The organism is Achromobacter sp. ES-001, assembly GCF_019448355.1.
GTDB lineage: Bacteria > Pseudomonadota > Gammaproteobacteria > Burkholderiales > Burkholderiaceae_B > Achromobacter > Achromobacter spanius_B.
On the sequence record NZ_CP079940.1, the window covers coordinates 4574414 to 4686463 of the forward strand.

Here is a 112050-nt window from a genome sequence, read left to right on the forward strand (position 1 = left end):
AACGGCATCTGGGCCTCGTCGTGGACGGTGGCCCCGTTGACGTGGCAAATGCCGGATTCAATCCGACGCGCCACGGCGATGGCGCGCCCCACGTCGCGTCCGAACACCGCCGACGCCAGACCGTATTCGTTGTCGTTGGCGCAGGCCACGGCTTCTTCCACGCCGCTGACGCGCACGATGCCCGTCACCGGCCCGAAGGCCTCTTCGCGGTACAGCCGCATGCTGGGCGTCACGTGGTCGATCAGGGTGGCCGGCATCAAGGTGGTGTTGGACTTGCCGCCTGCCACCAAGCGGCCGCCTTGCGCCAGCGCGTCGTCGATCAGGGCATTGCAGAGCTTGACCGCGTTCATGTCGACCACGGCGCCCAGCGCCACGGCGGCTTCGCGCGGATCCCCCAGCGGCAGCCCGGCTGCGCGGTCGGCCAGCTTTTGCACGAAGGCGTCGGCCACCGTGCGGTCGACGATGATGCGTTCGGTGGCCATGCAGGTCTGCCCGGAATTGGCAAAGGCACCGAACACGGCGGCACGCGCGGCCGCGTCCAGGTCGGCGTCATCGAGCACCACGAAAGGCGCCTTGCCGCCAAGCTCAAGAACGACAGGTTTCAGATGATTTGCGCACGCCGAAGCGATACGCCTGCCTACCTGCGTGGACCCCATGAAGCTGACGCGCCGCACCGACGGGTGCGCCACCATGGCCTCGACGACGGTAGCCGCGTCGGCCGGCGCGTTTGTGATGAAGTTCAGCACGCCTCGCGGAAAGCCCACCGCTTGCAGCGTGTGCATGACCAGCCCATGCGTGGCCGGGCACAAGCCGCTGCCCTTGAGCACAACGGTATTGCCGCAAGCCAGCGGCGTGGCGATGGCGCGCACGGCAAGAATGACCGGCGCGTTCCAGGCCGCGATGCCCAGCACCACGCCCGCCGGCTGGCGCACGGCCAGCGCCAGGTTGCCCGGCACATCGGACGGGATGACCTCGCCGCTGACCTGGGTGGTCAGCGCGGCCGCCTCCAGCAGCACGCTGACGGCAAGTTGGACATTGAACCGTGCCCAGCCGGCCGAGGCGCCGGTTTCAAGTGCCATGATGTCGGCAAACGATTGCGCCCGGGCCTGGATGGCTTCTGCCGCGCGCATGAGCAGTTGGCGCCGTTCACCCGGGCCGGTGGCCGACCAGGACGGAAATGCGGCCGACGCGGCTTGCACGGCGGCCACGGCGTCCTGCACGCTGGCCGCGGGCGCCAGCGAGGCAATGCTGCCGTCCAGCGGACTGTGGCGCTTGAACGTCAGGCCGTCGCGCGCGCCGGTGGCGTCGCCGTTGATCAATAGGGACACCTGCGCGGGTTCACCCTGCACGGGGACCTGCACGGGGGAAAGCTGCACTGGGGAAACCTGCACTGGAAATACCTGCATGGCGCTGTGGCCTCCTTGGGGATACGACTTGCCGCGAGCCCGGGTGACGGGCATCCAGGGATAGGGTCAGGACACCCGCACTTCAACCAGCGTGGGACTGCCGCTGGCCATGGCGTCGGCCAGTACCGCGCCCAGGCGCGCGGCGTCCGACACGCGCACGCCGCCGCAGCCCAGCCCCCGCGCCAGCGCAACGAAGTCAATGCCGGGCAGTTCGGTGCCCATGACCTTGTCGTGCGGCCCGAAACCGAATGCCGGCGCAAAGTCTTGCAGCGCGGCATAGCGGCGGTTGTTGAGAATGACGAAGGTGATCGGCAGCTTGTGCTGCGCGGCGCTCCAGAGCGCTTGAATCGAATACAGGCTGGAACCGTCGCCGATCAGGGCGATGACACGCCGGTCGGGCTTGCCCAGCGCCACGCCCACCGCTGCGGGCATGCCATAACCCAGCCCGCCGCTGTCCATGGTGTAGAAGGTTTGCGAGCGCACGTGCGGCAGATAGTGCTGCATGACGGGTCGGGCACTGGGGGCTTCTTCCACGACGATGTCGGACGGGTCGCGCATGGCGGCCAGCGTCTGCAGCACGAAGGCGGTGGACATCGGCGAAGACGGGCCGGGCGCGGGGCTGGCGGCGCGCCGCGCGGGCAAGGGCCGCATGATGGGCGCGGGCCGCGCCAGCAGATCGCGCAGGCACAGGCGGATACTGCCCACGGCCGCCAGCCCCGCCGGCGCCCACGCCGCCGTGTCCGGGTCGTCGGTCAGCAGGCAAAGCTCGGCGCCGTCGGGCACGTGCGGCCCGGCGCCGTCGACGTGATAGGTAAAGGCGGGCGCCCCCACCACCAGGATCAGATCGTGCCCTTGCAGGCGGGCGACGATGCCCTCGCGCGCGGCCGGCAAAAACCCGGCGAAGAGGCGATGGCGTTCCGGGAAGCTGCAACGGCCCGACATGGGCGCGGCCCACACGCGCGCGCTGTGCAGTTCGGCCAGCGCCACGATTTCGTTCCAGGCGCCGTCGCGGTCCACGGCAGCGCCCACGACCATGGCGGGGCGTCGGCAGGCGTCCAGCAAGGCGCCGATGCGCCCGATGGCCTCGGGCTGCGGGCGCAGTTCAGTGCTGACGCCGCGATGCGCCAACGGCGGCGAAGGCGCGTCCCAGTCGTCTACGGGCACGGACACCAGCACGGGCCCACGCGGCGGCATCATGGCCAGGTAGTAGGCGCGCGCGATGGCCAGCGGCACGTCTTGCGCGCGCGCGGGCTCGGTGCTCCATTTGACGTAAGGCCGGGGCAACTCGGTGGCATTGCTGGAAGACAGGAAGGGGTCGAAGGGCAGGATGCCGCGCGCCTGCTGGCCGGCGACCACCACCATGGGCGTACGGTTCTTGTATGCCGTGAACAGGTTGCCCATGGCGTTGCCGACCCCGGCCGCCGAATGCAGGTTGACCATCGACGCATTGCGCGTGGCTTGCGCATAACCGTCGGCCATGCCTACCACCGTGGCTTCCTGCAAGCCCAGCACATAGCGGAAATCATCGGGAAACCCGCGAAACATGGGCAGCTCGGTTGAGCCCGGGTTGGCGAATACCGACGTCATGCCGACGCGGCGCATCAGGTCGTAGACGGCGTCGCGCACGGTGGGCGGCTGCGGGGGCGGGACCAGGTCGGACTCGCTACCAGAGGCGTTCAGCGCGCCTAAAAGGCCAAAAACGGGTCCGTTCATAGCTTGGGTCCTTGTGGTGAGGTGGCGGGGTTGACGAGGCGCCGGGCTGGGCCTGGGCACGGTCAACAGCGATGGCAGAGTGTCGCCCCCCCTAGCAGACTTGAGAATTGATATATCGAGACAAAGTCATTACGCTTTGGCATGCCATTCGACCTACACCAATTGGCGGCATTCAACGCGGTCGTAGCCGCCGGCAGCCTCGGACGTGCCGCCGACGCCATGCATGTCACGCAGTCCGCACTAAGCCGCATCGTGCGCCGCCTGGAAGGCCAGGTCGGCGCTCCACTATTCGAACGTCATTCCAAGGGCATGCAGCTGACCGATATCGGGCTGACGCTGTTGCCGCATTCCACCGCGCTGCTGCGCGATGCCGAAAGCGCCAAAGAGGAAATCCGTGCGCTGCTGGGGCTGGCCAAGGGCACCATCCGGGTCGGCACGGTGGGCAGCATTGCGTGCCTGATTCTTCCCACCGCGCTGACCCGAACCTGCAATCGCTGGCCCACGTTGCAGGTGCAGGTGGTGGAAGGCGTATGGGATCGCCTGGCCAGCGCGCTGCTGTCGCGCGAGATCGACCTGGCGCTGGGCGCGCATACCGACGACACGGACGAAATTGTCTCGGTGCCGGACTGCCGTTGGGAAGACACGAGCTACGTGGTGGCCAGCACCAGCCACCCGCTGCGCTCCCGCCCCGGTCTCAGCCTGGCCGATACGCTGGCGTACAAGTGGGCGATCCTGCCGCGCGGCACCGAGCCCTTCGAACACATGAACCAGCTATTCACGCGGCACCGCTTGTCCATGCCGGACGTCACGGTTGAAACGCGTTCCATCACGGTGCTGAAGAATCTGATTGCGCATTCGGAATTTTTGGGATGGATGCCAGAACCGATGTATCACGCCGAACTGCGCGCGGGCCTGCTTGACCGGCTGCCAATTCCCGGCGCGTCCGACACGCGCATGCTGACGGCGTTTCGGCGCACGCAAGGGCTGCTGCCCCTGCCCGCCGCGAAGCTGCTGAACGAACTGCGCCAATTGACCAACGGCGTGCCGCTGCGGTAAGCGGCCGGGCGATACCGTCGCGCCACGCTGTTGCGCTAGCGGCTCGCCCGCCCCGCTTCCTGCAATTGCCGCCACAGGATCTTGCCCGTGCTGGACTTGGGCAGCGCGTCCACGAATTCAACGATGCGCGGCGCCTTGTAGGCGGCCATGCGGGCGCGGGCCCACGCGATCACCTCGTCTTCGCGCGCGCTGCCCTGGGCCTCGGGCCGCAGCACCAGCAGCGCCTTGACGGTTTCGCCCCGGCACGGGTCGGGCACGCCGATGACGCAGGCCTCGTGCACGGCGGGATGCTCGTACAAGGCGTTCTCGACCTCGGCCGGCCACACCTTGTAGCCCGACGCATTGATCATGCGCTTGAGCCGATCGGTGATGAAGAAATAGCCGTCCTCGTCCACCCGCCCCAGGTCACCGGTGCGAAAGTAGCGTTCGCCTTCCAACATGAAAAACGCCTCGTCATCGGCGGCCGCGTTGTTCCAGTAACCCAGCATCAGCTGCGCACCGCGTGTGACCAGTTCGCCCACTTGCCCGGCCGGCAGTTCTTCGAGCGTAGCCGGGTCCACCACGCGCGTATCGACGCCGAAAGTCGGCACCCCGATGCACTGGCGCTTGTTGCGGTGCATGGGATTGCAGTGCAGGAACGATGCGGTCTCGGTCAGCCCATAGGCTTCGTTGAAGACGATGCCGTAGCGCTCGGCCAGCATGGCCGATACCGCCTCGGGCATGGGCGCGCCGCCGCCGCACAACAAGGCCAGGCGCGACAGGTCATACGATTCGATGTCGGGCTGCGCAAAGAAGTCCACCACCATCGCCGGGGGCGCGGCCCACACGCTGACGCGATGCCGCGCCATCAATTGCGCGGCCACCTGCCGGTCCCAGCGCGGCAGCAGCACGACGGTGGCGCCCAGCAGGATGGGCAGGTTCATGCAATTCTGCATGCCCAGCAGGTGAAACAGCGGCGCCACGCCCATGATGACGGCTTCGGACGTCAGCCCACGCCACAGCGCCGACCCCGTCACCGCCGCGCCCAGCGTGCCGTGCGTGTGGCGGCAGCCCTTGGGCCGCCCGGTGGTGCCGGACGTATAGGGCAGCAGGCACAGATCGCCCGCGTGCGCCCGGTGCGGTTTGGGCGGCGCGTTGACCGCCAAGGCGCCGTACCAGGGCACGCCGCCCGGCATGTCTACCTTGTCGCGCGGCGCGGCGACCCAGTCGGGCGGCGGCGTCTGGCCATCGCCGCCCTCGCCCAGGTAGTCGGAATAGGCATGGACGATGACGCGTTCCAGCCGGCCGTCTTCAACAAAGCCCGCCAGCCGTGGCGCCAGTTCCTGCGCGGCAAACGCCACGCGCGCACCGCTGTCCTTCAGATAGTGATCCAGCTCATCTTCCGTGCTCATCGCGTTCACCGGCACCACGACCGCATCGGCGCGCAGCACGGCGTAGTAGGCGATGATGAATTGCGGGCAGTTCTGGCTCAGCAGCAGCACGCGGTCGCCGGCTGCAACGCCCGCGCTGTGTTGCAGATAGCCGGCCATGGCGTCGACCTCGCGCTTCAGGCGCGCATAGTCCAGCACCGTGTCGTAGAACACGATGGCGGGCTTGTCGGGATAGCGGGTGGCCGACGCCTCCAGATTGAAGACGAGGCTGGAGCGGGGCTGGTTGATGTGGGCCGGCAAGCCCTTGGGCCATACCCGGGGCAATACCTTGGGCTCCAACCGAAAATGCGCTTGCTGCATGCGTGTCTCTCTCCGAGTCCCGCGCAAGGTGCCGGCCGCTTTACGCGGCCATGCCCCGCGCGATGATTTCTTTCATGATTTCATTCGAACCGCCGTAGATCTTGCCCACGCGCGCATCCGCGTACATCCGCGCAATGGGCGTTTCCAGCATGTAGCCGTAGCCGCCGTGCAATTGCAGGCATTCGTCGATGACCTGGCAGTTCATCTGGGTGGTCCACCACTTGGCCATCGCGGCGGTGGGCAGGTCCAGCGTGCCCTGCAACTGGCGCGCGATACAGTCGTCGACAAAGCGCGCGGCGATGGTCGCAACGGTTTCGCATTCGGCCAGTTTGAAGCGCGTGTTCTGCATGTCGATCAGCGCCTGGCCGAAGACCTGCCGCGTCTTGGTATAGGCCACGGTGTCGTCGATGGCGCGCCGCATGGTGGCCACCGCGCCCACCGCGATCAGCAGCCGTTCGCGCGGCAATTGCTGCATCAGCTGCGTAAAGCCCTGCCCTTCGACCTCGCCCAGCAGGTTGGCGACGGGCACGCGCACGTCGTCAAAAAACAGTTCGGCCGTATCGCCGCTTTTCTGGCCCAGTTTTTCCAGCAGCCGCCCGCGCCGAAAGCCGGGCAGCTCATCCGTTTGCACCATGATGAGCGACACGCCGCGCGATCCGGCGTGCGGGTCGGTCTTGGCCACCACGCAGATCAGGTCGGCGTGCAGGCCGTTCGTGATGAAGGTCTTGGAACCATTGAGGACGTAGCTGTCGCCGTCGCGCCGGGCCGTGGTGCGCACGCTTTTCAGGTCGGACCCGGCGCCCGGCTCGCTCATCGCGATGGCGCCTACGTGCTCGCCGGTGGCCATGCCCGGCAGCCAGCGCTGCCGCTGCGCTTCGGTGCCGTAGTTCAGGATGTAGTGCGCCAGGATGGCGCTGTGCACGTTGTTGCTAAAGCCATGGACCATGGCGCGCGCCTGCTCGGCCGCCACGATGGCTTCGTGCGCGAAGCTGCCCGCGCCGCCGCCATAGGCCTCGGGCATGCTGACGCACAGCAGGCCCAGGCGTCCGGCCCGTGTCCAGATGTCGCGATCGGCGTGCTGCTGCTTGCGCCACCGTTCTTCGTCCGGCGCGAATTCCTTTTCGAAGATGCGGCGCGTCGCATCCTGGAACAACGCCAGGTCGGCGTCCATCCACGCGGCGCGTGGCGGTTCCATCGGGTTAGGCAGGCGCGTCATGGGCGGCCGCCACCCACGACCAGCACCTGCCCGCTGACGTAGTTCGATTCAGGCAGGCAGAACAGATAGACCGCGCCCGCCGCCTCGGCGGGCGTGCCGGCGCGGCCCAGCGGGATCAGGCTTTCGGCGTTCTTGAGCACCTGCGGGTTGACGCCCACCTTGATCTGGCGCCCCTGGATGTCCAGCGTGGTGTCGCCATCGGCCACGGCGTCGGTCAGCCGCGTCTTGATCAGGCCGAACGCCACGCTGTTCACGTTGACTTTGTAGCGGCCCCATTCCTTGGCCAGCGCGCGCGTCAGGCCGTTGATGCCGGCCTTGGCGGCGGCGTAATTGGCCTGGCCGGCATTGCCCATCACGCCCGAGGTGGACGAGATATTGACCACCTTGCGGAACACTTCGCGCCCTTCGGCGGCCTCGGCCTTGGCGGCTTCGCGGATGAAGCCGGACGCGGCGCGCAGGATGCGGAAAGGGGCGGATAGATGCACGGCCAGGATTTCATCCCATTGCTCGTCCGTCATTTTCTGGATGACGTTGTCCCAGGTGTAGCCGGCGTTGTTCACGATGATGTCCAGGCCGCCGTAGGTATCGATTGCCGCGTTGACGAAACGGTCGGCAAAGCCCGGCGCGGTGACGCTGCCGGGGCATGCCTGGGCCTGGCCGCCCGCTTGGCGGATGCGCGTCACCGTGTCTTGCGCCGGTCCGTCGTCCAGGTCGTTGACGACAACCCTTGCGCCTTCGCGCGCCAGTTTCAGCGCGATCTCCTGGCCGATGCCACGGCCCGAGCCGGACACCAGCGCTACCTTGCCTTCAAGTGTTCCCATCGTTGTTGTCTCCTGACTGGGTGCGGGGCGGCGAGTATCGGGTATCGATCCGCCGCGAGATGTTGGATGCGTGTAGCGCTGGCCGCCGTCACGCGGCCTGGTACAGCGTGACGACGCAAGCGCCGCCCAGCCCCAGGTTGTGCTGCAACGCCAGCCGCGCGCCCTCGACTTGCCGCAAGTCGGCCTGCCCACGCAACTGCCAGACCAGTTCGGCGCACTGCGCCAGGCCCGTCGCCCCCAGCGGATGGCCCTTGGACAACAGCCCGCCGGACGGATTCGTCACCACGCGGCCGCCGTAGGTGTTGTCGCCATCGACAATGAATTTTTCGGCTGTGCCCTCGGGCGTCAGGCGCAGGCCCTCGTAGGTGATCAATTCGTTTGCCGTGAAGCAGTCATGCAATTCGACGACGTCAAGGTCGGCGGGGTCCACGCCCGCGGCCTCGTACACGCGGTCGGCGGCGGCGCGCGTCATGTCCAGACCGACCAGCCGGCGCATGTCGGCGGAGTCGAACGTGGACGGCGTGTCGGTCGTCATGGCCTGCGCGGCGATGCTGACGCCGGGCCGCAAGCCGTGGCGCCGCGCAAACGCGTCCGAACACAGAATGGCCGCCGCCGCGCCGCAGGTGGGCGGGCAGCATTGCAGGCGCGTCAGCGGGTCGAAGATCATGGGCGCGTCCATCACTTCGGGCAGCGTGACGGTCTTGCGGAATACGGCGTAGGGATTGCGGGCCGCGTGCTGGCGCGCCTTGACCGAGATGCGCGCGAACGTATCGGCGCGTATGTCGTGCTGCTTCATGTAGTCGCGCGCGGCGCCGCCGAAAAATTGCGCGGCGCGCGGCGTGGCGGCGTCATAGCCCTGCGCGTCGGTCATGGCCGACACGAAGCCGGCAAGTGGCGACGGCCGGTCTTCGTACACGCCTTTCAGCGCGCCGGGCACCATTTGTTCAAACCCCACGGCCAGCGCACATTCCACCGCGCCGCTTTCCACGGCCTGCCGCGCCAGGAACAGCGCCGATGAACCGCTGGCGCAATTGTTATTGACGTTGAAGACGGGAATGCCGGTCAGGCCCACGCCATACACCACGGCCTGGCCCGAGGTGGAATCGCCATAGACGTAGCCGGCATAGGCTTGCTGCACGGCGTCGTAGGGCACGCCCGCATCGGCCAGCGCTTCTTGCACGGCGCGCATCCCCATCACGGAATAAGGGTCGCTGGCGCCGGGTTTGCAGAACGGAATCATGCCGACGCCGGCCACCCATACTTTTCGATTCATGCGGGGTTCTCCTGAAGTGTGTCGCGGTGGCGGGCTGCGGGTCGGCGGATCGGCGTGTTTGCAGATTGCAGATTGCCATCGTCACCGACCTTGCCCAGCCCGTAGCTTGGCGGCTTGGCGCGGCGCGCGGCAATGGCCGCAGGCGTCAAACGGATTGGCGGAAAGTGTCAGGGGCCGACGGCGCGCGGCCAGGCATCGATGCCGGTGCGCAGGTCAGCTGGGTGCGGCGGTATTCGCCGGGAGACACGCCGGTCCATTTCTTGAACGCGCGATGAAAGGTGCTAGGTTCGGAAAAGCCCAGCCGCGCGGCGATGTCCACCAGCGACAGATCCAGACGTCCCAGATATTCAACGGCGGCATCGCGCCGCAGATCGTCCTTCAGTACCTGAAAGCCCTGCCCCTCGTCGCGCAGATGGCGCCTGAGCGTTTGCGGCGTCATCGACAGCTGCGCGCTGACCTGCGCCAGCGATGGAAGGTCCCCCGACAAGTCGTTGCGCAGCAGGCGGCGGATGCGATCGGTAAGCGTGGCGCGGTCTTGATACTTCACCAGCAGGTCGAACGGCGCGTTCGCCAGAAAGGCGTGCAGCGCCTGCGCGTCCTGCACCACGGGCAGGGCCAGCCACCGGGCATCAAGCCACAGGCCGGTGTCGGGCCGGCCGTACCGTACCGGCGCGTGAAAGACTTTTTGCGCGTCGGCGCTACGCGCGCCGGCTTTGTAATCCACGCCCAGGATGGGCAGGCGGCGCCCCGCCAGCCAGTTGGCCACGCCCAGCGTGAAGAACAGAAACGTGCGCTCGCCGTACCACTGCGTGCAGTCCGGCGCGCCGCGGGCGTCCAGCACGATGCGCGCGGTATCGCCACTGACGCACAGCCGCGCGGTGAAGTCGCGCAGCACGCCATGGTAGTAGCGAAACGCCACGCGCAGCGCCTGGCCCACGGTGCCTTCCTGCAAGGCCAGCCGGCAGGCGTGGGCAAAGGCGCCCAGCGGCACCGGATGGCGCCCCATGCCCAAAAAATCGTCACGCGTGGCGCGCCGCAACATCCGCAGGATCTGTGCGAACTGGGCCTGCGATACGCGCGCCAGCGGCGCCTGCAACAAGGTGGGCGGCACCTGGGCGCGCCGCAGCACGCGTTCCACGTCCACGCCGCGCGCGCGGGCGCCTTGCAGGATCTGGGCGATGTGCCCCACGGCGATGGTGTGATGCGTCATGGCGGATTCCTACGGCGGGGGCGCGAACCGAGTCGGGGTCGATGGTAGCGAAAGCCATGCGGCCAAGGAATGCCCGGCGTGAGCATTCCCGCCAAGCGGAATCATCCATTTCGCCATTGGATCGGCGCAAAGCCGCGCCTAGACTGGCTTTTGCCGCTGGCTGGCTGCCTCTTCGTATTTACCGGAGTCCCTCTTTGGATACGCCTAACACCGCCCCGCTTGCGGGCATCAAGGTGCTGGACCTGTCGCGATTGCTGCCCGGCCCGCTGGGCGCGCAGTACCTGGCCGACCTGGGCGCCGACGTCATCAAGATCGAGGACACGCAAGCGGGCGACTACGCGCCGCCCGCGTTGCGCGCCGTGTGCAACCGCAACAAGCGCGGGCTGCGGCTGGACCTGAAGCATCCCGAAGGGCAGGCGGCGCTGGCACGGTTGGCGCGCGACGCCGATGTGGTGGTCGAGAGTTTTCGGCCCGGCGTGACGGCGCGGCTGAAGGCCGACTACGCAACGCTGTCGCGACACAATCCCCGGCTGGTGTATTGCAGCATCACGGGCTACGGGCAGGATGGCCCGCTATGCGATGACGCGGGGCATGACCTGAACTATGCGGCGGTTGCGGGCGTGGCGGACCAGATGGGGTGTGGGCCGGATCAGCCGGCCTTGTCGAACCTGCCGGTGGCCGACATTCTGGGCGGCTCGCTGACGGCGGTGATGGGCATCCTGGCGGCGCTGGTCGATGCGCAGCGCACGGGGCGCGGACGCTATGTGGATATCGCCATCGCCGACGGCTTGCTGGCGGCTGTGGTGGTGCCGCTGGCCACGCTGAACGCGCACGGCGCGACGCGGCCCGCCGGCGGCGACACCTTGTCGGGTGCGCTGGCGTGCTATGGCCAATACCGAACGCAAGACGGCCGCTATCTGGCCGTCGCGGCATTGGAACCGAAGTTCTGGGACACGCTGTGCCGCAGGCTTGAGCGGCCGGATCTGCTGGCCTGGCATCGGGATGAAGACGCGAGACGGCAAGCGTGGGTGCGGTCGGAATTGCAGCAACGGTTTGGATCGCAACCGCTGGCGCATTGGCTGCATTTGCTGGACGGCGCCGACTGCTGCGTCGCGCCGGTGCTGAAGCTGGCCGAAAGCCTGGCGCATCCGCACTACGCCGCGCGCGGCATGGTGCACGCGGCGCGGCACCCGGAATACGGGGCCGGCGCGCAGGTGGCCAGCCCGGTAAAGATGTCCGGCTTTCAATTCGCCATCCGACGCCAGGCGCCGCTGCCGGGCGAACACACCCACCAGATCCTGCGCGACGCCGGCTATGACGACGCCGCCATCGCCAGCCTGTCCACGCGCGGCATTGCGCGTTGAGGCGGGCGGGAAGCCGTTGCCGTGCCCCTTGCTGTGACACTTGCCGCGCCTTGCGGTGCCTGTCGCTGTGCCCCTTGCTGTGCCCCATAACAAATCAGGATGGAGACAACCATGACGGATTCCTCTCGCAGCAGCATCGCCTTGCCCCGACGCCGCAGCCTGCTCAAGCTGGGGCTGATCTTGCCGGCCACGTTGGGCTTTTGGCGCGGCGCCCAAGCCGCCACGTTTCCGGCACGCCCGATCACGTTGATCGTGCCGTTTCCGGCGGGTGGCGCCACCGATACGCAGATGCGCGCGCTGGCCGTGGCGGCTTCCAAAGAACTGGGCCAGACCGTCGTCATCGCGAACCGCCCCGGCGCGGGCGGCACGCTGGGGCCAGCTGCGATGGCGCAGACGGCGTCGCCGGACGGCTACACGATCTCGGTGGTGGTGGGCACGCTGTTTCGCTACCCGTTCCTGCAACAGGTCAACTACGACCCGGTCAAGGACTTCACCTACATCGCCTGCATGACGGCCTATTCCTACGGCATCGTGGTGCGCCAGGACGCGCCCTGGAAAACGCTGGACGAACTGATCGCGCACGCGCGCGCCAACCCCGAGAAGATCAGCTACGGCGGCACGGGCGCGGGGGGCTCGGGCCGCATCGCCATCGAACGCCTGTCGCGCTTGACCGGGGCACGGTTCAACTTCATTCCGTACAAGGGCGCGGCCGAAGAAACGACGGCACTGCTGGGCGGCCACATCCAGATGGTGTCGGACGCGGGCTGGGGGCCGATGATCGACACGGGCCGCGCGCGGTTGTTGGCCATCGTCGGCGACGCGCGCGCCAAGCGCGTGCCCGACGTGCCGACGCTGACCGAACTGGGCTACCCCATCGTGGCGACCAACCCAGTCGGTATCGCCGGCCCCAAGGGCATGGACCCGAAGATCGTCGCCGTGCTGCAAAAGGCCTTCCACCGCGCCTCGCGCGACCCCGAGTACAACCGCGCGCTGGACAATGCCGACCAGCCGCACATGCTGATGGACAGCGCCGCGTACACGGAATTTGCAGTCAAGCAGGTGGCCGAGGAAAAACACTTCGTGGCCGAACTGGGCTTGAAGATGCAATAAGGCCGGGCGCAAAAAAGCCGCGCGGGATCTTCGCGCGGCGGATGCGGCAACGGCAGCTTAGCGGCCGGCGGCCTTGGCGCTGATGCCGTTGGCCACGCCCATGTCCACCTTGGGCACGTCGCGGATCAGCACCCGCACGTCTTCGCCCGAGATATCGATACTGCTGCACACGGCCTGGTTCAGCGCGGCGATCAGCGCGGCCTTCTTGGCTTCGTCGCGCCCTTCGATCAGCGCCACGTCGACGCGCACCATGCGCTTGCCGATTTCACCGGCCACGATCACGTTTTCAGCGGGCACTTCCTGCAAGACGATGCGCACGCTGGGCAGCGGCGCGGCAATGCTCTGGACGACCGCGTCGGACGCGGCGCGCAACAAGGCGGCCTTCTGGGCGGCCGAGTGGCCTTGCAGGATCTGGACATTCAAAATGGGCATGACGGCTTCCGGTGATTCGAACGGGGAACGCCGGACGCGTGGCCGGCCAGCCATCATAAAACGACTTTGCCCGGCTGCAAGCGGATTGCAACCGGGCAACGTCGATACGTCCCAAAACAGCGGGGCGCAGGGGTGCGAAAGGGTCAGGCGGCCTGGTCGCGGGGCTCGTGCACGGGTTCGCTTGCCAGATCCATCGCGGCGGGTTCCGCCGTGGCGTTTTCCGTGAGCGCCGGCGTCACCAGTTCAACGACCTTCTTGCGCGACAGCATGCCCAGGAATTCGTCGTCTTCGCCGGTAACGGCAACCGGTTGGTCGCTGTGCACCAGTTGGGCCAGCACTTCGCCCAGGCCGGCGGTGGCCGGCACGGACGCCAGGTCTTCCACGAAACGCGACACATCGCGCACGCCTTCCTGGATGGCCTGCTCGGCCGCCTTGGCGGTCAGCACGCCGGCCAGGCGCTTGCCGTCCAGCACCGGCGCGTATTCGTAGTCCATGGCGCGCATGCGGTCCAGCGCGTGCGCCGGACGCGAACGCATCGTCAAGGTCAGGCGCGCGGGGTTGACGGCGTGCGTGGCGTTCAGCACCTTGGTGCGGTTCACGTCTTGCAGGAAGGACTGCACGTAGTCGTTGGCCGGATTCAGCAGGATGTCTTCCGGCGTGCCTTCCTGCACCAGTTCGCCGTCCTTCAGGATGGCGATGCGGTTGCCCAGGCGCAGCGCTTCGTCCAGATCGTGCGTGATGAACACGATGGTCTTGTTCAGCTTGGCTTGCAGTTGCAGCAGCTGGTCCTGCATTTCGCGGCGAATAAGCGGGTCCAGCGCCGAGAACGCTTCATCCATCAGCAGGATTTCGGCGTCGGTGGCCAGCGCCCGCGCCAGGCCCACGCGCTGCTGCATGCCGCCGGACAGCTGGTGCGGATACTGGTTTTCGAAGCCGGCCAGGCCCACCTGCTCAAGCCAGTCGCGGGCGCGCTTCTCGCGTTCAGCCTTGCCCACGCCCTGCACCGTCAGGCCGTATGCGGCGTTGTCCAGCACGGTGCGGTGCGGGAACAGGCCAAAGCGCTGGAACACCATGCTCATCTTCTTTTGACGGAAGATTTCGAGGTCTCGCTTGTTCAGGCTGACGACGTCCACGCCATCGACCAGGATGTGGCCGGCGCTGGGTTCGATCAGGCGGTTGAAGTGGCGGATCAGCGTCGACTTGCCGGACCCGGACAGGCCCATGATGACGTAGATGCTGCCCTCTTCAATCGACAGGCTGATGTCGCGCAGGCCCAGCGTGTGGCCGCTTTCGGCCAACAGCTGTTCCTTGCTCATGCCGCCCTGGGCGGCCGCCAGCCATTTCTTCGGATGCGATCCGAAGACCTTGTAGATGTTCTTAACTTCGATCTTGCTCATCGCTGGCCTCCCATGCGCATGCGCTGTCCATACGATTGCGTGATCCGGTCGAACAGCACGGCCAGCACCACGATACCCAGGCCCGCCAGCAGGCCACGGCCCACTTCCAGGCGGTTGATGCCCAGCAACACTTCATAGCCCAGGCCGCGCGCGCCGATCATCGACGCAATCACCACCATGGACAGCGCCATCATCGTGGTCTGGTTGATACCGGCCATGATGTTGGGCAACGCCAGCGGCAATTGCACGCCAAACAGTTGCTGGCGCGGGTTGGCGCCAAAGGCGCGCGACGCTTCCAGCACTTCGCGGTCGACCAGGCGGATACCCAGGTCGGTCAGGCGGATCAGCGGCGGCACGGCGTAGATCACGGTGGCGATGATGGCGGGGATCTTGCCCAGGCCAAACAGCATCACAACCGGAATCAGGTAGACGAAGCTGGGCATCGTCTGCATCACGTCCAGCACGGGCAGCATGATGGAACGCAGCCAGTTGATGCGTGCCATCAGCACGCCCAGCGGGATGCCGATCAGCACCGACAGGCCCGCGGCCATGATCATCAGCGCCAGCGTCTGCATGCCAGCGTCCCACAGACCCAGCACGCCGATGACGCACAGCAGCGCGCCCATGGCCAGGCTCAGGCCGATGCGGCGGCTGACGCCCCACGCGATCGCGATGGTGACGGCGACGACGGCCCACCAGGGCGAGTTGCGCAGCAACTGCTCCAGCCACACCAGGGCGTGCAGGACCGGCTGAGACAGGGTCTCTAGCGTGTCCGCGTAGTTGGTGACCAGGTGATCGACGAACCCGTCGATCGCCGCCCTGACCTGACGGGCGGGAATAATTTCAGGAAACATAGTTTCGACTCCATTCTTTGGCGCTTTCCGGCGGCCGGTGGCCACCACGCATTCCGGATTCCGGAGGGGCATGCGGCCGGGGCGCTTTCTTGACGAAAGCGGGCCACAAAGCAGGCCACATACGGTGCAACGCCTTTTGCTGGCGGCGGGGTAACAAACGCCCGGCCAGCGGCCATCTCAGGGGAAAAAGCCCGATGCAAAGACCGCAACGGGCTTTTTCCCTTAAGGCGGCCGGCCCGCGCCATGACAGCGCGAGGCCGACTTCCGATACGGTTACAGCGCGCTTTGGACGCGCGCGGCGACGTCGGCGGGAACCCACTTGGTCCAGACGTCGGGCTTGTTCTTCAAGAACCACTTGGCCACGGCGTTCGATTCATCACCGGACTCTTCCATGTGGGCCAGGGTTTCGTTGATGACCGGCAGCGGCACCGACACCTTGGACAGGAACTCGGTCAGCGTGGGCGCTTCTTCCGAGAACTTGGTGTTCACCGCCGTGAAGACGGGGTTGTCCGGATAGGCGCTGGGCTCGGGCTTGGCGCACTTGGTCGACGTCAGGCACTTGTGCTTTTCGGCATCGTAAGGCGGCATGTCGAGCTTGACCAGATCCATCGCGCCCACCAGCGGCGTGGGGGACCAGTAATAGAACACCACGTTCTGCTTGCGCTTGTAGGCCGACATCAGCGCGGCTTTCTGCGCGGCGCCCGTGCCGGGCGAGTACAGGGTGTAGGTGTCGTCCAGCTTCAAGGCGTGGAACAGGTTGTTGCTGGTGACTTCGCAACCCCAGCCCGCCGGGCAGCCGTAGAAACGGCCCTTGCCGGGTTCTTCCGGATCCTTGAATTCGTCCTTGAACTTGGGCAGGTCGGCGGCGGACTTCAGTTCGGGCAGGCGTTCAGCGGTGTAACGCGGGATGTACCAGCCTTCGGCGCCCATGTACAAGTCGCCGATGCGCTTGACCTTGCCGGTCTTTTGCGCGCGGTCCCAGGGGTCTGCCACGCTGTTCAGCCAGATTTCGGTATTGATATCCAGATCGCCGCGCTCCAGCGCGGCCAGGGCAGGCAGCGTTTCCGTCGGCAGGGTTTCGGTCTTGCAACCGTAGCCCTTTTCCATGATGAAACGTTCGACATCGACCAGAACCAGGTTGGATTCCCAGTTCATGGCGCCGAAATTGACCGGGCGCTTGATTTCACACTGCGGAGCGTCGGCGGCTTGGGCCGCGCCGGCAAATGCAAACATAACGGCCGCGGCGGCCAGGGTCTTGACAGGGGTAAAACGCATTGGCTTTTTGCCTCCATAGGTTCAAGGACACACGCCGGGTCTGGCCCGGAAGTGCCGTGGAGCTAAGGGGGTTGTGCGGAAGACGGGCAGAACCGCCAATACAAACCGACACTAGCGACAAGAACAACCGCAAAGGCGCGGGTTCTTGCAAGACAGGAGTTTCAAAAACATGGTTTTTGAAAACCCACAGAAATTGAACAAAACTGAACGAAGAAGGCAGCATCTTAAACGAAATTGCTGCGCTGCCCAAGTCCAAGCCTGAATAAGTCAGATACATTCCCGGCCGAAAAGCTACGGGATTACCCTTGTCGATCAGGGGTGGTTTATGAATTTCCCCTGGGGAATATTGGTATCAAACAGCCGATACATTCAGTTAATATTTTAATCTTATCAGTACATACAACGCGTTCCAGCGGCCCGAAAAGCGCGTTCCGGTCCGCGGTCGAAGGCTTTTTATTGTCCTTTTTCAGCTTTTATTCAGCGGATATTCAACGACTGGTCAGCGGGCCGGGCTTTCGAAGTCGCCATACATGTAGTCGCGACGCCACGGATAGGCCAGGTCGGCCGGGTTGTCCAATTCGTCGGCGCGGCCCACGGCAGGCGTCTGGCCCAGGATCTGATGCAGCGCGATCCAGCCGTGCTCGAACGCCATGGCGCAGCCGGCCAGGTACAGGCGGTAGGCACGTAGCGACCGGGCGCCCTCTTCCCCGTGCAGCACCTGCGCCGCTTCGGGAAGCCGGGCTTCCAGCGCATCGCTCCATGCCCACAGCGTGCGGGCGTAATGCGGGCGCAGGTTTTCAACGTCCACCTCTTCCAGGCCGCCATTGGTCATCGCCTGCATGACCACGCTGATGTGCGTCAGCTCACCGCCGGGAAAGATGTACTTTTCGATGAACTCTCCCATGCCGTTGCCCAGTTCGGCGTTGTAGACGCCCGCCGCGGTGATGCCATGGTTCATGATCAGGCCGCCGGGACGCAACAGACGGCGCAGCTTGGCGAAATAGTCATCCAGCTGCGCGCGGCCCACGTGCTCGAACATGCCCACCGAGGCAATCTTGTCGAAGGGCGCGGTTTCATCCAGCTTGCGGTAGTCCAGCAGCGACATGCGGACCCGGCCCGACAGGCCCTTTTCCTCGATCAGCTTTGTCACATAGGCGTGCTGGTTGCGCGACAGCGTGATGCCGGTGGCGTCCACGCCATAGTGCTCGGCGGCCCACAACAGCAGCCCGCCCCAGCCCGCGCCCACATCCAGAAAGCGTTCGCCCGGGCGCAGCCGCAGTTTGCGGCAGATGTGATCCAGCTTTGCCTCCTGGGCCTGTGCCAGCGTCATGTCCGGCGTGCGGAAATAGGCGCAGGAATACACCCGGCGCGGGTCCAGCCACAGCGCATAGAAGTCATCCGACAGGTCGTAGTGGAATTCGATCTGCTTGGCGTCGCGCTCGATGGAATGGCGCCACACCGACATCACGCGGCGCACCAGTTCGGTCAACCAGCCGCCGCGCGCGGCCTCCACGGGCGAGCCCGGCAGCAACGCCGAGGCGGCCGCCATGACGTCGCGCATATTGCCTTCGATATCGATGCGCCCTTCCACGTAGTCCTGCCCCAGCACGCCGACGGCGCCTTCGGCCAGGTGCACCAGCGCGGCCTTGTCGTGCGTGACGAATCGCACGCGCGGATCGGGCGGCCCGACCACCGCGCCATCGGGCAGCACCAGTTGCACCGGCACCGGCAGGGCTTGAAGTTTGCGTTCCACGACAGACAGCAAAGGATTCACGGCATCTCCACTGAACACGACAGGTCGTCGGCGACTTTATCGGAAAAGCGGTGACATTTCCCTGTCAGGTGGCGCGTGATAAAGTCGCTGGCTTGGCGCTGAACGGACGGGTAACCGAGACGCGCGCCCTGTCCCTGCGTTTTACCGCGATCACCATGTCCCCATCATCTGTTTCCCGCAGCGGCCTGCCCGGCTGGCTCATTCTCATGGGCGCGCTGACCGCGATCGGTCCGTTCGCCATCGATATGTATTTGCCGGCGTTCCCGACCATCGCGGCAAACCTGGGCGTGCCGCGCGGCGATGTCGAACGCACGCTGGCCGCCTACCTGATCGGCCTGGCGCTGGCGCAGGTGTTCTACGGCCCGATGGCCGACCGCTTCGGCCGCAAGCCGCCGCTGATGGTGGGCCTGGCGCTGTTCATGATTGCCTCGCTGGGCTGCGCGCTGTCCGGCTCGGTCCAAGCGCTGACCGGCTGGCGCGTGGTGCAGGCCATGGGCGGCGCGGCCGGTATCGTGATCCCGCGCGCCGTCATTCGCGACCACTACGAAACCCACGAAGCCGCGCGCGCGATGTCGCTGCTGATGCTGATCATGGGGCTGGCCCCGATTCTTGCACCGCTGGCGGGCGGGCAGTTGCTGGCCATCGCGTCCTGGCGCAGCCTGTTCTGGATCATGCTGGCTGGCGGCGCAATGCTGATGGTGGCCGTGGCCCGCATCATGAAGGAATCGCTGGCGCCCGAACGCGTGGTGCCACTGCGCTGGAGCACCATCTTGCGCAACTATCGCGACCTGTTCCGGCATCGTGGCTTCATGGCGCACAGCCTGGCGGGCGGTTTCGGTCAGGCCGGCATGTTTGCCTACATCATTGGATCGCCGCGTGTCTTTATCGAGCTCTACGGCGTGCAGCCGCAGTACTACGGGCTGCTGTTCGGCACGAATGCGCTGTCGCTGATCGTCTGTTCGCAGATCAGCGCGCGACTGCTGCGCACCTATCAGCCCCGCCAGTTGCAGCGTTACGCGCTGACGTCGCTGGCCATTGCCAGCCTGGTCGCGGTGGGCTTGACGCTGGCCGGTTGGATGACGTTGCCTCTCTTGATGGTGTGCTTGATCTGCTACATGGGCAGCCAGGGCTTCGTAAATCCGAATTCGGCCGCGCTGGCGCTGTCGGACCAAGGCAAGCGCCTGGGCGCGGCGTCGGCGCTATTGGGGACGCTGCAATTGTCCTGCGGCGCGTTGGCCGGCTTTGCCGTCAGTGCCTGGCAGACCGACAGCGCCCTGCCCCTGACCACCACGCTGGCCACGTGCGCGTGCCTGTCCTGGATCTCGGGGCGTGTGGCGCGTTCGCACACCGCCTGACGCACTGTCGCTTGATCTGCCTGCGTTTTTCGTATTAGAATCTACGTCTTCACATGAAGTTTCCCGTGCGGGACTACTATGCTTTGTAGTTCAGCACTCTGACCCCAACCGCGCATTTCGGTACTTTGGCAACAACCCAGGTACACGGCGGATGGCAGGCAGCGGGTATAAGCACGGGGCAGGTTCCACTTGCCCCTCATCCACTAAGACTGGGTGGCCGGCAGCGCAACACAGTGCGCACCAAAAGCGCACTACAGCGCACTACAGCCCGGCGGCTAAAACCCTGTCTACCTCCCCCAAGCGATGCGCGACAAGAACGACATAAAGAGGTGCATCCATGGCACGCGTATGCCAAGTGACCGGCAAAGGCCCGATGGTGGGCAACAATGTTTCGCACGCGAACAACAAGACCAAGCGTCGCTTCCTGCCCAACCTGCAATCGCGCCGGTTCTGGGTTGAAAGCGAAAACCGCTGGGTTCGCCTGCGTGTTTCGGCCAAGGCCATCCGCACGATCGACAAGAACGGCATCGACGCCGTGCTGGCCGAAATGCGTGCCCGCGGCGAACTGGCCTAATCGGCCTCCCCGCCAATCTACATACTAGGAGCACGACATGGCCAAAGGTATCCGCGAAAAGATCAAGCTCGAGTCGACTGCCGGCACGGGTCATTTCTACACGACGACCAAGAACAAGCGCAACATGCCCGAGAAGATGCTGATCAAGAAATTTGATCCGGTCGCTCGCAAGCACGTTGACTACAAGGAAACCAAGCTGAAGTAATTCAGCCGGTTTTCCAGGTAGTGAAAAGCCCCGCCCCGCGGGGCTTTTTTTGTTGGCGCGGAGCGTTTTTTATTATTGCCGCGCGGCAAAGGGGCGTGCTTCAATTGGCCGCTACCCTGCCCCCGACCCCTTGCCTGCGATGACCGCCATGCTTCGTCCCTGCCTTACTTTGCTGCGCCGCGCGCTCGCGCCCGCACTCCTGGCCCTGGCACTGACGCCTGTTGGCGCCGCCACCGCCAAGGACAAGGAACCGCCCATACGCATCGGCGAGATCAACAGCTACAAGGCCATTCCCGCCTTTCTTGGTCCCTACAAAAAGGGCTGGCAATTGGCGGTGGAAGAGGTCAACGCCGGTGGTGGCGTGTTGGGCCGGAAGCTGGAAGTGATTTCGCGCGATGACAACGGCAACCCGGGCGATTCGGTACGCGCCGCCCAGGAGCTCATTGCCCGCGAAAAAGTAGAGCTGATCTTCGGCGGCTTTCTGTCCAACACCGGCCTGGCGCTGACCGACTTCGCCAAGCAGCAGCAGGTGTTTTTCCTGGCCGCCGAGCCGCTGACCGACAAGATCACCTGGCAAGAGGGCAACCGCTACACCTGGCGCCTGCGCCCGTCCACCTGGATGCACGTGGCGGCGCTTGCGCCCAAGGCCCTGGCCTTGCGCAAGAAGCGCTGGGCCATCGTCTACCCCAATTACGAATACGGGCAGTCCGCCGTGGCCACCTTCAAGGCCATGATGAAGTCGTTCCAGTCGGATGTGGAATTCGTGGCGGAACAGGCCGTGCCGCTTGGCAAGGTAGACGCGGGCGCCGTGGTGCAGGCCCTGGCCGACGCCAAGCCCGATGCCATCTTCAACGTGCTGTTCGCCGCCGACCTGACGCGGTTTGTGCGCGAGGGCAACACGCGCGGCTTGTTCGAGAACATGCCGGTGGTGTCCGTGCTGTCGGGCGAACCGGAATACCTGGAACCGCTGGGCGCCGACACGCCCAGCGGCTGGATCGTGACCGGCTACCCCTGGTACGCCATCGACACCCCCGCCAATACCACCTTCGTGGACGCCTACAAGAAGCGCTACAACGAAACGCCCAAGGTGGGCTCGGTGGTGGGCTATGCGTCCCTGATGTCGATCGCCCAGGGGCTGAAAGCCGCCGGCGCCGTGGATACGGAAAAGCTGGTGGACGCGTTTGGCGGCCTCAAGGTGGACACGCCCTACGGCCCGATCCAATACCGCAAGATCGACCACCAATCGACGATGGGCGTCTACGTGGGCGTCACGGCGGTGGAAGACGGCAAGGGCGTCATGAAAGACTTCGCCTACATCGACGGCGCGCGCTTGCAGCCGCCCGATGAGCAGGTGCGCAAGATGCGTCCCACCAACTGATGAGCCTGTCGGGGCTGCTGTCGCAGCTGCTTAACGGCCTGGCGGACGCCAGCGCCTTGTTCCTGGTGGCCGCGGGCTTATCGCTGATCTTCGGCGTGACCCGCGTGGTGAATTTCGCCCACGGCTCTTTCTACATGCTGGGCGTGTACCTGGCCTGGACCTTCACCAACTGGTTCGGCACCGGCCCCGCTTATTGGCTGGGCTTGCTGCTGGCCGCGCTGGTGACCGGGCTGGTCGGCCTGGCCGCCGAATGGTTGGTGCTGAAGCGGCTGTACCGCGCGCCCGAACTGTTTCAACTGCTGGCCACCTTTGCACTGGTGCTGATCATCGGTGATGCGGCACTGGCCATCTGGGGCCCCGAGGACCTGTTCGCCGCGCGCGCGCCGGGCCTGTCCGGCGCCGTGCAGATTCTCGGCCGGCGCTATCCGCAATATGACCTGCTGCTGATCGCCGCCGGCCCCGTCGTGCTGGGGCTGCTGTGGCTGCTGCTGATGCGCACGCGCTGGGGCCGTTTGCTGCGCGCCGCCTCCGAAAACCGCAACATGCTGGCCGCCCTGGGCGTGAACCAGGCGTGGCTGTTTACGTCGGCCTTCACGCTGGGGGCGTTTCTGGCCGGGCTGGGCGGCGCGCTGGCCGCACCGCGCGTGCCGGCCACGCTGGGCCTGGACCTGGAAATCATCGCCAGCGCTTTTGTCGTGGTGGTGGTGGGCGGGCTGGGCTCCATTCCCGGCGCGTTCCTGGCCGCGGTGCTGATCTGCTCGGTCAAGGCTGTCTTCGTATTCTTGGGCCAGGTCGCCATCGGCCCCTGGGTGTTCAACCTGTCCAAACTGACCTTGCTGGCGGAATTTGCCGTGATGGCGGTCGTGCTGGTGGTGCGCCCCTGGGGATTGCTGGGCCAGCCGCCTGCCCCCGCGTCGCACGCCGGCGCGCCCGAACGGCCCATTACCCCCGCCGGCCCGCGTACGCGCTACGCCTATGGCGCGCTGCTGGTGCTGCTGGCCCTGGTGCCCGTCGCCACGCTGCAATGGCCGTATCTGGGCATCCTGATGACCGAGATCCTGATCGCCGCCCTGTTCGCCGCCAGCCTGCATTTTCTGACCGGCCTGGCGGGCATGACGTCGTTCGGCCACGCCGCCTGGTTTGGCCTGGGCGCGTATGGGGCCGCCCTGCTGCTGAAGCTGGCCGCCATCCCCATGGAAGCCGCGCTGTTGCTGGGCCCCTTCGCCGCGGCGTTCGGGGCGCTGCTGTTCGGCTGGTTCTGCGTGCGCCTGTCCGGCGTGTATCTGGCCATGTTGACGCTGGCCGTGGCGCAGATTCTGTGGGCAATGGCCTATCAGTGGGACGACGTCACCGGTGGCAGCAACGGCCTGATCGGGCTATGGCCGTCGGCGTGGCTGTCGCAAGGCCCGTGGTTCTATTACGTGACGCTGGCGTTGTGCGCCGCGGGCATCGCGTGGCTGCGCCGGCTGGCGTTTGCGCCGCTGGGCTACGCGCTGCGCGGCGTGCGCGATTCGCCGCTGCGCGCCGAGGCGCTGGGCATGGACACCCGCCGCGTGCAGTGGGCGGGCTTTGTCGCGGCGTCTTTCGCGGCGGGGCTGGCCGGGTCGTTGTACGCCTTTTCCAAGGGCAGCATCGCACCGGACGTGCTGGCGGTCAGCCGATCGGTAGACGGGCTGGTGATGGTGTTGCTGGGCGGCCTGCAAACGCTGGCCGGGCCGCTGGTTGGCGCGGCCGCCTACACCTGGCTGCAAGACGTTGCCGCGCGCAGCACCGAGTACTGGCACGCGGTGCTGGGCCTGGCCATCCTGGTGCTGGTCATGGCATTTCCCGATGGCCTGGCGGGCGCCGCCGCGCGCCTGAACCGGAGGCGCGCATGACCTCGCCCACCTCCCCCTTGTTGCAGGTGCAGGGCCTGCGCAAGTCCTTTGGCGGAATCGACGCCTTGGCGGGCGTGACGTTCACGCTGGACGCCGGTCAGATGCTGGCGCTGATCGGGCCAAACGGCGCGGGCAAGTCCACCTGCTTTAACGCGCTGGGCGGCCAGTTGCGGCCCGATGCCGGTTCCGTGCGGCTGGGTGGCCGCGAGCTGGTCGGCTTGTCGGCGGGCAGGATCTGCCGGCTGGGCGTGGGCCGCACCTTCCAGACCGCCGCCACGTTTCGTTCGATGACGGTGTGCGAAAACGTGCAGACCGCGCTGCTGGCGCGCGACCGCCTGCTGTTTCGCGCCTGGCGCCGCGCCGGCCGCCACGCGGTGGACGAGGCCATGAGCCTGCTGGCGCAGGTCCACATGGCGGACAAGGCCCACGCGCATTGCGGCACGCTGGCCTATGGCGACGTCAAGCGGGTGGAGCTTGCCATGGCCTTGGCGCACCGACCACGGCTGCTGCTGATGGATGAACCCACCGCGGGCATGGCCACCAACGAGCGGCACGCCCTGATGCAGCTGACGCGCCAGTTGGCCGACAGCCGGCGCATCGCCGTGCTGTTCACGGAACACAGCCTGGACGTGGTGTTCAAACACGCGGACCGCATCGCGGTACTGGTGCGCGGGGCTCTGCTGGCCGAAGGCGCCCCCGCCGTCATCGCGGCGGATGAGCGCGTGCGCGCGGCCTACCTGGGTACGGAAACACCCTGATCCGGCGAGGCTTGCGCGGGGGTCTGGCATTCCCAAAATATCCGCGCCTGGCAGCCCGCACAGATACCCCGATCCAGCCTGGCGTAGATGTCGCGCAGCGCGGTCGCCTTGTCGGGGTAGATATGGTCCGCCCCCAACCGATCCAGGAATCCCGTACGGCGCCACATGTCCAGCACTTCGGGCCGGGGACGGTGGAAATACAGGTCGCCGCCCATCGCGCGCCGCGCAACAAGTTCGTCTTCCCATACCTCGGCGCCGGCCAGATCGATGAAGTTCATGCTCTTGGCCATCACCAGCAGATGGCGCGGCGCCTCGGGCGCTTCGCGCAGCTCGTGCAGCCGCTGCGCCACGTGCGCCGCCGCACCGAAGTAGATGGACCCTTCCATGCGCAGCAATTTCAGCTGCGGGCATTCCGGCAGCGCGTCTGCTTGGTGTGCCAGCACCACGAAGCGCCGATCCGGCCCGCGTGAATCAAAGCCCATCGTGCGCATGGCGGGGCGCGAGGTGCGGTGCAGGTAGGCCATCAGCGACAGCACGGTGCCCAGCAGAATGGCCACTTCCATGCGGATCGTGACGGTGGCGGCCAGCGTGGCGCCGGCAATGGCGCATTCGCCTGGCTGCATCCGGATCAACTGGCGCCAACGCGGGATGTCCAGCAACGTCCATGCCACCAGCAACAACAGCCCCGAGATGGCGGCGTTGGGAATCATGGCCAGCAGCGGGGCGGACAGGGCCACCAGCACCACCAGCAACACCGCCGAAAATACCGCCGCCAGCGGCGTCTTGGCGCCCGCTTCGAAATTGGGAATCGACCGGTTCAACGAACCGCAGGACAAGTAGCAGGAAAAGAAGCCGCCCACGATGTTCGACAGGCCCTGCCCCACGAATTCGCGGTTGGCGTCGATACGCTGACCCGACCGGGTAGCCACCGCCTTGGCAATGGATATCGATTGCGCCAGGGCCACGATGGTCAGCGCGAAGGCCAGGCTCATCAGGTCGGGCAAGGCGCGCCAGTCCACGCTGGGCACGTGGAACGGCGGCCACGGCTGCGCGATGGCGCCCACCACCGATACCGCATCCCCACCCGCCTTGGCCACCCAAGAATTGAACGCCGCTGCCGCCACAGAACCGGCCACCAGGCCCAGCAACATGTAGGGCTTGCGCTTGTCCAGCCGCCGCACCAGCAGCGCCACGCCCAGCGTGGTCAGCGTGACCAGGACGGCGCCGGGATGCACTTGATCCAGATGCGTGCCCACACTGACAAGCAAGGCGCCCGCCCCGTGCGACGCGGGCGACGGCACACCCAGCCCGTCTTTCAAGGCATGCACGGCAATCAGCAGCGCGGCACCGCTGGTGAAACCGAACAGCGCCGACGGCGAAATGAAATGTGCCAACGACCCCAGGCGGAGCGCGCCCACCAGCCACTGCATCACCCCCACCAGCACCGTGACGGCCAGCGCCAGTTCGATATAGCCGGGGCTGCCCGCGACCGCCAGCGGTGTCAGCACCGCGAACAAGGCCAGCGAATTGGCATTGGTCGGACCCGACATCACGTGGCGGCTCGACCCGAACAAGGCCGCGACGATACAGGGCACGATCGCCGAATACAGCCCGTATTCAGCAGGCAGCCCGGCCAGTGTGGCGAAGGCGACGCCTTGCGGCAGCACCAGCAGCGCGCCCAGCAGGCCGGCGAACAGGTCCGCCCGCAACGTGACGCGGCTGACCTCGTTCACCCATGAACCGAACAGGCGGCTCGCCAGTTTGCTTGCCGCTTGCGTCATCGTGTCGCCTGCTCCATCGTGCCTCCGGGGCGCCAAAAGCCGTCTAGCGTAATCCCTCGCTGGGGTGCGCGCAACGGCCTATGCGTGCAAAAGAGGCATGCGGGAGATTGCCGCGGATAGGTGGCTTTGGTGGGGTGGCTTTGGTGGGGTGGCTTTGGTGGGGTGGCTTTGGTGGGGTGGCCTCGGATGGGGCGCTACAACGGGCATGGCCAGCGTTGACGCCTGGGGGCGGACTACTTCAGATATCGCTGCTCAAGTTCCCGCATGGCGGCATCGCCCTGCAACGCGATGATGTCCTTGACCGAAGGCAGATCGGCATCCACGGCGTGTATGCCGCCGTCGCGCCGGATGCGCGCGAACACATCGCGCATGGCGCCCACCGCCGCGCGGATGGCATGGTTGCCGTAGATCACCAAGCCCACCTTGCACAACGCCTGAATGTCGGCTTCGCGCAGTTGCGGATATGCGGTCGGCACCAGCACCAGCGGCACGCGGCCGGACCAGGCGGCTATGAACGCCAGGACCTCGTCGGGCGTGCTTTGCTTGGAATGAATCAGGATGGCGTCGGCGCCCGCGGCCTCGTAGGCCAGGGCGCGGGACAGCGCTTCCTGCTGGCCCAAGCCGGCGATCAGCGCCTCGGTGCGGGCGATGACGCAAAAATCCGCGTCCCGCCGCGCGGCGCAGGCGGCCTCGATCTTGCCCTGGAATTCTTCTGTCCGAACCAGTTCCTGCCGGCCGTCGGCGCGCAAGCTGGTGTCCTTGGGAAACGTCTTGTCTTCCATCACCACGGCCGACACGCCCGCCGCTTCGTACTGCGGCACCATATACGACACGTTGATCGCGTTGCCAAAACCGGTGTCGATGTCGGCAATGACGGGCACGTCCACCGTCGCGGCGATGGCGCGCATCATGTCCAGATGCACGGACGAGGAAAGAATGCTGGCGTCGGGCACCGCGTAGCTGGCGGACAACTCAAAGCCGCTGCCCCAGATGGCGTCAAAGCCGGCGTCGGCGGCCAGACGCGCCGCCATCGGGTTGTGCGCCGACATGGCGTGCATCAATGCGGAATCTTGCAGTATCTGGCGAAAACGAAGGTTGCGGTTCATGGCATGGCGTCGTCAGGGCGGCGCCCAGCGCGCCGGTTTGACGCATCGTAGCGTCATTTTTCTGAACGGCAATTCAGGGCGCAAGGGCTGAAAGACAGTCGAACCCCGTCGCCGCTCAGCCCGCGTCGCCGCCCCGGCGCACCGCCATGGCGTGCCCGATGGCCGCCAGCGCCTCGTCCGAAATCAGCCGCGACGCCATCGGCAGCAACTCGTCTTCCTCGCGCTGGATATGCGCGGCATAGGCCTGCGTGAATTCGCGGACCTGCTCCGCCGGCAAGGCCGCCGGCAGGCCCGCCGCGATATCGGATAAGGCCTGGCGCAGCGGCGCCCACAACGTCGCCAGGCGGCGATGGTCGTCCATCAGGCCCGCTACCAACGCATGCAGGCAGCCCGCATCCGAACCCGCCATGGAATCGATCAAGGCGGGGAACAGGTCTTCTTCTTCGTCTTCGTGATGGTGCACCGCCGCAGTGTCGAAATACCGGCGCACGCTGGCGGCGGCGGTTTGCGCGGCCTCGTCGCTGCCGTGCACGGGCAGGTGCGCGGCCAGCCGTTCAAGCGTGGCGCACTGGCGGGCGATGCGTCCGTGGCAGGCGGACAGCAGGGCCAATGGGTCATCCGATCCGGGCGCGGGCGCCGGGCCTGCGGGAATGCTCACCACCATCGCACACCTCCTGCATGTTGCTGCGCCATCAACCAGAATGGCCGCGCCACCACAGTCGAACGCTGTCCCAGGCGCGGCCGGCAAAACCTGCCTCGGCCACCGGTTCCAGCGCCACCACGGGAAACTGCATGGCGGGCTTGCCGTCCACCAGCACGCGCAACGCGCCCACCGTGTCCTGCGCCGCAATCGGCGCCACCAGCGGCAACGTCGGCGTCCACACCGGCTCGACCTTGGCGCCGGCCGGCACGGTCACATAGGCGTCGCGCGCAAAACCGACTTTCAAGCTGTCGCTTTCGCCCTTCCAGACTTCCGGCGTGGCCACGGCCTGGCCGCGCGCGTACAGCTTGATCGTATTGAAACCCTGAAAACCCCACTCCAGCAACTGCCGGCTTTCCTGCGTGCGCAGCTTGTCGGAGGCCGTGCCCACCACCACCGTAATCAGGCGGCGCTGGTCGGTGCCATTGGGCCGCCGCGCGGTGGCCACAATGCAGTAGCCGGCGGAATCGGTGTGGCCGGTTTTCAAGCCGTCCACGCTGGGGTCCAGCCACAGCAGCCGGTTGCGATTGGGCTGCGTGATCTTGTTGAAGGTGAATTGCTTGGCGGAATCGTACGTCTTGTACAGCTGCGGGTAGTCGCGGATGAAGCGCGTGGCCAGGATGGACAAGTCGCTGGCCGTTGAATACGTGCCCGGATCGGGCAAGCCGTGCGGGCTGGCAAAGTGCGTGGCATGCAGCCCAAGCTTTGCCGCCGTGTCGTTCATGCGCGCCACGAAGGCTTCCACGCTGCCCGAGACCGCCTCGGCCAGCGCAATGGCCGCATCATTGCCCGACTGGACCATCAAGCCGCGCAGCAGGTCGTCCACGCTCACTTTCGAGCCCGGCTCCAGGAACATCTTGGAACTGCCTGCCGGCACTTTCCAGGCGCGCGTGGAAATGACTACCGTTTGGCTGGACGTGATTTCTTTCTTGTTCAGAGCGTCGAACACGACGTAGGCCGTCATGATCTTGGTCAGGGACGCCGGCTCGATGCGCGTGGTGGCCGCGTGCGACGCGATCACCTGCCCGCTGGTTTCATCCAACAACAGCCAGGCCTTTGCCGACAACACAGGTTCGGGCATCGGCTGCGCCAGCGCGCTGGACAGGCATGCGGTTGCGACGAGCAGGCTCGCCGCCAATTTCTTCATCAACATATCGGTGCTTGAAATCCATGCTTTTGTTTTTCGCGACGCAATTGGAACACGGGATGCGCGGAAGGTTCAGTGATGCGCGAGGCCACGTCCGCAAGCCATTGCGCGATGGCATTTTTTTGAAGAAACCCTTGCAGGAAGCACTTTTCTGCGTGGAAAACAACAAACAACGGCTGAAAACCCGGCGGAAAACCGCTAGAACGGCTAGTCTTCCGCTATCATCGGGCGCGTGGCGTTAATTGCCGATACCCGGCGCGCGCTGCCCCATGTCCTCAACTACGGATTTTGACCATGGCCACGAAAGCAAAAGCTCCTGCCAAGAAAGTCACCAAGACCGCCGTCAAGGCACCTGCAAAGAAGGCAACCGCCGCCAAGACCGCTGTGAAGCCCGCAGCCAAGAAGGCCGTCGCCGCCAAGAAGGTCGCTGCTGCACCCAAGGCCATCAAGGCTGCAATGAACAAGACCCAGCTGGTCGCTTACATCGTTGAGCAATCGGGCGTTGAAGCCAAGGCCGTCAAGGCCGTGCTGGCCAGCCTGGAAACTTCGGTGCTGGGTTCCGTGGACAAGAAGGGCGCCGGCGAATTCACGCTGCCCGGCCTGTTCAAGGTTGCCGTGCAGAAGGTTCCCGCCAAGGCCAAGCGCTTCGGCAAGGACCCGTTCACTGGCGTTGAGCGCTGGTTCCCCGCCAAGCCGGCTTCGGTCAAGGTGAAGGTTCGCCCGCTCAAGAAGCTGAAGGACGCCGCGCAGTAATTCGCGCGACCATCCGGTCAAGCCGGAAAGGCCCGCCTCGAAAGAGGCGGGCCTTTCTTTTTGCCGCGCGATTTGCGCGAGCCGGGTTCAGGGGACTAGAATTTATCTTTACGTGAAGAAACTTCACATCAAATAAATTCGATCATGCCCACGTCCGACCTCGTCGATCTCGTCATCTCGCAATGGACCACCGAATGCCCCAACCAGGACTTCGCGGCCATGGCGGTTGTGACCCGGGTGTTCCGCCTGAACGCCTTTGCGACCCGAAACGTCAATCGCAGCTTTCGCCGCCATCACCTGCACCAGGGCGAATTCGACGTCCTGGCGACGCTTTACCGCACCGGCGCGCCGCACGCCCTGAACCCGCAGAAGTTGGTCGAAGCCTTGTTGCTGACATCAGGGGCGATGACGAACCGGCTTGACCGGCTGGAACAGGCGGGGCTGCTGGTGCGCAATCCGAACCCCGACGACCGGCGCGGCATCATCGTGTCACTGACCCCTGACGGCCTGCGCGTCATCAAGCAGGTGCTGAAGGATTACCTGAAGGATCTGGGCGAACTGCTGGATCCGCTCTCGGCCGCCGAACGCAAACAATTGGCCGGCCTGCTGAAAAAGCTGCTGATCAAGCACGATCAGGAAACGCCAGGAGGGATCGGCGTCTGACGCGCTGCCGCCCATGGCGCGGTTGCCGTAGACGTAGACGTTGATGTCGCCGTCGCCCTCGTTGCCACCGTTGCCGCCTCCCCTCTCCCTTCGCTTTCTCCCGCCATTTTCGAACCGCCTTCGCTCCGCTTCATGACAGCTTCCCCCGCCTCCGCGCCCCCCGCCCCGCCTACCCCGCCCACCCCGACGCTGACCGCGCCGATCGTCCTGTTGATGTCGATCGCGACCGGCCTGGCCGTCGCCAGCAACTACTACGCGCAACCGCTGCTGCATACGATTGGCCAGCAATTCGGGCTGTCCAACGCCGCGGCGGGGGCCATCGTCACCACGGCCCAATTGAGCTACGCGCTGGGTTTGATGCTGCTGGTGCCGCTGGGCGATCTCTTTGAACGCCGCCGTCTGATCGTGCTGATGACCTTGTTGTCAGCGGGCGGCCTGTTGATTTCTTCCTTCGCCACCCACATCGCGGTGCTGCTGCTGGGCACGGCGCTGACGGGGCTGTTGTCCGTGGTGGCCCAGATTCTGGTGCCGTTCGCGGCCACCCTTGCCGCCCCGCACGAGCGCGGCAAGGCGGTGGGCACGGTCATGAGCGGCCTGCTGCTGGGCATTCTGCTGGCTCGCACCGTGGCAGGCGTGCTGGCGGACGTGGGCAGTTGGCGCACCGTGTACTGGGTGGCCGCCGTGCTGATGCTGGGCATGTCCGCCGCCCTGTGGCGTGTGCTGCCGCGCTACCAGAGCCCCACCACGATGAGCTATCCGCGCCTGTTGGGCTCGATCCTGCGCATGTTTGTCCAAGAGCCGCTGTTTCGCGCGCGGTCCCTGCTGGGCTTTTTGCTGTTCGCCGCATTCAGCATGCTGTGGACGCCGTTGACCTTCCTGCTGGCCAGCCCGCCCTATCAATACAGCAACACCACCATCGGCCTGTTCGGCCTGGCCGGGGCGGCGGGCGCCTATGCCGCGAACCGCTTCGGCCGCCTGGCCGACCGGGGCCTGGGCAACCTGGCCACGCGCGTGGGCCTGCTGCTGCTGCTCGGGTCCTGGGGCCTGATGGCCTTTGGCCAGGTCTCGGTATTTGCCCTGTTGGCGGGCATTCTGGTGCAGGACCTGGCCATCCAGGGCGTTCATGTCACCAATAGCAGTTCGCTCTATCGCCTGCGTCCCGAAGCACGCAGCCGCCTTACCGCGGGCTACATGACCAGCTACTTCCTCGGCGGCGCCTCCGGTTCACTGGTATCGTCCTGGCTTTACGCCCATTTCGGCTGGCCCGGCGTGGTCATCGCGGGCGCTGTTCTGGGCGTGGTTACATTGGCATACGGCGTCTTGGCGCCCAGTGCGCGCATCCCCGAAACAGCCCCGCCCCCTAGCCGCGTCTAGCACCTCCTATAATCAGGGGTTTTGACCGCCACCGCGTCAGGCCGCCCCCGCGTCCACGCGGCAGGGCGGCTAGCCCTTTTTTGCCACCGTGCCCGAGCCCATGCAGGAACGTTACCTCCCCACTACCGTCGAAGCGGCCGCCCATCAAGACTGGCAGGCCCGCGACGCCTATCTGGTCCACGAACACGCGAAGAACGCCGACGGCTCCGAAAAGCCGAAGTTCTACGCCTGCTCGATGCTGCCCTACCCCAGTGGCAAGCTGCATATGGGCCACGTGCGCAACTACACCATCAACGACATGATGGCGCGTCAGTTGCGCATGCGCGGCTATAACGTCCTGATGCCCATGGGCTGGGATGCCTTCGGCATGCCGGCGGAAAACGCCGCCATCAAGTCCAAGGTGCCGCCTGCCAAGTGGACCTACGACAACATCGCCTACATGAAGAAGCAGATGAAGGCGATGGGTCTGGCAATCGACTGGACGCGCGAAATGTGCGCCTGCGATCCGCAATACTACAAATGGAACCAGTGGCTGTTCCTGAAGATGCTGGAAAAGGGCGTGGCCTATCGCAAGACCCAGGTCGTGAACTGGGACCCGGTCGACCAGACCGTGCTGGCCAACGAACAGGTCATCGACGGCCGTGGCTGGCGCTCAGGCGCGCTGGTTGAAAAGCGCGAGATCCCGGGCTACTACCTGCGCATCACCGACTACGCCGACGAACTGTTGGGCGCTGTCCAGAACGACCTGCCCGGCTGGCCCGAGCGCGTTCGCCTGATGCAGGAAAACTGGATCGGCAAGTCCGAAGGCCTGCGCTTTGCCTTCCCGCACAAGATCGCCGGCCAGGATGGCCAGCTGATCCAGGACGGCAAGCTGTACGTTTTCACCACCCGCGCCGACACGATCATGGGCGTGACCTTCTGCGCCGTGGCGCCGGAACACCCGCTGGCCACGCATGCCGCGCAAAACAACCCCGAGCTGGGCGCGTTCATCGAACAGTGCAAGCTGGGCGGCACGACCGAGGCCGAAATGGCCACGCGCGAAAAAGAAGGCATGCGCACGGGCCTGACCGTCACGCACCCTGTCACGGGCGCGGACGTCGAAGTGTGGGTCGGCAACTACGTGCTCATGACCTACGGCGACGGCGCCGTCATGGGCGTGCCCGCCCACGACGAACGCGACTTTGCCTTCGCCAAGAAATACGACTTGCCCATCGTGCAAGTCGTGGACCTGCCCGGCAAGGAATACTCCACCGCTGCCTGGCAGGAATGGTATGGCGACAAGCAGTCTGGCCGCACCATCAATTCCGGCAAGTACGACGGTCTATCGCACAAGGAAGCCGTGGACGCCATCGCGGCCGACCTGGGCGCGCAAGGCCTGGGCGAAAAGCAAACCACGTGGCGCCTGCGCGACTGGGGCATCTCGCGCCAGCGCTACTGGGGCACCCCGATCCCGATCATCCACTGCGCCGACTGCGGCCCGGTGCCGGTTCCCGAAAAAGACCTGCCCGTCGTCCTGCCCGACGACCTGATCCCGGACGGCAGCGGCAACCCGCTGGCCAAGAACGAAGCCTTCCTGTCCTGCGCCTGCCCCAGCTGCGGCAAGCCCGCGCGCCGCGAAACGGACACGATGGACACGTTTGTGGACTCGTCCTGGTACTTCATGCGCTACACCTCGCCGGGCAACGACAACGCCATGGTCGACGCGCGCAATGACTACTGGATGCCGATGGACCAGTACATCGGCGGCATCGAGCACGCCGTGCTGCACCTGCTGTACGCCCGCTTCTGGACCAAGGTCATGCGCGACATGGGCCTGCTCAATTTCGACGAGCCCTTCACCAAGCTGCTGTGCCAAGGCATGGTGCTGAACCATATCTATTCGCGCAAGACGCCCCAGGGCGGCATCGAATACTTCTGGCCCGAAGACGTTGAAAACGTCTACGACGACCGTGGCGCCATCACCGGCGCCAAGCTCAAGTCGGACGGTTCCGCCATCAACTACGGCGGCGTGGGCACGATGTCCAAGTCCAAGAACAACGGTGTCGATCCGCAATCGCTGATCGACACGCTGGGCGCCGACACGGCACGCCTGTTCGTCATGTTCGCCAGCCCGCCCGAGCAGACGCTTGAATGGTCGGATTCGGGCGTGGAAGGTTCCAACCGCTTCCTGCGTCGCCTGTGGTCCATCAGCTACGCGCGCCGCGACGCCGTGGCACGTGGCCTGGCCAATGGCGCTGACTGGTCGCAAGCCACCGCCGCCGTCAAGGATCTGCGCCGCGAGGTCTACACGCTGCTCAAGCAAGCCGACTACGACTACCAGCGCATCCAGTACAACACCGTCGTGTCCGCCTGCATGAAGATGCTGAACGCCATCGACGACGCCAAGCTGCCCGAGGACGCCGCGGCCGATGCCGCCTACGCCGAAACGCTGGGCGTGCTGCTGCGGGTGTTGTACCCGGTGGTCCCACACATCACCTGGCACCTGTGGCAAGACCTGGGCTACGCGAAAGAGCTGGGCGACCTGCTGGACGCGCCGTGGCCGCATGTGGACGAAGCCGCGCTGATCGCGGACGAAATCGAGCTGATGCTCCAGGTCAACGGCAAGCTGCGCGGCTCGATCCGCGTGGCCGCGGGCGCCGCCAAGGAAGACATCGAAAAGCTCGCTGCCAGCCAGGAAGAGGTCTCGCGCTTCCTGGAAGGCCGCCCGCCCAAGCGCGTCATCGTGGTGCCGGGCAAACTGGTCAACGTCGTAGGCTGATGAGGTCAAGCATGTACTTCGCCGGGCAACTCTCGCACTCCCCCCGCCAATCGTGGCTGCTGCGCGGCGCCTGCCTGGCGCTGTTCATGCTGCTGTCCGCTTGCGGCTTCGCACTGCGCGGCGTTACGCCGATGCCGTTCGACACGCTTTATGTCGGCATGCCCGATACCACTCAGTTCGGCGCGGACGTGCGCCGCGCGCTGCGCGCGGCCTCGCCCAATACCAAGCTGGTCGATTCGCCCAAGGAAGCGCAGGCCATTCTGCAGCAGGTTGGCGATACGCGTACGTTGCGCGAGGTGTCTCTGAACGCCCAGGGCCGGGTCGAGGAATACGAGCTGGGTATCAACTACACGTTCCGTCTCATCGACAACAAGGGCCGTGCGTTGATCCCCGACACCACCTTGTCCATCTACCGCGAAATGCCGTACGACGACCAAGTGGTGCAGGCCAAGCAAGGTCAGATCGACACCTTGTATAAAGCCATGCAGCGCGACCTGGTGTCCCGTCTGCTGCGCCGCATGACCGCACCGGACGTGCGCCGCGCATTCGAGCAGGCTGAAGAACGCGGGGAAACCGGCGAGATTCCGCTGTACGACCCGAACGCGCCGCAGCAAAAGAGCACGCCCACGCCGTGGCAGACGCCGCAAACCACCGACCCGGCGATCTTGCGCTAGCCCATGGCACAGCCTTTGGACGCGGATCGGCTTGCCGAACACCTGCAGCGCCCGGGCAACCGGCTCGCGCCGCTATACACGGTGTCCGGCGACGAGCCTTTGCTGGTCACCGAAGCCGTGGATACGTTGCGCGCCTCGGCGCGCAACGCCGGCTACACCGACCGGCTTTCGATGGTGATGGACGCCCGCAGCGACTGGAGCGCCGTCACTGCCGCAACGCAAAGCGTGTCGCTGTTCGGCGACCGCCGCATCCTTGAAATCAAGATCCCCACCGGCAAGCCCGGCAAGTCCGGCGCCGACACGCTGGCCAAGCTGGCCGAGCAGGCCGAAAAGCAGCCTGATGCCGACACGCTGATCCTCATTGCGCTTCCCCGGCTGGACAAAGCCACCCGCGAAAGCCGCTGGGTGCAGGCGCTGAACCGGGGCGGCGTGATGGTCGACATCGCCAACATCGAGCGCGGCCGGCTGCCTGCCTGGGTGGGCATGCGGCTGGCTCGGCAAAACCAGCGTGCCGACGCCGCCACGTTGCAATGGATGGCTGACAAGGTCGAAGGCAACCTGCTGGCTGCGCACCAGGAAATCCAGAAGCTGGGCTTGCTGTATCCCGAAGGCCAACTGGCGGCCGAGGACGTAGAGCGCGCGGTACTGAACGTTGCGCGCTACGATGTTTTCGGCCTGCGCGACGCCATGCTGGCGGGCGACATCGCTCGCACCATCCGCATGATCGACGGCCTGCGCGCCGAAGGCGAAGCGCTGCCGCTGGTGCTCTGGGCGGTCGGCGAAGAAATCCGCCTGCTTGCCCGCATCGCGGAAGCGCGTGCGCTGGGCCAGGACGCCAACGGGCTGATGCGTCGGTTGCGTATATTCGGCGCGCACGAGCGCCTGGCATTACAGGCGCTGAACCGGGTGCAGCCCGCCGTCTGGCCCGCAGCCGTGCAGCACGCCCACGACGTGGATCGTCTGATCAAGGGCTTGTCCGTCGCCGGACGGCTTTCGGACCCCTGGGAAGAAATGACCCGGCTGGCGCTGCGCGTGGCCGCCGCCGGCGGGCGACCTTGAAGGCCGCCCCGCGCACGCCGTCCTTTGTCCGGATATAAACTGAATCTTCAGACGGCGCTTAGGGTTACGCCCACGGGCTCCGCCGTCTCTTCCGTTGCACTCATTCATGATTGACACTGCCATGTCCTCGTCTTCCATCGAACACGCCATGCTGACCTTGGGCGAAAACGCCCGGCGCGCCTCGCGCGCGATGATGCGCGCCAACAGCGCCGCCAAGAACAAGGCGTTGCTGGCCATGGCCGACGCCCTGGCCGCCAGCCACGATGAGCTCAAGGCCGCCAACGAAAAGGATGTGTCCGCCGCCCGCGCCAACGGGCTGGAACCGGCACTGCTGGACCGCCTGACCCTGTCCGACAAAACGTTGGCGCACATGGCCGAGGGCTTGCGCCAGATTGCCGCCCTGCCCGATCCTATCGGCAGCATCACGGCCACCACGGTGCGTCCTAACGGCATGCGCGTGGCGCAAATGCGGGTCCCGCTTGGGGTCATCGGCATCATTTACGAGTCCCGCCCCAACGTCACGATCGACGCGGCCGCGCTGTGCTTGAAGTCCGGCAACGCCGCGATCCTGCGTGGCGGCAGCGAAGCTTTGCACTCCAATATCGCGTTAGGCCGGGTCGTGCAAACCGGTCTGGCCGCGGCCGGCTTGCCGCCGGACGCCGTGCAGGTGGTTGCCACCGCGGACCGGGCCGCCGTGGGCAAACTCATCACCATGACGGAACATATCGACGTCATCGTTCCGCGCGGCGGCAAGGGCTTGATTGCGCGGCTGGCGCAAGAAGCCCGTGTGCCATTGATCAAGCACCTGGACGGCAACTGCCACATCTACATTGACGCGGCGGCCGATCCGGACAAGGCGCACACCATTGCCTTTAACGCCAAGACCTACCGCTATGGCATCTGCGGCGCCATGGAAACGTTGCTGGTCGATGCCGTGGCCTCCGTTTCCATTCTGCCCACCCTGGCGGCAGCCCTGATCGAGCATGGCGTCGAACTGCGCGGCTGCCCGCGCACGATGGCCTTGCTGCCCCACATCACCCCTGCCACGGAAGAAGACTGGGGCACGGAATACCTGGGCCCGATCCTTGCCGTTCGTATCGTTGACACGCTGGATGACGCCATCGAGCACATCGCGCGCTGGGGCTCGGGCCACACCGACGCCATCGTCACCGAAGACCTGTCGGCGGCGCAGCGCTTTCAGCGTGAAGTGGATTCCAGCTCGGTCTACGTCAACCTGCCGACCTGCTTTGCGGACGGTTTCGAATACGGCCTGGGCGCTGAAATCGGCATCTCGACGAACCGTCTGCATGCGCGCGGCCCGGTCGGCCTGGAAGGCCTGACCACGCTGAAATGGGTGTTGAACGGTGAAGGCCAAGTTCGCGGCTGAACCACATCAGCCCTGGGCCTGACCGCCCGACATCGCTGACGCTGCCCTGAACACGGGGCGGCGCCAAGCCTTCTACAATACGGGCAGATTTTTTCCCCGCTTTCGTTCTGCCCTTTTTTCATCTAACGCGGCACGCCGCGCAATCTTGAGATCCCCATGCATTCACCTGTCATGGCCATGGCCTTCAGCCTTTTCGTGCTTTGCTTCATCACCTGCACGCTGAGCGGCATTGTCCTGTTTTTCCTGAAAAACAAAGAGATCAACGCCGCGTTCAAGCATCCCTATTTGCAACACCGCCCGTGGAAACAGTATCCCCTGTCGATCCAGGCGGCCATCATGCTGGACTATTTTTTCCGCCTGATGTTTCCCGGCACGCGGTTCTGGTTGATCGGCAATGCCAACGATTTGCTGGGTCACGTCGACCCCAAGAAAACGCCGCTTTCGCTGAAATGGCCCATCGTTGGCTTTTGGGGCTCGTGCTGGCTGGGCCTGATCGCCATGATCGTCCTGTGGGTGATGCTGTACCTGGGAGCCTGAGCCCATGCAGATCCGAATCGAAGACTATCCCGGCAGCATCGACGCCGCCCGCACGTTGATCGCCGCGCGCGAATCCGGCCTGGCCGGCCCGCGCTTGCCGGCGGACTGCCGCCCGCAATCAATGGGGCAGGCATTCGCGGTTCAACAGCGCACCGCACAGCTATTGCAGGAAACGCGCCGGGACCGCATCGCGGCCTGGAAAAGCGCGCTGCCCTCGCCCGAGAAAATGGTTGTGGCGCCGATTTACGCATCGGGCACCGTCTATGCCGAGGCTGGTCCCGTTGCCACGCGCACGCAAGTGGTGCGCATTGAGCCGGAAATTGCATTCGAGCTGGCGCAAGACCTGCCCGCCCGCGACACGCCCTACACCGACGCCGAGATTGACGCGGCCGTGGGCGGCGCTCGGCTGGCGCTGGAAGTGCTGGGCTGCCGCTACGCGTCGCCCGAACATGCCAGCCTGCCAGAGCTGCTTGCCGACCACATGTTCAACGAAGGCCTGGTGCTGGGGGCGCGCATCGCCAGCGCCGACGCGGTTCCTTCAAGCATGACGCTGACCTTGTCGGTCGGCGGACGCGAAGTTGAACAACATCCTGGCTTTCACCCTAACGATCGCCCAAAGGCCGGCTTGTACTGGTTGGCCAATTTCCTGCGCGAACAAGGCTTGGGGCTGCATGCCGGGCAGCACGTCATTACCGGTTCTTATGCCGGGTTCCTGGACGTGCCGGCGCATCAAGACATCGAGCTCGTCTACGGCGAGCTCGGCGTGCTGCGCGTGCGGTTTGGCAGCTAGGGCGTCGGGCTAACGCAAGGCCGCACCCCGTCAACGCGGTGCGGGTTTGAAGTCCGGTTCCGCGATAGTGACGGCGGCATCGCCCGCCTCGATAATTTCGCCAGCGGCCAGGCATAGATCTTCGCGATAGCGTCCCGCAACGATCTGCACCCCGACGGGGCTTGGCCCGACGCTGCTCATGGCGTTGCCCATCGCCACCGACAACCCGGGCAAGCCCATGAAGGGCACGCCGATCTGCGTCATCTGCGCACGCCACACGCGCGCGTAAGCCGCGTCGCCCTGCAAATCCAGATTGTCGGGAAAGGGCAATTCCGCGGATACCGGCAGCAACAGCACCGGATATTCGGAAAGGAAGATTTCCCACAAGCGGGTCAACGTAGCCCGACGCGTCAGCACCGCGGAAAAATTGTTCAGGTTTGCGTCGGCGGCCTTGTCGCGCTGGCCGCGCAGGGCCACCAAAGCCCCTGGGTCGCCTTCCTTTTCGGCCGCCGCCAACATGGCCTCATAGCCGTCCGCCATCCACATGCGGATCTGCAAATCGGCCGCCTCTTGCATGGGTGGCACGGCGTCCAGTGTGTCTACCGTCCAGCCCGCGTCGCTAAGCCTGCGGGCGGCTTCCTGCAATGCCTTGACGACAGCGGGCTCGGGGTTCATGCCATCCGGGTTCACGCACAGCGCGGCGCGGCGGGGAACGTCGGGGCCCACAAGCGGCGCCGGCACCCACCAAGGGTCGCGAGGGTCACGCGCGGACATGGCCGCCAGCCCCAAGCGCACGTCGGCAATGGTGCGCCCCAATGGCCCCGACACGGCCGTCAATTGGCCGCCGATGGAACGTTCCGGCAAGGCCGCGTTGTACGCGGGCACGCGGCCCAGCGATGGCCGTAATCCGTGCACGCCGCAGGCGTAGGCCGGGTAGCGGATGGACCCGGCGATATCGGTGCCATGGGCCAGATGGCCGATGCCCGCCGCCACCGCCGATGCCGCGCCACCCGACGAGCCACCTGGCGTCAATGCCTTGTTGCGCGGGTTGTGCGTGTCCCCGTGCAGGCCGTTACCCGTGAACCAGCGCAACGAAAACGCGGGCGTGTTCGTGCGGCCAAGAATCACCGCGCCGGCGCGCAGCAGGTTGTCGACGACGGGGCTGTTCCGCGCGGCGATCACGTCCTTTTGCAGGCTGACGCCGTTGGTCGTGGCGTAGCCTGCCTGGTCGACGTTGACCTTGACCGTAACGGGCACACCGGCCAGCAAGCCGGGATCTTCGCCGCGTGCCAGCTGCGCATCGACCTCGCGCGCCCGGGCCAGGACCTCGTCAGGGCGGTGATCGACCACGGCATTAAGCGCGGGGTTGACGGCATCGAGCCGGTCCAATGCGCTTTGCGCGGCCTGGACAGCCGATACGTCGCGCTGTCGGATTAGAGAGGCAAGCTCAACTGCGGATAAACGCCAAAGATCGGACACGCGTCACTCCTGATTCGTGGTTTTCCTGCGGGGCACGCAAACCTTAGCGCCTGTCGCGCGGCTCGACAAGCCACGGCTTACCGCAGTTTCGCGGCTATTTATCTTCTTCGAACACCTGAACGATGGCGTCAGCCACGGCGCGCACGCGCGCGGTGCGGTTCAGGTCCCCGTGCATGACCAGCCACAAATCATACGGTTCGCTGCGACCCGGCCAGATACGGACCAGGTCGGGATAATCCGGCGCCATGTGGGTGGGCAGCTCGCCGATGCCCAGGCCGGCCACCACGGCGGCAAGTATCATCATCCCGGAATTGAGCTCGATCGCGATGCGCCCATTGCCCGTCGGCTCGCCGCAAAACGTGTCCGACCAGCCGGGCAAGACCGCCTGCTGGTACGTCACCAAGGTATGCCCGGCGAAGGCCGTACCCGGTTTGGGCTCACCGTGCGCGGCAAGATATTCGCGCGAGGCATACAGACCGACTTCCTTGCGGGCCAGGTGGCGCTGGATCAAATCGGGGCTGTCAGGCTTGACGTTCCGGATGGCCAAATCCGCTTCGCGACGGGTCAAGTTGCTGATCTGTATCGACGCCGACAGCACTACGCGTATGTCCGGATGCTGGACATGCACGCGGCGCACCGCCTCCATGATGAAGTAGCTGGCCACAGTTTCGGATGCCGCCACGCGCACCACGCCCGACATGCGATGGTCCAGCCCCTGCATCTGCCGCTGCAACTGGTCGGCGGCCGACTCCATGCGCTCCGCCGCGGCGAACGCCAATTCGCCCGCTGGCGTGGGCACGTACCCGCCAGGGGTGCGCAGAAACAGGCGCGCGTCCAGCGATGACTCCAGCGCGGCCAGGCGCCGGCCCGCCGTTGCCTGGTCGATCTGCAGCAATGCCGCCGCCCCACGCAGCGTTCCCACGCGATAAATCGCCAGGAAGATCCTGGCATTGTCCCAATCCATAGCGCTGACCCTCGCTTCAGTCCATTGGCATCCCGAACGCGTTTCAGCCCTGCCACCCAGGGGACCGCGATGCATTTATGCATCACTATAAAGCAGTATTTCGGCTTTTTTGCATACCCGAAAACTTCTAAGCTTCAGTCCTTGGAATCCCGCCGTCTGCCTCTCATGAACACCGCCTGCCCATCACACCCCGTGCCCTCCCTCGACGCCAAGCCGGCCACTGCCTGGCTGCCGCTAGTCACCCTGGCCATCGGTTTCGTCATGGCCATGCTGGACGTGACCGTGGTCAACGTGGCGCTGCCCAGCATTGCCGTGCAGTTTGTCGTTCCCTTGACGGACCTGGTCTGGATCGTCGACGGTTACACGCTGACGTTTGCCGCGCTGCTGTTGGTGGCCGGCGCGCTGGCCGACCGCTATGGGGCCAAAACGGTTTATCTTGCCGGCCTGGCCGTGTTTACGTTGGCATCATTGCTGTGCGGCCTGGCGCCCGACGCCAACACGTTGATCGCGGCCCGCATGCTGCAAGGCCTGGGCGCCGCGCTGTTCATGCCCAGCTCGCTAAGCTTGCTGACGCACGCCTACGACGACGACCACGTGCGCAACCGCATGCTGGCCGCCTGGTCGGCGATCGTCGCGGTGGCGGGCGCCACCGGCCCCTTGCTGGGCGGTGTGTTGATCCATCAATTCGGTTGGCGCGGCATCTTTCTTATCAACCTGCCGTTGGGCGTGGCCGGGCTGTGGCTTGCCCGCCGCCGCATCCACGCGGCCCCGCGCCGGCCGCGCGCGCTGAACCCGATCAGCCACCTGCTGGGCGTAATCGCGTTGTCGTCGTTGTGCTTCGTGCTGATCCAGGGCAACGCCTACGGCTGGACGTCGCCGCGCATTACCGGCGTCACCGGCTTGTGCGCCCTGGCCATCGTATTGCTGGTGCGGCGCGAACGCCGCCACGCCGAACCGATACTGCCCCGCGTCCTGTTCCAGACGCCGCACTTTGCCGCGGCCAACGCGGTGGGCTTCCTGATCAATCTGGCTTCGTACGGGCAGTTGTTCCTGCTTAGCTTGTTCCTGCAACATGCGCGCGGCGCCGACGCCCTTCAGACCGGTATCCAGCTGGTGCCGATGCTGGCGGTTTTTTCAATCGGCAATTTGATTTCGGGGCGTGTATCCGCGCGCTGGAATGTGTCGGCAGCGCTATTTGGGGGGCATGTCGCTGGCCGCCACCATGAGCGCCTTGGGGATCGTCGCCTTCACGCCCACGACCGCCTACTGGCCCTTCGCCATCCTGGTTGCGCTGGGCAATCTGGGCGTGGGAATCGCCGTGCCAGCGATGACCGGCATTGTGATGCAGAGTTCGGGCAAGCACCACGCCAACAGCGCGGCGGCGGCATTGAACGCGAATCGGCAGTCCGGCGCATTGGTCGGGGTGGCATTGATGGGCACCATCATGCATGTGCTGCCCGACTGGAACGCGACCCTGCCCGTCGCCTACGGCGTGATCGCCGCAAGCTACGCGGCGGGGGTCGGGCTGGTCTGGCGTCACTTGCGTCGCGCGCATAACGCATAAGGCGGGCATGCAAGCGCGGGGCGTTTGCATCACAATATGGGCCGATCCCTGCCACTCGGAGAGCCCTATGCCGCACCCTGCCACGCCCACGCCAGCCATCCGCCGCATCGCCATCGTTGGCGCCGGCACCATCGGGGCCAGTTGGGCAGCACTGTTCCTGGCGCATGGGCTGACGGTGGTGGTCAGCGACCCCGCCGCCGACGCCGAAGCACAAACGCGCGCGCGCGTTCAGGCCGCCTGGCCCGTGCTGAAGGAATTGGGCCGCGTCGTGGAAGGCGCGTCGCCGGACGCCCTGCTGTTCGAGCCGGACTTGGCGACGGCCTTGGTGGATGTGGACTTCGTGCAGGAAAACGCGCCCGAACGCGAGGACTTCAAGATCGAACTCTTTGCGCGGATGGACGCCCTACTGCCGCCTCGCGTGATCGTGGCCTCAAGTTCGTCGGGCCTGATCATGAGCCGTCTGCAATCGCGCTGCCAACACCCGGAGCGCTTCGTCATCGGGCATCCATTCAACCCGCCGCATCTGATTCCGCTTGTAGAAGTGGTGGGGGGCGACAAGACGTCGGTTGAAGTCATCGAGCAAAGCATCGCGTTCTACCGGGCCATGGGCAAATACCCGATCCGGCTGAACAAGGAAGTGCCGGGTCATATCGCCAACCGTCTGCAAGCGGCCGTTTGGCGCGAGGCCATCCATCTGGCCGCCGAAAACGTCGCCAGCGTGGCCGATATCGACGCCGCGGTGTCGCAAGGGCCGGGGTTGCGCTGGGCATTGTTCGGACCCCACATGACGTTCAACCTGGGCGGTGGCGCGGGCGGCCTGGCGCATTTCATGGACCACCTGCTGGGCCCGGTGCAAACCTGGTGGGACGACCTGGGCACACCCGAGGTCACTCCGGAACTACAGCGCAAACTCATCGAAGGCGTCAACGCCGAGGCGGGCCGGCGCAGCATCGCCGACATGGTGCAAACGCGCGACGCCCAACTGACGGCGTTGATCAAGGTGTTGCACCAATAAGTCGACGGGGCAGCCCTCTGCCCCCGAGCGCTGACGCGTTAAGGTGTTTGCTTACGACTACAGATTACCGATTACCGATCATCGGGTGAATGCCGGCTGACCCACCGGTGCATCCAAGGAGCCTTCGAATGACTGTTGTCACCCAGGACCCCCGTCAATCCCGCTTCACCGCCACCGTCGACGGCGTGCTTTGCGTGTTGGACTACCAGTTGCAAGGCGACACGATGGCCATCGTGCACACCGGCGTCCCCAGCCAGGTCGGCGGGCGCGGCATCGCTGCGGAACTGACCCGGTCAGCGCTGGATACCGCGCGCGCCAATGGCTGGAAAGTCCGGCCATTGTGCTCGTATGCCGAGGTCTACATGCGCCGCCATCCCGAATACAACGACCTGCGAGCCTGATACGCACCGCTGCCAAACCGTGACCAAGAAATCTGCTTCCCTGGCCGCTCCGTGCCCTTGCGGCGGCGCGGCCTACGACCGCTGCTGCGGCCCCTGGCATGAAGGCCCCCTGGCCATGCAGGCGCCCACCGCCGAGGCGCTGATGCGATCGCGATACAGCGCTTTCGTCCTGGACAAACTGCCTTACCTGCTAGCCAGTTGGCATCCCAGGACGCGGCCCACAACGCTGGACCCGAATCCGCCGGACTTGAAATGGCTGGGGCTGTCCATCAAACAAGCGCGCGAACAGGACGCCGATCACGCTACCGTGGAATTCGTGGCCCGCAGCCGCCAGGCAGGCCGCGCGCATCGCATGCACGAAGTCAGTCGCTTCGTGCGTGAAGAGGGCCAGTGGTACTACGTGGACGGCGATGTGACTTGAACGCCCGGCGTTCACGCGATCGCAGGGTCGCGCGTGTCGACTTCTATGGCCTGCTGCAACGCGCACACCAGTTGTTGCTCGATGCTGCCTGGCACGCGGCGATTGCTGACGATGGCCAACTCGGTCGACGGCACCGGATCGAACCCGTCGCGTGCCACCAGCACCTGATGCGATTCCAAGGTGGCGAACGCAGGCAGCAAGCTCACGCCCAGCCCTGCCGCCACGGCCGCCTGCACGCCAGCAAGGCTATGGCTGTGATAAGCGCCGTACCAGGCGCGACCGGCGCTCTCCAACGCGTAAATCATCCGCTTGCGATAGATGCAGCCGTGCGGAAACATCACCAACGGCACGGGGCAATGTGGCGCCAGCGCAGTGTGTCGCTTGGCGCCGATCCAGACCAGACGCTCGGGCCATGCCGCCAGGCATGGGCCGTCGTCGGGCTCGCGTTTGATCAGGGCCAGGTCCAAGTCGCCGGAACCCAGTTTGGCGCGTAGCTCGGTGCTCATACCACTGGCGGTTTCCAGCCGGACGCCGGGATGGCTGGCCGCGAATCGCGCCAACAGCAACGTCAGCCGCGCCACGTCGAAGTCTTCAGGAATGCCCAGGCGTAAAACACGCGCTGCCTGAGGCGCCATCAAGGCATGTTCGGCCTCGTCGGCGATGGCTAACAGGCGGCGGGCGTACGCAAGCATCACTTCGCCATCCTCGGTCGCAGACACATTGCTGCCGGTTCGGTCGCGCAGCAGCAATGTCTTGCCCACCGTCTGCTCCAGCTTGCGCACCTGCTGGCTGACGGTGGATTGTGTGCGATGCACGCGCTGGGCAGCGCGGGTGAAACTGCCTTCATCGGCAACGCAAACCAGCGTTCTCAAGAGTTCCAGGTCAAGCATGGCGGCCTTGATATTCGTTTATCAACTGAGAGGAGTTCTATTATTAATTTTACGACTTGATGCAGGACGTCCTACGCTGAGGATTCTTCTATTTTTCTTAGGGATCCACCATGCCGTTGAATTCGCTTCCCCGCCCGCAGTGGCTGACGTTTGACTGTTACGGCACGCTGATCCAGTGGGACGAAGGGCTACAGGCGGCGGTTGCCCGCATCCTGGCTGGCAAGCCGCCGGCGCATTCAGCGCCCACAGCCGATGCGTTCCTGCACGCGTACGACCAGCACGAGCATCGCCTGGAACGCACTCCGCCCCATCGCAGCTTTGCCGACATCTCGCGCGAGTCGCTACGATTGACGATGCAGGACTTTGGGCTGCCATATCGGCCAGAAGATGCCGATATGCTGATAGGCAGCATATCCGCCATGCCACCGTTTCCGGAAGTCGTGGACACGTTGGCCACGCTGAAACAGGCGGGTTTCCGACTTTGCATCATTTCGAATACCGATGAAGGCATCATTGCCGGCAACGTCGCGCAGCTGGGCGGGCATATCGACCGGGTGATCACGGCCGAATCCGCGGGCGCCTATAAGCCGTCTCGCAAAATCTTCGCGCATGCTCACCAGAGCCTCGGCGTCACGCCAGACGACATCGTGCATATTTGCGCCAGTCCACATCTTGACCATGCCGCTGCCCGCGACATCGGCTTCCGATGCGTCTGGATCGATCGAGGAACGGGCCGTCAGCTATTGCCTGACTATCGTCCGGACGCTACCGTACCGACATTGGACCGGGTGCCAGGAGTTTTCCGCAGCGCCGGTTGGTTATAACGCCGCGGCCTGGGCCTCTATAGTCGGATCAGGCGCGTTCCCTTACCCCTAAAGCCTTAAGGCAGACATGAATCAAGAACCCCATTTCGCAGACGCCCTATATCACGCGGAACCCGTGACTGCGCTTCGCGCCGACTTGGCTTTGGCCTTGCGGGCGGCTGCGGCTCATGGCCTGGGCGAAGGCGTCTGCAATCACTTCAGCGTGGCGTTGCCTGGTGACCCCGACCACTTTCTGCTGAATCCCCGCGGTCTCATGTGGAATGAAGTTCAAGCCGACGACATCGTCCTGATCGATGCGCATGGAAACAAACTGGCCGGTCGACATGCCGTTGAACCCACGGCGATGTTTATTCACGCTGCCATCCACCGTATCGCGGGCAAGGCCTGTGTCCTGCACACGCATATGCCTTATGCCACGGCACTGACACTTACCGCAGACCGAGGTCTGGACACGACGCTGTCGCAAAACGCAATGCGGTTCCACGGCAGGCTTGCCATCGACGAAAACTACAACGGCCTGGCCCTGGACGTCACCGAGGGCGAACGCATTGCGCATGCCATGCAAGGCGCGGACATCGTCTTCCTTGGCAATCACGGCGTTGTGGTTTGCGGCGAACGGCTGGACTACGCTTACGACGATTTGTTTTTCCTGGAACGCGCTTGCGCAGCGCAGGTCCTTGCTCAATCTACTGGCCGTCCGCTCAAACCGGTAAACGCCGACATCGCCACCAAAGTCGCCGCGCAGATTCAAAGCGAACGTCTTCAGTCAGAATTGTTCTTCGAAGCATTGCGCCGCCAACTGCCATAAACAGTCGTCGTTTGTTTCGCGCAAAATTAAAAACAAAACCCCCTCGCAGCGCGAGCTACGAGGGGGTTTAACTAATCTGTACTTGCAAAGTCTGGGACGCGCAAAAAACAAAACCCCACAGGATTACCTGTGGGGTTTTGCACAATAAAAGCCTGACGATGACCTACTTTCACAGACGTCCGTCCACTATCATCGGCGCGAAGGCGTTTCACTGTCCTGTTCGGGATGGGAAGGAGTGGTACCACCTTGCTATGGTCGTCAGGCGTAACTGGTTGAGCGGCTGCTGGTTAGCGCAACGGCTCCAATCTTGGAAGAAACACAACGTGTGGATGATCAGAGGCTAGCTCGATGATCATGCACAGGGGGGTCGTAATTGGTGTTGGCTGGCTGCTGACGGTGCAGCCAGATTTTGTATTGAACGACACTTGGAACGCTATATCACCAGGTCAATAACCATCAGTGTTATAGGATCAAGCCTCACGAGCAATTAGTATCGGTTAGCTTAACGCATTACTGCGCTTCCACACCCGACCTATCAACGTCCTGGTCTCGAACGACTCTTTAGGGGGATCAAGTCCCCGGGATACCTAATCTTCAGACGAGTTTCCCGCTTAGATGCCTTCAGCGGTTATCTCTTCCGTACTTAGCTACCCGGCAATGCCATTGGCATGACAACCGGTACACCAGAGGTACGTCCACTCCGGTCCTCTCGTACTAGGAGCAGGCTCCGTCAAGTATCCAACGCCCACGGCAGATAGGGACCAAACTGTCTCACGACGTTTTAAACCCAGCTCACGTACCTCTTTAAATGGCGAACAGCCATACCCTTGGGACCGGCTACAGCCCCAGGATGAGATGAGCCGACATCGAGGTGCCAAACACCGCCGTCGATATGAACTCTTGGGCGGTATCAGCCTGTTATCCCCAGAGTACCTTTTATCCGTTGAGCGATGGCCCTTCCATTCAGAACCACCGGATCACTATGTCCTGCTTTCGCACCTGTTCGACTTGTCAGTCTCACAGTCAAGCACGCTTATGCCATTGCACTATCAGCACGATTTCCGACCGTACCTAGCGTACCTTCGAACTCCTCCGTTACACTTTGGGAGGAGACCGCCCCAGTCAAACTGCCCACCATGCACTGTCCCCGATCCGGATAACGGACCAAGGTTAGAACCGCAAACAAACCAGGGTGGTATTTCAAGGATGGCTCCACGTGATCTAGCGACCACGCTTCAAAGCCTCCCACCTATCCTACACAGGCCGGTTCACAGATCAATGCAAAGCTACAGTAAAGGTTCATGGGGTCTTTCCGTCTAGCCGCGGGTAGATTGCATCATCACAAACACTTCAACTTCGCTGAGTCTCAGGAGGAGACAGTGTGGCCATCGTTACGCCATTCGTGCAGGTCGGAACTTACCCGACAAGGAATTTCGCTACCTTAGGACCGTTATAGTTACGGCCGCCGTTTACCGGGGCTTCGATCAAGAGCTTGCACCCCATCACTTAACCTTCCGGCACCGGGCAGGCGTCACACCCTATACGTCGACTTTCGTCTTTGCAGAGTGCTGTGTTTTTAATAAACAGTCGCAGCCACCGATTCTCTGCGACCCCATCATGCTAAGCGCGCAGGCGCTTCACACTACCGGGGTATACCTTCTCCCGAAGTTACGGTATCAATTTGCCGAGTTCCTTCTCCTGAGTTCTCTCAAGCGCCTTGGAATATTCATCCCGTCCACCTGTGTCGGTTTGCGGTACGGTCTCGTACAGCTGAAGCTTAGAGGCTTTTCTTGGAACCACTTCCAATCACTTCGCAAGCAATGCTCGCTCGTGCCATACCCTTGATTTACGCGCCCGGATTTGCCTAAGCGCCATCTTCGATACAGCAACAGGGACATCCAACACCCTGATGATCTTCCGCGATCCGTCCCCCCATCGCACTGTACGACGGTACTGGAATATTAACCAGTTTCCCATCAGCTACGCATCTCTGCCTCGCCTTAGGGGCCGACTCACCCTGCGCCGATGAACGTTGCGCAGGAAACCTTGGACTTACGGCGAGGGGGCTTTTCACCCCCTTTATCGCTACTCATGTCAGCATTCGCACTTCTGATACCTCCAGCAGCCTTTACAAGCCACCTTCGCAGGCTTACAGAACGCTCTCCTACCGCGTGCACTAAAAGTGCACACCCGCAGCTTCGGTTTATCGCTTAGCCCCGTTACATCTTCCGCGCAGGACGACTCGATCAGTGAGCTATTACGCTTTCTTTAAAGGATGGCTGCTTCTAAGCCAACCTCCTGACTGTCTATGCCTTCCCACTTCGTTTCCCACTTAGCGATAATTCGGGACCTTAGCTGGCGGTCTGGGTTGTTTCCCTCTTGAGTCCGGACGTTAGCACCCGGTGCTCTGTCTCCCAAGCTGTACTTGCGGGTATTCGGAGTTTGCCATAGTTTGGTAAGTCGCCATGACCCCCTAGCTATAACAGTGCTCTACCCCCCGCAGTAATACTTGAGGCACTACCTAAATAGTTTTCGGAGAGAACCAGCTATTTCCAGATTTGTTTAGCCTTTCACCCCTATCCACAGCTCATCCCCTAATTTTTCAACATTAGTGGGTTCGGTCCTCCAGCACGTGTTACCGTGCCTTCAACCTGGCCATGGATAGATCATCTGGTTTCGGGTCTACACCCAGCGACTGAATCGCCCTATTCGGACTCGCTTTCGCTACGGCTTCCCTATTCGGTTAACCTTGCCACTGAATGTAAGTCGCTGACCCATTATACAAAAGGTACGCAGTCACCCCACAAGGAGGCTCCTACTGTTTGTATGCATACGGTTTCAGGATCTATTTCACTCCCCTTCCGGGGTTCTTTTCGCCTTTCCCTCACGGTACTGGTTCACTATCGGTCGATCACGAGTATTTAGCCTTGGAGGATGGTCCCCCCATCTTCAAACAGGATTTCACGTGTCCCGCCCTACTTGTCTTACGCTTAGTTCCACACACAAGATTTCATCTACAGGGCTATCACCTGCTACGGCCGGACTTTCCATTCCGTTCGACTATCTTGCATGCTAAAACGTAAAGGCTCTTCCGATTTCGCTCGCCACTACTTTCGGAATCTCGGTTGATTTCTTTTCCTCGAGCTACTGAGATGTTTCAGTTCACCCGGTTCGCTTCCACTAGCCTATGTATTCAGCTAGGGATACTGCATTGCTGCAGTGGGTTTCCCCATTCGGACATCTACGGATCAAAGCTTGTTTGCCAGCTCCCCGTAGCTTTTCGCAGGCTACTACGTCCTTCATCGCCTGTGATCGCCAAGGCATCCACCATATGCACTTAGTCGCTTGATCCTATAACGCTGTAGGCTATAGGACCTGAGTATTAGCGTTTGTGCCGTTCATAAGTTTCAAAGCAGTCTGAGGTTATTCACCCCAGTCTTGAGAACTTGGAACAAAATAATGCAATCACAACCCGTACTTATTTTCTTCGGCTTGCGCCGAGTACTTAATAAGTACATTTCGTTGTGCTTCTTCCAGATTGTTAAAGAACGAATATAGCTGTTGAGTAAAACCCAACGCATAGCGCTGCAAGCAGCGCTATGCGTTAGCTTCTACGCGGGGTCAAACAAGACCGACCCCAGCTACAAAAAACAACCGATAAGAGTGGACGCTTAACACGAGCACTTAAGCTCTGAAAGGAGGTGATCCAGCCGCACCTTCCGATACGGCTACCTTGTTACGACTTCACCCCAGTCATGAATCCTACCGTGGTAATCGCCCCCCTTACGGTTAGGCTAACTACTTCTGGTAAAACCCACTCCCATGGTGTGACGGGCGGTGTGTACAAGACCCGGGAACGTATTCACCGCGACATGCTGATCCGCGATTACTAGCGATTCCGACTTCACGCAGTCGAGTTGCAGACTGCGATCCGGACTACGATCGGGTTTCTGGGATTGGCTCCCCCTCGCGGGTTGGCGACCCTCTGTCCCGACCATTGTATGACGTGTGAAGCCCTACCCATAAGGGCCATGAGGACTTGACGTCATCCCCACCTTCCTCCGGTTTGTCACCGGCAGTCTCATTAGAGTGCCCTTTCGTAGCAACTAATGACAAGGGTTGCGCTCGTTGCGGGACTTAACCCAACATCTCACGACACGAGCTGACGACAGCCATGCAGCACCTGTGTTCCGGTTCTCTTGCGAGCACTTCCAAATCTCTTCGGAATTCCAGACATGTCAAGGGTAGGTAAGGTTTTTCGCGTTGCATCGAATTAATCCACATCATCCACCGCTTGTGCGGGTCCCCGTCAATTCCTTTGAGTTTTAATCTTGCGACCGTACTCCCCAGGCGGTCAACTTCACGCGTTAGCTGCGCTACCAAGGCCCGAAGGCCCCAACAGCTAGTTGACATCGTTTAGGGCGTGGACTACCAGGGTATCTAATCCTGTTTGCTCCCCACGCTTTCGTGCATGAGCGTCAGTGTTATCCCAGGAGGCTGCCTTCGCCATCGGTGTTCCTCCGCATATCTACGCATTTCACTGCTACACGCGGAATTCCACCTCCCTCTGACACACTCTAGCTCGGTAGTTAAAAATGCAGTTCCAAAGTTAAGCTCTGGGATTTCACATCTTTCTTTCCGAACCGCCTGCGCACGCTTTACGCCCAGTAATTCCGATTAACGCTTGCACCCTACGTATTACCGCGGCTGCTGGCACGTAGTTAGCCGGTGCTTATTCTGCAGGTACCGTCAGTTTCACGGGGTATTAGCCCATGACGTTTCTTTCCTGCCAAAAGTGCTTTACAACCCGAAGGCCTTCATCGCACACGCGGGATGGCTGGATCAGGGTTTCCCCCATTGTCCAAAATTCCCCACTGCTGCCTCCCGTAGGAGTCTGGGCCGTGTCTCAGTCCCAGTGTGGCTGGTCGTCCTCTCAAACCAGCTACGGATCGTCGCCTTGGTGAGCCGTTACCCCACCAACTAGCTAATCCGATATCGGCCGCTCTAATAGTGCAAGGTCTTGCGATCCCCTGCTTTCCCCCGTAGGGCGTATGCGGTATTAGCTACGCTTTCGCGTAGTTATCCCCCGCTACTAGGCACGTTCCGATACATTACTCACCCGTTCGCCACTCGCCACCAGACCGAAGTCCGTGCTGCCGTTCGACTTGCATGTGTAAGGCATCCCGCTAGCGTTCAATCTGAGCCAGGATCAAACTCTTCAGTTTAATCTCTGTATTTGTTTCGTATTCTTGGTCCGAATAAATCCGAACCAGGTCATACGTCGCTACTCAAAGGAAGTGAGGTATGTTCTTAAACTTGACGTCTAAGGTACTTCACTTCTAGTGAGCACTTGATTTCATTGTGCTTGTGAAGCAAGCCAAGGTTTAACCCCAGACTTAAATCACAGTGCATCGCATCAAGCGCCCACACTTATCGGTTGTTTAATTGTTAAAGAGCGGTACTGCAAATTCGGTACTACAAACTACTTACTGCTACCTGCTGATCCTGCCAGCGCTGCGCGGCTTCCGCCTTGCGTCGCTTGCTGTTTTCAGCAGCAGAGAGGCGAGATTATGAAGAAGTTTTTATCGCTTGTCAAGTCAGCTTCGTTCGCTTTCGCGCCACCGCTTTCTTGCCTGCGACCTCTTCAGGTCTGCTCTCTTTAGCAGCTATCGAAATATCAGGACCACCCATCCGGGTAAACCCTAAGTTTTCGGCAACTGCCAAGCCTGAAACTATAACACGACTTTTGCAGATTATGCAACCGGCTCTTGCCTAATTTGCATCCTATCTTGCAACCCGCCACCGGCTTTCGCTAGAGCGACTCTGGAAACCAGAGGTCGGTTACTACTCAGGTGGCTCGCGATTTCGATCCGGGTAAACCCTCGATCGTCATCACCAGCCAAGCCCAAGACTATAGCACGATTTTTGCAAATTGTGCAACTGGCTTTTGCCTGATTTGCACCCTTACTTGCAATCCCACCTGACTGCCATCGCTGGCTGCTTGGCGGCAGGCCGGAGCCCGTCGTACTGCTTGGCTTCGCGGTTCAAAAATGTCTGAACTGCGAAGGAGCGAGACTATAGCACAAGTTTCGGGCCTGTCATGAAGGCGACTCAAACGTCGACGCATAGGGTGCGCCGGCCAGGGCTTCCTCCAGCCTCTCTATATATAGAGGATGCCCTCGGCGCCCCGCCCCCTATATATATATATATAGCGACAAAGCGTGGTCATGCTTATCGCCGGTGGAGACGTCTACCAGCGCAGATAGTCCACGTTGCGCAGGCGGGCCAGTTCGCGGTGCACGGTGGTTTCGTGAACCAGCCACTCCGGTACGCCGACGTCTCGCATGATGCGAGGGTCCATGTCGGCGGCCACGTTACGCATGCGAGACTGCACGCGCCACAAGCGGAATGCCGCCCACAGCAGCGGCACCAACCCGGCGCCTGGCTGAAAGCTCGGGTGCCCGCCGGACGCGGTAGCCGGGAATGACGGCGAAACAGGTGAAAGTTGGGCAGACATGACCGTCTCCTTATTGCGTTTGACGATTCGGTAAGCGTAGCCGCCCAGATACCCGATGAAAATCCAATTGTTTTCGGCCTATTGGTCAGTTACGCTAACCATCCGCTCAATGCCCGAACATTCCGCCATGCGCCTCCCGCTCAACACCCTGCCCGCTTTCAGGGCCGTTGCCGAATTGCAGAACGTGCGCGCCGCCGCCGAGCGCCTGCATTTGACGCACAGCGCGGTCAGCCAGCAGATCAAGGGATTGGAAGAGCAGCTGGGTTTCGCGCTGTTTGAGCGCAGCGGACGCGGCATTGTCTTGAATAGCGCCGGCGCGGCGTTGTTGTGCAGCGTGCAGAGCGCGCTGGCCCTGCTGGACGAAGGCGTCATGGCGGCCGCCGCGTCGGCTACCGGTAGTGAACAACGGCTGCGCGTGTCGGTACTGCCGTCATTCGCTCAGCGTTGGCTATTGCCGCGCATGGCACGTTGGCGTGCGCGCCATCCGGGCGTGTCGCTTGAGATCGAGACGTCCCAGCAGGTGGTCGATCTGGTTCGGGACGGATTTCATGCGGCCCTGCGATTTGGCCGTGGACCATGGGCCGGCGTGGAGTCCGAACCGTTGTTCGACATGCCGTTGCCCTTGATCGCCTTGGCGTCGCCAGAAACCGCCGCGTCGCTGGAAGACGACACGGCGCAAACGCTGGCCCGCCAGCCGTTGCTGGGCGAGCGGGAAATGTGGCAACACTGGTTCAACGCGGCGGGTCTGCGCACGCTGGTTACGCCCGTCGCCACGTTCAACGACGCCGGCATGATGTTGCAGGCCGCCGAACAAGGGCTGGGCATCACTCTTGGCCGCGAGCTACTCGCGGCAGATGCGCTTTGCGCGGGACGGCTCGTGCGCGTGTCGCCCATGCGCGTGCACTATGAGCAGGCGCAGACCTACCACTTGGTTTATCCGCCAAGCCTGCGCGAATGGGCGCCGCTTGTCGCGTTGAAACAGTGGCTGCACGAAGAGCTGGAGTTGTCCCGCTGCGCGCTGGTTACGCCTTCGTCCGATACGGATACGGATACCGACACGGGCACGGACGCGGGGCCAGCCCGCCAGTGACGCCGGCTTAAGCAGCTTTGCGCGTCGCCGGTTTGTCAGCCTGCATCGAGTCCGTTTCATTGAAACGCTGGTGCCACGAAAAGGCCTCTTCCAGCAGATGCGGGGTTTGGCCGCCGCGCTGGCAAGCGCGATCAAAATAATCCTGCAATGCCGCACGGTAGGACGGGTGCACGCAATTCTGGATAATGACGCGGGCGCGTTCACGCGGCGCCAAACCGCGCAGGTCGGCCAGGCCGCATTCCGTGACCAGCACGTCGACATCGTGCTCGGTATGGTCCACATGGGACACCATGGGCACCACGCTTGAGATATCGCCGCCCTTGGCCATCGACTTGGACACAAAGATGGCCAAGTGCGCGTTGCGCGCGAAATCGCCCGAGCCTCCGATGCCGTTCATCATGTGCATACCGCCGACGTGCGTGGAATTCACGTTGCCGTAAATGTCGAATTCCAATGCCGTATTGATGGCGATAATGCCCAACCGACGAACGATCTCGGGCGCATTGCTGATCTCTTGCGGCCGCAGCACGATGCGTTCGCGGTAATGCTCCAGGTTTGCCAAGATCTTGTCGTACACCGGTTTGGACACGGTAATGGACGAGGCCGACGCAAACGCCAGCTTGCCCTGATCCAGCAACTCGATGGCGCTGTCTTGCAGCACTTCCGAGTACATCGTCAGCGCCTCGAAGTCCGATGATTCAAACCCGTGCAGCACGGCGTTGGCGATGGTGCCGATGCCGGCCTGCAACGGCAACAACGCATTGGTCAGGCGGCCGGCGTCGACTTCACCGCGCAGGAACGTATTGATATGCCCGGCGATGGCATTGGTTTCGTCGTCCGGCGGCAAGGCGTTGGATGGGCTGTCCGGCTCGTGTGTGATCACGATGGCGGCGATCTTGTCCGGGTCCACCTGGATGAACGGCTGGCCGATACGTTGATCGGCGGTCACCAAGCCGATGGGCTGGCGCGCGGGGCGGTCGGCGGGCACGTAGATGTCGTGCAGCCCTTCGATGGCAGCAGGGATACCCAGATTCAATTCGATGATGATCTGGTCGGCCTGCTGCGCGAACGACGCCGAATTGCCCACCGACATCGTCGGCACGATGGCGCCCGTTTCCGTAATGGCGGCCGCTTCGATAATCGCCACGTTGATCGGTCCGATATGACCGGCTCGCAATTGCTCCACCGTTTCGGACAGATGCTGATCGATAAAGGCAATATCGCCCTGATTGATCTTGCGCCGCAACGTGGTGTCGACCTGGAACGGCATGCGGCGCGACAACACGTTTGCCTGGGCCAGCATCTTGTCGGTGTCATGCCCCAACGACGCACCCGTAATCAAGGTGATCGACAGCGGCTCGTGTTCGGCGCGGCTGGCCAGCGCGGCCGGCACGGACTTACAGTCGCCCGCACGCGTGAAACCGCTCATTCCGACGGTCATGCCGTCCTTGATCAGCAATGCCGCCTGGTCGGCGGACGTGATCCGGGCAAGCAGCCCGGGATGGCGAATACGGTCGGAATGCATGGTGTCTCCACATTTAAAGGCCAACGGCTTGCGGCCGGACGCAACCATGACGGCCTTGCGCGTCCGGGCGCCGTCTGACGCGGCGTTTCCCGATATCCCGGCACAGACACAGGCACATTGCCGCTGTCCGGGACGAATTTTTCGCAGTATAGGAAGGCGCGTTGAAATCTCGTAATGACTTAAAATCATCCAAATCAGTCGTTTTTTTCATCGTTTGAATGGTCATTGCGCCCACGAGCGCACCGGGAGCCTGCCGCCATGGACGTGCGCGCATTGCGATATTTCGTTGAAACAGTCAGGCACGCCAGCTTCACGCAAGCGGCCAAGACGCTGTTCGTGACGCAATCCACCGTCAGCAAAATGATCCGCCAGCTGGAAGAAGAGGCGGGCACGCCGCTGCTCATTCGCGATGGGCACACCGCCCGGCCCACCGATACCGGGCGCGTGATGTACCTGCGCGGTTTGCAGGTGCTGGAGACCATGCGCCAACTGACCGAAGAACTGCGCCAGACCGCCGACGTGCGGCGGGGCGCGCTGGAAGTGGGTATTCCGCCGATGATCAACTTGCTGTTCACGCCGGTGGTCAAGCGCTTCCGAGAACTGCATCCCGGCATCCACCTGACCTTGCGCGAAGGCACCGGCCAAGCCGTCGAGGCACTGGTCGCCAGCGGAGAACTCGAGGTAGGCGCCACCATCCTGCCCATTGCGCCCGACGGTGGGCTGGCCGCCCAGCCCTTCGGGCGCTACCCGATCTGGGTAATCGGGCCGCCAGATGCGCCCTGGGCGGGAAAGACGTCGCTGCCCCTTAGCGCCCTGCGCGACGCGCGGCTGCTGATCCCCACCGACGACTTCGCCATCACGCGTCGGCTGCGCCAGGCGTTTGCCGACGCGGGTTTTCAGCCCGGCATCGCCGCCCAAAGCGCGCACTGGGACTTTCTGGTGGCAATGGCGTCGGCCGGGCTTGGCGTGGCGCTGCTGCCTGAACCCCTGATGCAGCGCATCAAGACGCGCGGGCTCAGCACCGCCAAGTTGGCCAAATCCGGCATGCAATGGGAGGTGGGCCATATCTGGTTGCGGTCCGGCTACCTGTCGTTCGCCGCGCGCGCCTGGCTGGAGGTGTGCGACGCGGTGTTGGGCAAGCCCAAAAAGTCCGGCACGAGGGGGCCGGCGTCGCGCGCCGATTGAATCCAAACGTTGGCCTGGTAAACAGGATTTTCGAAGGCGCCTGGGCTAACGGCGGTGTCCAGGCCCTTCGGGCGAAATCCGGCCCTATTTATCCGGCCGGCAGAAGACTGACTTGCCACGCGGCAAAAGGAATTTTGAACCGGGGACACAGCACTATTTTTGTTGCAACGGCGGGGCTCGCGGCTTGTTATGCTGCCGCCTCGACGCGAGTGATTCGCCCCCGGAATATGACCCCCATCCCCTCCCCTTTTTTCCCCAGCCTGCGCCACGGGCGCATGCCCGCGTTCGCCGCCTTCCTCGCCGCGATACTGCTGTCGCTGTGCTTGATGCCCGCCTTCGCGGCGCCGCCGCCCAACCCCACTGAAACCGAAGCGGTGCTGGCCGCGGCTCGCAAGCAGATCGACGACATCCGCAAGCGTTTCACGGACGAGACCGACGACGCCGCCCTGGTCAAGCAACGCGGCGACGCGCTGGACATTCAGTCCAAGGCCGATGCGGCTACCGAAGCGCTGACCCCGCAACTGGCCAGCGTGACCGCCAGGCTGAGCGAGCTGGGCGCTCCGCCCGACGGCGCAAAAGAAGCGCCCGACGTGGCGGCGCAGCGCGCGCAACTGGAAAAGAACAGCCGAGCCCTGGACGCGCAACTGAAGCTGGCGCGGCTGCTGTCCGTGGACGCCGGCCAAACCGCCGAACAGATTTCGGCGCAGCGGCGTACCCAATTCCAGGCGCGCATGGGCGAGCGCCGCGATTCCTTCCTGTCGAGCCAGTTCTGGACCGAATTCCGTTCCGAATTTCCGCGCGACCTGGAACGCCTGGAAGCCTTGGGTGACGACCTGTCCACAGCCATCGGACAGACACCGAAAGGGGGCTGGCTGCTGCTGATTGCCATGGCCGCGCTGGTGATCGCACTGCGAATCTGGATCGGCCGCCTGATCCTCAAACTGACCGCCACGCGCGTGCCGCCAGGCCGCCTGCGCCGCTCGTTCCTGGCCGTGGCGCAGGTGATGTTGTCGGTGGCGACGCCGGGCGTCATCGCCCTGCTGATCCATACCGGCCTGGACTGGAATTCGCAGCTGTCCGACAACACGGCCGCGCTGTTGGCCACGCTGGTAGCCACGGTCTGTTTCGGCGGCTACGTGTCGGGCCTGGGCAACGCGCTGCTGTCGCGCAACCGGCCGTCGTGGCGCTTGCCGCCTATCCATGACCTGGTCGCCGCGCGCTTGCACTGGCTGCCCAATCTGCTGGGCACGCTGGTCGTCATGATCTGGCTGGCCGAGCGCCTGCCCGTTTTGCTTAATGCCAGCCTGACGACGACCATCACGCTGACCGGCATCGTGGCCGTGTTGATCATGGCGACCATGAGCACGGTGCTGGCCATCGGCCGGCGCTTGCGGCGCAAGATCGTTCAGGAAAACGAGGCGCCCGCGCCCTTCTGGGTGTCGCTGTTGCTTGGCGCGGTCTGGGCCGTGCTGATCCTGGGCATGGCCAGCCTGCTGGCCGGCTACGTGGCCTTTGGCGCGTTCCTGGCCAAACAGGTGCTGTGGATCCTGATCGTGATGGCGTCCGCTTATCTGCTGTCGACACTGATCGAAGACGGTTTCAGCACGCTGCTGGGCACGTCCCACCGGGACGGCGAACGCGAAGGCCCCAGCCTGCGCGACCAGGCGGCCGTATTACTGTCCGGCGTGGGCCGCGTGGCGGTGGGCCTGCTTGCCATCATCCTGCTGCTGGCACCATTTGGCGAAGGCCCGATGGACCTGCTCCAGCGCTTTGACCAGCTGCGCAAAGGCCTGGCGATCGGAGAAGCGCAGATCCGGCCTGGCGCAGTCTTGCAGGCGCTGATGGTGCTGGCCTTGTCACTGCTTAGCGTCAAGGTGCTTAAGCGTTGGCTGTCCAACCGATATCTGCCCACTACCGAGCTGGACCCGGGGATGCAGCTGTCGGCGGCCACCTTGTTCGGCTATGCGGGCTTTGTGATCTCGTTCGCCCTGTCGCTGTCCGCCGCCGGCATCGGCCTGGAACGCGTGGCGTGGATTGCCAGCGCGCTGTCCGTGGGTATCGGTTTTGGCCTGCAAGCCGTGGTGCAGAACTTTGTGTCCGGCCTGATCCTGCTGGCCGAGCGCCCGGTCAAGGTGGGCGATTGGGTGTCGTTGGGCGGGGTCGAAGGCGACATCCTGCGCATCAACGTGCGCGCCACGGAAATCCAGATGGGCGACCGGTCCACCGTGATCGTTCCGAACTCGGAGTTCGTGACCAAGACGGTGCGCAACGTGACGCGGTCCAATCCGCTTGGATTGGTGCAGATCAAGCTGCCCCTGCCGCTGTCAACCGATGCGGAAGCGGTGCGCGAACTGATGCTGCAAGCCTTTGCCGACCACGAAGATGTGCTGGACACCCCGGCTCCCAATGTATTTTTGGATGGCCTGGAAAATGGCCATCTGATCTTTAACGCCAAGGGCTACGTATCGTCGCCGCGCGCGGCCTATGGCGTACGCAGCGCCTTGCTGTTCAACGTTCTGAAGCGTCTGCACGATGCGGGCCTGGAGGTCTCGTCGCCGCCCACCATGCTGCTGGCATCGGCGCCCCCCGGCCCGCCGAACCCGCCCGAACCCACCGCAGCCGTGGCGCCCCCGCCCTCAGCGTAGGCGCCAGCCGGTTCATCGCGACCGGCCCCGCTTCAAGCCCGGCCATCCCAGTTCATCCCAGTTCATCCCAGTTCATCCCGGCGAATACAGGTCGGCGAAGCGCTGGCGCTCGAGGCGCGGATTGCGCAGCGGCGGCGAGGCCAGCGCGGTGGTTTGCGCGGTTTGCACCGGCACCGCTTGCAAGGCGGCGGTGGTCGCAAGCGGGCGTAATTGCGCCTGGGGTTGCGAGGGTGCCGCCAAAGTGCCGGCGGGCTGCGTCCCCACAGCGGGCGCTCCGGCGGTCGCCGTGGTCGGGGCCGCCTGTGCGACCGCCGTCGTGTCAAAGCGGTGATCGGCCGTCGTCAAGGCGGGATTGGTGCACAAGCCTTGCGCCACCAACGCCGCCTTGGTGCGGTCGTCGGTCTGGCACAGGATGTCGATTGCCGCCGTTTCCAGCCGCCGTGAACGATCGGCGTCCTTCGTCGACGCGGCGGCCTGCATGGTGCGTTCAAAATTGCGCCGCAGGCTGCACTTCTGGTCTTCGATCGGAATGGCCACGTTCATGCCGAAGCCCACCACGGACCCGCCGCCACCGGCGGACACCATGCAGCTATCGGACGAAAACGAACCATAAAAACTCTGGCCGCCAACCGGGGGCACCGTCTTCACGGTGCTGGATCCGCTGTTGTTCGAGTTCAGCGTAATGCCCTGGTTGTTGCCGGCGTTGGTTGCCCCCGACGATGCAGACGTCGTGGAACTTGAATTGCTGGTCTGTGCAACGGCCGAGCCGGCTGCAAGCGACAGCGTGATGGCAAACACGATTTTCTTCATGATGTCCTCTCGACCGGACGGCCGTAGCCGTCCGGAAAATCGGTCAGCGATTGAACCCGCCAACGTGACCCATCGACCCCACACCACCAATCGCCCCGAATGCGCCGATGTTGGCGGACGCGAAGGTGCCGGAGGCCGTTGCCTTGGTTTCCGTGTTCCCGAACGAGGCGCCGCCGTTGGCGATGCTGTCGCCCACCATGATCGGCGCGTTGCCCGAAATGTGGCCGTAGGATTCGCTGGTGGCATATTGCCGCGTGCTGGTCACCACCGTGGTGCCGTCCCGATTGAACGTTCCGCCAACTTGCGCCACGCCGCCCGTTTCGCCAAACGAGGTCTGGCTGGACGAGCCATAGCCGTTGACCTGGGTGGCCACGACGGAACTGCCGGTCGAGATGGATGAAGCCGTGCCATTGATCGTGCCGGCGTGGCCGGTGATCGACACGGAAGGCATGTTTGGACCGCTGGCATACGCGGATGCGGCAAACAATGACAGCGCTGCGACGACTGCGAGCTTTTTCATTTGAGCTCCTCCTGATCCGTTTCATACGGATGCTCAGGTGCCGGTGGCCTACCGGCGCGGACCCCTACGTCATGCCGGGCGCCTGACTGAAATGTTGGGCGTGGGACTTTCGTATTGGTACGGAATGATTGCTCCGTCCTAGGCTCGTCGATATCGGCTAAACGGGCGACCGGTTCCGTAAGGATGCAGTCAAAGGCAGGTAGCGGGCCGCACGAATGGCGTGCCAACCGGCATCACGCCGTGCGTATGGCCGATGAAAGTCGCAGGCGCGTGCCGTGTCCGCAGGCCGACCTTCAACTCTAAGGATGGCTTGGCGCGCGGTCGGCTCGGACAAGGGGCCTACCGCGCACGCCGGGGATGAGCGAGCGAGTGACCTTTAGGCTTACTGTCAGCCTTGCGACAAGCTGACAATGCGCAGCAATTGTGCCGACTCGCGGCGCGCCAACCACAGGTCGCCGGCCACCAGCAGCAACAGGAAGCCGCATTCGGCAAGGTCCAGGTCGGACACGAGGTGGTAGCTGACCAGCAGTGCGATGCCCGACAAACCGGCCAACCAGGCGGGCCAGGGCGACAGCAAGCTGTCGCTGTTGGCGGACGTGCCGCGCCGGACGCAAAGCCACGCCATCAGGGGCAAGAAAAGCATCGACAGGGGAATGTAGACGGCGATGGCCGACAGCAAGACCGCTACGCTGAACTGTGTGTGCAGTGACAGGGCCATCAGCGCAACGGCGCCGATGCCCACATACCAGAACAGGCGCAGGGTAATGAGACGAGTCAGGACGGCCGCTCGGGAATTCATGAACAGGCTAAGCAAGAAATTTTCAGCCATACTACTCCGGCCGGCCGGTGCTTACCCGGCCCCATTTATTTGGAGACTCGTCATGATCCAGGAAATTGCCAGCATCCACGTTCGCGAGGGCCAGGAAGCGCTGTTCGAAGCCGGCGTCGCGCAGGCCAAGCCGCTGTTCCTGCGCGCGCGCGGATGCCACGGCATGGAACTGCACCGCAGCATCGAGCAACCGCAGCGCTACACGCTGGTGGTGGCCTGGGAAACGGTTGAAAACCACATGGTCGATTTCCGCGAATCGCCCGACTTCCAGGAATGGCGCAAGCTGGTGGCGGGGTTCTTCGTCGAGCCGCCCGTGGTGCATCATGAACAGCAGGTGATCTGACCGCCCGGCGCCTGATGTCTGGGCGCCAGGCGCCAGGCGCCGGGCGTCAGGCGTCAGGCGTCAGGCGTCAGGCGTCAGGCGTCTGGCATTAGGCTTCGCCAGGCGGATCGTCGTATTTGCGGGCGCTGCCCGCGAACCGGTCCGCCGGATATTTCTCAGCGTTTTTCACCATCTTGCGCGCCACGGCATCGGCAATGTCGATGCCTAACTGATCCGCCAGCGCCACCAGGTACATCTGCACATCGGCAATCTCGTCGGCAGCGTGCGCCAACTGCGCCGGCGTCATCTCGCGCGACTGGGCCTCGGTGAGCCACTGAAACAGCGCCACCAGCTCGCCCGCCTCGCCCGACAGCGCCATCGCCAGGTTCTTGGGCGAATGGAAAGGTTGCCAGGCCCGCTCGGCCGTGAAGGCCCGCAGCGCAAGCTTGATATCTTGCAGATCCGACATCTTCGTTCCTACGCCGTGGCCAGCCGCGCATTGGCCGCCAGCGCCACCGCGACCGTGGTGCGCACATCAGCCAGCGCCCGGTGGGTAGGGTTGGACGCACCCACGTGCCGCGCCAGGATTTCCAGTTTATGGGAGGGCAATTCGGGCCACGCGCGGCGCGCCAACGCCAGCGTGCAATGCGTGGCATTGACGAACGGCAGGCCGGTGCGATCCGCCGTGGCGCCCAGAAAACGCCGGTCAAAAGACGCGTTGTGAAAGAACACAGGCAGGTCTTCAACGAATTCAAGAAACGACGAAAACGCCTGCATCACCGGCACGCCGTGACGGTCGACTTCGGCCTGCGTGATACCGGTCAAGCGGGTGATGAAGGACGGCACGGGCGACGACGTTCGAACCACCTGCGTATATTCGCGCGCCAGCGTGCCGCAGGTCTCGACGCGCACGGCGGCAAATTCCAGGATCTCGCAGGTGGCGGTTGAAAGCCCGGTGGTTTCCAGGTCGGCCACGATGAATGGCCCCCGCAGCGCTTGAAGCGCCGAGGCCAAGGCCGCCGAAGCCTGCGTCTTGGCGGGCGTTCTTGCGGACGTTCTTGCCGGCGTTCCGCTGGTGGATTTGCCGGCAGGTCCGGCCAATGCATCGGCCGATGTCGTCAGCGCGGGCGACACCCCCGTGCGTGCGCGGCGATAAAAGAACGTCACGGCGTCACGGTCGTTGTAGCCAAGGGCGCAAAACGCGGCGATCCATCGGCCAACTGGCCAAAAAACAGCGAAGCCGGCCGCACCCACAGGCCGCGCTCGTGAGGCCACAGGTGTTCGTACACCACCATCGACTCTTCGGTTTCAGAATGTCGGGCCGTGCCCACATAACGGTAAAGGCCGCCCTTGTAGTGGCGGTGAGAGGCAAGAGCCAGGGCTTCGGATTCAGTCATGGACGGTGGCCGCAAAAAAATCGACCTGGGCGGGAATGCTCCGGCCCAGGCCTGGGATTCAAACAATACCGTCTTTATAGCGCAATCGGCGCCGGCTTCAGTACCGCACGTACTCCAAGACGGGCGCCGGCGGCAACGCCGTATTGGCCGCGGGCCGGGCGCGCAACGCGGCGGTCACCGGTTTGACCACGCCCGCGGGCTGACGGCTAGCCCGCGCCGCCTGCGCGTCAGCGCTGGCCTGCGTCGCGCGCAAGGTCTGTTCGGCGTCGGCCGTCATCTGCGTGATGTCTTGCGTGACACCGCCCAGCTTGGCCGACTGCGCCAGTGACACATTGACCACCTCAGCCATGATTTCCGTCACGCGGCGCGACGACGCCACAATGTCCTCCATGGTGACCCCGGCAGATTGGACCTGCCCCGCGCCGCTTTCGATCTGTTCAACCGACGTGGTGATCAAGCCCTTGATTTCCTTGGCGGCTGCCGCGCTGCTCTGGGCCAGGCTGCGGACCTCGGCCGCAACCACGGCAAAGCCCTTGCCATGCGCGCCCGCGCGCGCGGCCTCTACCGCCGCGTTCAAGGCCAGGATGTTGGTTTGAAACGCAATGCCGTCCATGACGCCGATGATTTCCGATATGCGGCGCGAGCTTTCCGTGATGGCGCCCATGGTGCGCACCACGCCCTGCACGGTCTTGCCGCCCTGCTCGGCCACCTGGCTGGCGTCCAGCGCCAGCGCATTGGCCTGACTGGCGCGCTCGGCGTTTTCGGTCAGGCCCTGGACCGCCACGCGCAAGGTCTGCGCCGCGGTGAAGCGCTTGGTAATGTCGGTGGCGAATTTCACTACCTTGAAGGGGCGGCCCTCGGCGTCGAAGATGGGGTTGTAGCTGGCCTCGATCCAGACCTGGCGGCCGCCCTTGCCGATGCGCAGATACTGGCCGGTGTCATATTGGCCGCTGCGCAGCTTGCGCCAGAACTCTTTATAGGCCGCCCCGCGCGCTTCGTCCGGGCGCACGAACATACTGTGATGCTGGCCTTCCACTTCCGCGGCCTGATAGCCCACGGTTTTCAAGAACAGGTCATTGGCGCGGATGATCGTGCCATCAAGTTCAAATTCAATAATCGCCTGCACCTTCGAAATCGCGGCCAACTGCCCTTCGGTATCCGCTTGCCGTTGTTGCTGATCGGTAATGTCGGTGGCGTATTTCACGACCTTGAGCGGCCGTCCGCGCTTATCGAAAATGGGGTTGTACGAGGCTTGCAGCCAGACGTCCGTGCCGTCATGGCGCACCCGGCGATAGCGCCCGGCGTCATAGGCGCCCTGGCCCAGCTTGTGCCAGAAGGCCGCGTATTCCGCTGATTCCCGTTCTTCAGGGTCTACGAACATACCGTGATGATGTCCCACGACTTCATCCAGCGTATAACCCATCGTGTCCAGGAAGTTCTGGTTCGCCATGAGCACATGGCCCTGAAGGTCGAACTCGATTACGGCTTGGGCTTTGTGAATGGCGGATATCTGACCGTACAGGTCGGCCTTCTGCATGCCGCGATTTCCACGGAACAGCCGGCTTAATGTGATCCATTGCATAGGGTTCCTCCTGCCAAAGTGGGACGAAGTGCTGCCGATGACCAAAAGGTAATTTCAAATCAGAACCGATTGGCGCGTCCCAACCCAGCCTAGGCAATGCACGCCGCGCCGCATGCACTACCACGTATGGCCGTCGCGCCAACGGCGACGAAACCGACTAAGAAGATAAACCGTTCAGAATGTATCTAGTCGAAAATATTAATCCTATAAATGTACGTTTCTCCACCTTTTGGCTCGTTCAACGAAAAAAAATCGCGTTATTCGATAATCCTGATGGGTTTCTATGTTGGTATAAACCCGGTGCAACCTGAGTTACCACATGGGCACATTGCAGTTTCTGACAATTAACTAAAAAGGGCCGACTCCATATATGGAACCGGCCCTTTTATTAATATGGAAAACGTCATCGGGATCTATCCGTCCCTTATAAAATACTGTCCGGCTTGTCACTTAATATCGACCATGCGCGAGCCGTTAATGTCTCCCGCTTTTGCCTCTGGCGCGTCGTGCAAACGATCAGGCTGCGTCCAACTCGCGATACTGGCGGAATATGCATTCGCCAAAGGGCAGCCGCCTGCCACTGGCAAAGTAGGGCTGCAATGCGGGCAGCGCCGCAACGCGCGCATGCAGCGCCATCACATTCGGATAATTCGACGCCACCGTCCCCATGCGCTTCGGAAAGGCGTAGAGCAAGCCATCAACCAGATGAAACAGCGATAGGTCCACGTAGGTCCAGCGGTCTTCGCCCGCCAACCATGCCTTCGGCCCGGCCAATACGCGTTCGAAATAGGACAGGAACTTCGGAATGCGCTCTTCCCGGAAAGGCCGGGCGCGCCGCGCGGCCTCTTCTTTTTGGTCTTCGTAGTAATCGTTAGCCGAAATGGGATGGTGGGTGTCGTGTGCCTCGGTCACCATATCGGCGATGGTCAGCTGCAACTGATTGACCCATAACCGCCCTTCCATCGACTCGGGCGCCAGGCCGTGCTTTTCACCCAGGAACAGCAGGATATTTGCAGTCTGACCCAGCGTCATCTCGCCCGCCACCAGATAAGGCGGCGCAAACGGAGGATGCGGACGCGGCGTGCGCATGTCTTCGATCAACGCATCGTCCGAGGCGCCCGGCTCGCGCGCCCGCTCGCGATAAGGGATGGCGCCCGCTTCCAGCGCCAGGCGCACGAATTCACCGCGTCCGGGAATGGTTTCCCAATACCAAAGGTCGTAGGTCATGCCGTCTCCTTGCGTCGGGGGCAGGCTCAGGCGGGCAAGGCGTCGACGCTGTCTTCCTGCCCCTGGGGTTGCAGGCCTTGGGCCTGTTGATACTGGCGCGGCGATACGCCAAAGTGCGCGCGGAAATCACGCGAGAAATGCGCGCCGTCTGCAAATCCGCAGTCCAACGCAATCTGCGTAATGCTGCAAGGATTATTCAGCAACAACCAGCTTCCATATTCCAGCCGCAGTTGCCGCTGGAACGCCATCGGGGATTTTCCTGTCGCCTGCCGGAACGCGCGCTCCAGTTGCCGTCGCCCCACACCGACATAGCGGGCAATGGCGTCCAGCGGCGGGGGATTGTCGATGCGCTGCTCGATAAAGTGCGCAGCCTGGCGCACGCGCAGGTCCTGGATGCCGGACAAGTCGGTGCGGAAATGCGCCTGCGGCACCCGGCCGGGGCGCACACCTTGCAGCATCATGTGCCGCATTGCCTGCTGGGCCTTGTCCCGCCCGCAATGCCGGGCCACCAGATACAGCGCCAGATCGATGGCGGCCGTAGAACCGGCGCACGAAATCAGGTCGCCCTCGTCCACGAACAGGCGGTCCACGACCGCGCGCGTTTGCGGAAAGCGCGCACGGAAAGCATCCAGCACATTCCAATGCACGCAGACCGTGCGCGGCCCGACCACGTCGGCCTGCGCCAGGGCGAACGTTCCGGTGCAGATGCCCAGAAGGCGCACCCGCCTTGCCGCCGCCAGCCGCAGCCAGTCGCGTAGCGGTTCCGGCATGCGGCCATTGATGTAGTCGTTGCCGCCGCACACGGCGACGTAGTCGAATTCGGCGGGGTCGGCCGGCAAGCCGTCGGCAACATCGATCGTCAGCCCGGCGCTGGCGCGGCGCGGTTTGCCGTCCCAGCTCATGACACGCCACGAGGTATGGATCTGACGACTGCGGCCGCCGTGGTCGCCCGCCAGGCGCAAAACATCCACCAGGCCGGCGAAAGCGGCCAGCGTGAACTGGTCCATCAACACGATGCCGACGTTCAATGCGGGTTTTTCCCGAGGCAGCGCGTCGTGGGCGTCGTCATAGGAGGGCGACTCGGCGGCGGGGTTGTCGGTGGCGGTCATGACGCAATTATTCAAGTTTTTGTCCCGCGCCTTCAAGCTCGTTTTCCCGCGCATCGCCCAAGATGCATCCATGGCAATGTCGGCAAGCGCCTCACTGGGCTCAGACTTCCGGAACATGCCAACAAATCGACAAGGGGAATCCACGATGGCAACACTTACCCGCAGCGCTTTGGCCGCCGCCCTGATGGGCGCCGGCCTCTTGATGGCCGGCCCCGCCGGTGCGCAGCAGCAAAAGATCACCGTCGCCTGGTACGGCGGCAACTGGGGCGATGCGTTTCGCGCTTGCGTGGCCGAGCCCTACACCAAGGCCACGGGCGTCACGGTGGTGCCTGAAGTGGGCACGTCGACAACCACCCTGGCCAAGCTGCAACAGCAAAAGAACGCGCCAACGATCGACGTGGCGTGGATGGACGGCGGCATCAGCGAACTGGCCGCGCAGGCCGGCGTGCTGGACACGCTGGACCCGGCCACCATTCCCAATCTGAAAAATGTGATCGACCAGAGCGTCTATCGCAATGGCGACGCGGCCTACGCGGTCAGCACCGGCTATTACTCGCTGGGCATCACCTACAACACCAAGGAAGTGCGCGAGGCCCCCACCAGCTGGAAGGACTTGTGGAAGCCCGAGTACGCCGGCGCCGTGGCCGTGCCGTCGCCCGCCAACTCTTCCGGCGTGCCGTTCGTGTTCTTCCTGGCGCGCGTCTGGGCGATAGACCCGTCCAACCTGGCGCCGCTCTACACCAAGCTGGCCTCGCTGGACACCGCGCTGTTCTTTGACAGCTCGGGCGCCGCCAGCAACGCCTACCAAAGTGGCGAGGCCATTATCGGCGCGCACTTCAACGTGGGCGCCTGGGACTTGATCGACAAGGGCTTGCCCATCGGCTTTGCCGTACCCAAGGAAGGCGCGTGGGCCACCGACGCCCGCCTGCATCTGGTCAAGGGCGCGCCCAACGCGGCGGCCGCCAAGAAATTCATCGACACCGCGCTGACGCCCGACGCCGCCGCCTGCCTGGCCACGCGCCTGTACCTGGGCCCGGCCGTCAAGGGCGTGCAGGTACCGCCGGACGTGGCCCGCAAGCTGCCGTGGGGCGCCGAAGGCTCCGTCAAGAACCTGAGCTTGTTCGACTGGAACCTGATCAACAGCCGCCGCGCGGAAGTCACCGACGCGTGGAACCGCCAGGTCGCTCGCAAGCGCTAGGCCGGGGTCGACCATGTCTGCTTTGCTTTCCATCGAAGGCGTGTCGATGCGCTTTGGCGCCTACCAGGCGCTGGACCGTATCGACCTGGACATCCAGCAGGGGGAATTCGTGGCCCTGCTGGGGCCCAGCGGTTGCGGCAAGACCACGTTGCTGCGATCGATTGCCGGCTTTCTGACGCCGGAATCGGGCCGCATCCTGATCGAGGGCCAGGACATCAGCCGCCTGGCCGCGCACCACCGCCCGCTGAATACGGTGTTCCAGAACTACGCGCTGTTTCCGCACATGACCGTGTTGGAGAACGTGGCGTACGGTCCCCGGCGCCAGGGTGCGTCCAAGAAGGACGCGGCGGATCGCGCACGCGCCGCGCTGGATATGGTGGGGCTGGCCGACTTCGGTGCGCGCTACCCGCGTGAAATGTCCGGCGGCCAACAGCAGCGCGTGGCGCTGGCGCGCGCCATTGTGAACCAGCCCAAGCTGCTGTTGCTGGACGAGCCCCTGTCGGCACTGGACCTGAAGCTGCGCAAGCGCATGCAGCTGGAACTCAAGCATCTGCAAGCCAAGCTGGGCATCGCCTTCATCTTCGTCACGCATGACCAGGAAGAAGCGATGACGATGGCGGACCGCGTCGTCGTCATGCACGCCGGGCGCGTTGAGCAGGTGGGCGCGGGCACGGATATCTATCGCCGCCCCGCCACGCGATTCGTGGCGGAATTTATCGGCGACGCGAACTTCATGACGTATACCGCGGCGGGCGACGACGCGCTGCGTCTGGATACGCAAGGCGTGCTGGTGCCGCTGGCGGGCCATGCCGCGCCCGCACGCGGCGTGGCGGTGCTGCGTCCGGAAGATTTGGGCCTGGCCGACGGGCAAGACGCGTGCAGGTTGACGGGCGTGGTGGCCGACGTAATCAATGTGGGCAGCCACAGCATGATTCACGTGGATGTGGGCGGGCAAACGGTCGTGGCGCGTCATAGCGGCATCGCGCCGTCGGGCTTGCTGCCGGGCACGACCGTCAGCCTGTCGTTCGCGCCCGAACAACTGCACTTGATCGGTGAACAGCCATGACGCGCCGCACCTGGCTATCGCCCGGCTTGCTGCTGGCGGCGCCCGCGCTGTTCTTCGCGGCGTTCTTCCTGGCGCCGTTGGCCGTGGTTGCGGTGGCCAGCATCACCAGTGCTGCCGCCGGCCCCGACAGCGCGGGCGGCATGACCTTGACCGCGCAGCAGTACCTGCGCGTGCTGGCAGACCAGTACCACTGGGACGTCATCCTGACGACCTTCCGGCTGGCCTTTTTCACCACGATCGTTTGCGTGATCCTGGGCTATCCGCTGGCCTGGTACCTGGTGCGCGTCGTGCGATGGCAGGCGTGGCGGCGTTTTTGCGTGATCCTGCTGGTGGTGCCCTTGTTCACCAGCAACATCGTGCGCGCGTTTGGCTGGATGGTGCTGCTGGGCCGCAACGGGCTGGTGAACCAGGCGCTGGTGGGCGTGGGCGCGGCGGACCGGCCGGTGCGCTTCATCGGTACCGAGACCGGCATCCTGATCGGCATGGTGTACGTGCTGCTGCCCTTCGTGGTGCTGGCGGTGGGCAATGCGCTGGCGCGCGTCGACCCGGCTTGCGAGCACGCCTCGGCCGACTTGGGCGCCAGCCCCGCCGCCACCTTCCTGCACATCACGTGGCCGCTGACGCTGCCGGGTGTGGTGTCCGGCGCCATCATCGTCTTCACGCTGGCGGTCAGCGCGTATGTGACGCCGGCACTGCTGTCGGGTGGACGGATATCGGTCTTGTCCATGTTGATCTTCCAGCAATACAGCTCGGTCTTCGACTTTCATTACGGCGGCGCGCTCAGCATGGTGCTGCTGGTTTTCACCTTGATCTTGGTGGCGCTGGCCAACCGCGCCGCCACCTTGCCGGGAGCCGCGCGATGATCGCCCGCCACCTGATCCGCCTGATCGCGCTGGCTGTGCTTGCCTACCTGGCGCTGCCGCTGGTCGTCATCCTGGGCTCGTCGTTCACGACCACGCCCTACCTGGCGTTTCCGCCGCACGGCTGGACGCTGGACTGGTATCGCACGCTGCTGGTCGAAGCCGGCTATGTGGCGGCATTCACGACCAGCACGGTGCTGGCGCTGGCGGCCACCGTGGTGGCGGTGTTGCTGACGGTGCCGGCCGCGCTGGCGTTGGCGCGCTATGACTTCCCGGGCAAGGCGGCGATGACATCGGTGCTGATGTCGCCGCTGGTGTTGCCGCACATTGTGCTGGGCGCGGCGCTGTTGCAGTACGGCGCGTACTTTGGGTTGACGCGCAGTTTCCTGTCGCTGTTGATCGGGCACATCGTCATCATCGCGCCGTTCGTGTTGCGCTCGACGCTGACGCTGCTCACGCCCGAACAACGCGCGCTGGAAGAGGCGTCGGCCGACCTGGGCGCCAACCCGTGGACCACGTTCTTCCTGGTGGTGCTGCCGCAGATCCGGCCCGGCATCGTCACCGGTTCCATCTTCGCGTTCATCTCGTCGTGGATCAACGTGGAGCTATCCATCTTCAACACCACGGCGGACCTGAACACCATACCCGTCAAGCTATTCAACTATGTGCAGTACACGATCGATCCGACCATCGCAGCCGTATCGGGCGCCACGATTGTGGTTGCGGTGATCGCTATCGTCATCCTGGATTTGACCGTCGGATTGGACATGCTGTCCGAACGCGGCAAATAGTTTCCCCCATCCGCTTTTCCCCTTCATCCTACTTAGTCTGGAGCCACAGTCATGCGCAAGCAAGACGCGTTCGATGTCATCTATACCCATACCGAAGGCGAGCCCCTGTGCATCGTGCACAGCGGCATCCCCTACCCCGCCGGATCCACCATCCTGGAAAAGCGGGCCTTTCTGGAGCAGAACTACGACTGGTTGCGCCAGGCGCTGATGCGCGAGCCGCGCGGCCACAAGGACATGTTCGGCGTGTTCCTCACGCCGCCGTCCAGCCCGGAATTCGATGCCGGCCTCATTTATATCGACGGCACCGAGTATTCGCACATGTGCGGCCACGGCACCATTGCCGTCAGCATGGCGATGGTGGCCAACGGCCTGGTGGCGCGCGGCAAGGACGGCATCACCAAGATCCGCTTTGAAACCACGGCGGGCCTGGTCGTGTCGGAAGTCGCGTCCGAAGGCGACAACGTGCTGTGGACGCGCTTTGAAAACGTGCCCGCGTACGTGGCCGCGCAGGACATCCCGGTGGAGCTGCCGGGCTACGGCAAGCTGTCCGCCGACATCGTGTGGGGCGGCAATTACTTCGGCATCGTCGACCTGTCGGGCTGCGACCTGCGCATCTCGCCGGACAACGGCACCGAGCTGTCGCGCATGGGCCTGATCGTGCGTGACCAGTTGAACGCGCGCCACCGCATCCAGCATCCGACCGAAGCGCACATCAACAACCTGAACTTCATCACCTTCTGGCACCAGCCCACAATCGAAGGCGCGTTCTACAAGAACGTGCACGTGTTCAGCGCCGGCCAGCTGGACCGCTCGCCCGGCGGCACCGGCACCAGCGCCATGATGGCCATGTTCGAAGCACGCGGAAAGATGGGGCTGAACCAGCCGATCAAGTCCGAAGGCTTGCTGGGCAGCGGCACGTTTGAGGGCTGCTTGTTGGGCGAAGTGGACTTGAACGGCACGCGCGCCGTGCGTCCTACCGTCAAGGGCACGGCCAGCATCCTGGGCACCGCGCGTTGGGTCATTGATCGCAACGATCCGGTCGGCGCGGGCTTCCTGATTCGTTGATCGGGTAATCACCGATCGTCCAGAAACCACAATGCGCACCGGGCTACCCGGCCCGGCGCGCATTGTCTCATCGTGCCGCGGTGCGCGATCACGCCGTGGCGGCGTCTTCCAGAATCAGTTCGGCGCCGCGCTCGGCCACCATCATCACGGCGGCCTGCGTGTTGCCCGACACCATCTTCGGCATCACCGATGCGTCCACCACGCGCAAGCCCGTCACCCCGTTCACGCGCAGGCGCACATCGGTGACGGCGGCGGCGTCCGAGCCCATGCGGCAGGTGCCGATGGGGTGATAGATGGTCTGCCCATTGCGGCGCGCGAAGTCCAACCATTGTTCATCGCTTTGCACCGCGTCGCCGGGGCTGAGCTCGGCCTGGATATAGGGCTGCATCGCGGGTTGCCCGACAATGCGCCGCGCAACCTTCATGCCGCCCACCAAGCTGTCGCGGTCAATCTGCGCCGACAGGAAATTCGGGCGAATGGACGGGCCCGCCAAGGGGTCCGCCGACTTGATGTGTATGGTGCCTACCGATTCCGGGCGCAGCTGCGCCACACCGATCGTCATGCCCGGTTGACGGTCCAGGATGCGTTCGGCGGCGTTGGCGTAGCTGGCGTGCACAAAGAAAAACTGCACGTCAGCCGTGGGCATATCGGGCGCGCTTTTCACGAAGCCGTGCACCAGCCCCGTGCCCAGCGTCAGGATGCCGGTGTGGCGGGTGTAATAGCGCGCCACCTGCTGCGCCAGTCGCCAGCCGCGCGACATCTCGTTCAACGTCACCGTGCCCTTCACCCGCCAATTCATGCGGGTGGCGAAGTGGTCGATGTAGTTTTCACCCACTTGCGGCTGCGCATGCACCACCGCAATGTTGAACGATTGCAGCAAGGCGGGGTTGCCGATGCCGGACAGTTCCAGTAACTGCGGCGACTGCACCGCGCCCAGGCACAGGATGGTTTCGCGGGCGGCGCGCACGGTGTGTTCCTGCCCGTTCTTGCGGTACGTGACACCCACGCAGCGCTTGCCTTCAAACACCAGTCGCGTCACGTGCGCGCCGCATTCGACGCGCAGGTTCTTGCGTCCGGCGGCCGGCCTCAGGTAGCCGTCCACCACGCTCCAGCGGCGGCCACGGTGCTGAAGCACCTGGTAGTGGCCCACGCCTTCTTGCTTGCCGCTGTTGTAGTCAGGGTTCAAGGGCTGGCCGTCTTCTTGCGCGGCGCGCAGGAACGCGTCGGACACGGGAAACCGTTCGGCCACTTCTTCCAAATGCATGGGGCCGTTCTTGCCGCGTGTCTCGCCACCGCGCTCGTAATGCTCGATCTTGCGAAACAGCCGCTCGGCCTGTGCGTAATTCCAGCCGGTTGCGCCCGCGGCTTCCCAGCCGTCGTAATCCCGCGGCTGGCCTCGCACGTAGATCATGCCGTTGATCAAGGTGGAACCGCCCACGCCTTTGCCGCGCGGCACGGCGATGGTGCGGCCATAGACGTTGTCTTCGGGCTCGGTGGCAAAGCGCCAGTTGTAGTCGGGGTTCACCAGTAGCTTGGAAAAACCCGCCGGTATTGAAATCCACATGCTGCGGGCTTCCTGGCCCGCCTCCAGCATCAAGACGCGATGCTTGCCGTCGGCGCTGAGCCGGTTGGCCAGGATGCAGCCCGCCGTGCCGCCGCCCGCAATAATGAAATCGAAATCGCCCATCGTTCTACACCTTGTCCTGATGTCCGCCGCCTGCCTTATTTGGCAGGCTTAGTTGGCAGGCTTATTTGGGTGCCGCCACGCCCAGCATTTCGGCCATCAATGCAATCTGGCAGACGAGCATCGGCGCGCCGTAATGCACTTTGCAGCCCTTGGCTTGCGCGGCCAGCAGCAGCGCGGTGTCCTTGGGCTGCATGATGACTTCGCACACAAGCTGCTCGGGCGTCAGGCGCTCGGTATCGAGCGGCAGCGCGTCGCCTTCCTTCATGCCCAGCGACGTGCCGTTGACCACCACATCATGGCCCGAAGGGTCGGGCGTACCCACGGCAATGTTCGCGTCGGGATGCAGCGACAGGATGCGCGCCTTCAGGTCCTCGGCCTTGGCCGGCGTGCGGTTGGCGATGGTCAACCGCGACACGCCGGCCTGCACCAAGGCAAAGCCGATGGCATTGGCCGCGCCGCCCGCGCCCGCCAGGTAGGCGCTTTTGCCGCGCAGGTCCACGCCTGCGGTTTGCAGGCCGCGCACAAAGCCTTCGCCATCCAGCATGTGCGCGGTGAGCTTGCCGTCGGCATCGCGGCGCACCACGTTGGCGGCGCCGATCTTGCGCGCCACCGGCGTCACGTCATCCACCAGGTCCAGGATGGCGGTCTTGTGCGGCATCGTCACGATGACGCCGCCCAGGTTCTCCAGCCGGCGCAAGCCTTCGACCACGGCGGCCAGATTATCGGGGCGGGAGTGAAACGGCACGCAGACGCCGTCGTAGCCCAGCTGCGCGAACAGTTCGTTCATGCGCTGCGGCGTTTTCACGTGATGGATGGGGTCGGCCAGGATGCCGAACAGGCGGGTGTTGCCGGTGATTTCCTTCATGGGGTCTCCAGATTCAAAAGCGGTAGATTCAGGATGCGATGACTTCGCGGGCGACGGCGCCGATACCGGCCGCGTCCAGCTGGTAATGCGCGTAGAGCGTCGTGGGGGGCGCGATCAGGCTGTATTCGTCGTAGATGCCGTGGCGGCGCAGGCGCGTGCCGGTGCCGGCGTCGGCCAACACTTCGGCAACGGCAGACCCCAGGCCGCCCAGCACATTGTGCTCTTCCACCGTCATCATGCGGCGGGCCTGGCCGGCGGCGGCCAGCACCGCATCGCGGTCCAGCGGCTTGATGGTCGGCATGTCGATCACGCCCACGGACAAGCCATCCGCACGCAATTGCTCGGCGGCGGCCAGTGCGGCGTGCAGCGTGATGCCGCAGGCAATGATGTTCAAGTCAGAGCCGGTGGAATGCACGATGGCGCGGCCGAATTCAAACGGCGTGCCGTCTTCATACACCTGCGGATCGCGGCCGCGCCCGATGCGAAAGTAGATCGGCTCGGGCCAGTTGACCGATGCCTTGATAGCGGCGGCCAGCTGCGGGCCGTCGGCGGGCGACACGACCGTCAGGCCGGCCAGGGCACGCATCGTTGAGATGTCTTCGGTGGCGTGGTGCGACGTGCCATAAAACCCCAGGCTGATGCCGGTGTGATGGCCGATCAGGCGCACGGGCAGCTTCGTGTACGCAACGTCCATGCGAATTTGTTCGCAGCACAGCAAGCCAAGGAAAGACGCAAAGGTGGCCACGAACGGCATCATGCCGGTGGTGGCCAGGCCGGCGGCGGCCGACACCATGTTCTGCTCTGAAATGCCGAACTGGATGTAGCGGTCGGGGTAGGCGGTGGCGAAGCGGTTCAGGCCGTTGGAGTATTGCAGGTCGGCCGAGCCGGCGACCACCGGGTGCCCGGCCTGGGCCAATTCAATCAGCGCATCGGATAGGTACGACAGCCCGGGGTTCACCGCGTTCAGCGCGCGGTACTGCCAGGAGTCGGGGGATAGGACTTGTGCCTGTGCCATTCAGATCTCGCGGGAAAGAATTTCGTCGACGGCGCTTTGCGCGTCTTGCGGCGCCAGGTAGCCCAGATGCCACCCCGGCTCGGTTTCCATGTAGGACACGCCCTTGCCCTTGATCGTCTTGGCGATCACGCAGGCGGGCTTGTCGCGCGTGTCGTCCGCGCGCAGGCGGCGCAGCAGCGCGGTCAGGTCGCGCAGGTTATGGCCGTCAACCTCGTGCACGTCCCAGCCAAACGCCAGCCACTTTTCCCGCAGCGATTCCACGCCCATCACGTCGTCTACCTTGCCGTCCAGCTGGTAGCCGTTGCGGTCAATGATGGCGACCAGGCGCGACAGCCGGTGGTGGGCGGCGAACAGCGCGGCTTCCCAGACCTGGCCTTCCTGCATTTCGCCATCGCCCAGCATCACGAAGGTGTTGAAGTCGCGTTGGCTCATGCGGCCACCCATGGCCATGCCGACGCCGTTGGACAGCGCGTGCCCGATCGAACCGGAACTGAAATCGACGCCGGGGACTTTGCTCATGTCGGGGTGGTCGCCCAGCGGGCTGCCCAGGCGCGTATAGCCGTCCAGCAACGCGCGGTCGATGAAGCCGTGATCGGCCAGCACCGGAAACAGCCCGACGGCGGCGTGGCCCTTGCCCATCAGGAAGCGGTCGCGATCGGGCCAATGCGGCTCGCCCGGACGCAGCCGCATCACGTCGTAGTACAGCGACGCAAAGATCTCCGCGCACGAAAAGACCGAGCTGTAATGCCCGACCTTGGCAATTTCAATCAACCTGATTGTCTCGAGCCGGATGTAGCGGGCCTTTTCCCGCAGCATCGCAACTTCCCCCTCGGTGGGGGCCTCCTGGTGCTGGCGCATGGCGCGTCCTTTCTACGTTAGGATATATGATATATAATATACCCATTGTGCTTGGATTGGCTATGGCGGGCTAGAATTCATCCCGGATTCACCCGTTCCCCCTAATACAGCAAGCCCGAAACGTCATGCCCAGCCTTAAACCGGTAAAGAAAGAGAACCTGTCCGTCAGGGTCTACAACGAAATCCGCAATGCCCTCATCAACGGGCAGTACGAACCCGGCGAACGCCTGATCATCGGCGAACTGGCTCAAGAGATGGGCGTGTCGATCACGCCCGTACGCGAAGCCATCTTCCGGCTCATCAGCGAACAGGGCTTGGAAATGCAGGCGGCCACGGCCGTCTACGTGCCTTATGTGAATTCGGAAAAGTTGCGGGAAATCCAGCAGATCCGTTTCCACCTGGAAGGCATGGGCGCGGCCGAGGCCGCGCAGAACATCACGCGCAAGCAGCTGGACAACCTGATCGCCCTGCAAAAGGATTTCATCTCCTGCACGTCCACCGATCCGAAGCGCGCCAGCTACCTGAACCGCAAGTTCCACTTCGCCATCCTGGAAGCCAGCAACAAGCCCATCTTGCGCAGCACCGTCGAATCGTTCTGGGTCATTACCGGGCCGATCCTCAAGGTGTTTCACGTCAAGACCGCCGGGCTGGACTATTCCGAAAACGAACATCGCCACGAAGCCGTTCTGGAAGCGCTTGAAGCGCGCGATTCCGAAGCCGCGCGCAGCGCCATCCAGGCCGACCTGGTCTGGGGCGGCAAGATCATGATCGATTGGTTGGTCGAACGCGAAAAAGAGCTCGACTACCGCCCTCCCGTGCCACGCAAATAGGAAGACTTCATGCTGAAGATTTTTGGCGCGCCCAGCCGCTACATACAAGGCGCGGGCGCATTGGACACCCTGGGCCAGACCGCCACTTTGTTCGGGCGCCGCGCGGCACTGGTCATCGACAGCTATGTCCATGGCGTACTGGGTCCAAGAATCGAAAGCCTGTGCGCCGGGCACGACGTTGCGGTGACACCGCTGATCGTCGACGGCGACCTGACGCCCGAGCTGATCGACGCCCTGCGCGCACAAGCCGCGCAGGCAGGCATCGACATGGTGATCGCCGTGGGCGGGGGCAAGTCGCTGGATGCGGGCAAGGCGGTGGCCAAGTCTTCGCACTGCCATCTGATCACGGTGCCGACGGTGGCTTCCAACGATGCGCCCACCAGCAAGAACTACGTGCTTTACGACGCGCATCACAACCTCCTGGCCGTTGAACACATGCTGTTCAACCCCACCATCGTGCTGGTCGACACCGCCATCATTGCCACCGCGCCCGTGCATTTTTTCCGCGCCGGTTTGGGCGACGCCGTGTCCAAGAAATTCGAAGCCGAACAATGCCAGCGCAACGGCGGCAAGAACATGTACGACGGCGCGCCGCTGCTGACGGCGCAACTGATTGCCGACGGCTGCCTGCGCACGCTGCTGGCCGACGGCGTGGACGCCGTGGCCGCGGCCGGCACCGGCCAGCCCACGCCTGCATTCGAGCGCGTGGTGGAAGCGATGATCCTCATGAGCGGTCTCGGTTTTGAAAGCGGCGGCTTGTCCATTGCCCACGCGTTGACGCGCGGCCTGCCCAAGATCGGCGGCGTGGCCACCGCGCTGCATGGCCTGCAAGTGGCGGTCGGCCTGCTGGTGCAGCTGGACCTTGAACAACGCAACGACGGCATGCTGGCGGACCTGACCCAGTGGTACGCGCAGGTCGGCCTGCCCACCACCCTGCGCGAGCTGGGCGCGGCCGACATGCCCAGCGATGCAGACCTGACGCTGGCGGCCGAGCTGAGCCTGAAGGCCCGCCACGCCGCCAACTTCGATCATCCGCTGGACGTCGCCACGCTGGCGGACGCGCTGCGCCGCCACGCCTAGTCACGCCCCACGCAGCGCGGCAGGCCAGGCCCGCCGCGCTTGCCGATCAGAACGCCACGTTGTCCCGCCCTTTCAGCCCCAGCTTGGCGCGCGCTTCGTCGGGCGTGGCCACTTCCAGGTTCAGCGCTTCGACAATGGTGCGAATGCGCTCGACCTGTGAGCGGTTCGATTCGGCCAGCTGGCCCGGCCCGATCCACAACGAATCTTCCAGCCCGACCCGCACGTTCGACCCCATTGCCGCACCGATGGTGGCCAGCGGCATCTGATTGCGGCCGGCACCCAGGATGGACCATTCATAGTCGTTGCCGAACAAGCGGTCGGCGGTGCGCTTCATGTGCATCAGGTCTTCCGGGTGCGGGCCAATGCCCCCCAGAATGCCGAACACCGACTGGATGAAAGGCGGCGATTTGACCAGCCCGCGGTCAACGAAATGCGCCAGGTTGTACAGGTGGCTGATGTCGTAGCACTCGAACTCAAAGCGCGTGCCGTTGGCGTTGCCCAGCGTCAGGATCGATTCAATGTCCTGGTACGTGTTGCGGAAGATCAGCGACCGGCTGTTCTCAAGATGCTCGCGTTCCCAATCGTGCTTCAAGTCCTTGAAGCGGTCCAGCATCGGGAACAGGCCGAAGTTCATCGACCCCATGTTCAGCGACGCCAGCTCCGGCTTGAACGTCGTGGCCGGGCGCATGCGTTCTTCGACGGTCATGTGCGGGCTGCCGCCGGTCGTGATGTTGATGATGGCGTCGGTCTCGTTCTTGATGCGTTCCAGGAACGGCTTGAACAGCGCCGGGTCTTGCGACGGCTTGCCCGTTTCGGGGTCGCGCGCATGCAGGTGCAGCACCGCTGCGCCGGCCTTGGCCGCGCCGATGGCGGCTTCGGCGATCTCATCCGCCGTGACCGGCAGGTGCGGCGACATGCTGGGCGTGTGGATGGCGCCCGTCACGGCGCAAGTGATGACGACTTTCTGTTTGGGCTTAGCCATTGTTGTCTCCGTCCTGTTGTTTGTGGCGCATCAAGCGCATCAGTTTTTCGTCGCGCCAGAAGCGGCGCTTGGCAAGGTCTGGTTCCGGCAGCAAGCGGCGGCGCTCGTCGGCCAGCGCTTGCACCAGCGGCGCGTCCCATGCCACGCATTCGGTTTGGTCCGCGCCTATGGACTGGTACAGCCCACCATAGCGCGCACAGTAATCCGCAATGCCGCCGGGCGCATTCAGGTCGATGGTTTCAAACGGCCCCATGAACGACCAGCGCAGGCCCAGGCCGTCCTTGACGGTGGTATCGATGTCCTCGGCGCTGGCGATGCCCTCTTTCGCCAGACGGAAGGCCTCGTGCAGCAAGGCGCCTTGCAGCCGGTTCAAGATGAAGCCTTCGATTTCCCGACGCAGCCGCACGGGCTTCTGACCGATGGCGGTCATGATGCGGCTTGCCGCCTCCAGCGCATCCGGACTGGTCCACGGCGCGGGGCAAAGTTCCACAACCGGAATCAGATACGGCGGGTTGACGGGGTGCGCCACCAGGCAGCGATGGCGCCCTGGCAAGTGCTCGGTGAACTGGCTGGCCGGGATGCTGGACGTGGAACTGCCGATCACCGCGTCGGGCTCGGCCGCCGCATCCAGCTCGGTGAACAGAGCCCGCTTGATGTCGACCTTCTCGGGCGAGTTTTCCTGGATGTAGCACGCGCCCTTGACCGCATCGGACAGGCTGTCGGCAACGTGCACGCGCTGGATGATGGCGTCGGCGTCGGTCAACAAGCCTTGCGCTTGCAGCTCCTGCAACTGTTGCAGGATCAGCGTGCGGGCCTCGGCCAGCATGGCGGCATTCACGTCATGAAGACGCACCTGCCAGCCCATGCGCGCAAACACGATGGCCCAGCCCTGGCCGATCAGGCCGGTGCCGATGATGGCGGCAACGGGGGCCGCGGAATCGGCGTCCATCAGTAGAGCTTCTGCGTGAAGCCGTCCACCACGATGGCCTGGCCCGTCACGCTGCGGGCAGCCTCGCTGGCGTTGAACAACACCATGTTGGCGATGTCGCGCGCAGTGACCATGCGGCCCAGCACCGCCTGGTTTTCGTACTGCGCGGCAATTTCCTCAACCGGCCGCCCCAGCGTGTCGGCCTTCGCCGCGATCACGGCGCGGATGCGCGGGCCTTCCACGGCGCCCGGCAGGATCGCGTTGACGCGGATGCCGTGCGGGCCAAGCTCAATCGCCAGCGACTTGGTGAACCCGATCACGGCCCACTTGGACGCCGAATACACCGAGCGCCCGGCAAAGCCCAGGTGACCGGCAGCGGACGAAAGGTTGATCATCACGCCCGCCTTGGACTGCTTCAAATGGGGGATGGCCTGGCGCGCGCAAAGAAACTGGCCGGTGATGTTCACGGCCAGCGTGCGGTCCCAGTCGGCCTTGGACAAGGTTTCGACATAGCCCGTGGGGCCGGCAACGCCCGCGTTGTTGATCAGGATGTCCAGCCCGCCCAATTTTTCCTTGACGGCGGCAAAGAGCGCGCCCACGCTATCTTCGTCGGACACGTCGGCCACCATGGCCTGCACGCCCGGCAGCTCGGACGGGATGGCGGCCACTCTGGTTTCGTTCACGTCGCAGACGAAAACCGTGGCGCCGGCGTGGTGGAAAACCTTGGCCATCTCCAAACCCAGACCATCCGCGCCCGCGGTGATCAGCACCTTTTTGCCAGCGAAATCGACTTCCTCGAACATGCTGTTGTCTCCTGGTTTTTATGGGAAAGCTTGCGTTTGATCATATACGATATATGACAAAGCGCGGAAATTTCCCCGCTTTCCGGGTTACCCCGCGCCAGGGGCCCGGCCCCTTTCGCCAGGCGGAATATTGCGGTTAATTTCCGGCGTCATCGGCCGCTAAGGCTTTATTCATGCGGCTTTAGGGAATTCCCCGATTCGGCTTGCTGCGGCCCCCACTAGAATCCAAGGCGGGGTTTTTGTACCTGACCGGCGCATATATCATATATTTAAAAAAGACGGACAGCACTCAAGACAGTCCGCATCCCATACCGACAAAGGAGCGTAGACAGTGTTCAAGTTCAATAAAATTATTTTGGCGCTGGGCGTGTGTGGCGCACTGGCAAGCGGCACCGCAGCGGCCGATATGAAAGTGGGCGCCCTCTTCCCGTTCAGCGGTGCGCTCGCGCTCCTGGGTCAAGAGAGCTATCGCGGTCTGGAGCTGGCCGTCAACGAGATCAACGCCGCCGGCGGCGTCAACGGAGAGAAGATCGAAATCATCAAGGCGGACGCCGTGGACCCGACGCAGGCCGTGTCGGAAACCAAGCGCCTGATTTCGGCCAACGTGGTGGGCGTGTTCGGCAGCTACGCATCGGGCATCTCGTACGCGGCCTCGCCCGTGACGGAACTGGCCGGCGTGCCGTACTTTGAACTGGGCGCCACCGCTCACAAGATCACCACGCGCGGCTACAAGTACCTGTTCCGCAGCAACCCGAACACGGCGCTGTACGGCGTGTCGGTTGTCAACGCGCTGCATGACACCATTGCCCCGGGCATGGGGCTGAACCCCAAGGACATCAAGATCGGCATCATCCACGAAGACGGGCCTTATGGCACCGACGTGGCGGCCACCGAGAAAAAGCGCGCGCAGGAACTGGGCTACACCGTGGCCGAAGTGCTGCCGTATTCCGCCAAGACCGTTGACCTGTCGTCGTTGATCCTGCGCCTGAAGGGCGCCAAGGTCGACGTCGTGCTGCAAACGGCCTACCAGAACGACGCCATCCTGTACTTCAGCCAGGCACGCGCGGCGGGCTTCAAGCCCAAGGTCGTGATCGGCGCGGGCGGCGGCTATTCGCTGGCCGATACGGCCAAGGCCGTGGGCGCCGACATGAACGGCGTGTTCGACCTGGACTTTCCCCAGTCGTCCATCAACCCGGCCGGCGCGCCGGGCCTGGACAAGTTCCTGCAAGCCTACAAAGCCACCTACAAGAGCGACCCGCAGTCGGGCCACAGCCTGACGAACTACGTGGGCGCCAAGGCTTTCTTTGAAGCCATCGGCAACGCCAAGTCCACCGACAAGGACAAGATCCGCGCCGCCGTCATGGCCTACAAAAAGCCGGCCGGCCAAACGGCCAACGGCTGGGCGTTCGACTTCGGCGAAGACGGCCAGAACAACGCCTCCACGTTCTACGTCATGCAGTGGCAAGACGGCAAGCTCGTCACCATTGCGCCCAGCAACCTCGCACTTGGCAAGCCCGTCTTCAAGAAGTAAGCGCGACGCCAGTGATCAGGCGCTCGGGGGCGCCTGATGTTTCCCGGGACACGCGCGCCCCGGCGCGGCCGCCAATGCAGCAGCCGCGCCGGGGCCGCATCCCGCTCTAAGAGGTTGCACCATGGATATCTTCATTCAACTGGTCATCAATGGCCTGTTGCTGGGCGGCGCATACACCATCATCAGCCTGGGGCTGACACTGATTTTCGGCGTCGTGCGTGTCGTGAACTTCGCGCACGGCGAGTTCCTGATGATCGGCATGTATCTGGTTTATCTGATTGCCGCGCAATTCGGCGTCCACCCGTATGTGGGGCTGGTTCCCGTTGCGGTGATTCTGTTCGCGCTGGGTGCGCTGACGCAAAAAGGCATCATCCAGCCGCTGCTCAACGCCGACCAGCACATTCAGATTTTCGCCACGGTGGGCGTGTCCACCATCTTGCTGAACCTGGCGCTGGTGATCTTCGGCGCCAACGTGTATCGCGCGCCGGTGGAGCTGGGCACGAACGCCATCGACGTGGGCAACTTCTCGATGGTGACCGGGCAGTTGATCACCTTCGTGATCGGCATCAGCCTGGCCGTGTTGCTGCACCTGTTCATGCATCGCACCTACCTGGGCCGCGCGCTGCGCGCCGTGGCCCAGCATCGCTATGCCGCCACACTGATGGGCGTGAACGTGAACAACGTCTACGCCATCGCCTTCGGCCTGGGCACCGCGTTCGTCGGCATCGCGGCCGGCCTGCTGGCGCCGCAGTATCCGGTGTTTCCGACGGTGGGCACGTACTTCGTGCTGACCGCCTTCGTGATCGTGGTGCTGGGCGGACTGGGCAGCCTGTATGGCGCCGTGGCCGGCTCCATGATCATCGGCATCGTCGATACGCTGGCCGGTTATTACATCGCCCCCGACCTGAAAGAGGTCGTGTATTTCGGGATCTTCCTCTTGATCCTTGTCCTGCGACCGAACGGCCTGTTCGGCGTCGGCACAGAGTGATCAGAGCCACAAGGAGCGAGACGTGTTTCCCGACTTTCGAAGCCCAAAAGCCTACGTCAGCCTGATTTTGCTGATCGTGATGTTCCTCGTGCCCGCCGTCATGGGCACGCCTTTCTGGACCAACCTTTTTGTCTTGCTGTTCGTCTTTGCCTCGCTGTCCGTGGCGTGGAATATCGTCGGCGGCTACGCCGGCCAGTTGTCGCTGGGCCATGCCGTGTTCTACGGCATCGGCGGCTACACCGCCACGCTGCTGACGCAGAACTTCGGCATTTCGCCGTGGATCGGCATGCTGGCGGGCGCGGCCATCTCGGCCGCCGTCGCCATCCTGATCAGCTATCCCACGTTGCGGCTGCGCGGGCCCTTCTTCGCGCTGGCCACCATCGCCATCCTGGAGGTGGTGCGGCTGCTGGTCATCCACGAGGAAAGCTGGACGGGCGGTTCCAGCGGCATCAGCCTGCCGCTCAATATCGGCTGGGCGTGGATCGTGTTCCGCGAAAAGATGAACTACGTGATCATCGCGTTCGGCCTGTTCCTGTTCGTGACGTGGGTGTCGTGGGCGATACGCAAGTCGCGCATCGGCCATTACCTGATCGCGATCCGCGAACGCGAGGACGCCGCGCTGGCGGTGGGCATCCATACCGTGCGGGTCAAGATCATCGCGGCCGTCGTCTCGGCCATGCTGACCAGCATCATCGGCACCTTCCACATCACCTACCTGACCTTCGTGGATCCCAGTTCCGCGTTCTCGCTGGAGCTGTCGATCCAGGTGGCCATGTTTGCGCTGATCGGCGGCCTGGGCACGGTGGCCGGGCCGATTGCCGGCACGTTCCTGGTGCTGCCCATCGCCGAGCTGGCGCGCGGCTGGCTGTCCAGCGTGGGCAACGGCATGCACGGGCTGATCTACGGCCTGATCCTGGTGGCCGTGGTGCTGACGATTCCGCGTGGGCTGGCGGGCGCCTTCGGCCCCGCCATTGAACGCGGGCTGGCGCGCTTGCCGTATCTGGGCACGCCGCGCAAGAAGCCGAAGCTGGCCGACGAACTGCGGCTGCGCGCCGCGACCCGATCCGACCAGCCGGTCTTGAAGGCGGGCAAGCTGTTCAAGAGTTTCGGCGGGCTGCGCGCCACCAACGACGTGTCGCTAACGCTGAACCAGAACGAAATCCTGGGCATGATCGGGCCGAACGGCGCGGGCAAGACCACGGTGTTCAATCTGCTGTCGGGCTTTTTGTCGCCGGACAAGGGCGATATTTCGATGCTGGACGCCGACGGCAACTGGGTCACCTGCAAGACGCCGGACGAGTTCGCGCACAAGGGCCTGGGCCGCACGTTCCAGATCGCCAAGCCGTTCACCGGCCTGACGGTGCTTGAGAACATCATGCTGGGTGCGTTCATCCGCACGTCCAACCGTGACGAAGCGGAGCAGATCGCCCTGAAAGTGGCGGAACAGACGGACCTGCTCAAGTACCTGAACACCGAGGCGCGCAGCCTGACGGTGGGCGGCATGAAGCGGCTGGAAATCGCCCGCGCGCTGGCGATCAAGCCGCGCATCCTGCTGCTGGATGAGGTGATGGCGGGGTTGAACCCGACCGACATCGAGAAGTCGATCCAGATGATCCGGCGCATCCGCGATTCGGGCGTGTCGGTGCTGCTGATCGAACACATGATGCAAGCCACGATGGCGCTGTCCGACCGCATCATCGTCCTGAACGAAGGCGCCGTGCTGGTCAGCGGCGCACCGAAGGACGTGGTCGAGAACCCCGCCGTCATCGAGGCGTATTTGGGCAAGGAGTACCAGGATGCTTAAGGTGTCGAATCTGTCGTCGGGCTATGGCAAGAGCCAGGTGCTCAACGGCCTGAACTTCGAAGTGAATGCCGGCGAAATCGTGACGCTTATCGGCGCGAACGGCGCGGGCAAGACCACCACGCTCAAGACGCTGTGCGGCGTCATTCCGGCCATGCAGGGCAAGGTTGAATTCGAAGGGCAGGACCTGACCAACCGCAACCCGTACGACATCGTGGATGCGGGCATCACGATGATTCCCGAAGGCCGCCAGCTGTTTCCGCACTTCACGGTCAAAGACAATCTGCTGATGGGTTCGTACAAGCGCGCGGCGCGCCCCATCGTGGCCCGCAAGCTGGACGAAGTGCTGCGCATTTTCCCGCGCGTCAAAGAACGCCTGTCGCAGTACGCCGGGTCGCTGTCGGGCGGTGAACAGCAGATGGTGGCGATTGCGCGCGGCATGATGGCGGACCCCAAGCTGCTGGTGTTCGACGAGCCTTCGCTGGGCTTGTCGCCGCTGCTGGTGCAGCAGATGTTCGACATCATCCGCAACGTGACGTCGCATGGCGTGACGGTGCTGCTGGTCGAGCAAAACGTGTTCCGCACGCTGCGGCTTGCCGATCGGGGCTACGTGCTGGAAAACGGCGCCATCGTGCGCACCGGCACCGGCGCCGAGCTGCTTAGCGACCCCCATGTCAAAAAGGCCTATCTGGGCCACTGAACTCCAGGATTCCCTTATGTCCCTACGCTGCACATTCATCGACCATGGCAAGGGCGGCGCGCCCGATTGCATGCAGGTCGCCCAACGCGACATGGAAGAGCCCACCGGCCGCCAGGTGCTGATTGAAGTGGCCTACGCCGGGGTCAACCGCCCCGACGTGCTGCAACGCTCGGGCTCGTATCCGCCGCCACCGGGCGCATCCCCCTACCTGGGGCTGGAAGTGTCCGGCACCATCATCGGCGTCGGCCCCGATGTCACCGCGTGGAAGGTGGGCGACGCCGTCTGCGCGCTGACGCCCGGCGGCGGCTATGCCCAGTATTGCCTGGCCGACGAGCGCCACTGCCTGCCCGTGCCGCGCGGGCTGGACATGCTGACCGCCGCCGCCATTCCCGAAAACTACTTCACCGTGTGGACCAACGTGTTTGACCGCGCCCGCCTGTCCGCCGGCGAGAAGTTCCTGGTGCATGGCGGCTCCAGCGGCATCGGGCTGACGGCCATTCAGCTGGCCCGCGCGTTCGGCGCGCAGGTCTGGACCACCGTGGGCAACCGGGCCAAGGCGGACGCCTGCGTGGAGGCCGGCGCGCATCACGCGCTGCTGTACCGCGACACCGACTTCGAAACCGCCGTGCGCGACGCCACCCAGGGCACGGGCGTGGACGTCATCCTGGACATGGTGGGCGGGTCGTACATCAACAAGAACATCAGGCTGCTGGCGGTGAACGGCCGACTGGTGCAGATCGCCTTCCTGGAAGGCAGCAAGGCCGAGATCGACGCCCTGCCCATCATGACCAAGCGCCTGCAATTCACCGGGTCGACGCTGCGCCCGCGTTCCGACGAGGACAAGGGCGCCATTGCCCGTTCCCTGGCGGAAAAGGTGGTGCCGTTGATGGAACAGGGGCAATGCCTGCCGCTGATCCATGAGGTCTTCCCGCTGGCCGACGCCCACCGCGCGCATGCCTTGATGGAAAGCAGCCGGCACATCGGCAAGATCATGCTGAAGGTGCAGGCATGAGCGGACGCTTTGATGGCCAGGTCGCCATCGTGACAGGCGCGGTGGGCGGCATCGGTTCGGCCATCGTCGAAGGTTTTGTGGCCGAAGGCGGCCGCGTCGGGCTGATCGATTTCAATGCCCAGGCTGGACAGGCCTATGAAAAGGTCCTGCAAAAACGCGGCCACGACGTCGCCTTCGTGCCCGCCGACGTCGCGCACTTCGACCAGTGCCAGGCGGCCTACGATCGCATCACCGCCGAACTGGGCGCGGCAACCATCCTGGTGAACAATGTCGGCATTTCGCCCAAGACGGGCGGGCGCGCGTTGAAGGTCTGGGAAATGCCGCCCGGCGAATGGGACAAGGTGGTGTCCGTCAACCTGAACAGCGTGTTCTACATGACGCGCCTGGCCACCCCGCACATGGTCCAGCAGCGCCAGGGTCGCGTGATCAACATGTCGTCGGTGGCGGGCAAGGCGTATTGCGACATCGTGGCGGCGCACTACGCGGCCACCAAGGCAGGGCTGCTTGGGCTCACCCGGCATTGGGCTGCCGAGCTGGGTGAATTCAACGTGACGGTGAACGGGCTGGCGCCGGGGCGCATCAGCACGCCGCTGCTGAAAAGCGTGCCGCAGGAAATCAACGACGCCGTGGCGCGGGTGACGGCGCTGCGGCGTCTGGGCACCCCCGAGGAAGTGGCCGACGCCTGCCTGTTTTTTGCGTCCGACCAAGCGCGGTTCGTGACCGGCCAAGTGCTGGATGTGGCGGGCGGCTGGCTGATGACCTGAGCCTGTAAGCCTGTAGGCACGCCGCGCCGCCGCCCGCACTACGGATCAGGCGCCTTGCACGCCCAGTCGGTACACCACCGTGTCCAGCCGGCTAACGCCCGCCCCTTGGAACTTGGGTTCTTTGTCGAGGATGTCGCGGCGGTCGATGATGACCGCCGGCGCCACGCCCGCGAAGAGGGCTTGCACTTCACTGTCGAGCACCGCGAACGGCGGCCCCGCCATTTCTTCTTGCGGATAGTCCAGCGTAATCAGCAAGCCCCGGGCAATGGGCGATAGCTGCCCGTATACGTGGCGCACGTAGTCGCCGCGCATGTCCTCGGGCAAGGCGACCAGCGCCGCGCGGTCGTAAGCGCCCACGCAGTGCGACAGCAGCTGGGAATCCAGCTTGAAGATGTCGCCGCGGATGATTTCAATATTGCCCGCCACGTAGTGCGTGCCGTAGACGGATTCATGCGTGACCGGGCGCAACTCGTTTTCGCTGAAGAACTGTTCCACCGCCAGCTGCGACAGTTCCACGCCCAGCACGGTGTGCCCCTGCGCCGCCAGCCAGACCATGTCCAGCGACTTGCCGCATAGCGGCACCAAAACCCGACCCCCCTTCGGTACGGCCAACGTGGGCCAATACTTCTGCAAGAGCGGCGTAATCCGGGTTTGATGAAAGTGCGTGCGCCCTTCGCGCCAGCGTTCCAACCAGAATTCTGCGTCCATGTCCTGTCTGCTCCTCCTGTGTTTCGATTGCAAGCTATACGCTTTTTGCCGGGCCGGCCGGGGCCCGGGACGGCGGCGCGCCCGGCGTACCGGGCCACCTGCGGCGCGCGCTGACGCGCGATCCGGTGCCGGGCATTGTAGTGCCGGGATAAATAAGTGACGCCAACACAGTGACGCCAGCGTCACGGGCCGGTATGCTCTGCACCAGCATGCCCTTCCCCCCTTAGGAACCGATGCCCGACGCTCAACACCTTCAGACCCTGCTTGGCCAGTGCGCGGAAAAACGCGAATCCGCCCTGGCGGAGGTCTATCGCCTTGCGTCCCCGCATCTGTTTGCGCTGGCCAGACGTATGTTGAGGGACCAGGCCGCCGCGGAAGACGTGCTGCAAGAGTGTTTCGTATCGATCTGGCGCCAGGCCGGCCAGTATCAGGCCACGCAAAGCCAGCCGATGACGTGGATGACTCGCATCGTTCGCAATCGCTGCATCGACCGCCTTCGTCGGCCCGATGTGGTGGTGCCGGACCCGGACGACACGTTGACCCTGGCCATGGCCGATGACAGCCCGGGTCCGCTGGCGCGTCTGCAAAGCAACCAGGAAGGCCGTCGGCTGGCTGATTGCATGGGCGAACTGGAAGGGCCGCAACGCGTTGCCATCGCCATGGCGTTTTTTGACGACCTGGCGCATCCCGACATCGCGGCGCGCCTGGACACGCCGCTGGGAACGATAAAGAGCTGGATACGCCGGGGCTTGCAACGGCTGAAAAGGTGCTTGGAATGAACTACCGCCACCCCGAATTGCAGGATCGCCTGGCCGCCGATTACGTGCTGGGCGGTTTGCGCGCGGGTGCGCGGCAACGCTTCATCACGCTGATGCGCGACGACGCCGGCCTGCGCCGCGCCGTGGCCGAATGGGAAGACCGCCTGCTGCCCTTGGCATTGGCCTTGCCGCCCGAAACCCCGCCCGCGCATGTCTGGAAAGCCATTGCCGCGCGCATCGCGCCGGCCCCCGCCGCCGCCCGCACGTTGGCGCCCCCGCGTGCCCTGTCCTGGTGGCGCGCCGTGTCCGCGGGCCTGGCAACCGCCGTGGTGGTACTGGCCTTCCTGATGCTCAAGCCGCCCACCGAGCCCGTCCAGGTTCGCACGGTTGCCGTGTTGTCCAACGACAAGGTGCCCGGCGCCATGGTCGTGAACACCTTGCCGGACAACCGTCTGGCCGTGCAGCCCATGCAGGACTTGGTCGCGCTGGCGGACGGCCGCGCGCTGGAGCTGTGGGCCATTTCGCCGGGGCAGGCGCCGCGCTCGCTGGGCGTGGTGCTACCCGGCCAGACCACGGTGCTGGCTCCCAGCCAGTTGCCGCAACAGGGTGACACCGTTGCCATTACGCTGGAACCGGACGGTGGCGCCCCCAATGGCATCCCGACCGGCCCGGTCGTGCTTAGCGGCAAGATCATCTGATCAGGGTTTGTCCCAGGAAGAATTCGCGCATCCAATCGAAGGCCAGCCCCGTATCTCCTCATGACGGCCACACAAAAGGAGATCGTCATGAAATTGCTAGCCCAGATTGCCATCGCTACCTCTGCCCTGACCATGTCGCCCACGTTCGCGGCGGACGTCGTGGTGGGCGGCCAGGCGATGATGCCAACCAAGAACATCGTCGCCAACGCGGTCAATTCCGCGGACCACACGACGCTGGTGGCTGCGGTGAAGGCGGCGGGTTTGGTCGATACGTTGCAGGGCAAGGGCCCGTTCACGGTGTTCGCGCCCACCAACGCCGCCTTCGGCAAGCTGCCCGCCGGTACGGTTGACACGCTGGTCAAGCCTGAAAACAAGGCCACGCTGACCAAAATCCTGACTTACCACGTGGTGCCCGGCAAGCTGGACTTCGACGCGCTGGCGGCCAAGATCAAGAAGGGCGGCGGCAAGACGGAACTGACAACGGCCAGCGGCGGCAAGCTCTGGGTGATGATGAACGGCAAGCACAACCTGACCCTGAAGGACGAAAAGGGCGGTATGTCGACCATCAGCACGTACGACGTCTATCAGTCCAACGGCGTGATCCATGTCGTGGACACGGTGCTGATGCCCAACTGATTGGGAGCCGGCCCTGCGGGGCCGTGGTTCCAGGCCCGGCCCAAGCGCCGGGCTTTTTTGCGTTCGGCTTTTTCGTGGCGCGTTTTGCAGCGCGATGTGGGCGCGATGTGGGCGTGCTGTTTGTTTGCTGTGGGCTTACTGTTGCTTGCTGTTGGCGCGATGCTGACTTTTTCAGCCTCTCTTTTTTTACCGCGCGCCGCGCTTCCGGTATCGTAGGCGTCCAACACCCCGCCCCGCTTGCCCAACCGCTTCAGGAACCGCCGACCGCCATGCTTGCGCCCCTACGCCGCCGTTTGCTTGCCTGCTTACTGGGATCGGCGCTTGCCGCCCTGGCCTTGCCCGCCGCCCATGCACAAGGCGCCGCACAGCTGGACCACGCGTACCAAGCCGAGCTGCGCGCCGAAAACGAAGCGTTGCACGCGCGCGTCCAGCAACTGCCGCCCGCGATGCAGACGCTGAACTCGCGGATATCCGCCGCGCTGCGAGCCAACGACCCGCAAGAGGCGCAGCGCGTGGCCGAAGAGATGGCCAAGCAAGACCCCCGCAACGCCGACGTCAGGCTGTTCCTGGGAAAGCTGCAAGCGCAGCAAGGCAACCTGCCCGCCGCCCAGGACCTGTTTGACGAAGCCATCAAGCTGAATCCGGACGACAAATGGGCGTACGTCAACAAAGCCGGCGCCCAGGCGCAACGCAAAGACCTGCCCAACGCCCTGGCTACCGCGCAAGCGCTGACCAGCCGTTTCCCGGACTGGAGCATCGGCTACAACCTTCAGGCCGCGTTGCTGGACAGCATGGACCGCCAGGCAGACGCGCTGGAAGCCTACCAAAAGGCCGTGCGCGCCAAACCCGCCAGCGCGCTGATTCTGACCAACCAGGGTAATTTGCTGCGGCGCCTGGGCCGGCAGACCGACGCGCGCTTGTCTTATGAAGACGCCTTGCGGATCCAGCCCGGTTACCCACTGGCCCAGTCCGCGCTGGACGAGCTGCGCAAATGAGCGGACGCGCCATGATGACGCGTCGCCAGCTGCTGGCGGGGCCGGGCCGGGGTTTGGGCTTGGGTTTGGGTCTGGGTCTGGGTTTAAGGCTGAGTCTGGGTCTAAGGCTGGGCCTGGGCGGGCTGCTGCTGGCGCCGCTACGCGCACTGGCCGCCATGGACCGCAAGCCCATTATTCGACAAGTCTTCGCCACGCCGATCGAAGCCATTCCGATCACGGCCCAGCACGCGGCGCTGATACGTTTGCTGCGCGTGCAATGGATGCCGATCGAATCCGGCGCGCCGGGTATCGATTTTGAACAGCCGCTGCTCGGTGGCCCGGACACGCTGGCGGCCGCTCGCCGCGCACTGAAAACGTCGGACGATGCGCTGGTCATCCAACGCCTGGCCGAAGTGTGCCGCGTGGTGCCGGGCTTTGTGACGTCGGCGGGCAAACTCGCCCCGGGCCGTTACACGGTGCCGGCCGAGATGAAAGACACATTCGACTTCCCGCAAAGCGGCGTGGACGCGCAAGGCGGCTTCAGGCTGCGCGCCGAACATCTGACAGTGTTGCGCGCTGCGGTGTGGCGCGAGGCCGGCCCGCAAGAGCTGCAAGCCGTGCTGCGCGAAGGCGATCGTTTCTGGCCGATGCCCATGATCGACGGCAAGCGGCCCTATGGCGACGCCAGTTTTTACCAGATCGACATGGCGCGCCTGCTGGGTGAGCCGTATCCCCTGAACGCCCGGGGCACCGCCATCACCGAAGCGGCCAAAGACGCCCGCCTGAAGAATCTGCATTACGAAACCCTGGCCGCGCTGCAAGTGTTTCTGGGCCACGCCGTCGTGCGCAAGGCCAAGCGGTGATGCGCTACACGCGCCGCATCAGGCTGCGCAGGTCGTCCCCGATCGGCACGGCGGCCAACAAGGTCAGCAGCAGCGCCAGCGGCCAGGTCGACCCGAAGCCAAAGTGGAAGAACGAGTACGCGCCCGTCACGCCGCCTACAAAAAACAGCGTGACCATCAGGCTCAGCACGATCAGCTTGCCGCGGTCAGCGCGCACCGGCGGCGTGTGCTGGGCATCGCTTTTCGCCACGTTCCAGTAAAACAGCTTGCCCAGTTCGATACCGATGTCGGTCACCATGCCCGTGACGTGCGTGGTGCGGATTTCAGAGCGCGACACCTTGGTGATCATCGCGTTTTGCAGGCCCATGATGTAGCACAGCAGCATCACGGTGCCCGGTACATAGAACCAGCGCAGCGTTTCCAGGTTGGCGCCCAGCAAGCCGAACAGCAGCAGCAACACGGCTTCCACCAGCAGCGGCAAGGCGTATTCGCTAGCCAGATGGGACCGCCGCCCGAAGTTGATCAGGAACGCGGAGCTGGCCGCGCCCGCCAGAAACGACAGCAACGCCGCCATGCCCTGCAACACCACCACGATGCCGCCCAGCGCCATGTGGTCCGCCATCATCGAGACAATGCCGGACATGTGGGAGGTGTACTGCTGGACGGCCAGAAACCCGCCCGCGTTTACCGCGCCGGCGGTAAAGGTCAGAAAATAGGCAAGGTGCCTGTTGGCTTGCGGGCTGCGGCTGACCGCCGTCAGCCGGCGCAAATACGGAATGGCCACGCGATTCCCTTCAAACGAAGAGCGTGCCTACGGCAACGCGACACACATTCTAGTCGGCGTCCACGGGCCGGCCTACGGTTGGCGCACGGGGAAGTAGACGCCGCCCAACGCGCCGTTCATGCCGCAGTACGGCGGGCCGCCCGCCGCCTTGTCCTTGGCCGGCGGGGTATCGACCACGACAAGCGCCGCGCCCTTGCGCGACAGTGTCAGCGTCCAGCCGCCGGGGTCGTCCGCCTCGACCACCAGCGTGTCTCCCTTGACCGTCGCCACGCCGCTGGCGTCGCACAACCAGCGCGCATTCTGCGGCTGCGCGGCCTGGGCCTCGACCATCAGCTTGCCATCGGCCTGACGGACGATCGTGATGCCACCAGCCAGGTTGTCCCAGCTGCCTTCAAAACCCTGGCGTGGCGTCAGCACCAGCGACGCAAGAAAAGCGTCGCGGTATTTCAGGCGGTCGGACAAGCTTTCGACGCGCTCGGCGGCGCTACCGGGCTCGGCATAGTCTTCGTTGCGCACGCCGACAAAGTAGCGCTGGTCTTGCGTCAGCGCGCGGGCGGTGTCGGCGTCGAACGCCTTCTTGGCCTCGGCAAAGCGGCGCGCGATGCTGGCGTCTTGCGTGGCCAGGGCATCGCTGGCGCAGATGGCGCGGTCTACGTCGGCCGTGGCCTTGGCGCAGTCAAACGAGGGCTGCGGCGCGGCGCCGGCGGGCGCGGCCATTGCCAGGGCGACGACAGCCAGCGCAGCCAACCACGGCTTGACCGTCGGGGAAGGCACGCTGGCGAGAAAGCGATGTGTCATGGGAGGTCTTCAAGGCGGGGACGGAACGCGAAGATTCTACTCGCGCCGCCCCCGTTTCGCGCAGCTCTCGGTCGCACTCCGAACCGCCCAATGACCTGGGCGCGCCTGCGCCGCGGGTGGCCCCGCGCCGTTTACGCCGCGCCCGATTCCGCCAATTGCTTGCGGCGGAACTCGCCCTGGCGCACGTGCATCCAGCCGGGATACTCGGGCGGCAGCGCGCTGACCTTGTCCAGCGCCGCCAGCTCATCCTGCGTCAGCTTGATGGCGGTTGCCGCCAGGTTGTCGTCCAGCTGGTCTACCCGCTTGGCGCCGATGATGACGCTGGTCACCACCTGCTGGTGCAGCAACCACGCCAGCGCCACCTGCGCCACCGACACGCCGCGCGCATCGGCCACGGATTTCAGGACGTCGATGCTGTCATAAGCGCGGTCGCGGTCCACCGGCGGGAAGTCGAAGGCGGCGCGGCGGCTGCCGGCTTCGGCAGAGCCGTCACGGCTGTATTTACCACTGAGTAAGCCGCCTGCCAGCGGGCTCCACACCATCAGGCCGACGCCTTCGCTTTGCAGCATCGGAACCAGCTCGCGCTCCAGGTCGCGCCCGGCAATTGTGTAGTACGCCTGTAGCGATTCAAAGCGCGCCAGCCCCAGGCGTTCGGCGATGCCCAGCGCCTTCATGATCTGCCAGGCCGCCCAGTTGGACACGCCCACATAACGCACGTGGCCATGCTGGACCAGCGTGTCCAGCGCGCGCACGGTTTCTTCAATGGGCGTCGCCGGGTCAAAGCCGTGGATCTGGTAGAGGTCGATATGATCCAGCTGCAAGCGCGACAGGCTTTTCTTCACGCCATCCAGAATGTGCACACGCGAATTGCCACGCGCATTCACGCCCGCGCCGGTCTGGCCGAACACCTTTGTGGCAATGACGACGTCGTCTCGCGCGACCTTCAAATCGCGCAGCGCCTGGCCGGTGATGATTTCCGACCGCCCCTCGGAATAGACGTCGGCCGTGTCGATAAAGTTGACGCCCGCTTCCAGGGCGCGACCGACCAGACGGTTGGCGTCTTCCTGTTGCAGGTTGCCGATCTTGCTCCACAACTCGCCTTCGCCGCCGAAGGTCATGGTGCCCAGGCAGAGTTCCGAAACGAATAGGCCGGTGCTGCCAAATTTCTTGTATCGCATGGTGGTGCTCCTTCTGCGGCGTGGCGGATCCGTGCGCCCCGGGATGGGACGCCGAACGCAACTGGCCGGGGTGCGAACAGTATGCGTCGCAAGCGGCCGCCACGCGCTGCTTGATCCTGCCCGTTTTTTGCCTGATTCTCTGGCGGGTGCGCCGGAGAATCAGGCATACGCCCGATCCTCCTGATTTTTTGCCCATTTCTCCATAGGCTATCTGGCCCCGGTTCGGCGTGCCCACAGCGGGCATACACTGGAGCCCGCCCCCTATTCCGCCGCGCCTGTGCCGCCGCCAGGCCCGCGCCCCTCTCGGAGCCTCCATGCCTATTACTACCGAGCAAACCGAAGCTTCCGTCAATATTCCCGGCTTGGACGGTGCTTACGAACCCGCCCGCCGCGAGCTGCTTTGCACCTTGGACCGCATGACGGGCACGCTGGAGGGCTCGTTGGATACGCCCATCGAAGGCTTGTATCTGCATCGCCTGTCGCAACCGACCGGCGCCAAGCCCGGTTTGCAAAAAGCCGCGCTGGCCGTCATCGCGCAAGGCTCCAAGCGCTTGTTGATCGGCGACGAGAGCTTTGAATACGACCCCTTTCATTACCTGATCTCGTCGGTGGACCTGCCTGTGGTGGCCAAGGTGTCGGTGGCCAGCCCCACCCTGCCCTACCTGGGCTTGCGGCTGGACCTGAACCCCGAGGAAATCGCCGAGCTGATCAGCGACGAAAACCTGCCGCCGCTGGTGCCCGCCGAGGCTTCGCGCGCGCTGTGCGTCAATCCCCTGGGCGGCTCGCTGCTGGACGTGGTGCTGCGGCTGCTGCGGCTGTTGGACACCCCGCGCGACATCCCCATCCTGGCGCCCATGGTCAAGCGCGAGCTGCTGTACCGGCTGCTGATGAACGGCCAGGGCGTCGTGCTGCGCCAGACGGTGCTGCAAGACAGCCAGCTCAACCGCGTGGCCAAGGCCATCCGTATCCTGCGCGACAACTACGCGCAACCGCTGCGCGTGGAAGAAATTGCGCGCGACGTGCACATGAGCGTGTCGTCCTTGCACCACCATTTCAAGCAGGCCACCGCCATGAGCCCGCTGCAATACCAGAAGCACCTGCGCTTGCAGGAAGCGCGCCGGCTGATGTTGAGCGATGACGCCGGCGTGGCCTTGGCCGCGCACGCCGTGGGCTACGAAAGTTCGTCGCAATTCAGTCGCGAATACAGCCGTCTGTTCGGCACCCCGCCGCTGCGCGACAAACAGCGCTGGAAAGAAGAGTCGGTGGGCGCGGCCGCCTGAGTTCCGCTTGGGCCCCGTGCGGCCGTCATCGCGTTATATGCTCCCGCTACGTCTTAATTCCGAAAACGCGGGAAGTCATGCACGATTTGAATGATCTTTACTACTTTGTCCAAGTCGTGAAACACGGCGGCTTCGCGCCCGCGGGCCGCGCGCTGGACATCCCCAAATCCCGCCTCAGCCGCCGCATTGCCCTGCTGGAAGAACGGCTGGGCGTGCGGCTGATCCAGCGTTCCACCCGCACCTTTGCCGTGACCGAATTGGGGCAGGAATATTACGACCAGTGCCTGTCGATGCTGGCCGGCGCCGAGGCCGCGCAAGACGTCATCGACCGCACCCATGCCGAGCCGCAAGGCACGATACGGATGAGCGCGCCGCCCGCTTTGATCTATTACTTTCTGGGCGATGTGGTCGCGCGGTTCATGCAGAAGTGCCCCAAGGTGCACGTGTATTTGAAGAGCTTTTCGCGTTCCGTGGACGTGCTGCGCGAAGGCTTTGACCTGGCCGTGCGGGTGCGCTTCGGCCCCCTGGAAAACAGCGATCTGGTCATGAAGCCGCTGGGCATGAGCTGCCAGAGCCTGGTCGCCAGCCCCGCGCTGGCCCGCAAGCTGCCGCCGGACGCCGACGTTGCCAGGATTGCCGAGCTGCCCACGTTGGCGCTGGGCACGGAACAGCGCGAATGCCAGTGGCGGCTGGACGGGCCTGATGGCGTGCGTCAGAACGTGGCGTTCACCCCGCGCCTGGTCACCGACGACATGCTGGCGCTGAAGCAGGCCACGATGCGCGGCGTGGGAGTGGCCGCGCTGCCCCTGATGATGATTCGCGAAGAATTGGACGCGGGCACGCTGGTGCCGGTGGGCGCGCCCTGGGTGCCGGAGCCGGGCGCCGTCCATGCGGTGTTCCCCTCACGGCGGGGGCTGCTGCCCGCCGTGCGCGAGCTGCTGGATTTCATGGCGACGGAGTACCGTGAAAACGCCCAGCGCGAATGCGATACGCAGCAGCGCCACGGCATCCCTGGCCCGAAAGCCCCGCACCCATCGTCCGATAAATAGAACGCTGAGACGCAATTTGCCCAACTACCGGGGCTATTGGTTGATATTTAGAATTCTGTTCATGCACTCACCGCGCAACACCGCGCACCAAACCTGAAGACATAACGGAGCAAACCATGACCAAGCCCTACGTGAAACTGGACAAGAACGAAGCCGCCGTCCTGCTGGTTGACCACCAAGCCGGCCTGCTTTCGCTGGTGCGCGATTTCCAACCGGACCAATTCAAGAACAACGTGCTGGCACTGGCCGATCTGGCCGAATACTTCAAGCTGCCCACCATCCTGACCACCAGCTTCGAAGACGGCCCCAACGGCCCGCTGGTCCAGGAACTGAAAGACAAGTTCCCCACCGCCCCCTACATCGCCCGCCCCGGCAACATCAACGCCTGGGACAACGAAGACTTCGTCAAGGCCGTCAAGGCCACCGGCAAGAAGCAGCTGATCATCGCCGGCGTGGTCACCGAAGTGTGCGTCGCCTTCCCCGCCCTGTCGGCCCTGGAAGAAGGCTTTGATGTGTTCGTCGTGACCGACGCCTCGGGCACCTTCAACGAAGTCACCCGCAACGCCGCCTGGAGCCGCATGGAACAAGCCGGCGCGCAGCTGATGTCTTGGTTCGGCGTGGCGTGCGAACTGCATCGCGACTGGCGCAACGACGTGGAAGGCCTGGGCACCCTGTTCGCCAACCACATCCCCGACTACCGCAACCTGATGGCGTCGTACTCGGCCAACCGCAAGGCCAAGTAAAGCCCGCCCGTTTTGCCAATGCAGGCCGGATGCAAAAATATTTGCATCCGGCCTGCATCCGTTTGGGCTCCCCGCGTGTAGTACCTGTACCGGCGCGCAATGGGCGCGTCGTCCACAGACCTTTCACGTTGCTGGAGACCGCTCATGAAGACCCAACGTTCGCACCGCATTCCCGCCGTTGCCGGCCTGTTCGCCGTGTCGCTGCTTGCCGCCTGCGGCTCGATGAGTTCCAAATCCATGGCTTATTCGCAGGCCAACCTGCCCGCCAGCGTCCAGGCGCCCGCCGGCAACAAGGTGGCCTGGGAAACCGTGGGCGTGGGCGAGATCACCTACGAATGCCGCGCCAAGGCCGATATGAAGGGCCAGGCCGAATGGGTGTTTGCCGGCCCGAAGGCCGTGCTTAACGACCGCAAGGGCAAGCAGGTGGGCACGTATTACGGCCCGCCCGCCACGTGGGAAGCCATGGACGGCTCGAAGCTGACCGGCACGCAAGTGGCCGTGGCGCCGGCGGGTGACGGCAACCTGCCTTACCAGTTGGTCAAGGCAAACCCCGCGATGGGCGCGGGCGCGTTGACCGGGGTGACCTACATTCAGCGCGTGGCCCTGAAGGGCGGCGTGGCGCCCAAGACCCCTTGCACCACCGCCATGCTGGGCCAGAAGAGCCAGGTGCAATACCAGGCCGACTACATTTTCTACAAGGCGAACTGATCCCGTGGGCCCGTCGTATTCCGACGGGCCCACGGCAGGGGACTCCGGGTAAGATGGCGCAACTTCCCACCGCGCAGGCTGATCACGCGCGGCCGCCCTCTTCCCGCTCCCCCGCTCTCGCATGCCGAACCGCCTTGATCCGGATTTCGATTACGAAGCCGCCTTGCAGGAATGCGCCGCCGGCCGCCGGGCCGCGCTGGAGGCCCTGTATCGGCAAGAAGGCCCGCGCCTGTTGGGTGTGGCCCAACGACTCCTGCGCGACCGCGCTTGGGCGGAGGACATCGTGCATGACGCATTCGTCAAGATCTGGAAGCAGGCGGGCGCCTTTGACGCATCGCGGGGTTCGGGACGTGGCTGGGTCTACAGCATCACCCGCAACCTGGCGTTGAACGCGCTGCGCGACACCGCGCGCGAAACCGACGTAGACGACGACGCCGCTGCCGCCCTGGACGCGCGACACGCCATCGAGGCCTGGCACGACACGCGTGACGCGTTCGACTGGCGCGCAAGCGCGGGCCGCATGGCTCCGTGCCTGGAAGAACTGGAACCCGTGCGCCGCAACTGCGTGCTGCACGCGTATGTCGAGGGGCTGACGCACAGCGAGATCGCGCAACGCCTGGGCGCGCCGTTGGGCACCGTCAAGGCATGGATCAAGCGCAGCCTGCAAGCGCTGCGGGAGTGCCTGGCATGAACGCCCCGCAAGATGCTTACGACGACACCGACGAACTGGCAGGCGAATACGTGCTGGGCACCTTGCCGGCCGACGCGCGCCGCGCGGTGCAAACGCGCATGACGCACGATGCCGCCCTGCGGGCCGCCGTGGCGCGATGGGAAGCGCGCCTGCTGCCATTGACCAATCTGTCGACCCCGGTGGAACCGTCGGCCAGCCTTTGGCCGCGCATCGTCGGCACCTTGGATGCGGCGCAGGCCAAGGGCACCGCCCATGCCCGCGTACAAGCCCATGCCCGGGGACAAGCCCAGACGAACACGTCGGCGGCCCTGCGGTCGCGCCCTATCGGCCCACCCAAGCCGGGGCTGTGGGACAGCCTGATGTTCTGGCGCAGCGTAGCCGTGGGCGGTATGGCGGCGGTGCTGATCCTGGGCAGCACGCTGGCGCTGCGCCCTGCATCGACGCCGTCGGCCCCGCAATACGTGGTGGTGTTGGTGGCGCCCCAATCGCAGGCGCCGGGCTGGGTGGTGCAGGCGCAGGCCGGGCAAAGCGCCGTGCAACTGGTGCCCATCGCCGCAACGGAAGTGCCGCCGGACCGGGCGCTGGAATTCTGGACAAAGGCCGACGGCTGGGCCGGCCCGGTATCGCTGGGTTTGATCAAGCCGGGCGAACCCGTCGTAATCCCGCTGGACAAGCTGCCGCCGCTGGAGCCCAACCAGCTTTTCGAGCTGACGCTTGAACCCAAGACCGGCTCGCCCATCGGCAAGCCGACCGGCCCGATTCAGTTCATCGGGCGCGCGGTCAAGATGCTGTAGCCGGCAGGCGCGGGCTAGCGCTTGCGGCTGAAGGGATACGCTTGCTGGGCAAGGAAGGTGCCCGGCATGTCGTTGTCCAGGATGCCGTAGTTTTCGGGCAGGCGATTGCCCACGCCGCGCACGGCCGTTCCAAAGATGTAGTCGATGAACGAGAAGTGGGCGGCGTAGTTCTTGTCGATGGCTTCCGTGTCCGACGAGTGGTGCCAATGGTGAAAGTCCGGCGTCACGATGATGTAGCGCAGCCAGCCCCACGGCAGCTTCACGTTGGAATGGATCAGCACGGCCTGGAAGCCGACGATGATGATGTAGGCGTCCAGCACAGCCTTTGAAAACCCCAGCACGAACAACACGCCAAGCACCGCCACGCGCGTGATCAGCAGTTCAACGATGTGCAGGCGCGATCCGGCCAGCCAGTCCAGCGTGCGCGTGCTGTGGTGCACGGCATGGATGCGCCACATGAACGGGACCTCGTGGTAGACCCGATGCGCCGCGTACTGCGCCAGGTCCGCCACCAGCACCGCTACGAACAATTCCAGCAGATACGGCATTGACTGAATGGCGGCCTGTAGCGGCTCGTAGGCTGCCCAGGAAAACAGCCGGTGGATGAAGAAGTTGATGCACAGCAGCACCGCCCCCACCGACAGGTGGTTGAACAGGAAATGCTTCATGTCCACCTGCCACTCGCCGCGAAACACGGGTTGGCCGGGATACAGCGGCGTCAGCTTTTCGAAAATGATGAAGACCATGCTGGACGCCAGCAGGTCCAGGATGAACCAGTCCAGGCCCAGGTACGGATGGTTGCCGGTATTGGACGTGGTCACTACGACCTGGCTACCCCCGGCGGCCACCGCGCAGCAGACCAGCACGAAAGCCGAAATATTCAGCCAGCGCTGGCGGCCCAGCACGATGTTGGCCAGTGCGATCGACCCTGACACGAGCAACGCGGAAAACAGCAGCGTGCGCATCGCCTCCACGGAATAGAAGGCGCGCAGTTCCGGCGTGGTCAGGTAAGCGGGAAAGTGGAAAGCCAATACGCCCAGCACGGCCAGAATGGCCAGGAACAGCGCGATCACGCCGCTCATCATGCCGGTGCCCGGGTGGATACGCCCGTCCTTGCTGAAAAGAGCAAAAACCTGCCGAACATTGGACGCGCGTTGTTTCATGTCTAAAAGATGACGGACCACGGGGTGCCGAGTGTATCTCCGGGCACACCCTTTCATGTAATCAAAAGTGAGCATCAACGACATTTTCACGCCGCGTATCTGCCGGCTTTGCGGGCGGTCAATTCACACCAAGGGCGGCGGGGGCCGCGTGGTTGACAAGGCGCGGGGGTTGGCGTGTCATGGGCGAGCCGACGCGTGCCGCGTCCCGGTGCGTCGCCGGTTCCCGTCAACGGGTTCCCAAGAGAGAGGCCCTAATGTTCCCTGAATATCGCCAACTCATTACGCAGATGAAATCCGAGAATGCGCATTTCTCGGCCTTGTTCCAGCGCCACAACGACCTGGACCAGGAGATTCAAAATATGGAGGACGGCGTCGTGCCAACCGCGGGCGTCAACATTGAAGTGCTGAAAAAAGAAAAACTACAGCTCAAGGACAAGCTCTACGGCCTGCTGCGGGCCGCCGACCAGAAGGCCGGCTGACACCCCAGCTTTGGGCGCTACATCAGCTCAAGCCCCGCCCCCCGCACGATGACCGCGTACTTGGCCATTTCAGAACGGAAGTACGCCGCCGTCTGCTCGGGGGGCATCAGCAAGATCTTGTTGTTCTGGGTGGCCATGGCCTGTTTGACCTCGGGCGCGTTGAACGCCCGCCCCAATGCGTCGTAGACGCGCCGCACCTCGGCCGCCGGCAGCTTTGCCGGCCCCGCTGCCGCGAACCAGCCGCCTATCTCGTAGTCAACCAGGCCCTGCTCGCGCGCGGTGGCAAGATCCGGCAATGCCTCCATCCGTTCGCCGCCACAGGCAGCCAGCGCCTTGAGCGCCCCGCTTTTGATCTGCGGCAGGACCGACGGCAGCGACAACACCCCGAAATCCACCTGCCCGCCGATCAGGTCCGCCATCATGGGCCCCACGCCCTTGTACGGAATATGGCGCGCCTTGACGCCCGCCTGCTGCACATACATTTCCGCCGCCAGATGCAGGATCGTGCCATTGCCCGACGACGCGTAGTTGTAGCGGCCCGGTTCCCGCGACAACAATGCCGTCAGATCCTTCAGGTTGTTGGCCGTGATGTTCTTCGGGTTGGCCACCAACAGGAACGGCGTCATGCCCACCATGCTGATCGGGGTGATGTCCGCCAGCGGATCGAACGGCAAGGACTTATAGACGCTGGGAAAAATCACATGGTTGTTCGACACCATGCTCAGCGTGTAGCCGTCGGGCGCCGACCGCACCAACGCCGACGTACCGACGATGCCGCCCGCGCCCGGCTGGTTTTCCACCACCACCGTGTGGCCCAGCGCCGACGACAAGGCCGGGCCGGCCGATCGCGTGATCGTGTCCACGCCCGAGCCCACGCCTACCGGCAGGATGAATTTCACGGGCCGGTCCGATTGCGCGCGCCCCAGGCCCGGCACGGCCAGCATCGCGGCGCCCAGCGCCCCCAATAGTTGTCGGCGGCTCCAACCCGCGCGTTGATCGTTCATGTCTGTCTCCTGGTTGTTTTTTATTGCCGTTCATCAGGCCACCGCGCCCTGCTCCCGAAGCGCCGCGATCTGCGTCGCGTCATACCCCAGGTCTGCCAGCAGTGCGTCGGTATCCGCGCCCAAGGTGGGGGGATGCTGTCGTACCCCAAGCCGATGGCCGTCCATCATCAAGGGGAATAGCGCCGCGCCCGCCATCTGGCCGGCGCGTTCGCCGTCGGGCAGCCGGATGTCGGCCAGCCCGCCCGTCGCGCGCAAATGAGGGTCGTCGTAAAGCGCTTCGGGTTTGACGATGGGCGCGAACGGTAGGCCGATGCGTTCGAACACCGCCGCCAGTTCCGCCGCGCTGTACCCCGCCAGACGCGCGCGCAGGTCCGCCAGCAAGGTGGGGCGCAAGCGCACACGGTCGTTGTTGGTTGCCATGGCGGGGTCGCGCTTCAAATCATCAAAGCCGAAAGCGTCGCAAAACGTGATCCACTGCGCATCGCTGACGGCCGCCAGGAAAATCTGCTCGCCATCCTTCACGGTGAAAACGTCGTACAGCGCCCAGGCGGATACACGTTCGGGCATCGGTGCGGACGGCTGGCCGGTGATCGCGTATTGCAGCATGTGCTGCCCCACCAGGAAGACATTGTTCTCGAACAGCGCCGATTGCACTTCCTGGCCGCGTCCGGTGATGCCCCGCTGGATCAGCGCGGCCATCGCGCCGATGGCGCCGAACATGCCGCCCATGATGTCGTTCACGCTGGTGCCGGCGCGCACCGGGTCGCCGGGCCGCCCGGTCATATAGGCCAGGCCGCCCATCATCTGCACGACTTCATCCAGCGCGGTGCGCATGGCGTAGGGCCCGGGCAGGAAACCCTTGTGGCTGACGTAGATCAGCCGGGGGTTGTCACGTGCCAGCGACGCGTAATCCAGCCCGTACCTGGCCATGGTGCCCGGCCGGAAATTCTCGGCAACCACGTCGGCGCCGGCGGCCAGCTTGCGCGCGGCCTCGGCGCCGGCGGCGCTGTGGATGTCCAGCGCAATGCTCTTCTTGTTGCGGTTGAACATGGGAAAAAACCCCGCGCCCACGCCCAGCAGATGCCGCGTGCGGTCACCCTGTACGGGCTCGACCTTGATGACTTCCGCCCCCAGGTCGGCAAGCACCATGCCGCAGGTCGGGCCCATCACCATGTGCGTGAATTCGACCACGCGCAGGCCGGCAAGCGGCAACGCGCGCGAAGTCTGCGGCAAGGACGGTTCTTGATGTGGTTGTGACATGACAAAGCTCGTGTGAAGTGCGCGGGCGCTTAAAGGCGCGCGCCGCGGGAACCATGGGTGTGAAGCTGCGCAAGCGAATGCGATGCAGCGCGGAACGTCTTGGGCACGCCGGCGCGCCACAACGCCCCATGCAACGGCTGCCCGGGCAGCCATCCATCCACGGCAGCGCGCAGCGCCAGCAGGGGATCGATGTCCACGCCGGTGGCGATGCCCATGCTTTCCAGCATGAACACCAGGTCTTCCGTACTGACGTTGCCGCTGGCGCCGGGCGCATGTGGGCACCCGCCGATGCCGCCCAGGCAGGCGTCAAAGCGCGACACGCCGGTCTGCAACGCGGCCAGCACATTGGCCAGGCCCAGCCCTCGCGTGTCGTGAAAGTGCGCACAGCACAGGCGCTCGCCGGCAATGCGGCGCGCGTCGGTAAACAGACGCTGCACCGCCGCGGGGTCCGCATAGCCCACCGTATCGGCCAGGCTGACGCGGTCCGCGCCGGCGTCCAGCAGCGCCTGCATCAAGCGCAACACGTCGTGCGGCGGTACCTGCCCCTGCAAGGTGCAGCCAAAGGCCGTGCCGACGCCGCCTTCGATCAACATCGACGAGCCCGCCGCGTCGCGCGCCGCGCGTATCTGGCCCACCATCTCGACGACCTCGTCGGGCGTTTTGCGCAGGTTTGCCACGCTGTGTGCATGGCTGGCCGACAAGGGCACCAGCATCAGGTCGGCGCCGCTATCCAGCGCGCGTTCGGCGCCCTTTACGTTGGGCACCAGGACCGACACCGACAGACCGGGCAGTTTTTTCGCGTGAGCCACCAGCGCGTCCGTGTCCGCCAACTGCGGCAGCAGACGGGCGGGCACAAAAGAGCCGACCTCGATTTCGCGTTGACCGGCGGCGTAGGCGGCGTCGATCCATTCGCATTTGGTGTGGGTTGGCAGCACCACGGGCAGGCTTTGCAGCCCATCGCGCAGCCCCACTTCGCGCACGACGGCGGTGGGGGAAATCACAAAAGATGGGGCAGTCGGCATGGCGGCGGATTCGGCAAGGGGTGGGAAGACCGATGAAGATGAAGATGAAGCCAGTTTAGATATTCTCTATTCGCGCACCAGCGGTATTTTGGAACGTTTAATATTCCCAATCGGAATTTCATATCAAGGCAGCCCGCCATGCGCGATCTGGACATCACCACCCTGCGCCTGTTCATCTCGGTATGCGAAACCGGCAATATTGCGCGCGCCGGCGAACGCGCCAGCATCGTGGGATCGGCCATCAGCAAGCGACTGGCGCAACTGGAAGACACGGTGGGCGCCAAGCTGCTGACCCGCAAACGCCGGGGCGTCGAGCCCACCGAGGCTGGCGAGACCCTGCTGGAACACGCGCGCGCCATATTGGCCAGCTCGGACCGCATCGAACGCGACATGTCGGCCTATGCCAGCGGCGTCAAGGGCCAGGTCCGCATCCTGGCAACGGCGTCCGTGCTGGCGGAATCCCTGGCCGACGACATCGCGGCGTTTCTGCAAATGGCGCCCCATCGCAACATCCGGGTCGACATGGAAGAACGCGTCAGCCAGGAGGTCGTGCGCGAGGTAAAGGGCGGCATTGCCAGCCTGGGCATCTGCTGGGACGCGGCCGACTTCCACGGCCTGCAAACCCGGCCCTACCGGGGCGACCGCCTGGCTGTCGTGACCGCGCCCGGCCATCCACTGGCGCAGCGCGAGGCGGTATGGTTTGACGACGCGCTGGACTTCGAACACGTCAACATGCCCGCCGCCGGCGCGGTCTTGCGCATGTTGCAGACGGCGGCCAGCCATAGCGGCAAGACCCTGCGCCACCGCGTCACCGTCAGCAATTTCGATTCGGCGTTTCGTGTGGTGTTGGCCGGCCTGGCCATCAGCGTCGCGCCCATCGAGGTCGCCACGCCCTATGCGCTGGCCCATGGGCTGCGCGTGCTGCCACTGCTGGATCCCTGGAGCCATCGCCGCTTTGCCATCTGCCTGCGCGACGCGCAAGCGCTGTCGGCGGCGGCCAGCCTGTTGCTGGACCATTTGGTGGCGGCCGGACATGCCTCTGCGTGAACGCCACCACGGCGCGGCAAGGCACGGCGTGCCGGGCCGGGCATGTACCCAAGTTCGCATATGGCGCGCCCCCGGACATCGTCTTAAGCCGCCCTGAACTCGGTTTAGATTAATTAGTTTTTCTAATCTGGCCCCAGCAGCTAGTCTGTCGCCCTTTTCATGGGGGTTGCAATGACGACCGCGTTCGTTCCTGGATTTTTGCTCAGCCTGGGCCTGATCGTTGCCATCGGGGCGCAAAACGCTTTCGTCCTGCGACAAGGCCTGCGCCAGGAATATGTGTTTGCCGTGTGCCTGGCCTGCGCCGTGTCCGACGCCATCCTAATCGCGACGGGCGTGGCCGGCTTCGGGCTGGCGGTGGACACGCTGCCCTGGCTGGAGCCGGCCATGCGCTATGGCGGCGCGCTGTTCCTGTTTGTGTACGCGCTGCGCAGCCTGCGGTCGGCGTGGCGCACGCAGCACGACAGCCTGGCGCCGTCGGCCACGCAGACAGCCGGGCTTGGCGCCACGCTGGCCACCTGCCTGGCGTTCACCTGGCTGAACCCGCATGTCTACCTGGACACCGTGGTGCTGCTGGGGTCCATCTCCAGCCAATACGAAGGGCAGAAAGTCGCCTTCGCGCTGGGCGCCATGTCGGCTTCGTTCGCGTTTTTCTTCACGCTGGGTTACGGCGCCCGCCTGCTTCGACCGCTGTTCGCCAACCCGCGCGCCTGGCGCGTGCTCGATGCCTGCGTGGGCGTGGCCATGCTGGCCATCGGCTTGAAATTGGTGCTGTAAACGCGCCGGCTTGCGGCTGGCCGCAGTCATCTACAATCCGTTGACGCCGGCCGCATCAAGGGCCGGCCCGCAACACACAGGTAGCATGACGCGCGCGAAGAAACCAGCAGCAAGAAAGAAACGCCCCGCCGCCCGGGGCAATACAAAATCCGCCGGCCGAGCCTACCGGTTCATCAGGGCGCTGCTGGTGTCGTCGTTGGCCAGCTTCGGCGCCGCCACCTATGTGCTGAAACCGCAATGGCCCGCGCAACTGACGCCCGACGCCATTCTGGCTCGCCTGGGTTGGCCCGCGCAGGAAAAAATTGCCCCGGCCGTGATTCCGTCGGGCGCGCTGACCCACACGCGGTTTGCCGACTGTCCGCAGTTCTTTCCGAAAGGCCAGATGCCTGTCGTGCCGTCCGGCGCGGCGCTGCGCGAACTGTGCTTTACCGGCTTTGCCGTCTTGCATAACGGTCAAACCAAAACCCCCGTTTTCGTTGTTGAACGCCTGAACCGCAAGCTGCTCGCGCAGGCGCAGGGCATGCAGCGCACTGACAAGTTCTACGCGGAAGCGCGGCTGCCCGGCGCCGAACGCGCCGCGCTGGATGACTACAAGGGGTCGGGCTATTCGCGCGGCCACATGGCGCCGGCCGGCGATATGTATTCCAAGGAAACCATGGCGCAAAGCTTCTCGCTGGCGAACATGGTGCCCCAAGATCAGACACAGAACGCGGGCTCGTGGAGCCGCATCGAGCAGGACACGCGCAAATACGTCATGCGCGCGGCGGGCGACGTGTACGTCTATACCGGCCCCTACTACAGCGGCAAACCGGCGACGATCGGCGCCGGCGTCGCCGTGCCCAGCCACGTCTATAAAGTCGTGTACGACGCCACGACGGGCCGCTCGTGGGTGCACTGGCAGGCCAACGCCGCCAGCGCCAGGGAAGGCGCGCCCATCAGCTACGACGAATTCGTGCGCCGCACCGGCATGCAGCTGCTGCCGTCGGGCGGCTAGCCGACGGCAGCCGTGCGCGGGGTCGCAACGATTACGGCTTCAACACCACCTTGATGCAGCCGTCCTGCTTGTCGCGGAAGGTCTTGTACATGTCCGGGCCGGCTTGCAGATGTTCGTGGTGCGTGATGACGAATGACGGATCGATGCGGCCTTTGACGATCATGTCCAGCAACTCATCCGTCCAGCGTTGCACGTGCGTCTGGCCCATGCGCCAGGTCAGCCCCTTGTTCATCGACGCGCCAAACGGAATCTTGTCGATCATGCCGCCGTATACGCCAGGCACGGACAACACGCCCCCCGGCCGGCATACGTAGATCATTTCACGCAGCACGTGCGGCCGGTCGGTCTCGGCGCCCACCGCCTGCTTCACGCGGTCGTACATGCCCCCCATGGCGCTGGCTGAATGCGACTCCATGCCCACCGCGTCGATGCACTTGTCCGGCCCCTTGCCCTGCGTCAGCGCGTTCAGCCGTTCCACCACGCTTTCTTCCTCGAAGTTGATCGTAATGGCGCCGCCGTCCCTGGCCATCTTCAACCGCTCGGGCACATCGTCGATGCAGATCACCTGACGGGCGTTGAGCAGCACGGCGCTGCGCACCGCCATCTGGCCCACCGGCCCCGCGCCCCACACCGCAACGGTATCGGTGGGCTCGATCTCGCATTGCATCGCGGCCTGCCATCCCGTGGGCAGGATGTCGCCCAGGAACAGGACCTGGTCGTCGGTGAGTTCGGGCGGTACGGGAATATGCGTGGTGTCGGCCCACGGCACCCGGACGAATTCCGCTTGTCCGCCCGCGTAGCCGCCCGTCAGGTGCGTGTAGCCGAACAGCCCGGCCGTGGTGTGACCGAACATCTTGGCCGCATCGTCGGCATTGCGGTTGGTGCGTTCGCAGACCGAAAAATTGCCCCGTCGGCATTGGTCGCACTGACCGCAGGTGATGGTGAATGGAATCACCACGCGGTCCCCTACTTTCAGGCGCTTGGTCTCGCTACCCACTTCGACGACCTCGCCCATGAATTCGTGCCCCATCACATCGCCCGATTTCATTTCCGGCATGAAGCCGTCGAACAAGTGCAGGTCCGACCCGCAGATGGCGCAGGCGCTGACCTTGATGATGGCGTCGCCGGGATGTTCCAGAATCGGATCCGGAACCGTGTCGTACCGGATGTCGTGCTTTCCGTGCCAGCAAAGTGCTTTCATGTGTGTCCCCTTAGACATGCAACCGCAGCGTTGCGAATCGCGCGGTTGGGGCAGCAACTATCGTGCCTTCGCAGCGGGTTTTCCGGGCGCTACCGCGTGCGTGCGTGGGCATGCGGATTGCTAGGTTGCATGGCCCCGCCGGGCGGCATCGCGCGGGCGGGCCTCACCCAGGAGACACGCATGACCAAGCACGTCTATGTCGCAGCGCTTTGCGGCGCCATCATGTTGGGCGCACATGGCGTGGCCGCCGCGCAATCCGCACAATCCGCGCCCAAGCCGGACCCCGCCGACTCCGCCGCGTCGATCACCAAGCTCAATAGCGAAGACCGCGGCTTCCTGACCCGGGCGGCGGAATCGGGTTATCTGGAAGTGGACGGCAGCAAACTGGCGTTGAAGAAATCGCAGAACGCAAAGGTCAAACAGTTCGCGCAAAAGATGGTCGACGACCACACCCGCGTGGGGCAGCAATTGCAAGCGCTGGCAAAACAGAAAGGCTTCGAGACGCCGAAGGAGCCCTCGCTGGTGCAAAGCGCCAAGCTCAAGGCGCTGGACCTGCGCAGCGACGGCTTTGACGAGGCGTACAGCGACGAGATCGGGGTGGCCGCGCACGAAGACGCCGTCGAACTCTTCGACAAGGCCACCAAAGAGTCCAACGATCCCGACCTGAAGCGCTTTGCCGCCAACACGCTACCCGCGCTGAAGCGCCATCTGCAAGAAGCGCGCGCACTGCAAAAGGCCATTAAGGGCCACGGCCAGGCGAAATAGCACGGCGCGCCAGGCATGGTGTTTGCTGAATGGCGCTGCGCCAATCATGGCCACCTTCACACCCATCACACCCATCAACACACGGGAGCAGACAATGACCCAGAAGACTTTGCAGGATCTATTCGTGCATGAACTGTCGGACATCTACAGCGCCGAGAAGCAACTGACGCGGGCGTTGCCGAAGATGGCCCGCGCCGCTTCGGACCCAGCGCTTGCTGAAGCGTTCACCCAGCATCTGGAAGAAACGCGCGGCCAGGTCGAACGCA

103 protein-coding genes, 3 rRNA genes and 2 pseudogenes (2 of these 108 only partly in view) are annotated in these 112050 nt (G+C 64.2%); 59 read left to right on the plus strand and 49 right to left on the minus strand.

Features of this window, described 5'->3' with window-relative positions; all coding sequences use genetic code 11:
- Positions 1-1406: the 5' portion of an aldehyde dehydrogenase gene (locus KYT87_RS20590; RefSeq protein ID WP_104144178.1), read on the minus strand. The gene continues 115 nt to the left of window position 1, outside the view; the window shows 1406 of its 1521 coding nt (coding positions 1-1406); it begins with the start codon at positions 1404-1406; the stop codon falls past the left edge of the window.
- Positions 1407-1472: 66 nt separating this feature from the next.
- Positions 1473-3008, minus strand: a complete 1536-nt coding sequence (mdlC, locus tag KYT87_RS20595; protein WP_240434163.1) for a benzoylformate decarboxylase — start codon at positions 3006-3008, stop codon at positions 1473-1475.
- Positions 3009-3260: 252 nt separating this feature from the next.
- On the opposite strand from mdlC, the gene KYT87_RS20600 reads away from it, so the two are divergent.
- Positions 3261-4175: a LysR family transcriptional regulator gene (locus KYT87_RS20600; RefSeq protein WP_046807282.1), complete on the plus strand. Its 915-nt coding sequence runs from the start codon at positions 3261-3263 to the stop codon at positions 4173-4175.
- 35 nt (positions 4176-4210) lie between these two features.
- Here the strand turns inward: KYT87_RS20600 and KYT87_RS20605 are convergent, their stop codons facing one another.
- The 5 genes from KYT87_RS20605 to KYT87_RS20625 all read right to left on the minus strand — a co-directional run bounded on the left by KYT87_RS20605 (position 4211) and on the right by KYT87_RS20625 (position 10425).
- On the minus strand, positions 4211-5905 hold the full coding sequence (locus KYT87_RS20605; RefSeq protein WP_219990740.1) for a long-chain-fatty-acid--CoA ligase: 1695 nt from the start codon (positions 5903-5905) through the stop codon (positions 4211-4213).
- 40 nt (positions 5906-5945) lie between these two features.
- The gene (locus tag KYT87_RS20610; RefSeq protein ID WP_255593360.1) at positions 5946-7121 is read right to left on the minus strand and encodes an acyl-CoA dehydrogenase family protein; all 1176 of its coding nucleotides are present in this window, start codon (positions 7119-7121) and stop codon (positions 5946-5948) included.
- On the minus strand, positions 7118-7942 hold the full coding sequence (locus KYT87_RS20615) for an SDR family NAD(P)-dependent oxidoreductase (RefSeq protein WP_219990741.1): 825 nt from the start codon (positions 7940-7942) through the stop codon (positions 7118-7120). The genes KYT87_RS20610 and KYT87_RS20615 overlap by 4 nt, the downstream gene beginning before the upstream one ends.
- A gap of 88 nt (positions 7943-8030) precedes the next feature.
- Positions 8031-9215, minus strand: coding sequence for a lipid-transfer protein (locus tag KYT87_RS20620; RefSeq protein WP_219990742.1), 1185 nt, complete (start codon positions 9213-9215; stop codon positions 8031-8033).
- A gap of 145 nt (positions 9216-9360) precedes the next feature.
- Positions 9361-10425 carry an AraC family transcriptional regulator gene (locus tag KYT87_RS20625; RefSeq protein WP_219990743.1) on the minus strand — a complete coding sequence of 355 codons (1065 nt, stop codon included), beginning with the start codon at positions 10423-10425 and terminating at the stop codon, positions 9361-9363.
- A 194-nt stretch (positions 10426-10619) separates the two neighbouring features.
- Between KYT87_RS20625 and KYT87_RS20630 the strand changes: the two genes are divergently transcribed.
- Together KYT87_RS20630 and KYT87_RS20635 are read left to right on the plus strand one after the other, a co-directional pair.
- Positions 10620-11789 (plus strand): CaiB/BaiF CoA-transferase family protein, encoded by a 1170-nt coding sequence (locus tag KYT87_RS20630; RefSeq protein WP_255593363.1) that lies wholly within the window; start codon positions 10620-10622, stop codon positions 11787-11789.
- Positions 11790-11900: 111 nt separating this feature from the next.
- Positions 11901-12899, plus strand: coding sequence for a tripartite tricarboxylate transporter substrate binding protein (locus KYT87_RS20635; RefSeq protein ID WP_104144183.1), 999 nt, complete (start codon positions 11901-11903; stop codon positions 12897-12899).
- Between the two features lie 57 nt (positions 12900-12956).
- Here the strand turns inward: KYT87_RS20635 and KYT87_RS20640 are convergent, their stop codons facing one another.
- From KYT87_RS20640 to KYT87_RS20660, 5 genes are all read right to left on the minus strand, one after another.
- On the minus strand, positions 12957-13331 hold the full coding sequence (locus tag KYT87_RS20640) for a tautomerase family protein (RefSeq protein WP_006220931.1): 375 nt from the start codon (positions 13329-13331) through the stop codon (positions 12957-12959).
- 143 nt (positions 13332-13474) lie between these two features.
- Positions 13475-14728 carry a glycine betaine/L-proline ABC transporter ATP-binding protein gene (locus tag KYT87_RS20645; protein WP_120156559.1) on the minus strand — a complete coding sequence of 418 codons (1254 nt, stop codon included), beginning with the start codon at positions 14726-14728 and terminating at the stop codon, positions 13475-13477.
- On the minus strand, positions 14725-15582 hold the full coding sequence (locus KYT87_RS20650) for a proline/glycine betaine ABC transporter permease (protein WP_046807274.1): 858 nt from the start codon (positions 15580-15582) through the stop codon (positions 14725-14727). Before KYT87_RS20650 ends, KYT87_RS20645 begins: the two co-directional genes overlap by 4 nt.
- A 273-nt stretch (positions 15583-15855) precedes the next feature.
- Positions 15856-16857, minus strand: coding sequence for an ABC transporter substrate-binding protein (locus KYT87_RS20655; RefSeq protein WP_219990744.1), 1002 nt, complete (start codon positions 16855-16857; stop codon positions 15856-15858).
- Between the two features lie 499 nt (positions 16858-17356).
- Entirely contained in the window at positions 17357-18631 is a 1275-nt protein-coding gene (locus KYT87_RS20660; protein WP_219990745.1) for a class I SAM-dependent methyltransferase, read from the minus strand.
- Between the two features lie 206 nt (positions 18632-18837).
- On the opposite strand from KYT87_RS20660, the gene KYT87_RS20665 reads away from it, so the two are divergent.
- From KYT87_RS20665 to KYT87_RS20690, 6 genes are all read left to right on the plus strand, one after another.
- The gene (locus KYT87_RS20665; protein WP_104144188.1) at positions 18838-19986 is read left to right on the plus strand and encodes a Bcr/CflA family multidrug efflux MFS transporter; all 1149 of its coding nucleotides are present in this window, start codon (positions 18838-18840) and stop codon (positions 19984-19986) included.
- A gap of 337 nt (positions 19987-20323) precedes the next feature.
- The gene (rpmB, locus tag KYT87_RS20670) at positions 20324-20560 is read left to right on the plus strand and encodes a 50S ribosomal protein L28 (protein ID WP_006385639.1); all 237 of its coding nucleotides are present in this window, start codon (positions 20324-20326) and stop codon (positions 20558-20560) included.
- Between the two features lie 37 nt (positions 20561-20597).
- A complete protein-coding gene (gene rpmG / locus KYT87_RS20675) occupies positions 20598-20765 on the plus strand; it encodes a 50S ribosomal protein L33 (protein WP_003810296.1) in 168 nt (55 codons plus the stop codon).
- Between the two features lie 148 nt (positions 20766-20913).
- The gene (locus KYT87_RS20680) at positions 20914-22143 is read left to right on the plus strand and encodes an ABC transporter substrate-binding protein (RefSeq protein ID WP_219990746.1); all 1230 of its coding nucleotides are present in this window, start codon (positions 20914-20916) and stop codon (positions 22141-22143) included.
- Positions 22143-24020: an ABC transporter permease gene (locus KYT87_RS20685; protein ID WP_120156561.1), complete on the plus strand. Its 1878-nt coding sequence runs from the start codon at positions 22143-22145 to the stop codon at positions 24018-24020. The genes KYT87_RS20680 and KYT87_RS20685 overlap by 1 nt, the downstream gene beginning before the upstream one ends.
- Positions 24017-24778, plus strand: a complete 762-nt coding sequence (locus KYT87_RS20690; protein ID WP_219990747.1) for an ABC transporter ATP-binding protein — start codon at positions 24017-24019, stop codon at positions 24776-24778. Before KYT87_RS20685 ends, KYT87_RS20690 begins: the two co-directional genes overlap by 4 nt.
- Here KYT87_RS20690 and KYT87_RS20695 read toward each other — a convergent pair.
- The 4 genes from KYT87_RS20695 to KYT87_RS20710 form a co-directional block, all read right to left on the minus strand.
- Positions 24754-26559: a SulP family inorganic anion transporter gene (locus tag KYT87_RS20695; protein ID WP_219990748.1), complete on the minus strand. Its 1806-nt coding sequence runs from the start codon at positions 26557-26559 to the stop codon at positions 24754-24756. The two genes, KYT87_RS20690 and KYT87_RS20695, sit on opposite strands and share 25 nt — an antisense overlap.
- A gap of 233 nt (positions 26560-26792) precedes the next feature.
- On the minus strand, positions 26793-27665 hold the full coding sequence (locus KYT87_RS20700; protein WP_219990749.1) for a phosphonopyruvate hydrolase: 873 nt from the start codon (positions 27663-27665) through the stop codon (positions 26793-26795).
- A 115-nt stretch (positions 27666-27780) separates the two neighbouring features.
- Positions 27781-28329, minus strand: a complete 549-nt coding sequence (locus tag KYT87_RS20705; RefSeq protein ID WP_046807266.1) for a hemerythrin domain-containing protein — start codon at positions 28327-28329, stop codon at positions 27781-27783.
- 28 nt (positions 28330-28357) lie between these two features.
- Positions 28358-29518, minus strand: coding sequence for a D-alanyl-D-alanine carboxypeptidase family protein (locus tag KYT87_RS20710; RefSeq protein ID WP_082134647.1), 1161 nt, complete (start codon positions 29516-29518; stop codon positions 28358-28360).
- Between the two features lie 288 nt (positions 29519-29806).
- On the opposite strand from KYT87_RS20710, the gene KYT87_RS20715 reads away from it, so the two are divergent.
- The 9 genes from KYT87_RS20715 to KYT87_RS20755 all read left to right on the plus strand — a co-directional run bounded on the left by KYT87_RS20715 (position 29807) and on the right by KYT87_RS20755 (position 39507).
- Positions 29807-30265 (plus strand): HU family DNA-binding protein, encoded by a 459-nt coding sequence (locus KYT87_RS20715; protein ID WP_046807265.1) that lies wholly within the window; start codon positions 29807-29809, stop codon positions 30263-30265.
- 144 nt (positions 30266-30409) lie between these two features.
- The gene (locus KYT87_RS20720) at positions 30410-30928 is read left to right on the plus strand and encodes a MarR family winged helix-turn-helix transcriptional regulator (RefSeq protein ID WP_046807264.1); all 519 of its coding nucleotides are present in this window, start codon (positions 30410-30412) and stop codon (positions 30926-30928) included.
- Between the two features lie 132 nt (positions 30929-31060).
- Positions 31061-32302: an MFS transporter gene (locus tag KYT87_RS20725; protein WP_104144194.1), complete on the plus strand. Its 1242-nt coding sequence runs from the start codon at positions 31061-31063 to the stop codon at positions 32300-32302.
- Positions 32303-32402: 100 nt separating this feature from the next.
- Positions 32403-35060 carry a leucine--tRNA ligase gene (gene leuS / locus KYT87_RS20730; RefSeq protein WP_219990750.1) on the plus strand — a complete coding sequence of 886 codons (2658 nt, stop codon included), beginning with the start codon at positions 32403-32405 and terminating at the stop codon, positions 35058-35060.
- An 11-nt stretch (positions 35061-35071) separates the two neighbouring features.
- On the plus strand, positions 35072-35734 hold the full coding sequence (gene lptE, locus KYT87_RS20735; RefSeq protein ID WP_046807800.1) for an LPS assembly lipoprotein LptE: 663 nt from the start codon (positions 35072-35074) through the stop codon (positions 35732-35734).
- 3 nt (positions 35735-35737) lie between these two features.
- The gene (gene holA / locus KYT87_RS20740; protein ID WP_120156567.1) at positions 35738-36793 is read left to right on the plus strand and encodes a DNA polymerase III subunit delta; all 1056 of its coding nucleotides are present in this window, start codon (positions 35738-35740) and stop codon (positions 36791-36793) included.
- A 106-nt stretch (positions 36794-36899) separates the two neighbouring features.
- Positions 36900-38180 (plus strand): glutamate-5-semialdehyde dehydrogenase, encoded by a 1281-nt coding sequence (locus KYT87_RS20745; RefSeq protein WP_046807802.1) that lies wholly within the window; start codon positions 36900-36902, stop codon positions 38178-38180.
- 156 nt (positions 38181-38336) lie between these two features.
- Positions 38337-38717 carry a hypothetical protein gene (locus tag KYT87_RS20750; protein WP_185975433.1) on the plus strand — a complete coding sequence of 127 codons (381 nt, stop codon included), beginning with the start codon at positions 38337-38339 and terminating at the stop codon, positions 38715-38717.
- A gap of 4 nt (positions 38718-38721) precedes the next feature.
- The gene (locus KYT87_RS20755; RefSeq protein WP_219990751.1) at positions 38722-39507 is read left to right on the plus strand and encodes a 2-keto-4-pentenoate hydratase; all 786 of its coding nucleotides are present in this window, start codon (positions 38722-38724) and stop codon (positions 39505-39507) included.
- A 30-nt stretch (positions 39508-39537) separates the two neighbouring features.
- On the opposite strand, the gene KYT87_RS20760 is transcribed toward KYT87_RS20755, so the two are convergent.
- Both KYT87_RS20760 and KYT87_RS20765 read right to left on the minus strand, forming a co-directional pair.
- A complete protein-coding gene (locus KYT87_RS20760; protein WP_219990752.1) occupies positions 39538-40965 on the minus strand; it encodes an amidase family protein in 1428 nt (475 codons plus the stop codon).
- 94 nt (positions 40966-41059) lie between these two features.
- Complete coding sequence (locus tag KYT87_RS20765) at positions 41060-41929, minus strand: LysR family transcriptional regulator (protein WP_219990753.1); 870 nt, start codon at positions 41927-41929, stop codon at positions 41060-41062.
- A gap of 165 nt (positions 41930-42094) precedes the next feature.
- Between KYT87_RS20765 and KYT87_RS20770 the strand changes: the two are divergent.
- From KYT87_RS20770 to KYT87_RS20785, 4 genes and pseudogenes are all read left to right on the plus strand, one after another.
- Positions 42095-43493 (plus strand): annotated as a pseudogene (locus tag KYT87_RS20770) (MFS transporter).
- A gap of 67 nt (positions 43494-43560) precedes the next feature.
- Positions 43561-44508 carry a 3-hydroxyacyl-CoA dehydrogenase NAD-binding domain-containing protein gene (locus tag KYT87_RS20775; protein ID WP_219990754.1) on the plus strand — a complete coding sequence of 316 codons (948 nt, stop codon included), beginning with the start codon at positions 43561-43563 and terminating at the stop codon, positions 44506-44508.
- Between the two features lie 128 nt (positions 44509-44636).
- Entirely contained in the window at positions 44637-44909 is a 273-nt protein-coding gene (locus KYT87_RS20780; RefSeq protein ID WP_046807808.1) for a GNAT family N-acetyltransferase, read from the plus strand.
- Between the two features lie 19 nt (positions 44910-44928).
- A complete protein-coding gene (locus KYT87_RS20785; protein WP_219990755.1) occupies positions 44929-45330 on the plus strand; it encodes a YchJ family protein in 402 nt (133 codons plus the stop codon).
- 11 nt (positions 45331-45341) lie between these two features.
- Here the strand turns inward: KYT87_RS20785 and KYT87_RS20790 are convergent, their stop codons facing one another.
- Positions 45342-46220: a LysR substrate-binding domain-containing protein gene (locus tag KYT87_RS20790; RefSeq protein ID WP_219990756.1), complete on the minus strand. Its 879-nt coding sequence runs from the start codon at positions 46218-46220 to the stop codon at positions 45342-45344.
- Between the two features lie 110 nt (positions 46221-46330).
- On the opposite strand from KYT87_RS20790, the gene KYT87_RS20795 reads away from it, so the two are divergent.
- Together KYT87_RS20795 and KYT87_RS20800 are read left to right on the plus strand one after the other, a co-directional pair.
- Positions 46331-47044 (plus strand): haloacid dehalogenase type II, encoded by a 714-nt coding sequence (locus KYT87_RS20795; protein ID WP_219990757.1) that lies wholly within the window; start codon positions 46331-46333, stop codon positions 47042-47044.
- A gap of 67 nt (positions 47045-47111) precedes the next feature.
- Entirely contained in the window at positions 47112-47852 is a 741-nt protein-coding gene (locus KYT87_RS20800; protein ID WP_219990758.1) for an aldolase, read from the plus strand.
- Positions 47853-48002: 150 nt separating this feature from the next.
- Here the strand turns inward: KYT87_RS20800 and rrf are convergent.
- From rrf to KYT87_RS20815, 3 genes are all read right to left on the minus strand, one after another.
- Positions 48003-48115: ribosomal RNA gene (rrf, locus tag KYT87_RS20805) — 5S ribosomal RNA — on the minus strand.
- Positions 48116-48318: 203 nt separating this feature from the next.
- Positions 48319-51203 (minus strand): 23S ribosomal RNA (locus tag KYT87_RS20810).
- A gap of 343 nt (positions 51204-51546) precedes the next feature.
- Positions 51547-53077, minus strand: a 16S ribosomal RNA gene (locus tag KYT87_RS20815).
- The 16S, 23S and 5S rRNA genes sit together here, the layout of an rRNA operon.
- A gap of 305 nt (positions 53078-53382) precedes the next feature.
- Between KYT87_RS20815 and KYT87_RS20820 the strand changes: the two genes are divergently transcribed.
- On the plus strand, positions 53383-53628 hold the full coding sequence (locus KYT87_RS20820) for a hypothetical protein (RefSeq protein WP_219990759.1): 246 nt from the start codon (positions 53383-53385) through the stop codon (positions 53626-53628).
- A 474-nt stretch (positions 53629-54102) separates the two neighbouring features.
- Here KYT87_RS20820 and KYT87_RS20825 read toward each other — a convergent pair whose 3' ends face one another.
- Complete coding sequence (locus KYT87_RS20825; RefSeq protein ID WP_255593370.1) at positions 54103-54369, minus strand: isoleucyl-tRNA synthetase; 267 nt, start codon at positions 54367-54369, stop codon at positions 54103-54105.
- Positions 54370-54496: 127 nt separating this feature from the next.
- On the opposite strand from KYT87_RS20825, the gene KYT87_RS20830 reads away from it, so the two are divergent.
- On the plus strand, positions 54497-55459 hold the full coding sequence (locus KYT87_RS20830) for a LysR substrate-binding domain-containing protein (RefSeq protein WP_219990760.1): 963 nt from the start codon (positions 54497-54499) through the stop codon (positions 55457-55459).
- Between the two features lie 7 nt (positions 55460-55466).
- On the opposite strand, the gene KYT87_RS20835 is transcribed toward KYT87_RS20830, so the two are convergent.
- On the minus strand, positions 55467-56984 hold the full coding sequence (locus tag KYT87_RS20835; protein WP_219990761.1) for an acetyl-CoA hydrolase/transferase family protein: 1518 nt from the start codon (positions 56982-56984) through the stop codon (positions 55467-55469).
- Between the two features lie 258 nt (positions 56985-57242).
- On the opposite strand from KYT87_RS20835, the gene KYT87_RS20840 reads away from it, so the two are divergent.
- Both KYT87_RS20840 and KYT87_RS20845 read left to right on the plus strand, forming a co-directional pair.
- Positions 57243-58169 carry a LysR family transcriptional regulator gene (locus KYT87_RS20840; protein WP_219990762.1) on the plus strand — a complete coding sequence of 309 codons (927 nt, stop codon included), beginning with the start codon at positions 57243-57245 and terminating at the stop codon, positions 58167-58169.
- Positions 58170-58444: 275 nt separating this feature from the next.
- Positions 58445-60814: a DUF3772 domain-containing protein gene (locus KYT87_RS20845; RefSeq protein ID WP_370638723.1), complete on the plus strand. Its 2370-nt coding sequence runs from the start codon at positions 58445-58447 to the stop codon at positions 60812-60814.
- A 72-nt stretch (positions 60815-60886) separates the two neighbouring features.
- Here the strand turns inward: KYT87_RS20845 and KYT87_RS20850 are convergent, their stop codons facing one another.
- The 3 genes from KYT87_RS20850 to KYT87_RS20860 form a co-directional block, all read right to left on the minus strand.
- Positions 60887-61624, minus strand: a complete 738-nt coding sequence (locus tag KYT87_RS20850; protein ID WP_120156576.1) for a hypothetical protein — start codon at positions 61622-61624, stop codon at positions 60887-60889.
- A gap of 43 nt (positions 61625-61667) precedes the next feature.
- Positions 61668-62144, minus strand: coding sequence for a hypothetical protein (locus KYT87_RS20855; protein WP_046806176.1), 477 nt, complete (start codon positions 62142-62144; stop codon positions 61668-61670).
- A gap of 388 nt (positions 62145-62532) precedes the next feature.
- Positions 62533-62973, minus strand: coding sequence for a hypothetical protein (locus tag KYT87_RS20860; protein ID WP_255444555.1), 441 nt, complete (start codon positions 62971-62973; stop codon positions 62533-62535).
- Between the two features lie 52 nt (positions 62974-63025).
- Here KYT87_RS20860 and KYT87_RS20865 point away from each other — a divergent pair, with 52 nt between their 5' ends.
- Positions 63026-63316: an antibiotic biosynthesis monooxygenase gene (locus KYT87_RS20865; RefSeq protein WP_046806177.1), complete on the plus strand. Its 291-nt coding sequence runs from the start codon at positions 63026-63028 to the stop codon at positions 63314-63316.
- Positions 63317-63404: 88 nt separating this feature from the next.
- Here the strand turns inward: KYT87_RS20865 and KYT87_RS20870 are convergent, their stop codons facing one another.
- The 6 genes from KYT87_RS20870 to KYT87_RS20895 form a co-directional block, all read right to left on the minus strand.
- Positions 63405-63764, minus strand: a complete 360-nt coding sequence (locus KYT87_RS20870; protein ID WP_046806178.1) for a nucleotide pyrophosphohydrolase — start codon at positions 63762-63764, stop codon at positions 63405-63407.
- A gap of 8 nt (positions 63765-63772) precedes the next feature.
- Positions 63773-64429: a PolC-type DNA polymerase III gene (locus KYT87_RS20875; RefSeq protein ID WP_370638783.1), complete on the minus strand. Its 657-nt coding sequence runs from the start codon at positions 64427-64429 to the stop codon at positions 63773-63775.
- A 29-nt stretch (positions 64430-64458) separates the two neighbouring features.
- Positions 64459-64692 carry a DUF1653 domain-containing protein gene (locus tag KYT87_RS20880; protein ID WP_046806179.1) on the minus strand — a complete coding sequence of 78 codons (234 nt, stop codon included), beginning with the start codon at positions 64690-64692 and terminating at the stop codon, positions 64459-64461.
- 97 nt (positions 64693-64789) lie between these two features.
- Positions 64790-66274, minus strand: coding sequence for a methyl-accepting chemotaxis protein (locus KYT87_RS20885; RefSeq protein ID WP_046806180.1), 1485 nt, complete (start codon positions 66272-66274; stop codon positions 64790-64792).
- A 516-nt stretch (positions 66275-66790) separates the two neighbouring features.
- Positions 66791-67501: a glutathione S-transferase gene (locus KYT87_RS20890; RefSeq protein ID WP_219990764.1), complete on the minus strand. Its 711-nt coding sequence runs from the start codon at positions 67499-67501 to the stop codon at positions 66791-66793.
- Between the two features lie 26 nt (positions 67502-67527).
- Entirely contained in the window at positions 67528-68610 is a 1083-nt protein-coding gene (locus KYT87_RS20895; RefSeq protein WP_219990765.1) for a GlxA family transcriptional regulator, read from the minus strand.
- A 145-nt stretch (positions 68611-68755) separates the two neighbouring features.
- On the opposite strand from KYT87_RS20895, the gene KYT87_RS20900 reads away from it, so the two are divergent.
- The 5 genes from KYT87_RS20900 to KYT87_RS20920 are packed head-to-tail and all read left to right on the plus strand — an operon-like array spanning position 68756 to position 73590.
- A complete protein-coding gene (locus tag KYT87_RS20900) occupies positions 68756-69808 on the plus strand; it encodes an ABC transporter substrate-binding protein (protein ID WP_219990766.1) in 1053 nt (350 codons plus the stop codon).
- A gap of 13 nt (positions 69809-69821) precedes the next feature.
- The gene (locus KYT87_RS20905) at positions 69822-70874 is read left to right on the plus strand and encodes an ABC transporter ATP-binding protein (protein ID WP_219990767.1); all 1053 of its coding nucleotides are present in this window, start codon (positions 69822-69824) and stop codon (positions 70872-70874) included.
- Positions 70871-71737 carry an ABC transporter permease gene (locus tag KYT87_RS20910; protein ID WP_120156581.1) on the plus strand — a complete coding sequence of 289 codons (867 nt, stop codon included), beginning with the start codon at positions 70871-70873 and terminating at the stop codon, positions 71735-71737. The genes KYT87_RS20905 and KYT87_RS20910 overlap by 4 nt, the downstream gene beginning before the upstream one ends.
- Positions 71734-72525 (plus strand): ABC transporter permease, encoded by a 792-nt coding sequence (locus KYT87_RS20915; protein ID WP_046806185.1) that lies wholly within the window; start codon positions 71734-71736, stop codon positions 72523-72525. The genes KYT87_RS20910 and KYT87_RS20915 overlap by 4 nt, the downstream gene beginning before the upstream one ends.
- Before the next feature lie 51 nt (positions 72526-72576).
- Positions 72577-73590 carry a proline racemase family protein gene (locus KYT87_RS20920; protein WP_006227860.1) on the plus strand — a complete coding sequence of 338 codons (1014 nt, stop codon included), beginning with the start codon at positions 72577-72579 and terminating at the stop codon, positions 73588-73590.
- Positions 73591-73678: 88 nt separating this feature from the next.
- Here KYT87_RS20920 and KYT87_RS20925 read toward each other — a convergent pair whose 3' ends face one another.
- The 4 genes from KYT87_RS20925 to KYT87_RS20940 form a co-directional block, all read right to left on the minus strand.
- Positions 73679-75277, minus strand: coding sequence for a GMC family oxidoreductase (locus tag KYT87_RS20925; RefSeq protein WP_219990768.1), 1599 nt, complete (start codon positions 75275-75277; stop codon positions 73679-73681).
- 61 nt (positions 75278-75338) lie between these two features.
- Positions 75339-76142 (minus strand): shikimate dehydrogenase, encoded by an 804-nt coding sequence (locus KYT87_RS20930; RefSeq protein WP_219990769.1) that lies wholly within the window; start codon positions 76140-76142, stop codon positions 75339-75341.
- 28 nt (positions 76143-76170) lie between these two features.
- Entirely contained in the window at positions 76171-77157 is a 987-nt protein-coding gene (locus tag KYT87_RS20935; protein WP_046806188.1) for a transketolase family protein, read from the minus strand.
- The gene (locus tag KYT87_RS20940) at positions 77158-78015 is read right to left on the minus strand and encodes a transketolase (protein ID WP_104144509.1); all 858 of its coding nucleotides are present in this window, start codon (positions 78013-78015) and stop codon (positions 77158-77160) included. It lies immediately after the preceding gene.
- A gap of 125 nt (positions 78016-78140) precedes the next feature.
- Here KYT87_RS20940 and KYT87_RS20945 point away from each other — a divergent pair, with 125 nt between their 5' ends.
- Positions 78141-78845, plus strand: coding sequence for a GntR family transcriptional regulator (locus KYT87_RS20945; RefSeq protein WP_046806190.1), 705 nt, complete (start codon positions 78141-78143; stop codon positions 78843-78845).
- A 9-nt stretch (positions 78846-78854) separates the two neighbouring features.
- Positions 78855-79925 (plus strand): glycerol dehydrogenase, encoded by a 1071-nt coding sequence (locus tag KYT87_RS20950; RefSeq protein ID WP_104144510.1) that lies wholly within the window; start codon positions 78855-78857, stop codon positions 79923-79925.
- 46 nt (positions 79926-79971) lie between these two features.
- Here the strand turns inward: KYT87_RS20950 and KYT87_RS20955 are convergent, their stop codons facing one another.
- From KYT87_RS20955 to KYT87_RS20965, 3 genes are read right to left on the minus strand one after another with little or no spacing between them, the layout of a single operon-like run.
- The gene (locus KYT87_RS20955) at positions 79972-80907 is read right to left on the minus strand and encodes a 3-keto-5-aminohexanoate cleavage protein (RefSeq protein WP_046806192.1); all 936 of its coding nucleotides are present in this window, start codon (positions 80905-80907) and stop codon (positions 79972-79974) included.
- Entirely contained in the window at positions 80900-81856 is a 957-nt protein-coding gene (locus tag KYT87_RS20960; protein ID WP_219990770.1) for a 3-hydroxyacyl-CoA dehydrogenase, read from the minus strand. The genes KYT87_RS20955 and KYT87_RS20960 overlap by 8 nt, the downstream gene beginning before the upstream one ends.
- Positions 81856-82638, minus strand: coding sequence for an SDR family oxidoreductase (locus KYT87_RS20965; protein ID WP_104144512.1), 783 nt, complete (start codon positions 82636-82638; stop codon positions 81856-81858). The genes KYT87_RS20960 and KYT87_RS20965 overlap by 1 nt, the downstream gene beginning before the upstream one ends.
- A gap of 331 nt (positions 82639-82969) precedes the next feature.
- Here KYT87_RS20965 and KYT87_RS20970 point away from each other — a divergent pair, with 331 nt between their 5' ends.
- The 6 genes from KYT87_RS20970 (at position 82970) to KYT87_RS20995 (ending at position 89434) form a co-directional block, all read left to right on the plus strand.
- Complete coding sequence (locus KYT87_RS20970) at positions 82970-84169, plus strand: ABC transporter substrate-binding protein (RefSeq protein WP_046806195.1); 1200 nt, start codon at positions 82970-82972, stop codon at positions 84167-84169.
- 121 nt (positions 84170-84290) lie between these two features.
- Entirely contained in the window at positions 84291-85157 is an 867-nt protein-coding gene (locus KYT87_RS20975) for a branched-chain amino acid ABC transporter permease (protein WP_046806196.1), read from the plus strand.
- A gap of 22 nt (positions 85158-85179) precedes the next feature.
- On the plus strand, positions 85180-86961 hold the full coding sequence (locus KYT87_RS20980) for an ATP-binding cassette domain-containing protein (RefSeq protein ID WP_219990771.1): 1782 nt from the start codon (positions 85180-85182) through the stop codon (positions 86959-86961).
- On the plus strand, positions 86954-87658 hold the full coding sequence (locus KYT87_RS20985; protein ID WP_046806198.1) for an ABC transporter ATP-binding protein: 705 nt from the start codon (positions 86954-86956) through the stop codon (positions 87656-87658). Before KYT87_RS20980 ends, KYT87_RS20985 begins: the two co-directional genes overlap by 8 nt.
- A gap of 16 nt (positions 87659-87674) precedes the next feature.
- On the plus strand, positions 87675-88670 hold the full coding sequence (locus KYT87_RS20990) for an NAD(P)H-quinone oxidoreductase (protein ID WP_219990772.1): 996 nt from the start codon (positions 87675-87677) through the stop codon (positions 88668-88670).
- Positions 88667-89434 carry an SDR family NAD(P)-dependent oxidoreductase gene (locus tag KYT87_RS20995; RefSeq protein WP_046806200.1) on the plus strand — a complete coding sequence of 256 codons (768 nt, stop codon included), beginning with the start codon at positions 88667-88669 and terminating at the stop codon, positions 89432-89434. The genes KYT87_RS20990 and KYT87_RS20995 overlap by 4 nt, the downstream gene beginning before the upstream one ends.
- Positions 89435-89479: 45 nt before the next feature.
- Here the strand turns inward: KYT87_RS20995 and KYT87_RS21000 are convergent, their stop codons facing one another.
- A complete protein-coding gene (locus KYT87_RS21000) occupies positions 89480-90142 on the minus strand; it encodes a thiopurine S-methyltransferase (protein WP_120156589.1) in 663 nt (220 codons plus the stop codon).
- A gap of 233 nt (positions 90143-90375) precedes the next feature.
- Between KYT87_RS21000 and KYT87_RS21005 the strand changes: the two genes are divergently transcribed.
- The 5 genes from KYT87_RS21005 (at position 90376) to KYT87_RS21025 (ending at position 94071) form a co-directional block, all read left to right on the plus strand.
- Positions 90376-90921, plus strand: coding sequence for a sigma-70 family RNA polymerase sigma factor (locus KYT87_RS21005; protein WP_046806202.1), 546 nt, complete (start codon positions 90376-90378; stop codon positions 90919-90921).
- Positions 90918-91598, plus strand: a complete 681-nt coding sequence (locus KYT87_RS21010; protein ID WP_219990773.1) for an anti-sigma factor domain-containing protein — start codon at positions 90918-90920, stop codon at positions 91596-91598. Before KYT87_RS21005 ends, KYT87_RS21010 begins: the two co-directional genes overlap by 4 nt.
- Positions 91599-91685: 87 nt before the next feature.
- Positions 91686-92234 (plus strand): fasciclin domain-containing protein, encoded by a 549-nt coding sequence (locus tag KYT87_RS21015; RefSeq protein WP_046806204.1) that lies wholly within the window; start codon positions 91686-91688, stop codon positions 92232-92234.
- A gap of 269 nt (positions 92235-92503) precedes the next feature.
- Positions 92504-93229 carry a tetratricopeptide repeat protein gene (locus KYT87_RS21020; RefSeq protein ID WP_046806205.1) on the plus strand — a complete coding sequence of 242 codons (726 nt, stop codon included), beginning with the start codon at positions 92504-92506 and terminating at the stop codon, positions 93227-93229.
- Positions 93226-94071 carry a hypothetical protein gene (locus tag KYT87_RS21025; RefSeq protein ID WP_255593380.1) on the plus strand — a complete coding sequence of 282 codons (846 nt, stop codon included), beginning with the start codon at positions 93226-93228 and terminating at the stop codon, positions 94069-94071. The genes KYT87_RS21020 and KYT87_RS21025 overlap by 4 nt, the downstream gene beginning before the upstream one ends.
- 10 nt (positions 94072-94081) lie before the next feature.
- On the opposite strand, the pseudogene KYT87_RS21030 reads toward KYT87_RS21025, so the two are convergent.
- The 3 genes and pseudogenes from KYT87_RS21030 to KYT87_RS21040 all read right to left on the minus strand — a co-directional run.
- Positions 94082-94834: pseudogene (locus KYT87_RS21030) on the minus strand (YoaK family protein); the annotation flags it as partial.
- A 72-nt stretch (positions 94835-94906) separates the two neighbouring features.
- Complete coding sequence (locus tag KYT87_RS21035) at positions 94907-95632, minus strand: lysozyme inhibitor LprI family protein (protein WP_219990774.1); 726 nt, start codon at positions 95630-95632, stop codon at positions 94907-94909.
- A 131-nt stretch (positions 95633-95763) separates the two neighbouring features.
- The gene (locus tag KYT87_RS21040) at positions 95764-96810 is read right to left on the minus strand and encodes an aldo/keto reductase (protein ID WP_104144521.1); all 1047 of its coding nucleotides are present in this window, start codon (positions 96808-96810) and stop codon (positions 95764-95766) included.
- Positions 96811-97124: 314 nt separating this feature from the next.
- Here KYT87_RS21040 and KYT87_RS21045 point away from each other — a divergent pair, with 314 nt between their 5' ends.
- From KYT87_RS21045 to KYT87_RS21070, 6 genes are all read left to right on the plus strand, one after another.
- Positions 97125-98090 carry an AraC family transcriptional regulator gene (locus KYT87_RS21045; protein WP_046806208.1) on the plus strand — a complete coding sequence of 322 codons (966 nt, stop codon included), beginning with the start codon at positions 97125-97127 and terminating at the stop codon, positions 98088-98090.
- Positions 98091-98167: 77 nt separating this feature from the next.
- Positions 98168-99139 carry a LysR substrate-binding domain-containing protein gene (locus KYT87_RS21050; protein ID WP_219990775.1) on the plus strand — a complete coding sequence of 324 codons (972 nt, stop codon included), beginning with the start codon at positions 98168-98170 and terminating at the stop codon, positions 99137-99139.
- A 116-nt stretch (positions 99140-99255) separates the two neighbouring features.
- Complete coding sequence (ycaC, locus tag KYT87_RS21055; protein ID WP_046806210.1) at positions 99256-99882, plus strand: isochorismate family cysteine hydrolase YcaC; 627 nt, start codon at positions 99256-99258, stop codon at positions 99880-99882.
- A gap of 144 nt (positions 99883-100026) precedes the next feature.
- Positions 100027-100590, plus strand: a complete 564-nt coding sequence (locus KYT87_RS21060) for a DUF3455 domain-containing protein (protein ID WP_219990776.1) — start codon at positions 100027-100029, stop codon at positions 100588-100590.
- A 121-nt stretch (positions 100591-100711) separates the two neighbouring features.
- Positions 100712-101281, plus strand: a complete 570-nt coding sequence (locus tag KYT87_RS21065) for a sigma-70 family RNA polymerase sigma factor (RefSeq protein ID WP_046806212.1) — start codon at positions 100712-100714, stop codon at positions 101279-101281.
- Positions 101278-102075 carry an anti-sigma factor domain-containing protein gene (locus KYT87_RS21070; protein ID WP_219990777.1) on the plus strand — a complete coding sequence of 266 codons (798 nt, stop codon included), beginning with the start codon at positions 101278-101280 and terminating at the stop codon, positions 102073-102075. The genes KYT87_RS21065 and KYT87_RS21070 overlap by 4 nt, the downstream gene beginning before the upstream one ends.
- A 14-nt stretch (positions 102076-102089) precedes the next feature.
- Here the strand turns inward: KYT87_RS21070 and KYT87_RS21075 are convergent, their stop codons facing one another.
- Complete coding sequence (locus KYT87_RS21075) at positions 102090-103238, minus strand: sterol desaturase family protein (RefSeq protein ID WP_046806214.1); 1149 nt, start codon at positions 103236-103238, stop codon at positions 102090-102092.
- 254 nt (positions 103239-103492) lie between these two features.
- Here KYT87_RS21075 and KYT87_RS21080 point away from each other — a divergent pair, with 254 nt between their 5' ends.
- The gene (locus KYT87_RS21080; RefSeq protein ID WP_219990778.1) at positions 103493-103717 is read left to right on the plus strand and encodes a YdcH family protein; all 225 of its coding nucleotides are present in this window, start codon (positions 103493-103495) and stop codon (positions 103715-103717) included.
- Positions 103718-103734: 17 nt separating this feature from the next.
- Here the strand turns inward: KYT87_RS21080 and KYT87_RS21085 are convergent, their stop codons facing one another.
- From KYT87_RS21085 to KYT87_RS21095, 3 genes are read right to left on the minus strand one after another with little or no spacing between them, the layout of a single operon-like run.
- Positions 103735-104721, minus strand: coding sequence for a tripartite tricarboxylate transporter substrate binding protein (locus KYT87_RS21085; protein WP_162941250.1), 987 nt, complete (start codon positions 104719-104721; stop codon positions 103735-103737).
- Positions 104722-104754: 33 nt separating this feature from the next.
- Entirely contained in the window at positions 104755-105981 is a 1227-nt protein-coding gene (locus KYT87_RS21090; RefSeq protein WP_104144526.1) for a CaiB/BaiF CoA-transferase family protein, read from the minus strand.
- Positions 105982-106010: 29 nt separating this feature from the next.
- Complete coding sequence (locus KYT87_RS21095) at positions 106011-107003, minus strand: hydroxymethylglutaryl-CoA lyase (protein WP_219990779.1); 993 nt, start codon at positions 107001-107003, stop codon at positions 106011-106013.
- A 138-nt stretch (positions 107004-107141) separates the two neighbouring features.
- Between KYT87_RS21095 and KYT87_RS21100 the strand changes: the two genes are divergently transcribed.
- From KYT87_RS21100 to KYT87_RS21110, 3 genes are all read left to right on the plus strand, one after another.
- Positions 107142-108050, plus strand: a complete 909-nt coding sequence (locus KYT87_RS21100; RefSeq protein ID WP_104144528.1) for a LysR family transcriptional regulator — start codon at positions 107142-107144, stop codon at positions 108048-108050.
- 171 nt (positions 108051-108221) lie between these two features.
- The gene (locus KYT87_RS21105) at positions 108222-108824 is read left to right on the plus strand and encodes a LysE/ArgO family amino acid transporter (protein ID WP_219990780.1); all 603 of its coding nucleotides are present in this window, start codon (positions 108222-108224) and stop codon (positions 108822-108824) included.
- Positions 108825-108909: 85 nt separating this feature from the next.
- Positions 108910-109818, plus strand: coding sequence for a DNA/RNA non-specific endonuclease (locus KYT87_RS21110; protein ID WP_219990781.1), 909 nt, complete (start codon positions 108910-108912; stop codon positions 109816-109818).
- Between the two features lie 31 nt (positions 109819-109849).
- On the opposite strand, the gene KYT87_RS21115 is transcribed toward KYT87_RS21110, so the two are convergent.
- Positions 109850-111019 carry a zinc-dependent alcohol dehydrogenase gene (locus KYT87_RS21115; protein ID WP_104144530.1) on the minus strand — a complete coding sequence of 390 codons (1170 nt, stop codon included), beginning with the start codon at positions 111017-111019 and terminating at the stop codon, positions 109850-109852.
- A gap of 180 nt (positions 111020-111199) precedes the next feature.
- Here KYT87_RS21115 and KYT87_RS21120 point away from each other — a divergent pair, with 180 nt between their 5' ends.
- Both KYT87_RS21120 and KYT87_RS21125 read left to right on the plus strand, forming a co-directional pair.
- The gene (locus tag KYT87_RS21120; protein ID WP_255593394.1) at positions 111200-111784 is read left to right on the plus strand and encodes a DUF4142 domain-containing protein; all 585 of its coding nucleotides are present in this window, start codon (positions 111200-111202) and stop codon (positions 111782-111784) included.
- A 94-nt stretch (positions 111785-111878) separates the two neighbouring features.
- Positions 111879-112050, plus strand: the 5' end (the start) of a protein-coding gene (locus KYT87_RS21125; RefSeq protein WP_046806222.1) for a ferritin-like domain-containing protein. Its footprint extends 335 nt past the window's final position; 172 of the gene's 507 nt are visible here — the first part of the coding sequence; the start codon lies at positions 111879-111881; its stop codon lies off the right edge, out of view.

What these genes read in the sequence shown, in the direction of transcription:
- KYT87_RS21110 (WP_219990781.1), top strand. Translation starts at nt 108,910, where the DNA reads ATGACGCGCGCGAAGAAACCAGCAGCAAGAAAGAAACGCCCCGCCGCC.
- KYT87_RS20965 (WP_104144512.1), bottom strand. Translation starts at nt 82,638, where the DNA reads ATGTTCGAGGAAGTCGATTTCGCTGGCAAAAAGGTGCTGATCACCGCG.
- KYT87_RS20830 (WP_219990760.1), top strand. Translation starts at nt 54,497, where the DNA reads ATGCGCCTCCCGCTCAACACCCTGCCCGCTTTCAGGGCCGTTGCCGAA.
- KYT87_RS20930 (WP_219990769.1), bottom strand. Translation starts at nt 76,142, where the DNA reads ATGAAGGAAATCACCGGCAACACCCGCCTGTTCGGCATCCTGGCCGAC.
- KYT87_RS20635 (WP_104144183.1), top strand. Translation starts at nt 11,901, where the DNA reads ATGACGGATTCCTCTCGCAGCAGCATCGCCTTGCCCCGACGCCGCAGC.
- KYT87_RS21050 (WP_219990775.1), top strand. Translation starts at nt 98,168, where the DNA reads ATGCACGATTTGAATGATCTTTACTACTTTGTCCAAGTCGTGAAACAC.
- KYT87_RS20860 (WP_255444555.1), bottom strand. Translation starts at nt 62,973, where the DNA reads ATGGCTGAAAATTTCTTGCTTAGCCTGTTCATGAATTCCCGAGCGGCC.
- KYT87_RS20625 (WP_219990743.1), bottom strand. Translation starts at nt 10,425, where the DNA reads ATGACGCATCACACCATCGCCGTGGGGCACATCGCCCAGATCCTGCAA.
- rpmG (WP_003810296.1), top strand. Translation starts at nt 20,598, where the DNA reads ATGGCCAAAGGTATCCGCGAAAAGATCAAGCTCGAGTCGACTGCCGGC.
- KYT87_RS20990 (WP_219990772.1), top strand. Translation starts at nt 87,675, where the DNA reads ATGTCCCTACGCTGCACATTCATCGACCATGGCAAGGGCGGCGCGCCC.
- KYT87_RS20610 (WP_255593360.1), bottom strand. Translation starts at nt 7,121, where the DNA reads ATGACGCGCCTGCCTAACCCGATGGAACCGCCACGCGCCGCGTGGATG.
- KYT87_RS21115 (WP_104144530.1), bottom strand. Translation starts at nt 111,019, where the DNA reads ATGAAAGCACTTTGCTGGCACGGAAAGCACGACATCCGGTACGACACG.
- KYT87_RS21105 (WP_219990780.1), top strand. Translation starts at nt 108,222, where the DNA reads ATGACGACCGCGTTCGTTCCTGGATTTTTGCTCAGCCTGGGCCTGATC.
- KYT87_RS20890 (WP_219990764.1), bottom strand. Translation starts at nt 67,501, where the DNA reads ATGACCTACGACCTTTGGTATTGGGAAACCATTCCCGGACGCGGTGAA.
- KYT87_RS20955 (WP_046806192.1), bottom strand. Translation starts at nt 80,907, where the DNA reads ATGGCTAAGCCCAAACAGAAAGTCGTCATCACTTGCGCCGTGACGGGC.
- KYT87_RS20620 (WP_219990742.1), bottom strand. Translation starts at nt 9,215, where the DNA reads ATGAATCGAAAAGTATGGGTGGCCGGCGTCGGCATGATTCCGTTCTGC.
- KYT87_RS21100 (WP_104144528.1), top strand. Translation starts at nt 107,142, where the DNA reads ATGCGCGATCTGGACATCACCACCCTGCGCCTGTTCATCTCGGTATGC.
- KYT87_RS21085 (WP_162941250.1), bottom strand. Translation starts at nt 104,721, where the DNA reads ATGAACGATCAACGCGCGGGTTGGAGCCGCCGACAACTATTGGGGGCG.
- KYT87_RS20825 (WP_255593370.1), bottom strand. Translation starts at nt 54,369, where the DNA reads ATGTCTGCCCAACTTTCACCTGTTTCGCCGTCATTCCCGGCTACCGCG.
- KYT87_RS20725 (WP_104144194.1), top strand. Translation starts at nt 31,061, where the DNA reads ATGACAGCTTCCCCCGCCTCCGCGCCCCCCGCCCCGCCTACCCCGCCC.
- KYT87_RS20710 (WP_082134647.1), bottom strand. Translation starts at nt 29,518, where the DNA reads ATGTTGATGAAGAAATTGGCGGCGAGCCTGCTCGTCGCAACCGCATGC.
- KYT87_RS20750 (WP_185975433.1), top strand. Translation starts at nt 38,337, where the DNA reads ATGCATTCACCTGTCATGGCCATGGCCTTCAGCCTTTTCGTGCTTTGC.
- KYT87_RS20945 (WP_046806190.1), top strand. Translation starts at nt 78,141, where the DNA reads ATGCCCAGCCTTAAACCGGTAAAGAAAGAGAACCTGTCCGTCAGGGTC.
- KYT87_RS20780 (WP_046807808.1), top strand. Translation starts at nt 44,637, where the DNA reads ATGACTGTTGTCACCCAGGACCCCCGTCAATCCCGCTTCACCGCCACC.
- KYT87_RS20975 (WP_046806196.1), top strand. Translation starts at nt 84,291, where the DNA reads ATGGATATCTTCATTCAACTGGTCATCAATGGCCTGTTGCTGGGCGGC.
- KYT87_RS20695 (WP_219990748.1), bottom strand. Translation starts at nt 26,559, where the DNA reads ATGACGCAAGCGGCAAGCAAACTGGCGAGCCGCCTGTTCGGTTCATGG.
- KYT87_RS20705 (WP_046807266.1), bottom strand. Translation starts at nt 28,329, where the DNA reads ATGGTGGTGAGCATTCCCGCAGGCCCGGCGCCCGCGCCCGGATCGGAT.
- KYT87_RS21120 (WP_255593394.1), top strand. Translation starts at nt 111,200, where the DNA reads ATGACCAAGCACGTCTATGTCGCAGCGCTTTGCGGCGCCATCATGTTG.
- mdlC (WP_240434163.1), bottom strand. Translation starts at nt 3,008, where the DNA reads ATGCGCCGCGTCGGCATGACGTCGGTATTCGCCAACCCGGGCTCAACC.
- KYT87_RS20795 (WP_219990757.1), top strand. Translation starts at nt 46,331, where the DNA reads ATGCCGTTGAATTCGCTTCCCCGCCCGCAGTGGCTGACGTTTGACTGT.
- KYT87_RS20600 (WP_046807282.1), top strand. Translation starts at nt 3,261, where the DNA reads ATGCCATTCGACCTACACCAATTGGCGGCATTCAACGCGGTCGTAGCC.
- KYT87_RS20900 (WP_219990766.1), top strand. Translation starts at nt 68,756, where the DNA reads ATGGCAACACTTACCCGCAGCGCTTTGGCCGCCGCCCTGATGGGCGCC.
- KYT87_RS21095 (WP_219990779.1), bottom strand. Translation starts at nt 107,003, where the DNA reads ATGCCGACTGCCCCATCTTTTGTGATTTCCCCCACCGCCGTCGTGCGC.
- KYT87_RS21040 (WP_104144521.1), bottom strand. Translation starts at nt 96,810, where the DNA reads ATGCGATACAAGAAATTTGGCAGCACCGGCCTATTCGTTTCGGAACTC.
- KYT87_RS20865 (WP_046806177.1), top strand. Translation starts at nt 63,026, where the DNA reads ATGATCCAGGAAATTGCCAGCATCCACGTTCGCGAGGGCCAGGAAGCG.
- KYT87_RS21045 (WP_046806208.1), top strand. Translation starts at nt 97,125, where the DNA reads ATGCCTATTACTACCGAGCAAACCGAAGCTTCCGTCAATATTCCCGGC.
- KYT87_RS21070 (WP_219990777.1), top strand. Translation starts at nt 101,278, where the DNA reads ATGAACGCCCCGCAAGATGCTTACGACGACACCGACGAACTGGCAGGC.
- KYT87_RS20850 (WP_120156576.1), bottom strand. Translation starts at nt 61,624, where the DNA reads ATGAAGAAAATCGTGTTTGCCATCACGCTGTCGCTTGCAGCCGGCTCG.
- KYT87_RS20905 (WP_219990767.1), top strand. Translation starts at nt 69,822, where the DNA reads ATGTCTGCTTTGCTTTCCATCGAAGGCGTGTCGATGCGCTTTGGCGCC.
- KYT87_RS20700 (WP_219990749.1), bottom strand. Translation starts at nt 27,665, where the DNA reads ATGAACCGCAACCTTCGTTTTCGCCAGATACTGCAAGATTCCGCATTG.
- KYT87_RS20665 (WP_104144188.1), top strand. Translation starts at nt 18,838, where the DNA reads ATGGGCGCGCTGACCGCGATCGGTCCGTTCGCCATCGATATGTATTTG.
- ycaC (WP_046806210.1), top strand. Translation starts at nt 99,256, where the DNA reads ATGACCAAGCCCTACGTGAAACTGGACAAGAACGAAGCCGCCGTCCTG.
- KYT87_RS21020 (WP_046806205.1), top strand. Translation starts at nt 92,504, where the DNA reads ATGCTTGCGCCCCTACGCCGCCGTTTGCTTGCCTGCTTACTGGGATCG.
- KYT87_RS20835 (WP_219990761.1), bottom strand. Translation starts at nt 56,984, where the DNA reads ATGCATTCCGACCGTATTCGCCATCCCGGGCTGCTTGCCCGGATCACG.
- KYT87_RS20950 (WP_104144510.1), top strand. Translation starts at nt 78,855, where the DNA reads ATGCTGAAGATTTTTGGCGCGCCCAGCCGCTACATACAAGGCGCGGGC.
- KYT87_RS20745 (WP_046807802.1), top strand. Translation starts at nt 36,900, where the DNA reads ATGATTGACACTGCCATGTCCTCGTCTTCCATCGAACACGCCATGCTG.
- KYT87_RS20650 (WP_046807274.1), bottom strand. Translation starts at nt 15,582, where the DNA reads ATGTTTCCTGAAATTATTCCCGCCCGTCAGGTCAGGGCGGCGATCGAC.
- KYT87_RS20640 (WP_006220931.1), bottom strand. Translation starts at nt 13,331, where the DNA reads ATGCCCATTTTGAATGTCCAGATCCTGCAAGGCCACTCGGCCGCCCAG.
- KYT87_RS20645 (WP_120156559.1), bottom strand. Translation starts at nt 14,728, where the DNA reads ATGAGCAAGATCGAAGTTAAGAACATCTACAAGGTCTTCGGATCGCAT.
- KYT87_RS21035 (WP_219990774.1), bottom strand. Translation starts at nt 95,632, where the DNA reads ATGACACATCGCTTTCTCGCCAGCGTGCCTTCCCCGACGGTCAAGCCG.
- KYT87_RS20715 (WP_046807265.1), top strand. Translation starts at nt 29,807, where the DNA reads ATGGCCACGAAAGCAAAAGCTCCTGCCAAGAAAGTCACCAAGACCGCC.
- KYT87_RS20755 (WP_219990751.1), top strand. Translation starts at nt 38,722, where the DNA reads ATGCAGATCCGAATCGAAGACTATCCCGGCAGCATCGACGCCGCCCGC.
- KYT87_RS20685 (WP_120156561.1), top strand. Translation starts at nt 22,143, where the DNA reads ATGAGCCTGTCGGGGCTGCTGTCGCAGCTGCTTAACGGCCTGGCGGAC.
- KYT87_RS20615 (WP_219990741.1), bottom strand. Translation starts at nt 7,942, where the DNA reads ATGGGAACACTTGAAGGCAAGGTAGCGCTGGTGTCCGGCTCGGGCCGT.
- KYT87_RS20885 (WP_046806180.1), bottom strand. Translation starts at nt 66,274, where the DNA reads ATGCAATGGATCACATTAAGCCGGCTGTTCCGTGGAAATCGCGGCATG.
- KYT87_RS20995 (WP_046806200.1), top strand. Translation starts at nt 88,667, where the DNA reads ATGAGCGGACGCTTTGATGGCCAGGTCGCCATCGTGACAGGCGCGGTG.
- KYT87_RS20915 (WP_046806185.1), top strand. Translation starts at nt 71,734, where the DNA reads ATGATCGCCCGCCACCTGATCCGCCTGATCGCGCTGGCTGTGCTTGCC.
- KYT87_RS21065 (WP_046806212.1), top strand. Translation starts at nt 100,712, where the DNA reads ATGCCGAACCGCCTTGATCCGGATTTCGATTACGAAGCCGCCTTGCAG.
- KYT87_RS20655 (WP_219990744.1), bottom strand. Translation starts at nt 16,857, where the DNA reads ATGCGTTTTACCCCTGTCAAGACCCTGGCCGCCGCGGCCGTTATGTTT.
- KYT87_RS20720 (WP_046807264.1), top strand. Translation starts at nt 30,410, where the DNA reads ATGCCCACGTCCGACCTCGTCGATCTCGTCATCTCGCAATGGACCACC.
- KYT87_RS20840 (WP_219990762.1), top strand. Translation starts at nt 57,243, where the DNA reads ATGGACGTGCGCGCATTGCGATATTTCGTTGAAACAGTCAGGCACGCC.
- KYT87_RS21015 (WP_046806204.1), top strand. Translation starts at nt 91,686, where the DNA reads ATGAAATTGCTAGCCCAGATTGCCATCGCTACCTCTGCCCTGACCATG.
- rpmB (WP_006385639.1), top strand. Translation starts at nt 20,324, where the DNA reads ATGGCACGCGTATGCCAAGTGACCGGCAAAGGCCCGATGGTGGGCAAC.
- KYT87_RS20910 (WP_120156581.1), top strand. Translation starts at nt 70,871, where the DNA reads ATGACGCGCCGCACCTGGCTATCGCCCGGCTTGCTGCTGGCGGCGCCC.
- KYT87_RS20895 (WP_219990765.1), bottom strand. Translation starts at nt 68,610, where the DNA reads ATGACCGCCACCGACAACCCCGCCGCCGAGTCGCCCTCCTATGACGAC.
- KYT87_RS20940 (WP_104144509.1), bottom strand. Translation starts at nt 78,015, where the DNA reads ATGCGCCAGCACCAGGAGGCCCCCACCGAGGGGGAAGTTGCGATGCTG.
- KYT87_RS20960 (WP_219990770.1), bottom strand. Translation starts at nt 81,856, where the DNA reads ATGGACGCCGATTCCGCGGCCCCCGTTGCCGCCATCATCGGCACCGGC.
- KYT87_RS21010 (WP_219990773.1), top strand. Translation starts at nt 90,918, where the DNA reads ATGAACTACCGCCACCCCGAATTGCAGGATCGCCTGGCCGCCGATTAC.
- KYT87_RS20920 (WP_006227860.1), top strand. Translation starts at nt 72,577, where the DNA reads ATGCGCAAGCAAGACGCGTTCGATGTCATCTATACCCATACCGAAGGC.
- KYT87_RS20845 (WP_370638723.1), top strand. Translation starts at nt 58,445, where the DNA reads ATGCCCGCGTTCGCCGCCTTCCTCGCCGCGATACTGCTGTCGCTGTGC.
- KYT87_RS21060 (WP_219990776.1), top strand. Translation starts at nt 100,027, where the DNA reads ATGAAGACCCAACGTTCGCACCGCATTCCCGCCGTTGCCGGCCTGTTC.
- KYT87_RS20775 (WP_219990754.1), top strand. Translation starts at nt 43,561, where the DNA reads ATGCCGCACCCTGCCACGCCCACGCCAGCCATCCGCCGCATCGCCATC.
- KYT87_RS20855 (WP_046806176.1), bottom strand. Translation starts at nt 62,144, where the DNA reads ATGAAAAAGCTCGCAGTCGTCGCAGCGCTGTCATTGTTTGCCGCATCC.
- KYT87_RS20765 (WP_219990753.1), bottom strand. Translation starts at nt 41,929, where the DNA reads ATGGATTGGGACAATGCCAGGATCTTCCTGGCGATTTATCGCGTGGGA.
- KYT87_RS20935 (WP_046806188.1), bottom strand. Translation starts at nt 77,157, where the DNA reads ATGGCACAGGCACAAGTCCTATCCCCCGACTCCTGGCAGTACCGCGCG.
- KYT87_RS20680 (WP_219990746.1), top strand. Translation starts at nt 20,914, where the DNA reads ATGCTTCGTCCCTGCCTTACTTTGCTGCGCCGCGCGCTCGCGCCCGCA.
- lptE (WP_046807800.1), top strand. Translation starts at nt 35,072, where the DNA reads ATGTACTTCGCCGGGCAACTCTCGCACTCCCCCCGCCAATCGTGGCTG.
- KYT87_RS20605 (WP_219990740.1), bottom strand. Translation starts at nt 5,905, where the DNA reads ATGCAGCAAGCGCATTTTCGGTTGGAGCCCAAGGTATTGCCCCGGGTA.
- KYT87_RS21090 (WP_104144526.1), bottom strand. Translation starts at nt 105,981, where the DNA reads ATGTCACAACCACATCAAGAACCGTCCTTGCCGCAGACTTCGCGCGCG.
- KYT87_RS21025 (WP_255593380.1), top strand. Translation starts at nt 93,226, where the DNA reads ATGAGCGGACGCGCCATGATGACGCGTCGCCAGCTGCTGGCGGGGCCG.
- KYT87_RS20800 (WP_219990758.1), top strand. Translation starts at nt 47,112, where the DNA reads ATGAATCAAGAACCCCATTTCGCAGACGCCCTATATCACGCGGAACCC.
- leuS (WP_219990750.1), top strand. Translation starts at nt 32,403, where the DNA reads ATGCAGGAACGTTACCTCCCCACTACCGTCGAAGCGGCCGCCCATCAA.
- KYT87_RS20985 (WP_046806198.1), top strand. Translation starts at nt 86,954, where the DNA reads ATGCTTAAGGTGTCGAATCTGTCGTCGGGCTATGGCAAGAGCCAGGTG.
- KYT87_RS20870 (WP_046806178.1), bottom strand. Translation starts at nt 63,764, where the DNA reads ATGTCGGATCTGCAAGATATCAAGCTTGCGCTGCGGGCCTTCACGGCC.
- KYT87_RS20690 (WP_219990747.1), top strand. Translation starts at nt 24,017, where the DNA reads ATGACCTCGCCCACCTCCCCCTTGTTGCAGGTGCAGGGCCTGCGCAAG.
- KYT87_RS20790 (WP_219990756.1), bottom strand. Translation starts at nt 46,220, where the DNA reads ATGCTTGACCTGGAACTCTTGAGAACGCTGGTTTGCGTTGCCGATGAA.
- KYT87_RS20880 (WP_046806179.1), bottom strand. Translation starts at nt 64,692, where the DNA reads ATGACTGAATCCGAAGCCCTGGCTCTTGCCTCTCACCGCCACTACAAG.
- KYT87_RS20925 (WP_219990768.1), bottom strand. Translation starts at nt 75,277, where the DNA reads ATGGGCGATTTCGATTTCATTATTGCGGGCGGCGGCACGGCGGGCTGC.
- KYT87_RS21000 (WP_120156589.1), bottom strand. Translation starts at nt 90,142, where the DNA reads ATGGACGCAGAATTCTGGTTGGAACGCTGGCGCGAAGGGCGCACGCAC.
- KYT87_RS21080 (WP_219990778.1), top strand. Translation starts at nt 103,493, where the DNA reads ATGTTCCCTGAATATCGCCAACTCATTACGCAGATGAAATCCGAGAAT.
- KYT87_RS21005 (WP_046806202.1), top strand. Translation starts at nt 90,376, where the DNA reads ATGCCCGACGCTCAACACCTTCAGACCCTGCTTGGCCAGTGCGCGGAA.
- holA (WP_120156567.1), top strand. Translation starts at nt 35,738, where the DNA reads ATGGCACAGCCTTTGGACGCGGATCGGCTTGCCGAACACCTGCAGCGC.
- KYT87_RS21075 (WP_046806214.1), bottom strand. Translation starts at nt 103,238, where the DNA reads ATGAAACAACGCGCGTCCAATGTTCGGCAGGTTTTTGCTCTTTTCAGC.